This window comes from Nocardia nepalensis (genome assembly GCF_048910785.1).
Lineage (GTDB): Bacteria > Actinomycetota > Actinomycetes > Mycobacteriales > Mycobacteriaceae > Nocardia > Nocardia nepalensis.
On sequence record NZ_JBKBET010000036.1, the window covers coordinates 173014 to 286889 of the forward strand.

At 65.1% G+C, this 113876-nt stretch carries 103 protein-coding genes and 6 pseudogenes (1 of these 109 running past the window's edge); 41 read left to right on the forward strand and 68 right to left on the reverse strand.

The features are described from left to right. The first annotated feature begins 693 nt into the window (after positions 1-693). Positions 694-930, forward strand: coding sequence for a hypothetical protein (locus tag ACHQ4I_RS30540; RefSeq protein ID WP_420775340.1), 237 nt, complete (start codon positions 694-696; stop codon positions 928-930). 209 nt (positions 931-1139) lie between these two features. On the opposite strand, the gene ACHQ4I_RS30545 is transcribed toward ACHQ4I_RS30540, so the two are convergent. Then, entirely contained in the window at positions 1140-1853 is a 714-nt protein-coding gene (locus ACHQ4I_RS30545; protein ID WP_420775341.1) for a histidine phosphatase family protein, read from the reverse strand. A gap of 184 nt (positions 1854-2037) precedes the next feature. On the opposite strand from ACHQ4I_RS30545, the pseudogene ACHQ4I_RS30550 reads away from it, so the two are divergent. Next, positions 2038-2270 (forward strand): annotated as a pseudogene (locus tag ACHQ4I_RS30550) (manganese transporter); the annotation flags it as partial. A gap of 78 nt (positions 2271-2348) precedes the next feature. Here ACHQ4I_RS30550 and ACHQ4I_RS30555 read toward each other — a convergent pair. Next, positions 2349-2585 carry a hypothetical protein gene (locus ACHQ4I_RS30555; protein WP_420775342.1) on the reverse strand — a complete coding sequence of 79 codons (237 nt, stop codon included), beginning with the start codon at positions 2583-2585 and terminating at the stop codon, positions 2349-2351. Between ACHQ4I_RS30555 and ACHQ4I_RS30560 the strand changes: the two genes are divergently transcribed. From ACHQ4I_RS30560 to ACHQ4I_RS30580, 5 genes are all read left to right on the forward strand, one after another. After that, positions 2584-3066, forward strand: a complete 483-nt coding sequence (locus ACHQ4I_RS30560) for a group II intron maturase-specific domain-containing protein (RefSeq protein WP_420775541.1) — start codon at positions 2584-2586, stop codon at positions 3064-3066. The two genes, ACHQ4I_RS30555 and ACHQ4I_RS30560, sit on opposite strands and share 2 nt — an antisense overlap. 931 nt (positions 3067-3997) lie before the next feature. Then, on the forward strand, positions 3998-4483 hold the full coding sequence (locus tag ACHQ4I_RS30565; protein ID WP_420775343.1) for a hypothetical protein: 486 nt from the start codon (positions 3998-4000) through the stop codon (positions 4481-4483). A gap of 169 nt (positions 4484-4652) precedes the next feature. Then, positions 4653-4994: a hypothetical protein gene (locus tag ACHQ4I_RS30570; protein WP_420775344.1), complete on the forward strand. Its 342-nt coding sequence runs from the start codon at positions 4653-4655 to the stop codon at positions 4992-4994. A gap of 627 nt (positions 4995-5621) precedes the next feature. Continuing rightward, the gene (locus tag ACHQ4I_RS30575; RefSeq protein ID WP_420775345.1) at positions 5622-6185 is read left to right on the forward strand and encodes an NAD(P)-binding domain-containing protein; all 564 of its coding nucleotides are present in this window, start codon (positions 5622-5624) and stop codon (positions 6183-6185) included. A 248-nt stretch (positions 6186-6433) separates the two neighbouring features. Next, on the forward strand, positions 6434-6757 hold the full coding sequence (locus ACHQ4I_RS30580) for a hypothetical protein (protein ID WP_420775346.1): 324 nt from the start codon (positions 6434-6436) through the stop codon (positions 6755-6757). A 235-nt stretch (positions 6758-6992) separates the two neighbouring features. Here ACHQ4I_RS30580 and ACHQ4I_RS30585 read toward each other — a convergent pair. Together ACHQ4I_RS30585 and ACHQ4I_RS43270 are read right to left on the reverse strand one after the other, a co-directional pair. Continuing rightward, a pseudogene (locus tag ACHQ4I_RS30585) lies at positions 6993-7756 on the reverse strand (carboxylate-amine ligase). Next, on the reverse strand, positions 7720-8121 hold the full coding sequence (locus ACHQ4I_RS43270; protein ID WP_476445412.1) for a hypothetical protein: 402 nt from the start codon (positions 8119-8121) through the stop codon (positions 7720-7722). The pseudogene ACHQ4I_RS30585 and the gene ACHQ4I_RS43270 overlap by 37 nt, the downstream one beginning before the upstream one ends. Here ACHQ4I_RS43270 and ACHQ4I_RS30590 point away from each other — a divergent pair. Then, the gene (locus ACHQ4I_RS30590) at positions 8083-8847 is read left to right on the forward strand and encodes an EF-hand domain-containing protein (RefSeq protein WP_420775347.1); all 765 of its coding nucleotides are present in this window, start codon (positions 8083-8085) and stop codon (positions 8845-8847) included. The two genes, ACHQ4I_RS43270 and ACHQ4I_RS30590, sit on opposite strands and share 39 nt — an antisense overlap. A gap of 383 nt (positions 8848-9230) precedes the next feature. Further along, on the forward strand, positions 9231-9938 hold the full coding sequence (locus ACHQ4I_RS30595; RefSeq protein WP_420775348.1) for a TetR/AcrR family transcriptional regulator: 708 nt from the start codon (positions 9231-9233) through the stop codon (positions 9936-9938). Here ACHQ4I_RS30595 and ACHQ4I_RS30600 read toward each other — a convergent pair. The 9 genes from ACHQ4I_RS30600 to ACHQ4I_RS30640 all read right to left on the reverse strand — a co-directional run bounded on the left by ACHQ4I_RS30600 (position 9879) and on the right by ACHQ4I_RS30640 (position 18560). Further along, entirely contained in the window at positions 9879-10307 is a 429-nt protein-coding gene (locus ACHQ4I_RS30600) for an acyl-CoA dehydrogenase family protein (protein WP_420775349.1), read from the reverse strand. The genes ACHQ4I_RS30595 and ACHQ4I_RS30600 overlap by 60 nt on opposite strands. Positions 10308-10352: 45 nt before the next feature. After that, positions 10353-11936 carry a succinic semialdehyde dehydrogenase gene (locus ACHQ4I_RS30605; RefSeq protein WP_420775350.1) on the reverse strand — a complete coding sequence of 528 codons (1584 nt, stop codon included), beginning with the start codon at positions 11934-11936 and terminating at the stop codon, positions 10353-10355. Continuing rightward, positions 11933-12799 carry an SDR family oxidoreductase gene (locus ACHQ4I_RS30610; RefSeq protein WP_420775542.1) on the reverse strand — a complete coding sequence of 289 codons (867 nt, stop codon included), beginning with the start codon at positions 12797-12799 and terminating at the stop codon, positions 11933-11935. The genes ACHQ4I_RS30605 and ACHQ4I_RS30610 overlap by 4 nt, the downstream gene beginning before the upstream one ends. A 68-nt stretch (positions 12800-12867) precedes the next feature. Next, on the reverse strand, positions 12868-14124 hold the full coding sequence (locus tag ACHQ4I_RS30615; protein ID WP_420775351.1) for an acyl-CoA dehydrogenase family protein: 1257 nt from the start codon (positions 14122-14124) through the stop codon (positions 12868-12870). A gap of 30 nt (positions 14125-14154) precedes the next feature. Continuing rightward, the gene (locus ACHQ4I_RS30620; protein ID WP_420775352.1) at positions 14155-15033 is read right to left on the reverse strand and encodes an SDR family oxidoreductase; all 879 of its coding nucleotides are present in this window, start codon (positions 15031-15033) and stop codon (positions 14155-14157) included. 44 nt (positions 15034-15077) lie between these two features. Beyond that, positions 15078-15941, reverse strand: coding sequence for a MaoC/PaaZ C-terminal domain-containing protein (locus tag ACHQ4I_RS30625; protein ID WP_420775353.1), 864 nt, complete (start codon positions 15939-15941; stop codon positions 15078-15080). Between the two features lie 27 nt (positions 15942-15968). Then, on the reverse strand, positions 15969-16430 hold the full coding sequence (locus ACHQ4I_RS30630; RefSeq protein WP_420775354.1) for a type II toxin-antitoxin system Rv0910 family toxin: 462 nt from the start codon (positions 16428-16430) through the stop codon (positions 15969-15971). 40 nt (positions 16431-16470) lie between these two features. Continuing rightward, positions 16471-17679, reverse strand: a complete 1209-nt coding sequence (locus ACHQ4I_RS30635) for a lipid-transfer protein (RefSeq protein WP_420775355.1) — start codon at positions 17677-17679, stop codon at positions 16471-16473. Between the two features lie 329 nt (positions 17680-18008). Next, positions 18009-18560, reverse strand: a complete 552-nt coding sequence (locus ACHQ4I_RS30640; protein WP_420775356.1) for a hypothetical protein — start codon at positions 18558-18560, stop codon at positions 18009-18011. Positions 18561-18842: 282 nt separating this feature from the next. Here ACHQ4I_RS30640 and ACHQ4I_RS30645 point away from each other — a divergent pair, with 282 nt between their 5' ends. Next, the gene (locus ACHQ4I_RS30645) at positions 18843-19481 is read left to right on the forward strand and encodes a TetR/AcrR family transcriptional regulator (RefSeq protein ID WP_420775357.1); all 639 of its coding nucleotides are present in this window, start codon (positions 18843-18845) and stop codon (positions 19479-19481) included. Between the two features lie 3 nt (positions 19482-19484). Here the strand turns inward: ACHQ4I_RS30645 and ACHQ4I_RS30650 are convergent, their stop codons facing one another. From ACHQ4I_RS30650 to ACHQ4I_RS30665, 4 genes are read right to left on the reverse strand one after another with little or no spacing between them, the layout of a single operon-like run. Then, a complete protein-coding gene (locus ACHQ4I_RS30650) occupies positions 19485-21158 on the reverse strand; it encodes a 4Fe-4S binding protein (protein WP_420775358.1) in 1674 nt (557 codons plus the stop codon). A gap of 3 nt (positions 21159-21161) precedes the next feature. Next, positions 21162-21980, reverse strand: coding sequence for an SDR family NAD(P)-dependent oxidoreductase (locus ACHQ4I_RS30655; RefSeq protein WP_420775359.1), 819 nt, complete (start codon positions 21978-21980; stop codon positions 21162-21164). A gap of 6 nt (positions 21981-21986) precedes the next feature. Next, on the reverse strand, positions 21987-23762 hold the full coding sequence (locus ACHQ4I_RS30660; protein WP_420775360.1) for an NAD(P)-binding domain-containing protein: 1776 nt from the start codon (positions 23760-23762) through the stop codon (positions 21987-21989). Continuing rightward, positions 23759-24652, reverse strand: a complete 894-nt coding sequence (locus tag ACHQ4I_RS30665) for an AurF N-oxygenase family protein (RefSeq protein WP_420775361.1) — start codon at positions 24650-24652, stop codon at positions 23759-23761. Before ACHQ4I_RS30665 ends, ACHQ4I_RS30660 begins: the two co-directional genes overlap by 4 nt. A gap of 337 nt (positions 24653-24989) precedes the next feature. Here ACHQ4I_RS30665 and ACHQ4I_RS30670 point away from each other — a divergent pair, with 337 nt between their 5' ends. The 3 genes from ACHQ4I_RS30670 to ACHQ4I_RS30680 all read left to right on the forward strand — a co-directional run bounded on the left by ACHQ4I_RS30670 (position 24990) and on the right by ACHQ4I_RS30680 (position 28067). Then, positions 24990-26336: an ABC1 kinase family protein gene (locus ACHQ4I_RS30670; protein WP_420775362.1), complete on the forward strand. Its 1347-nt coding sequence runs from the start codon at positions 24990-24992 to the stop codon at positions 26334-26336. 478 nt (positions 26337-26814) lie between these two features. Further along, positions 26815-27861 carry a hypothetical protein gene (locus ACHQ4I_RS30675; protein WP_420775363.1) on the forward strand — a complete coding sequence of 349 codons (1047 nt, stop codon included), beginning with the start codon at positions 26815-26817 and terminating at the stop codon, positions 27859-27861. After that, complete coding sequence (locus ACHQ4I_RS30680) at positions 27858-28067, forward strand: Tn3 family transposase (protein ID WP_420775364.1); 210 nt, start codon at positions 27858-27860, stop codon at positions 28065-28067. Before ACHQ4I_RS30675 ends, ACHQ4I_RS30680 begins: the two co-directional genes overlap by 4 nt. A gap of 171 nt (positions 28068-28238) precedes the next feature. Here the strand turns inward: ACHQ4I_RS30680 and ACHQ4I_RS30685 are convergent, their stop codons facing one another. After that, entirely contained in the window at positions 28239-29381 is a 1143-nt protein-coding gene (locus tag ACHQ4I_RS30685; protein WP_420775365.1) for an epoxide hydrolase family protein, read from the reverse strand. 64 nt (positions 29382-29445) lie between these two features. On the opposite strand from ACHQ4I_RS30685, the gene ACHQ4I_RS30690 reads away from it, so the two are divergent. Then, positions 29446-30432 carry a helix-turn-helix transcriptional regulator gene (locus ACHQ4I_RS30690; RefSeq protein WP_420775366.1) on the forward strand — a complete coding sequence of 329 codons (987 nt, stop codon included), beginning with the start codon at positions 29446-29448 and terminating at the stop codon, positions 30430-30432. A gap of 867 nt (positions 30433-31299) precedes the next feature. On the opposite strand, the gene ACHQ4I_RS30695 is transcribed toward ACHQ4I_RS30690, so the two are convergent. Beyond that, positions 31300-31830, reverse strand: coding sequence for a hypothetical protein (locus tag ACHQ4I_RS30695; RefSeq protein WP_420775367.1), 531 nt, complete (start codon positions 31828-31830; stop codon positions 31300-31302). A 330-nt stretch (positions 31831-32160) separates the two neighbouring features. On the opposite strand from ACHQ4I_RS30695, the gene ACHQ4I_RS30700 reads away from it, so the two are divergent. Further along, the gene (locus ACHQ4I_RS30700; RefSeq protein ID WP_420775368.1) at positions 32161-33084 is read left to right on the forward strand and encodes an esterase/lipase family protein; all 924 of its coding nucleotides are present in this window, start codon (positions 32161-32163) and stop codon (positions 33082-33084) included. 128 nt (positions 33085-33212) lie between these two features. On the opposite strand, the gene ACHQ4I_RS30705 is transcribed toward ACHQ4I_RS30700, so the two are convergent. The 8 genes from ACHQ4I_RS30705 to ACHQ4I_RS30740 form a co-directional block, all read right to left on the reverse strand. Further along, entirely contained in the window at positions 33213-34076 is an 864-nt protein-coding gene (locus tag ACHQ4I_RS30705) for a COG4705 family protein (RefSeq protein ID WP_420775369.1), read from the reverse strand. Between the two features lie 144 nt (positions 34077-34220). Further along, complete coding sequence (locus tag ACHQ4I_RS30710) at positions 34221-34358, reverse strand: hypothetical protein (protein WP_420775370.1); 138 nt, start codon at positions 34356-34358, stop codon at positions 34221-34223. Positions 34359-34374: 16 nt separating this feature from the next. Further along, a complete protein-coding gene (locus tag ACHQ4I_RS30715; RefSeq protein WP_420775371.1) occupies positions 34375-34806 on the reverse strand; it encodes a DedA family protein in 432 nt (143 codons plus the stop codon). Between the two features lie 309 nt (positions 34807-35115). Continuing rightward, the gene (locus ACHQ4I_RS30720; RefSeq protein ID WP_420775372.1) at positions 35116-36555 is read right to left on the reverse strand and encodes a sensor histidine kinase; all 1440 of its coding nucleotides are present in this window, start codon (positions 36553-36555) and stop codon (positions 35116-35118) included. A 79-nt stretch (positions 36556-36634) separates the two neighbouring features. Next, the gene (locus tag ACHQ4I_RS30725) at positions 36635-39289 is read right to left on the reverse strand and encodes an FtsX-like permease family protein (RefSeq protein ID WP_420775373.1); all 2655 of its coding nucleotides are present in this window, start codon (positions 39287-39289) and stop codon (positions 36635-36637) included. Further along, a complete protein-coding gene (locus ACHQ4I_RS30730; protein WP_420775374.1) occupies positions 39289-39894 on the reverse strand; it encodes an ABC transporter ATP-binding protein in 606 nt (201 codons plus the stop codon). The genes ACHQ4I_RS30725 and ACHQ4I_RS30730 overlap by 1 nt, the downstream gene beginning before the upstream one ends. Before the next feature lie 92 nt (positions 39895-39986). Further along, a complete protein-coding gene (locus tag ACHQ4I_RS30735; protein ID WP_420775375.1) occupies positions 39987-40652 on the reverse strand; it encodes an ABC transporter ATP-binding protein in 666 nt (221 codons plus the stop codon). Continuing rightward, positions 40649-42091, reverse strand: coding sequence for a phosphatase PAP2 family protein (locus ACHQ4I_RS30740; RefSeq protein WP_420775376.1), 1443 nt, complete (start codon positions 42089-42091; stop codon positions 40649-40651). Before ACHQ4I_RS30740 ends, ACHQ4I_RS30735 begins: the two co-directional genes overlap by 4 nt. Positions 42092-42198: 107 nt before the next feature. Here ACHQ4I_RS30740 and ACHQ4I_RS30745 point away from each other — a divergent pair, with 107 nt between their 5' ends. From ACHQ4I_RS30745 to ACHQ4I_RS30760, 4 genes are all read left to right on the forward strand, one after another. Next, positions 42199-42879: a response regulator transcription factor gene (locus ACHQ4I_RS30745; protein WP_420775377.1), complete on the forward strand. Its 681-nt coding sequence runs from the start codon at positions 42199-42201 to the stop codon at positions 42877-42879. A gap of 414 nt (positions 42880-43293) precedes the next feature. After that, positions 43294-43704 (forward strand): hypothetical protein, encoded by a 411-nt coding sequence (locus tag ACHQ4I_RS30750; RefSeq protein WP_420775378.1) that lies wholly within the window; start codon positions 43294-43296, stop codon positions 43702-43704. A 580-nt stretch (positions 43705-44284) separates the two neighbouring features. Further along, positions 44285-45484: a COG4705 family protein gene (locus ACHQ4I_RS30755; RefSeq protein ID WP_420775543.1), complete on the forward strand. Its 1200-nt coding sequence runs from the start codon at positions 44285-44287 to the stop codon at positions 45482-45484. A 126-nt stretch (positions 45485-45610) separates the two neighbouring features. Then, positions 45611-46558: an undecaprenyl-diphosphate phosphatase gene (locus ACHQ4I_RS30760; RefSeq protein WP_420775379.1), complete on the forward strand. Its 948-nt coding sequence runs from the start codon at positions 45611-45613 to the stop codon at positions 46556-46558. A 361-nt stretch (positions 46559-46919) separates the two neighbouring features. Here ACHQ4I_RS30760 and ACHQ4I_RS30765 read toward each other — a convergent pair whose 3' ends face one another. The 8 genes from ACHQ4I_RS30765 to ACHQ4I_RS30800 form a co-directional block, all read right to left on the reverse strand. Continuing rightward, positions 46920-47765, reverse strand: coding sequence for a COG4705 family protein (locus ACHQ4I_RS30765; RefSeq protein ID WP_420775380.1), 846 nt, complete (start codon positions 47763-47765; stop codon positions 46920-46922). 719 nt (positions 47766-48484) lie between these two features. Further along, positions 48485-49240, reverse strand: coding sequence for a TIGR03943 family putative permease subunit (locus ACHQ4I_RS30770; RefSeq protein WP_420775381.1), 756 nt, complete (start codon positions 49238-49240; stop codon positions 48485-48487). Then, positions 49237-50241, reverse strand: a complete 1005-nt coding sequence (locus ACHQ4I_RS30775; RefSeq protein WP_420775382.1) for a permease — start codon at positions 50239-50241, stop codon at positions 49237-49239. The genes ACHQ4I_RS30770 and ACHQ4I_RS30775 overlap by 4 nt, the downstream gene beginning before the upstream one ends. 171 nt (positions 50242-50412) lie before the next feature. Further along, the gene (locus ACHQ4I_RS30780) at positions 50413-50844 is read right to left on the reverse strand and encodes a Fur family transcriptional regulator (RefSeq protein ID WP_420775383.1); all 432 of its coding nucleotides are present in this window, start codon (positions 50842-50844) and stop codon (positions 50413-50415) included. After that, entirely contained in the window at positions 50816-51682 is an 867-nt protein-coding gene (locus tag ACHQ4I_RS30785; protein WP_420775384.1) for a metal ABC transporter permease, read from the reverse strand. The genes ACHQ4I_RS30780 and ACHQ4I_RS30785 overlap by 29 nt, the downstream gene beginning before the upstream one ends. Before the next feature lie 73 nt (positions 51683-51755). Next, positions 51756-52670 (reverse strand): metal ABC transporter permease, encoded by a 915-nt coding sequence (locus tag ACHQ4I_RS30790; protein WP_420775385.1) that lies wholly within the window; start codon positions 52668-52670, stop codon positions 51756-51758. After that, a complete protein-coding gene (locus tag ACHQ4I_RS30795) occupies positions 52667-53563 on the reverse strand; it encodes a metal ABC transporter ATP-binding protein (RefSeq protein WP_420775386.1) in 897 nt (298 codons plus the stop codon). Before ACHQ4I_RS30795 ends, ACHQ4I_RS30790 begins: the two co-directional genes overlap by 4 nt. A gap of 23 nt (positions 53564-53586) precedes the next feature. Further along, a complete protein-coding gene (locus ACHQ4I_RS30800) occupies positions 53587-54519 on the reverse strand; it encodes a metal ABC transporter solute-binding protein, Zn/Mn family (protein WP_420775387.1) in 933 nt (310 codons plus the stop codon). 436 nt (positions 54520-54955) lie between these two features. Here ACHQ4I_RS30800 and ACHQ4I_RS30805 point away from each other — a divergent pair, with 436 nt between their 5' ends. Beyond that, on the forward strand, positions 54956-55255 hold the full coding sequence (locus ACHQ4I_RS30805) for a hypothetical protein (RefSeq protein WP_420775388.1): 300 nt from the start codon (positions 54956-54958) through the stop codon (positions 55253-55255). Positions 55256-55520: 265 nt separating this feature from the next. On the opposite strand, the gene ACHQ4I_RS30810 is transcribed toward ACHQ4I_RS30805, so the two are convergent. From ACHQ4I_RS30810 to ACHQ4I_RS30820, 3 genes and pseudogenes are all read right to left on the reverse strand, one after another. Beyond that, entirely contained in the window at positions 55521-56495 is a 975-nt protein-coding gene (locus tag ACHQ4I_RS30810) for an ATP-binding protein (protein WP_420775389.1), read from the reverse strand. Between the two features lie 157 nt (positions 56496-56652). Next, positions 56653-56994 (reverse strand): annotated as a pseudogene (locus ACHQ4I_RS30815) (ferritin-like domain-containing protein); the annotation flags it as partial. A gap of 125 nt (positions 56995-57119) precedes the next feature. Beyond that, positions 57120-57657: pseudogene (locus ACHQ4I_RS30820) on the reverse strand (methionyl-tRNA formyltransferase); the annotation flags it as partial. 528 nt (positions 57658-58185) lie between these two features. Here ACHQ4I_RS30820 and ACHQ4I_RS30825 point away from each other — a divergent pair. The 3 genes from ACHQ4I_RS30825 to ACHQ4I_RS30835 all read left to right on the forward strand — a co-directional run bounded on the left by ACHQ4I_RS30825 (position 58186) and on the right by ACHQ4I_RS30835 (position 60877). Further along, positions 58186-58563, forward strand: coding sequence for an SAM-dependent methyltransferase (locus tag ACHQ4I_RS30825; RefSeq protein WP_420775390.1), 378 nt, complete (start codon positions 58186-58188; stop codon positions 58561-58563). Beyond that, complete coding sequence (locus ACHQ4I_RS30830; protein ID WP_420775391.1) at positions 58520-59077, forward strand: hypothetical protein; 558 nt, start codon at positions 58520-58522, stop codon at positions 59075-59077. The genes ACHQ4I_RS30825 and ACHQ4I_RS30830 overlap by 44 nt, the downstream gene beginning before the upstream one ends. Positions 59078-59257: 180 nt before the next feature. After that, positions 59258-60877 (forward strand): phospholipase C, encoded by a 1620-nt coding sequence (locus ACHQ4I_RS30835; RefSeq protein ID WP_420775392.1) that lies wholly within the window; start codon positions 59258-59260, stop codon positions 60875-60877. Between the two features lie 180 nt (positions 60878-61057). Here ACHQ4I_RS30835 and ACHQ4I_RS30840 read toward each other — a convergent pair. The 3 genes and pseudogenes from ACHQ4I_RS30840 to ACHQ4I_RS30850 all read right to left on the reverse strand — a co-directional run. Then, positions 61058-61177, reverse strand: a pseudogene (locus tag ACHQ4I_RS30840) (hypothetical protein); the annotation flags it as partial. Between the two features lie 27 nt (positions 61178-61204). Next, positions 61205-61408, reverse strand: coding sequence for a hypothetical protein (locus tag ACHQ4I_RS30845; RefSeq protein WP_420775393.1), 204 nt, complete (start codon positions 61406-61408; stop codon positions 61205-61207). Between the two features lie 276 nt (positions 61409-61684). Next, a complete protein-coding gene (locus ACHQ4I_RS30850; protein WP_420775394.1) occupies positions 61685-61870 on the reverse strand; it encodes a hypothetical protein in 186 nt (61 codons plus the stop codon). Between the two features lie 450 nt (positions 61871-62320). Between ACHQ4I_RS30850 and ACHQ4I_RS30855 the strand changes: the two genes are divergently transcribed. Continuing rightward, positions 62321-63088: a pirin family protein gene (locus ACHQ4I_RS30855; RefSeq protein WP_420775395.1), complete on the forward strand. Its 768-nt coding sequence runs from the start codon at positions 62321-62323 to the stop codon at positions 63086-63088. A gap of 361 nt (positions 63089-63449) precedes the next feature. On the opposite strand, the gene ACHQ4I_RS30860 is transcribed toward ACHQ4I_RS30855, so the two are convergent. Further along, on the reverse strand, positions 63450-63902 hold the full coding sequence (locus ACHQ4I_RS30860) for an Lrp/AsnC family transcriptional regulator (protein WP_420775396.1): 453 nt from the start codon (positions 63900-63902) through the stop codon (positions 63450-63452). A gap of 179 nt (positions 63903-64081) precedes the next feature. Here ACHQ4I_RS30860 and ACHQ4I_RS30865 point away from each other — a divergent pair, with 179 nt between their 5' ends. Next, positions 64082-65098, forward strand: a complete 1017-nt coding sequence (locus ACHQ4I_RS30865) for a DMT family transporter (RefSeq protein WP_420775397.1) — start codon at positions 64082-64084, stop codon at positions 65096-65098. Between the two features lie 341 nt (positions 65099-65439). Here the strand turns inward: ACHQ4I_RS30865 and ACHQ4I_RS30870 are convergent, their stop codons facing one another. After that, positions 65440-65925, reverse strand: coding sequence for an FKBP-type peptidyl-prolyl cis-trans isomerase (locus ACHQ4I_RS30870; protein WP_420775398.1), 486 nt, complete (start codon positions 65923-65925; stop codon positions 65440-65442). A 361-nt stretch (positions 65926-66286) separates the two neighbouring features. Continuing rightward, complete coding sequence (locus ACHQ4I_RS30875; protein WP_420775399.1) at positions 66287-67150, reverse strand: NAD(P)H-binding protein; 864 nt, start codon at positions 67148-67150, stop codon at positions 66287-66289. 87 nt (positions 67151-67237) lie between these two features. On the opposite strand from ACHQ4I_RS30875, the gene ACHQ4I_RS30880 reads away from it, so the two are divergent. Continuing rightward, on the forward strand, positions 67238-67984 hold the full coding sequence (locus ACHQ4I_RS30880) for a TetR/AcrR family transcriptional regulator (protein ID WP_420775400.1): 747 nt from the start codon (positions 67238-67240) through the stop codon (positions 67982-67984). Positions 67985-68472: 488 nt separating this feature from the next. Here the strand turns inward: ACHQ4I_RS30880 and ACHQ4I_RS30885 are convergent, their stop codons facing one another. Continuing rightward, the gene (locus ACHQ4I_RS30885; RefSeq protein WP_420775401.1) at positions 68473-69996 is read right to left on the reverse strand and encodes a carboxylesterase/lipase family protein; all 1524 of its coding nucleotides are present in this window, start codon (positions 69994-69996) and stop codon (positions 68473-68475) included. Here ACHQ4I_RS30885 and ACHQ4I_RS30890 point away from each other — a divergent pair. Further along, entirely contained in the window at positions 69893-70408 is a 516-nt protein-coding gene (locus ACHQ4I_RS30890; protein WP_420775402.1) for a helix-turn-helix domain-containing protein, read from the forward strand. The genes ACHQ4I_RS30885 and ACHQ4I_RS30890 overlap by 104 nt on opposite strands. A 239-nt stretch (positions 70409-70647) precedes the next feature. On the opposite strand, the gene ACHQ4I_RS30895 is transcribed toward ACHQ4I_RS30890, so the two are convergent. Together ACHQ4I_RS30895 and ACHQ4I_RS30900 are read right to left on the reverse strand one after the other, a co-directional pair. Beyond that, entirely contained in the window at positions 70648-72171 is a 1524-nt protein-coding gene (locus ACHQ4I_RS30895) for an FAD-binding oxidoreductase (protein ID WP_420775403.1), read from the reverse strand. Positions 72172-72967: 796 nt separating this feature from the next. Then, positions 72968-73399, reverse strand: coding sequence for a hypothetical protein (locus ACHQ4I_RS30900; RefSeq protein WP_420775404.1), 432 nt, complete (start codon positions 73397-73399; stop codon positions 72968-72970). Positions 73400-73711: 312 nt separating this feature from the next. Between ACHQ4I_RS30900 and ACHQ4I_RS30905 the strand changes: the two genes are divergently transcribed. From ACHQ4I_RS30905 to ACHQ4I_RS30915, 3 genes are all read left to right on the forward strand, one after another. Next, positions 73712-74656 (forward strand): helix-turn-helix domain-containing protein, encoded by a 945-nt coding sequence (locus tag ACHQ4I_RS30905; RefSeq protein ID WP_420775405.1) that lies wholly within the window; start codon positions 73712-73714, stop codon positions 74654-74656. Then, positions 74653-75489, forward strand: coding sequence for an SAM-dependent methyltransferase (locus ACHQ4I_RS30910; protein WP_420775406.1), 837 nt, complete (start codon positions 74653-74655; stop codon positions 75487-75489). Before ACHQ4I_RS30905 ends, ACHQ4I_RS30910 begins: the two co-directional genes overlap by 4 nt. Positions 75490-76026: 537 nt before the next feature. Then, positions 76027-76785, forward strand: coding sequence for a peptidase inhibitor family I36 protein (locus tag ACHQ4I_RS30915; RefSeq protein ID WP_420775407.1), 759 nt, complete (start codon positions 76027-76029; stop codon positions 76783-76785). Between the two features lie 350 nt (positions 76786-77135). Here the strand turns inward: ACHQ4I_RS30915 and ACHQ4I_RS30920 are convergent, their stop codons facing one another. After that, positions 77136-77435: a hypothetical protein gene (locus ACHQ4I_RS30920; protein ID WP_420775408.1), complete on the reverse strand. Its 300-nt coding sequence runs from the start codon at positions 77433-77435 to the stop codon at positions 77136-77138. A 509-nt stretch (positions 77436-77944) separates the two neighbouring features. On the opposite strand from ACHQ4I_RS30920, the gene ACHQ4I_RS30925 reads away from it, so the two are divergent. Next, positions 77945-78886 carry a TetR-type transcription factor C-terminal domain-containing protein gene (locus tag ACHQ4I_RS30925; protein WP_420775409.1) on the forward strand — a complete coding sequence of 314 codons (942 nt, stop codon included), beginning with the start codon at positions 77945-77947 and terminating at the stop codon, positions 78884-78886. On the opposite strand, the gene ACHQ4I_RS30930 is transcribed toward ACHQ4I_RS30925, so the two are convergent. The 5 genes from ACHQ4I_RS30930 to ACHQ4I_RS30950 form a co-directional block, all read right to left on the reverse strand. Next, a complete protein-coding gene (locus tag ACHQ4I_RS30930; protein WP_420775410.1) occupies positions 78834-80306 on the reverse strand; it encodes a phytoene desaturase family protein in 1473 nt (490 codons plus the stop codon). The two genes, ACHQ4I_RS30925 and ACHQ4I_RS30930, sit on opposite strands and share 53 nt — an antisense overlap. Next, complete coding sequence (locus tag ACHQ4I_RS30935; RefSeq protein ID WP_420775411.1) at positions 80303-82063, reverse strand: DUF3556 domain-containing protein; 1761 nt, start codon at positions 82061-82063, stop codon at positions 80303-80305. The genes ACHQ4I_RS30930 and ACHQ4I_RS30935 overlap by 4 nt, the downstream gene beginning before the upstream one ends. Before the next feature lie 33 nt (positions 82064-82096). Then, positions 82097-83575 carry a class I adenylate-forming enzyme family protein gene (locus ACHQ4I_RS30940; RefSeq protein WP_420775412.1) on the reverse strand — a complete coding sequence of 493 codons (1479 nt, stop codon included), beginning with the start codon at positions 83573-83575 and terminating at the stop codon, positions 82097-82099. Positions 83576-83703: 128 nt separating this feature from the next. After that, complete coding sequence (locus tag ACHQ4I_RS30945) at positions 83704-84936, reverse strand: PucR family transcriptional regulator (protein ID WP_420775413.1); 1233 nt, start codon at positions 84934-84936, stop codon at positions 83704-83706. A gap of 196 nt (positions 84937-85132) precedes the next feature. Then, positions 85133-85738 (reverse strand): TetR/AcrR family transcriptional regulator, encoded by a 606-nt coding sequence (locus ACHQ4I_RS30950; RefSeq protein ID WP_420775414.1) that lies wholly within the window; start codon positions 85736-85738, stop codon positions 85133-85135. An 85-nt stretch (positions 85739-85823) separates the two neighbouring features. On the opposite strand from ACHQ4I_RS30950, the gene ACHQ4I_RS30955 reads away from it, so the two are divergent. Next, entirely contained in the window at positions 85824-86345 is a 522-nt protein-coding gene (locus ACHQ4I_RS30955) for a carboxymuconolactone decarboxylase family protein (RefSeq protein WP_420775415.1), read from the forward strand. Continuing rightward, on the forward strand, positions 86342-87142 hold the full coding sequence (locus tag ACHQ4I_RS30960) for an SDR family NAD(P)-dependent oxidoreductase (protein WP_420775416.1): 801 nt from the start codon (positions 86342-86344) through the stop codon (positions 87140-87142). Before ACHQ4I_RS30955 ends, ACHQ4I_RS30960 begins: the two co-directional genes overlap by 4 nt. A gap of 248 nt (positions 87143-87390) precedes the next feature. Here ACHQ4I_RS30960 and ACHQ4I_RS30965 read toward each other — a convergent pair whose 3' ends face one another. After that, positions 87391-88494 carry an FAD-dependent oxidoreductase gene (locus ACHQ4I_RS30965; RefSeq protein WP_420775417.1) on the reverse strand — a complete coding sequence of 368 codons (1104 nt, stop codon included), beginning with the start codon at positions 88492-88494 and terminating at the stop codon, positions 87391-87393. Between the two features lie 87 nt (positions 88495-88581). On the opposite strand from ACHQ4I_RS30965, the gene ACHQ4I_RS30970 reads away from it, so the two are divergent. Beyond that, the gene (locus tag ACHQ4I_RS30970; protein WP_420775418.1) at positions 88582-89301 is read left to right on the forward strand and encodes a TetR/AcrR family transcriptional regulator; all 720 of its coding nucleotides are present in this window, start codon (positions 88582-88584) and stop codon (positions 89299-89301) included. Positions 89302-89344: 43 nt separating this feature from the next. Here the strand turns inward: ACHQ4I_RS30970 and ACHQ4I_RS30975 are convergent, their stop codons facing one another. Next, positions 89345-89887: a helix-turn-helix domain-containing protein gene (locus ACHQ4I_RS30975; protein WP_420775419.1), complete on the reverse strand. Its 543-nt coding sequence runs from the start codon at positions 89885-89887 to the stop codon at positions 89345-89347. Positions 89888-89950: 63 nt separating this feature from the next. Here ACHQ4I_RS30975 and ACHQ4I_RS30980 point away from each other — a divergent pair, with 63 nt between their 5' ends. Together ACHQ4I_RS30980 and ACHQ4I_RS30985 are read left to right on the forward strand one after the other, a co-directional pair. After that, positions 89951-90781, forward strand: a complete 831-nt coding sequence (locus ACHQ4I_RS30980) for an alpha/beta fold hydrolase (RefSeq protein WP_420775420.1) — start codon at positions 89951-89953, stop codon at positions 90779-90781. Between the two features lie 380 nt (positions 90782-91161). Further along, entirely contained in the window at positions 91162-91554 is a 393-nt protein-coding gene (locus ACHQ4I_RS30985; protein ID WP_420775421.1) for a hypothetical protein, read from the forward strand. A gap of 177 nt (positions 91555-91731) precedes the next feature. On the opposite strand, the gene ACHQ4I_RS30990 is transcribed toward ACHQ4I_RS30985, so the two are convergent. After that, on the reverse strand, positions 91732-92319 hold the full coding sequence (locus ACHQ4I_RS30990; protein WP_420775422.1) for a TetR/AcrR family transcriptional regulator: 588 nt from the start codon (positions 92317-92319) through the stop codon (positions 91732-91734). Positions 92320-92433: 114 nt separating this feature from the next. Between ACHQ4I_RS30990 and ACHQ4I_RS30995 the strand changes: the two genes are divergently transcribed. Beyond that, a complete protein-coding gene (locus ACHQ4I_RS30995; protein ID WP_420775423.1) occupies positions 92434-93522 on the forward strand; it encodes a Gfo/Idh/MocA family protein in 1089 nt (362 codons plus the stop codon). A gap of 771 nt (positions 93523-94293) precedes the next feature. Here the strand turns inward: ACHQ4I_RS30995 and ACHQ4I_RS31000 are convergent. Next, on the reverse strand, positions 94294-95133 hold the full coding sequence (locus tag ACHQ4I_RS31000; RefSeq protein WP_420775424.1) for a LysR family transcriptional regulator: 840 nt from the start codon (positions 95131-95133) through the stop codon (positions 94294-94296). Positions 95134-95238: 105 nt separating this feature from the next. Here ACHQ4I_RS31000 and ACHQ4I_RS31005 point away from each other — a divergent pair, with 105 nt between their 5' ends. Next, on the forward strand, positions 95239-95976 hold the full coding sequence (locus ACHQ4I_RS31005; protein ID WP_420775425.1) for an SDR family NAD(P)-dependent oxidoreductase: 738 nt from the start codon (positions 95239-95241) through the stop codon (positions 95974-95976). Positions 95977-96049: 73 nt separating this feature from the next. Next, positions 96050-96973 carry an NADP-dependent oxidoreductase gene (locus ACHQ4I_RS31010; protein WP_420775426.1) on the forward strand — a complete coding sequence of 308 codons (924 nt, stop codon included), beginning with the start codon at positions 96050-96052 and terminating at the stop codon, positions 96971-96973. 161 nt (positions 96974-97134) lie between these two features. On the opposite strand, the gene ACHQ4I_RS31015 is transcribed toward ACHQ4I_RS31010, so the two are convergent. The 10 genes and pseudogenes from ACHQ4I_RS31015 to ACHQ4I_RS31060 form a co-directional block, all read right to left on the reverse strand. Further along, entirely contained in the window at positions 97135-97779 is a 645-nt protein-coding gene (locus ACHQ4I_RS31015) for an SMI1/KNR4 family protein (RefSeq protein WP_420775427.1), read from the reverse strand. Between the two features lie 333 nt (positions 97780-98112). Then, entirely contained in the window at positions 98113-98706 is a 594-nt protein-coding gene (locus ACHQ4I_RS31020) for a GNAT family N-acetyltransferase (RefSeq protein ID WP_420775428.1), read from the reverse strand. A gap of 193 nt (positions 98707-98899) precedes the next feature. Further along, positions 98900-99748: a hypothetical protein gene (locus ACHQ4I_RS31025; RefSeq protein WP_420775429.1), complete on the reverse strand. Its 849-nt coding sequence runs from the start codon at positions 99746-99748 to the stop codon at positions 98900-98902. A 156-nt stretch (positions 99749-99904) separates the two neighbouring features. Further along, on the reverse strand, positions 99905-101488 hold the full coding sequence (locus ACHQ4I_RS31030; RefSeq protein ID WP_420775430.1) for an IPT/TIG domain-containing protein: 1584 nt from the start codon (positions 101486-101488) through the stop codon (positions 99905-99907). Positions 101489-101741: 253 nt separating this feature from the next. Next, complete coding sequence (locus tag ACHQ4I_RS31035) at positions 101742-108128, reverse strand: IPT/TIG domain-containing protein (RefSeq protein WP_420775431.1); 6387 nt, start codon at positions 108126-108128, stop codon at positions 101742-101744. Between the two features lie 259 nt (positions 108129-108387). Next, the gene (locus ACHQ4I_RS31040; protein ID WP_420775432.1) at positions 108388-109356 is read right to left on the reverse strand and encodes a hypothetical protein; all 969 of its coding nucleotides are present in this window, start codon (positions 109354-109356) and stop codon (positions 108388-108390) included. A 130-nt stretch (positions 109357-109486) separates the two neighbouring features. Then, positions 109487-110617 (reverse strand): IPT/TIG domain-containing protein, encoded by a 1131-nt coding sequence (locus tag ACHQ4I_RS31045; RefSeq protein WP_420775433.1) that lies wholly within the window; start codon positions 110615-110617, stop codon positions 109487-109489. 162 nt (positions 110618-110779) lie between these two features. After that, positions 110780-110923: pseudogene (locus ACHQ4I_RS31050) on the reverse strand (nucleoside deaminase); the annotation flags it as partial. A 45-nt stretch (positions 110924-110968) separates the two neighbouring features. After that, complete coding sequence (gene cynS / locus ACHQ4I_RS31055; protein WP_420775434.1) at positions 110969-111439, reverse strand: cyanase; 471 nt, start codon at positions 111437-111439, stop codon at positions 110969-110971. 54 nt (positions 111440-111493) lie between these two features. Next, positions 111494-111730 carry a carbonic anhydrase gene (locus ACHQ4I_RS31060; RefSeq protein ID WP_420775435.1) on the reverse strand — a complete coding sequence of 79 codons (237 nt, stop codon included), beginning with the start codon at positions 111728-111730 and terminating at the stop codon, positions 111494-111496. A gap of 36 nt (positions 111731-111766) precedes the next feature. Between ACHQ4I_RS31060 and cynR the strand changes: the two genes are divergently transcribed. Next, complete coding sequence (gene cynR, locus ACHQ4I_RS31065) at positions 111767-112555, forward strand: transcriptional regulator CynR (protein ID WP_420775436.1); 789 nt, start codon at positions 111767-111769, stop codon at positions 112553-112555. A gap of 32 nt (positions 112556-112587) precedes the next feature. Here cynR and ACHQ4I_RS31070 read toward each other — a convergent pair whose 3' ends face one another. Further along, positions 112588-113676 carry an RNA polymerase subunit sigma-70 gene (locus ACHQ4I_RS31070; protein ID WP_420775437.1) on the reverse strand — a complete coding sequence of 363 codons (1089 nt, stop codon included), beginning with the start codon at positions 113674-113676 and terminating at the stop codon, positions 112588-112590. A gap of 118 nt (positions 113677-113794) precedes the next feature. Between ACHQ4I_RS31070 and ACHQ4I_RS31075 the strand changes: the two genes are divergently transcribed. Continuing rightward, on the forward strand, positions 113795-113876 hold the start of the coding sequence (locus tag ACHQ4I_RS31075) for a dihydrofolate reductase family protein (protein WP_420775438.1). 464 nt of this gene lie beyond the right edge of the window; 82 of the gene's 546 nt are visible here — the first part of the coding sequence; the start codon lies at positions 113795-113797; its stop codon lies beyond the right edge, outside the window.

Genomic DNA, 113876 nt, shown 5'->3' on the forward strand with positions numbered 1-113876 from the left:
GGGCATGCTAATGAACAAACGAGGCCAGCCTGCATCCAAAGCGACGAGATCCATCGGAGGAATTCTACCGCCGAAAGGATATCGAGTTTCAAATCTCCCCACGGTTTACCGGTATCGGAAATACCAGAGCCCTGGCAGGTATTATAAATCGGTGTACGGTGTACCGAACGCCATGCCGGCAAAATCCTGGAAGAGGATTTCGCATCATACCTGAAATATTCTCGACCTACCGAAATAGAGGTGACACGAATGTGCGACGACAGCGACACAAATAGTTGCCAATGCGAAACTGCGGTCACCCCCCAGTCCTGCCGGCGCCTTGGTGGCCAATTCTGTTTGCGGTGCGGCCACCAGGCTCGACAGGGGCCCAGTTTCGGTGTCGTCAGCGCTTTCGGTCCAGCTCATCGTGTGCCTTCCCACACGCGTCCGCACCTTCGCAGCGGCGGTGAGCGTTCATGACCGGGCCTGGGTACAGCGATGCTGACCACCTTCTTTACCAGCAACGCTACGAAGATTGTCGACGCAGAGCCATCGCCGCCGGCGCCCTCGAACCACAAGGGTTCAAGGAGGGGATGGCGGCGAATTGGATGGCATACAGCGGGGAGTCGTTTGCAGACACAGCGCGGGCGCAAGCACGGTTGGAAGCCTGGATCGCCAAGTGCATGGAACAGTATTACTGAATTCCCATGGCTCTTGGCCGGCCTCACGATGATCTACCAGCGCGACACCCTGGTACCCGTGCTACCGGGAAAGATCCCCGCACTGGATGAGAGCGAGTTGTCCCGCTATCGACCCAGCTACCGTTACCTGAGCTACCTCACCGCACGCAGTGGTGGCAACCCGCACGCAGACCTGCCCGGCTCTGATCGGCCCGAACTGGTCGATGACATCATCACCGCCGAAACCTACTGGCTGCGCCAGCAGCACTGACAGGACCCAACCGCCTTTAACCGCATCGCCCGTTTGACCAGACGGCAACACGTTGACGCAGTTCACAGCCCACATCCGGAAAATCGGCATGAGCGAGCATTGGCCGCGATCCCAGATGCACTGTCGGACAGGCGATCAAAAGCTAGGCATCATGGAGTCCGGCACGGCCGGCAGCAAAATGACCCTCACGGTCGGGTAGGTCGGCCGATTCAGCGGATCGGTGTAGGCAAGTCGCCGGACAGCAGCAGCTGCGGGATTTGAGTGAAGGTCCAGCCGTTGCCGTTTCGGGCGAAGACGTACACCACGTCGAAACGTTCGTCCGGCCACGATTTCGGCGGCGTCGGCTCGATGCCACCCAGATGGGCGATGATCACGCCGATATTCTCATGCTGCCAGCTGATCAGCACCGGTCCGCGGATGCCGGGCAGTGCAGCGGCCAGGTCCGCTTCCTGCCCCTTCGCGAACCGCAGATCCACCTGCAGATCCAGGGCGGCCGCCAGCGCACTCACCGTCTGCTGCGGCCGCTTGCTGCCGTGACCACCCGGACTCGACGCGAAAATCGTGGCGGGCCGCGATATTCCCTGCCGCGTGGGTACAGCGCTTCCCCCGGCCGCGCGCGGATCGAACAGCTCGACCAGTGCACCGGCACGCGTCCACCCACGCACCGTCAGCGATTCCTCATCCCGCTCCCCCGCCTCGGTGATCCCGTAGGGAGTGCCCGATCCGTTCGGTTTCTCCGCATGACGGATAATCATCACCATGTCCGGCAGTGCCCCGGCAGACGGCGGCGGGGACACCGGAGTCGCGCTGGCCACGGGCTTCTCATGCTTGTGCTTCCCGCCACCGCACGCCGCCAGGACCGGAACCAGCGTGGCGGCACCCGTCAGGCCGAGCATCGACCGCCGATCCAGCTGTGGGTTCATAAGCGACAACCGTACCCAGGCGACCGGTGAATTCGGTTCCCGCCGGCACCTCTCTTGGTAGCAGCCACGTGCGGGTCGCCCGTCGGCCGAACCAGAGAGACTGGTCCGGCGCGGTCAACCAGATATACGTCGACTAGGCAGCGACTCCAGTAGTGAACAGCAACCGCGGCCCCACAGTCGACGTGTTTCCTATATCGCGATGGTGGTGGCAGCCGCAGTGATCGTGTTTTCCCCGGCGCGCCACTGGGTTTGATCACCACAGCGGTGCAGGCGACGGCGGGACTACTGCTGCCCAGCGCGAGCGCGTTCCTGCTGCTGCTGTGCAACGACCCGCAAGTCCTGGGGCCGTGGGTGAACCGCACCTGGCTAAACGTCGTCGCCGATGTCATCGTCGGAGTATTGCTGCTGCTGTCGGGAAGGGATGCTCGCTCTGCGCGGCTACCTCGTCATCGGCGCAATCCTGTTGCTGGTCAAAGCGATCGAACTCGGCCGTGGCTAACCGGCACGGGTCAGCCGCGCCGACGGCGCGCACGCCGAGACCGCCGACGACGCTGTTGGTCGCGGACGTCGCCGCGCCGACCGGGCCAGCAGCAGCCCGATCAACAACGCCACCAGACCCAGCAGCAGAATGCCCGACACGATCCACACCTCGGTCGGGGAGTAGAGTAGACAGGCCAAGATCAAGGCGTGGTGTCGGCAGAACACGAACCTGCCGCTCGATGTCCTGCTCATTCATCTCAATCCGATGTTGCGGGGCTGGACCGCGTATTTCAAGTACGGGTGCTCGAACGCGACCTTCAGCTACCTGCGGTCATACCTGTGGAAACAGATCGTCAGGTGGCAAGAACGCAAGCATCGGCGAACCCCATGGAAACAACTACGCCGACGCTACGGCATCTGGCCCAGCGACGGCGGTGTGACACTATTCGACCCCGCCAAGGTTAGCGCCAAGCGCTACTACTACCGGGGCACGAAGATCCGTAGCCGTGGCCAAGCACAGCATGAGGAAACCTCTTCTGCCCGAAGGGATTTGCGGAGAGCCCGGCGCTCGGTAACGGGCACGCCGGGTTCGGGAGGCGGCCCGGAGAAACCCACCGATGGCAACATCGACAGGGCGCTCCGGGCCGACCTCACGGGATCGAAGGAGGTGGAAGACCTTCGCCGCGGATCAAGTCCGGGTCGGCAAACCTCGCGCCGAAGCTGGCCACGCTGATCGCGGGGATTGCCGCTGGTGCGGTATCGACATGCTGCGCAGCAGCGGTTGTCAGGAGGTCCACATCACTCACCTACCTCAACGACCAAGGGCAACCAGGAGTTTCGGTTCAACAGGTGAGGAGCCGGGGCTTCCCACGCATGCTTATCCCTCTAGTGGAAGACACATACAGTTGATATGTACTGTCGGCACAGTCTCGCGCTGTGTGGGATTCGTATCGGTCGTTCGTTCGGACGGAGTTGACAAGTAGTGAAACAGCGACTGGCCAAAGCCTTGGGTGTTGCCGCCCTCAGCATTGTGGCCACTGGACTATTCATTCCCCGGGCTACCGCCCAGTCGGCCCCGAATCTCGCACCGGGTGTCGATTGCGAAGGGTTCCAATGTTCCAACAACACCAACGACACCTACCGCATCGAGTGGGACGCAATGTGTTTCGCCCCCGGAACGGATGAGCCGAGGACAGTGGTTCCGACCCGTAACTGGATACCCCCGCACGGGCACATCTTCATGGATGTGGGGTGTCCGTTCGAACGACTCCTGGGCACCTGGGAGGACGATCCGGATGGCCGTTTCCGTCACCCTCGGAAGCACCATGACGACCTCGTGCAGGGTGTCGTGGTCGATGTGTATTACAAGGCAGCGCTGGTCGACAACCCAGCACCACTCCCACTGCCGACCGGCTCAGCTGGCTGAACGCGTAGGATAGCCCTGGGACGAATTCTAATGCCGCACAGGACTTTCCGGTTCGTGCGGCGTAGACCGAGCGTATCGATTGCCGAGGTGGCCGGTCGGCTGCCCAGACTCGGGGCAGCCCGGCGCTTTCATACTCGGAACTGGTCGTGTTCGACCATCAACTTCTCAAGGCGGCATTCGCGAAAGTGCCGCAGGCGTCACGGTTTCCGCGCCTGGAGACACCCCACGGCGTGCTCATATGAATCTGATCTTGTCGGAGGTTCCGGACTGGATGAGCGTCCCGCGCAACCCGCACCAGCTGTCGGCCCGCGACGAGTTTCACACCCCCTTCGGGGTGTATGCCCTGCTGACGGAGTTGACCGCCCGGTATCGGGAGATCACCGGCAGCAGCGGGTTGTGTCTGGCCTACCAACCTAGCCCTCGCAGCGGTCACCGGCTGCGGACGGCGAATCCGGACTTCCGGCTTCCGCGGTGGGCACGGCACCACAACCTGCTCGCTGATGAGCCGGATACCGACGAGCAGCCTGTGCCCTTGCAGCTCCGGATGGGTCTGCTGCGGTTGACCTACCTGGAGCTACACCAGAACCCAGTCGCGAACATCGAGACGACACTGGTCAATGACTCCCTGTCCCCCAACCGCGGCAACCTCGCCGAGTACCGGCAGGTCGTCGCCAACGCATCACAAACGAGAACTCCGGCATGCCGCCGAAATAGGTCTTGGTAACGCTTATTACCGAGACACATTGCGGGGCAGGACTGTTGAAAGCGCAACGGAAGCTACCGGACTGGACGCACGGTCGACCACTGACAGTGTCGGCAATTCCGACCCACGGCTACGATGCCTGGGGCCGGGAGGGATCCAGCTACTCCCCGAACACGAGATTGGTTGAGATATGGCATCACTGGTCAAGCACATCGGATTGCCGCTTGCAGCCCTAGCGTGCACCGTCGCCCTCGCCGCGTGCAACGATTCTTCGAAACCCGCTGCGGCCTCTAACACTTCGGGTGCCTCTAACGCTTCGGGCGGCGCGGATACCCACTCGGCGATCTACAACTCCGAATGCCAGGCCATGGTGAAGATCTTCACCGACTCGAGCCTGCCCGCCTCGGCGAAGGATCCGGAGAAGGTGATCTCCAACTTCAAGAACAGTCCGGGGTGGTCCGCCTTGTCCAGCCAGCAGCAGGTCGATGCCGTCGCGGGTATCCGCAAAGCCGCCACCGGCTCCTGCAGCTGACCCGTCTGCCGCGAGCAGGCCCCGGTCGCGGGCGCTGTTTGTCGACGTGCCTGCTCGAACGATTCAACGAGGTCAATGCAACGGAACAGTTTTCGAGGTGGCCCCTTACACAGGGGTGAGCACCGACAGACGGTGTGTCCCTGAACGCGAGCTGCTCACACCGGGGCGGCCAATCCGGTCGCGCCCCAACAGCGCTGTCGGCGTCAAGGAAGTTGCAGGTCAGCGATATACACCAGGTTGGGGATATGGGTCAGCTCCCCCTCCGGACACCAAAATAGACGAAACACGTTGTGCTGCAATGGGTTTCGTCATTTCTGGCATGCGCCAGCGTGCCGCCGCGGTTTTGAGCCGAAGCGGCGGCGCTCCTGTTCAGCTCGACGGTACTCGCTGCGATCCGGGCCACGCTCTCGACATGAGGAGTTGGATCGGCCCGTCATTTGTGGCGTGATCGCGGAGTGGTGGTCACCCAGACCGGAGATTCTGGTCACCCTGCCATCGCTCAACCGATTGGAAACCGACCGGAGGGCCCTGTGGCGGTAGGAGCCGCGACGGCCCGGTACCGCGGCTTTGTCGGCGTGTCCATCAAGTTGCGGATTCCGGCGGGCGACACCCGCCGATCATGGAACCATGCCGAGACACACCGATCGTGGTTTCGTCCGCTACGTCATCGTCGGAGCCGGCCCGGCCGGTCTGCAACTGAGCTATTTCCTCCACCAGCCTGGAGCGGACTACGTCACCTTCGAGCGTGAGACCGCTCCTGGAAGCTTCTTTCGCCGGTTTCCGCGCCATCGTCGGCTGATCTCGATCAACAAGGTGCACACGCACAGCAGCGACCTGGAGATCCGGTTGCGCTGGGACTGGAACTCGCTGCTCAACCACGACCCGGAGTTGCTGTTCCCGAGGTTCACCGACGAGTACCTGCCTGCGGCCGACGACATGGTCCGGTATCTCGGCGAATTCCAGCGTGTCCATGGTCTCGCCGTCGGCTACGGCACCGAGGTACGGCTGATCGAGCGCGACGACGACGGCTTCCTCGTGCACACCTCGGAGCAGTCGTTGCGATGCCGGTGCGTCATTGTTGCCACCGGCTGGGGCGCACCGTTCATCCCGGACATCCGCGGGGTCGAGCACGCCGTCGGCTACGAGGATATGGACGTCGATCCGCGGGGTACGCCGTACAGCGGGTGTTGATCATCGGCAAGGGGAATTCGGCGTTCGAGACTGCGCACGCGATCCTGGCCGGGCGTCGATGGTGCATCTGGCGAGCCCGCGTCCGCTGCGGCTGGCGTGGACGACCAAGCACCCCGGCGATGTGCGCGGACACTACGGTGCGATCCTGGACAGCTATCAGTTCAAGACCCTGCACTCGGTGCTGGACTGCTCGATCGACGAAATCCGGCCCGTGCCCGGCGGATTCGCAGTCGACATCACCTATACCCATGGCCCAGACGCGCGACTTCCGTCGTGCGTCCTCGGCCTTCATCGACGGCTTCCGCTACATTCTGCGCACACTGTGCACGGTCTTGCGGGAACGCTACGACGGTATCCCGCTGGAATTTGCTGTGGCACGGCCGGATCCGCACGCACTGACCACGCTGGTACTGGATCGGCTCAACTGGAGCTCGGCACTGTGGGCACAGTTCGAGTACCTGTGCGACGTCCTCGTGGTCGACTCGGAGACCGATCGGGTGCGGCACTACCAGGACCTGCCCGAGGACTACGCCGTAGCCAATTCGGGGACCAGCCGCACTACTACACGGTGACATTGCGCTGGGGCCGCGACAATTATGCCAACGTCTTCGCCATCGAACGGCATCCCGACCCGGCATGAGCGCAGGAGAGCGCATTCATCCATCCGGTCATCTGGCGTTATTGCCGCAGCGAGCTGGTCAGTGAGCGCCATCTGTTGGAAGATCTGCTCGGGCGGTGGCGGCACCCCGACCGACACTTGGCGCCGCTGCGGACCTTCTTCGCCGAGCAGTTGTCCGGCGAACAGGTTCAGTGATCGCCGCAATCACTCGCGCCGGCCGATGCGACCTGTGCGGGATCCTGCGGTGCTCCGCTACCGGCGGTGTGGGCGATGAGGTGATCGACGACATCGGCCAGCGATCCGCGGCGCGCGGCGGCCCGCCGTTGCCGGGTCGCGCCGTCACCGTGGTCGATCACCCACCGCAACCATCCCGCGACCGCCTCCAGGTCGCCGTCCTCCTCGAGGATCGGACCCACCGTGTCCAGCAGGCCGGTCGCGAGCTGGGCGGCAGGCAGCAGACGTCTGGTGCGCGGATCGATGCCGTGCCCGGTGATGCCGTCGCGGGCCGCGCGCCAGTACGCCAGGCGCAGCGTCTCCGCCGCGACCGCGGGTCCGGGATCTCCGGCGTCCACTTTGTGTAGCGCGTCCGCCGCCAGCGCCCGGATCAGGGCGGCGAGCAACGCGGACTCCGCGGCGGTCGTCGGCACATCCGCTGCGCGGATCTCCAGCGTCGGCACGTGCGCCGAAGGCCGGATGTCCCAGAAGATCGTGCCGGCATCGACCACCGCACCGACCTCGTGCAGCGTGGAAACGACCCTGTCGTAATGGTCCGCCGACCTGAAATACGGTGGTGGACCGGCGACCGGTTCCAGATCATCGTTCGCCGGCCCGCGTACCCGGTATCGCGTTCGGCCCAGTAGGGCGAGTTCGCCGCCAGTGCTATCAGGACCGGAAGATGCGGGCGCAGATGATTGCTCACGAGCACAGCCCGTTCCCGCTCCGGGATCTCCACATGAACGTGCAGCGAGCAGATAGCCAGCTCGTCGTGCAGGCCGCGGAAGGTTGCGATGCCGCGGTCTTGACGGTCACCCTCGGTGATCGGTGGCGGAACGACGTTGCCGAATACCGGAGTACCGGATGAGAATACCGAAACTCCCAGTGCCGCAGCAGGCGGGCGAGATCGAACTGCCATAGCGATTCCCCGATCGCGGTGATCATGGTGGCGTTGTCCAGCCATACGGCGTGGGTGCTGCCCCTGATGGAGGAATCGGTGGGCTCGAACCGCAGGGTGGATACGCGCAGCGCCTCCTCCAGCCTGGCGGTGTCGTAGAACGCCAGATGCTGGCCGGCGTTGCCCGAATCCAGCACAATTCCCACCGGCGCTACCACGGCAAGGACATCGTATTGCGCTGTAGCGGAACACAAATGGATGAATCAGCCGAGCGCTCGCCGGCAGGAGGCAAACGCATACGCTGTGATGGGGAAGGTCCGATGCTCGCGACGACGACGGCGCTGCTGCGGCAGCAGTACAGGGGAAACGGCATGGAGATCAGCGACTTCTTGCGACGCAAGCTCGAACGGCGGTTTCAGACTTTCGATTTCGACGGCAACGGACTGATCGAGCGAGCCGACTTCGAGGCCGCCGCAGTCGCGGTGGTCGATGCGTTCGGCCACCCGGCGGACTCCCCCGCCCGGTCCGGGTTTGTCGAGCTCAGTCTCTTGCGGTGGGAGTTCCTCGTGTCAGTGGCCGATCGCGACGGGGACGGCACGATCGATCTGGCCGAGTACCAGCACGCTTTCGCCGCAGGCCTGCTGGTGACCGAGGAGTCCTTCGAGCAGGGTTACCGCCCGTTCCTGGAAGCGCTGATGGCGGTCGCGGACGTCGACGGTGACGGGGCGCTGTCGGAGGCTGAGCACGTGCGCTGGACCGCGGCGTTGATGCACCTGCCGGAGACCGACGCTCGCGAGATCCATCGGCGCCTCGACGCCGACCAGGATGGTCTCATCACCACCGACGAGCTGCTCGCGGCGATCAACGACTACTACTTCGACGAGAATCCACAGGGTGTGGGCAGCTGGCTGCTGGGCAGGCTTCCGGACTGAGCCCCGAGTTCCGTTCGCGAACGACTTTCGGACTACCACTGTTGGTGGGAGTCCGCACCACGCCGCGAATCAGACTGCACCCGCACTGAGAAGCCCGACACGAGACGGCTGCGAACCTGTTCGGTGCGCGGCCGTTTCGCGGCGGATCAGTATTCGCCGGTGTTTCCACTGAGCATCGTCGTCGACTGCGCCTCGACGCGGCGAGTCTGCGGTGTCAGTGCAGTGGGGTTCTGATGTTGTGGCCGGCGATGTCTGCGTGGGTGGTGTACCAGATGTCGGCGTGACGGCATGACGGGCCGGCCACGCCCCGATGAGCAGCTCGGTGTCCTTGTCGCTGCGAGGCCTCTAACCCCGCGACCTGCCGGAACCGATAACATGCGGTGGTGAAGCGCAATGGCTCCCGAGCGGACAAGGATCACAATAAAGACCTCCGCACTCGGGATCGGATCCTGCGCGCCACGCTCGAATGGGCTGCCGACACCGGCGTGGGGAAGCTCTCGATGGACGAGATCGCCCATCGGGCTCGCTTGGCTCGAGCCACGCTGTACCTGCACTTTCCTGGTCGACAAGCCCTGATCAGCGCGGCAGTCCGCTGGGAGCTGGAGCGATTCTTCGCAGATATCTCCCACGTCGTCGCCCGCTATGACGATGTCGAGGAACGCTTGGTCCATGGCTTTGCCTACGGTTACCGCACCTTGCGGTCCCATCGGACGCTCAATGCCGTACTCGAACTCAATCCGCAGATCCTGTTGCCATACGTACTCGGCGACGCTTCGGCGATTGATCGCGCTCGGCGAGCGGTGATGACCTTCTTCACCCCGTCGGAGTTACCGCCGGGCGTGGATAGCGAGGTCCTAGCCGAGCAGATCGTCCGCACTTATCACACGTTGATTTTGGCTCCGTCCAAGGTGTTCGACCTCGATTCGATCGGCGGCCCCGAACAATACGCGCGCACTTTTCTGGTTCCGCTGATTCGCCCACGTCACGAAGGGGATCCCGATTATTTGGCGATACCACCGGAACCGCAAACCTTAACGAACACCGCTGAGTTTCTCCGCGGAACTCGGGACGCCAGTAGCGAGGACCAGTAGCCATAATTTCTCGGCGGGCGCCGGGTCGCGCGGCAAGCCGAGGAGGATGGCATCGAGGTCATGGTGGGCAGCCCATTTCAGTAGTCCGTCGATGCTCGCGTAGATCGGAAGATCCTTGTTGCCCAGCGATACTCGCTCATTGGACAGGGTATTGCGTGCGACCTGCCATCCTCGGTCGACCGCCTCGGCCACGTCCTCGTCGGGCACAAGACATCCTCCAGGAACACCTCGTTGAACAACAGGGCGGCCGACGTCGAGGGTTTTGGCGTCCAGTTGTGCACGCAGGTAATCCGACGACACGGTGCGCCGGGCGAGTCCGCGAACGGAATCAGCCAGGGCGAGTTGGTCGGGGCTGATGGCGATCGGCATGGTGAGCTCCTTGAAGTCTGTGGTGCGCGTGAGCGCGATGGCCGGTCAGCGAAGGCCCAAACGGTTGAGCAGTCCGTAGACGTGGCCGGCGACCGTCGTGGTGGCATCGCGGCGAAGCCAATCCGGCGGGGACTGCAATGCGAGCCGCTGGACCGCAATCGTCTGCGGCTCTGTGTATTTGAGCAGCCCTTCAGAGCCGTGTCGCCGACCGAGCCCGGACTCCCCCATTCCACCGGCCGATGCCCCGATGCTGCCGTAGGCGGCCGCGAACCCTTCGTTGATGTTGACGGTACCCGCGCGGATTCGCCGGGCCACCTGCTGCGCGCGTTTGATATCGCGCCCGTAGACGCTGGCGTTGAGGCCGAACGGCCCGTCGTTAGCGAGCCGGACAGCCTCGTCGACCGTGTTGTACCCGAACACGGCGACGACCGGCCCGAACACCTCATCGCGGTAGAGAGCCATATCCGATGTCACACCGGTCAAGATGGTCGGCTCGAAGAAGTAGGGGCCGAGTTCGGGCCTGCGCATGCCACCGGTCACTACGACTGCGCCCCTTGCGACAGCGTCCTGAACCAGACCATCGACTTTGGACAGCTGGGCTGCGCTGGTCAGTGATCCGAGGGTGCCGTTGAAGTCGTAGGAATTCGTGAAGGTCAGCTGCTCGATGGCCAGACGAAACAGATCGAGGAACCGGCTGAGTGAAGCTTGTGGCACAAGGATTTTCTCGATCGCCATACACACCTGCCCCGCGTGCATGAAACAGGCGCGCAACGCAGACTTCGCGACGTCGGTCAGCTCGGTGTCGTCGAGTACGATCATCGAATTCTTGCCACCCAGTTCGAGACTGCAACCTACGAGACGTGAGCTGATCTGTTGCGAGACAACACGTCCGGTCGCTACCGAGCCGGTGAATGCGATGTAGTCGGCGTGATCGACCAATTCCGCACCGACCGTCTCTCCCGGCCCGACAAGTACCTGCAGGACGTCGGCGGGCAGGCCCGCCTGCTCGAGTAGCGACGCGGCGAACAACGCGTCGAGACTGGTCTGCACGTCCGGCTTGAGAATCACCGCGTTTCCCGCGAGCAGGGCGGTCAACGTATCGGAAATACCGATCGCGTACGGGAAGTTCCACGGCGCGATCACTCCGACGACACCGACCGGATGACGTTCCTCGGTCGTGCTCACCAGCAGCGGCACCATCGACTCGCGGCGGGCCGGTGCCAACATCGCCTTACCGTGGCGAAGGTAGTAACTCAGTGTCAGGTTCGGCTCGAGGAACTCGATGAACGCCTCCCAGCGCCCCTTACCGGTCTCGGCCTGGATCAGGTCGAGCATCGTGTCCTTGTTCGTGCGCGCGAGGCCGAGATACTTCGAAATCACATGTGCGCGGTCGCCGAATGGCGCTCTCCCCCAGGCACTCTGTGCCCGTCGGGCGCGATCGACCAACCCCGCGACATCCGCCATATCGGCGACGGGAAGATCGATGATCGTGGCGCCGGTGAAGACCTCGGTCACTGCGACCGTGCCGTACGCGCTGCCGACAACACGCGACGCCAGAGTAGCGAGAAGCTGCTGGGGCAGCGGATGGCGCCTGGCCGCCTCGGGTGGCACGGATGTCTGCGCACTCATTTGTCTTCCCCGGCCGCCTCACGGCGAGCCACGCGATTTTCATAACCGGCACGACCCGGGTCCTTGCTCGCATCGATGATGTACGACTCGCCACCGAGCGCACGCACCGCGAACGTCGACAACGTATGCGGCAGTATCGCACTCGCCCGATAGAGCACCATCAACTCCTTGGGCACCGCTACCTCGAAGATCCGCCGCTGTGTCGCGCGTAGGATCGCCTGCGCGACCTGCTCCGGATCCGATTTGCGCAACGCCCAGTGGTCGCCGACGCCGTCTGCGAGTTCGGTGCGTACCAATGCGGGCATCACCAGCGAGAAGGTGATTCCCCTGCTGCGGAATTCGGCTTCCAGCGCCTCGGTCAGCCCGACCACGGCGAACTTGGTAGCACCGTAGGTCGCGACACCGGGAAAGGTCAGCTTGCCCGCCGCCGATGCCACATTAACGATATGACCCTTCCGCCCCGAGGCAAGCATGCGCTGAATCGCCAGCTGCGAACCCCACAGCACGCCGAACAGATTGATGTCGACCTGGCGGCGCACCGACCGCGCGTCCTCGCCTTCGAAGGCGACGATGGGCATTACACCGGCGTTGTTCACCAGGACATCGATCTCGCCGAGTTCGGCGGCGACCGTGTCCAGGAATGCGGTGAAACTCGCGTGGTCGGTGACATCGAGGTCGACACCGATCGTGCCGTGTCCGATCGACGCCGCGGTGGCTCGAACCAGATCACCGTCGATGTCGCCAACCGCCACGCGCGCGCCCGCTGCGGCGAATTCGCGGGCGGTGGCGGCGCCGATACCGCGCGCACCCCCGGTGATCGCGACAACCTTGCCGCGCAGATCAAATTTCGGTGCCACGTGCATTCCTCCTTCGGCGATGCCGTGCGAGACGAATTCATCGACTGGATCCATCCGCACAGCAGCGACCTCGACTAACCCGCCAGCAAGCCCTTGGCGATGTGGGTGACCTGAACCTCGTTGGAGCCGGCGTAGATCATCAGCGACTTGGCGTCCCTGGCCAACTGTTCGACGCGGTATTCGGTCATGTAACCGTTCCCGCCGAACAGCTGGACCGCATCCATCGCGACGTCGGTCGCGGCCTCGGAGGCATACAGCTTGACCGCGGATGCTTCGGCAAGCGACGGTGTGACACCCGCCTGCATGAGCTCGATGGTGCGGAACACCATGTTCTGCACGTTGATTCGCGCGACCTCCATCTTCGCCAGCTTCAGTTGGATCAATTGGAAGTCGCCGATCGGCTGACCCCACAACACCCGATTCCTCGCGTAATCGGTACACAGGCGCAGACATTCGTCGATCACGCCCAGTGCCATCGCGCCGACTCCGAGGCGTTCGGTGGCGAAGTTTGCCCGCGCGCTGTCGCGTCCGTCCCCCTCGGCGTGGTCCTCGGTCTCACCGAGCAGCCGGTCCTTGGTCAAGCGCACATTGTTGAAGAACAACTCGCCGGTCCTAGAGGAGTGCAGACCCATCTTCTTGAACGGCTTGCCCTGCTCGAACCCGTCCATTCCCTTATCGAGGACGAAGGTGAGGACCTTGCGGTCACGCTTATCCATCGATGCGTCGCCGCTGTCCAGCTTGGCGTAGACGACGACCGTGTCCGCGATCGGACCGTTGGTGCAGAAAGTCTTCTGCCCGTTGAGGATATAGTCCTCGCCGTCGCGCTTGACGTAGGTCTTCATACCCCCGAAGGCGTCGGACCCGGAGTCGGGTTCGGTGATCGCCCACGCACCAACCTTCTCGTAGGTGAGCAGTTGTGGCACCCAGCGCTCCTTCTGTGCGATGGTGCCGCGCGACTGGATGGTGCCCGCCGCCAGCCCTAGACTCACGCCCATGCCGGCGACCAAACCCATACACACCCTGGACAATTCGCTCACCAGGACATAAGCCATCGATGCCTGGCCACCGGCGCCGCCCATCGGGTTCGCGCCGCCCTTGGTCGCCCGCACCGATTCCCCCGCCGCGAGCGCGGCCCTCTCCTTGGCGAGCGTCTTCTCGAACTCTTCGCGCGCGAGTTGGTCGATGCCGAAGGTAGTGAACAACTTTCGGATGACCGGGGCCGGATCCATCTCGCCTTCCTCGAGGGCGTCGATGTGCGGTCGGACTTCCTTGTCGATGAACTCCCGGACCGCCTGGCGGACCGCGATGTCCATCTGTGACCACTCGATCATGTGTGCTTCCTTTCCGAAATAGTGGGAGGGCTAGGACCAGGAGGTCGTTTTATCGGCAACCAGGTCGATCGACCATGGGCCGTCGGTCTCGATGAGCCGCTGCTGGGTCCAGCCCTGCAGTTGGGCGATCGCACCGCCTTGGACTTCGAACACCTGCCCGGTCAACGGGCACTTCTCGGTGGCGAGGTAGGCGACGAACGGCGAAATGTTGGCTGGACTGAACGCATCGAACTCGTCCTCGGTGACCGGCGCCGCGAACAGCGAACTCATGCCGGGCGTGGCCAGGGTCAGCCGCGTCCGCGCGATCGGGGCAATTGCATTGACGCGGACTCCGTAGCGATCGAGTTCACCGGCGGCGACCCGAGTCAACGCGGCGATGCCCGCCTTGGCCGCGCCATAGTTGGCCTGTCCGGAATTGGGCATCGTGACACCAGATGCCGACGCGGTATTGATCACTGATGCTCGAACCTGCGCACCAGCTTTGGTCTGGGCCTTCCAGTAGGCGGCCGCGTGCCGCAACATCGCGAAATGCCCCTTCAAGTGGACCAGCAGCACCGAGTCCCACTCTTGTTCCGACAGCGTCGGAATGAAACCGTCGCGCAGAATGCCCGCATTGTTGACAAGCACATCGAGAGTTCCGAATGCGTCGACGGCTTGTTCGACGAGCGCGGCCGCGCCATCCCAACTCGCGATGTTCTCGGTGTTGGCGACGGCCTTGCCGCCGAGGGCGATGATCTCGTCCACGACCGTTTGTGTGGGACCGGTGTCGGCACCGGATCCGTCGTTGGCGCCGCCGAGATCGTTGACCACGACCGAGGCGCCTTCCTCGGCGAACAACAGTGCATGCTCGCGGCCGATACCGCGCCCCGCACCGGTGATGACGGCTACCCGTCCATCGAGGTGTCCCATATCAATACTCCTGAATCATGGTGTGTTCGAAGGTGATCGAGGCGTTAGTCGTCGATGACGACCAGTCCGTCCTTGATGACCAGATCCCCGAGGGCAGTCGTCTGGAAGACGTAACTGCTCGCGCCGTCCTGAGAGGTCGAGTGCCAGAACGCGGATTCGATATCCTGGTCGGGCAGTACCGGTTTGGCGAAGCGGACCGCGAGTTCGCGTAGCCGTTCGGTCCGTGAATCAGCCAGCTCGGTCAACGCCGCCCACGAAGTGAATGCCATCGTGCACAGGCCGTGCGCGATGATGCCAGGCAGTCCAGCGGCTTTCGCGGAATCCACGTCGAGATGGATGGGCATCGGATCACCGGCGGCAGGGGCGTAACGGAACGTCTGATCGGCGTCGATGTGCTGGCTCAGTTTCATGACCGGGTCGTAGCCGGCCAGCGGGCCGTCGAAGCCGTGTTTCGGCCCGAGATCGCCGACCGTCTCACCGCAGTCGTACTTGCGGAAGAAGAAGGTCACCCATTGCTCGTTGAGCAATTCGCCGGAACTGTCCCGGGTTTCGGCGTAGACCGTGCCGCGGGTGCCGTTCGGCAAACCCTGATATCCGATCGGTTTCGCGCGCGAGACCAGCGTGTCGCCCGGCCGGATGTGACGGTGGTATCGGAAATACTGTTCACCGTGCACCAGTCGTGGAATCAGTTGATACGGTGCGACTTCCAGCGAAGCGCCGACGAGCGAATCGAAGATCGGCACAACCGCGAAAACAGGTGCTGCGATTGCTCCCGCACGATGCTCTTCGATCGGGTCGTTCGTCGCTTCCGCGTAGGCGATCAGCCGGTCCTGCTCCACCTCGAAACGTGTTTCGGGTGTCCACTTACCGATCGCGTCGGCGTTGAACTTGTAGGTCGATTCGCTCATCGTCGTCTCCAGTTGCCGACCCGCAGATCAGATCGCGGCCTTGAGCTTTTCCAGCGAGGCGTCGAGTTCTTCGCCCACCGCCTTGTCGATGGCGTTGCCGATCGCGCCGACGAGCATCTGACCGGCGAACAAGGCGTTGAGGTCGACGCGGGTCACCTCACCTTCGGTACCGTCCACCCCGACCTCGATGGTGGCTTCGACGCCGGCCATGCCGGTGCCGGTCACCTTGAACGCCCCCTTCTTGGCGGACAGCACTTCCTCGGGCGTACTGGCTTCGCGCACCGTCCATTCGATGGTGTTGGCCATTCCCATCAGGGTGACGACCTCGGTGTAGCTATCGCCCACCTTGATCTCGCCCGCGGCAGGCACCGCCCCTTTGAAGCTGGTGTGGATGGTCATCCAGTCGCTGAAGTTGTTGATATCCGACAGCTGGTTCCACAGTCGGTCGACCGAGGCGGTCAGTTCGATGGTGCGGTGGATCTGGGGCATTTTCTTCTCCTTGATGGTGCGGTGTTGCTGGTAGCGGATGTCAGCGCTCGGCAGGCTGATAGGCGGTGACGACCACCGCTCCGCCGAGTCCGATGTTGTGTTGCAGCGCGACTCGGGCCCCGGCGACCTGACGTTTGTCGGCGTCGCCGCGCAATTGCCAAGTCAGTTCGGCACATTGGGCAAGTCCCGCAGCGCCCAGCGGGTGCCCCTTCGAGATGAGGCCGCCGGACGGATTGACGACGTAGCGGCCGCCGTAGGTGGTGTCGTTCTCGTCGATCAGCAGATGACCTTCACCGACGGGGGCGAGTTGCAGCGCCTCGTAGGTGATGAGCTCGTTGGCCGAGAAACAGTCGTGCAGTTCCACCACGTCGACCTGATCGGCGGTGAGACCGGCCTGCTCGTATACCGACGCCGCGGCACGCGCACTCATCTCGCCACCGACGAGAGTGATCGCCGACTTCGACTCGAAGGTCCCCGGCACGTCAGTGACCATCGCTTGCCCGGTGATCTCGACCGCGCGGGTGACCAACTCGTTGTGCTCTTGCAGATACCGCTCACTGACCAGGATCGCCGCACCCGAACCGTCGGAGGTGGGCGAGCACTGCAGCTTGGTCAGCGGCGCATAGATTTCCGGGGACGACAGGATGTCGTCGAGGGAGTACTCGTCGCGGAACTGTGCATACGGATTGTTCACCGAATGCTTGTGATTCTTGTAGCCGATCTTCGCGAAATGCTCCGGCGTACTGCCGTATTTCTCCATGTGTTCGCGTCCGGCGGCACCGAACATCCACGGCGCGGGCGGGAACCGGAGATCGTAGAGTTCGGCCAGCGCATTGATGTGCGATGTCATCGGCTGTTCGCGATCGGTGAATGTCGCACCGAGCGAACCCTTTTGCATCTTCTCGAAACCGAGTGCCAGCGTGACGTCGGCGCGGCCGCCGCGAATCGCTTCCGCCGCCAAGTACAGCGCCGTCGAACCGGTGGAGCAGTTGTTGTTGACATTGACCACCGGAATTCCGGTCAACCCGAGTCCGTACACGGCGCGCTGTCCAGCGGTCGATTCGCCGTACACGTAGCCGACGAAGGCCTGCTCGATGACTTCATAGGAAATTCCGGCGTCGGCCAGCGCCTTGCTACCGGATTCCTCGGCCATCGCGGGATAGTCCCAACCGTCGCGAGCACCCGGCTTTTCGAACTTGGTCATTCCGACGCCGATGACGAAGACTCGTTCACCCGTCTTGCGTGCCATGTCGTTCCCTTCCTCTCCGGCCTAGTCCGGTCGCTCATAAACGTACATTAGATAATGTATGTATGTTGGTGGCATGTGTCACACCTACTGAACGATCGACCTTTGAACACTGCTGACAGCCACGATCTATTGGCTGTGGTCGTTAAATTTGCTTTCGTGCAGGCTCTTTCCCGATGACGTCCGGGGCATCGCGTCGACGAATCGACCGTCGCGTGACACCTTGAACCTGGCCAGGTGTGCACGTACATAGTCATTTATGCGGTAGCAGATACCATCACTTGTGCACGTAACATCTATGGTGCTCAACGCCGTACGCAGCAGGGCCAACATCACTGCCTCCCAGTCAACGGCGGCTCGTCGCCATGCGGAACCGCGCTCGGCGTATCGATATCGTCGGCGCGCGAGCGGCGACGTTTCGCGGGAAACCATCCGGCGAGGTCGCCTATCGGCGATGCGACCTCGGTGATTCTTGCCGCGGAGTCTGCGATGGCCAGCACGCTCGGGCCGAGATCATGCAAGACCGGGCGGACGGCGGCGATGGTTGAGCTCAGTGACTCGATCTGATCGAGGGTGCCCCCCTCGGCCATGACGCGTTCGAGGATGCCGTCGTCGGCTCCGAGCCTGGCCAGTAAGCCATCCGAAGCCAGCAGGCGATCGAGTGCGCCATCCCGAGCAAGCGCCTGCGCGAGGACGCCATCTTCGGCAAGTAGCAATCCGGCGGGTCGATCCCCTGCGGTCACATCGAGTAGCGCGCGAACGATCCGGGCATGCGCCCGAATGTCGAGCAGTCGACTTGCATGGCCGAGGATCCCGATGAGATCTCGGACGAATTCGAGCCACGCCGCCGCACTACCACCGACGCCGGCTCCGGAGACCCTCACTGCATCACTGTTCGGCATACCGCCCGCCTTCCCGGAATCCCCGCATGCAACATTACATACATTAGTGAATGTATACAAGATGCGGCTCCTCGGAGTCGGTTTGGCACGACTCACCGCCCCTCGGCACATTGGCGGCCCCGTCTGAATCGCCTAGCGGCGGCTATGTCGCCGATACGACGCCTTACAAGCCTCCTTCCTGCGGCAACGAACCCGAGCGGCGCTAGGCTATTATTGGGACTTGGATGAATATAAGTGAGCAACGCGTTCCCTCGTAGGAGAGTGATGACCCAGTCAGCGACAAGGCCGCGCCGAAGTCAGGCCGAACGCAGGGCAGCGACCCGCGCCGCCCTACTCGAAGCAACAGTCGATTCGCTGGTCAAGTACGGGTACGCCAATCTGACCACCGGCGCGATCGTCAAGGCGGCCGGAGTCACGCGCGGCGCCCACGCGCATTACTTCACCTCCAAAGCCGACCTGATGGTCCAGGCACTCGACTACCTCGCCGAACAGATCTCCGTCGATGTGGAAAAGACGATCTCACCGGTGGTTTCGACCTCCATCGACGACTACGAGGCCCTGATCGACCGCCTGTGGGAGATCCATCAGGGTCCGTTGTTCACCGCGGCGCTCGAGCTCTGGGTTGCCTCCCGGACCGACCCCGAACTTCAGACACATCTGCGCCGGTTCAATCGGGAGCTCATGGCCCACCTCGCGCTGTTGGCCGCACGGTATGTCCCTACGCTCGTCGCGATACCCAACTTCCAAGAGAAGTTCGTGACGGCCATGGCCGCGATGCGTGGCATTGCGATGCTGACTTTCAGCGCGAGTCCGACCACGGTCGAACGCACGTGGGCCGCGGTCCGATCGGAATTGATCGAAGCGGGCCGGGTGGACCTGGGAGCCGCGACGGACAACGCCTGATCCTCATGCTCGCCGTGTCAGCGCACTGCGTACCCGCCCGGCCATTCCGTGTGCTGTGCGGGAGGTATTCACCAATTCCGCCTGGGAGGTGAACTTCACCCGCGGCCGTCCGGCCACACCGCCGCGCGCTCGTTCAGTGATGTCGATGGCCCGCCACCCGTCGGCATCCACCACGCCTGCGCACCGGCTGCGGACCAGCTCGGCGAGAGCACCACTGGTGCCCACCGTGCGACGCAAGACGCCGCAAGTGAAGTCCTCGATCACGCTGGCCACGGTGTGCCGTGCACATTCCTTATTCGTTCCGATCACACCCACCGGCCCGCGCTTGGCCCATCCCGCCACGTAGACGCCATTCATCGTCGCATCGGTGTCCGGAAGGTAAACCCGGCCCTCGCGATTCGGGATCCTCGAGGTCTGCTCGTCGAATGGGACACCCCGCACGGCCGACCCGCGCACACCGATCGAGTGCACCACCAAACCCGCGGCGAGCGTCTCCGATCTGTCGACCCCGTCGGAGCCGCCACGCTGACGGACCGTGACCCGCTCGACGCGGCCGCTGCCATCGATCCGTTCAATCTCGGTGTCGAACGCCAAAACGATGTGTTTAGCATTCGGATCCGACGGCTGTTGCGAAAGACTGTGCAGCAGAGACAGATTCGATGACGTCGCACCGGCGCCCGGCTGCGAACGAGCGAGGCACTCAGGTGTGACTCGCACCTGCACACCCGCCACGCCGGTGAGCCCGAGCAACTCCGGATAAGTGAAGGCCGCCTGCCCGGGACCCCGCCGACCGAGCACGACAACTTCGCGGACAGTGCTGCCCCGCAATACCTCCAGAGCATGGTCGGCGATATCGGTGGTGGCCAACATATCCGGCGACATCGTGAGTATGCGGGCCACATCCAGTGCGACGTTGCCGTTGCCGATAACCACCGCGCGTTCGCTGGCGAGGTCGACGCTTGTCGAGGCCCGATCGGGGTGTCCGTTGTACCAACCTGCGAGGTCCACCGCAGCGTGGTTCCCGATCAGGTCGGCACCGGGCACGTCCAGGCGTGGACCGATGGCCGCGCCGCTGCAGTAGATGACGGCGTGATGAAAATCGAGTAGCTCGGTGTGGTCGATATCCACACCGACTTCCACCCCGAAATGCATGTTCAGTCGCCTGGCCTTCGCGGGTGGAAACTTGAACTGGTCGAGAGCCCGCTTGGTATCCGCGTGATCGGGTGCGACCCCGGACCGAACGAGCCCGCCAGCGGCCGGGTTTCGGTCGAACCACTCAACCACGACCGCTGGATATTTCAACAATTCCTCGACGGTGTAATGACCGGCGGGGCCGGCACCGACCACGGCCACCCGCAAGCTCCCCGGTGTCGTCGTCGTATCAACCAGCCGGGGAGTCGGCAACCACGTCGGCGATATCGGGCGTTGCCGGTAGTAGGACGCGTTGAGTTCGACGAACGGTAGATCGTTCGCGGCGAGGGAGCGGTCGGACCGGATCGCGTCGACGGGGCAGGCATCCGCACAGGCGCCACAGTCGATGCAGGTGTCCGGATCGATGAAAAGCATATCGGCCGAACCATATTCGGGCTCACCGGGCGTGGGATGGATGCAATTGACCGGGCAAGCCTTGACGCATGCGGCGTCGCTACAACAGTTCTGCGTGATCACATAAGCCATCGATTACACCCGCGCTATCCGCAGGCCGGCCTCGATCAACCGACCGTACTGGGCACCGAAAACCTGTGGCAGCGCGGCGATCAGCCGAGCGTCCGGGCCGACCAGAATGCGCGCCCGATCGCGTTCGAGCCCGCGAACGATACTGCGCGCGGCACCCTCCGGCGAGGTCACCGCGAAACGATCGAAAAGCCCGGCGACCCTGGCGCCGTCCTCGCCGGCACCGAAGCGGGCGTTGTTGACGATATTCGTCTTGATCCCGCCCGGGTGGATGCAGCTGACCGAGACCGGCAATCGATCGAGTCGAACTTCCTGGCGCAGTGCCTCGGTGAAGCCTCTGATGGCGAACTTCGAGGCGTTGTATGCCCCGTCCTTGGCCACCGCGATCAGCCCGAAAACACTTGACACATTGGCCAATTGGCCATCTCCAGACAAGATCAAATGCGGCAGAAAAGCTTTGGAGCCGTGCACCATCCCCCAGAAGTTGATGTCCATGATCCAGGCGAAGTCGCGATCACTTGTCTCGGCGGTTCGTGCGTGGATGGCGACCCCGGCGTTGTTCACCGCGACATCAACTCCGCCGAATCTTTCGACAACGTCCTCGGCGTGCTGATACATAGCGGCACGGTCGGCCACGTCGACCTTCCATGATTCCGCCTGGACGCCCAGCGCCGCACAACGATGCGCGGTCTCCTGCACCTCTCCGCCGTTGATATCGGTGAGCGCCAATCGTGCTCCGCGCCTGGCCATTTCGAGTGCGAGCGCACGGCCGATGCCGCTGCCCGCACCACTGATGACGACGGTCTTGTCTCGATAGTTACGCATTGGTTCTCACTTCTCGCTGAATGCGGCCTCGACGTCGATCGGGTACGGTGAGCGCCCCCAACCGACCACCTGCGCCCCGCCCCACGGATCGGCGTCGACGAGCACGCCGTCGACCGGATCGCGTCCGGCGATCTGGAGGCGAATCGGCTGGTTGAGCTGGGTGTGCAGGTGGGCAAGGCTAGGCCCCGGCAGCACTCGTCCGTGCCATTTGATCGTGTTCGCCACCGGCTCGTATTTGGCCAGGATGCGGGTCTCGACCGCTGTTTCACCGCCGTCCGCGTCGATCAGCACGGCCGAGCCCGAGTACACCTCGTTGTCGTCGCGCTCGTCGTCGCGGCTGAAATCGAAGTCGCGCATATCGACCCTGCGTACCTGATGCCGGTAGGACAGCGTCGATCCGGGCCATATCGCCCGGTTGACGCCGGCCGCGTCGAGATACCAACTGTCGCAGCCACCCGCTGTCCACACCGTGCCGACCGACTTGCGCTGCAGCACAGTGTTGAACTCGGCCTGGATATGCGATTTCACCTCGACTCGGCTGTACCCACCGGCGGCCATCGTGCGCAGACAGCGCACGATGAGCTCGATCTGGGTCTCGATCACGAAGACGACAGACTGGTTGCCGAGACCGGAGTTCGGTCCGACGGTCAAGAAGTAGTTGGGCAGTCCATGTGCGGCGACGCCGTAGTATGCCTGCACACCGTCGCGCCACAACTGCTGAATCGGCACTCCGCCGCGCCCGTACAAGTGTTCGCCGGCGATTTTCTCGGTCGTCAGAAAGCCGGTCGCATAGACGATGACGTCGGCCGCATGAACGGATCCGCCGCCGGTACGGATGCCGTCGGCGACCACGTCCGCGATCGGTTCGGTGACGACTGAAACGTTGGCCCGCTGAAGCGCGCGGTAGTAGTCACTCGAGATCAAGATGCGCTTACATCCGATCTGATAGTCGGGCTCGAGCTTCGCGCGCAGCAATGGATCGGCGACCTGCTTACGCAGATGCCATCGCGCGACGCGACGCAGCGCGCCCATCAACTTCGGATTGAGAAATGCGCCGATCATCGCTTCGTGAGAGGCGTAGATAAGGCCACGAACCAGACCGCGGGTACCGGGCAGAACCCGATAGACCGCGCGTTCGGCGGCGGTTATCGGCCGTTGGAGCCGCGGCAGCACCCAATGTGGTGTCCGCTGATACACCGTGACGGATCCGGCCCGATCGGCGATGGCGGGCACGATCTGCACGGCACTGGCCCCGGTGCCGATCACCGCCACCGATTTGCCCGCCAGGTCGATCGTGTGGTCCCACCGCGAGGAGTGGAACTGGCTGCCCGCGAACGATTCCGCGCCCGGCAGCATCGGTGTCTTCGGGAGGTGCAGCGGTCCGGTGGCCGCGATAACCGCGCGGGCCCGCCACATCGTCCCGGCACCGGAGGTGAGCTGCCATTCGTCCTGGTCGTCGTCGAAGCGCTGGTCCAGCACCTCGGTACCGAACCGCAGGTGCGATGCCAGGTCGAAACGATCAACGATCCGCTCGAGGTAGGCAAGGATCTCCGCTTGGCCCGGATATCCTTGTGTCCATTCGGTATTCGGCGCGAACGAGAACGAATACAGCTGCGCCATCACATCACAGGCCGCACCGGGATAGTCGTTGTCGCGCCAGGTGCCACCGACGCGGTCGGCCTTCTCCAGGATCACGAAATCGGTGATGCCCGCTTCGGTGAGCTTGATGGCCGCACACAGTCCGGAGAAGCCCGCGCCGATGATGGCCACGTCGTAGGTCATCGGCGAAATCCCGAGATCCGCCACAACAGCCGCGAGACGGGGTTCATCAGACCCTCGTCATCGAGGAAGTTGTACAGCGATTCGAAGCTCTCCCGGCGCCGCGCATTGACCAACTCGTTGTTCCTGGCCTGCCGCAACGCAACCCACTGATTCAGTCCAACCCGCTTGTACACGTGACGGTTGACGAACATCCCACGGATCACCAAAGCGCCGGCGCCGTTGACCGTGGCGGCGAAGGTGCGCTCCCACCATGGTGCGCGCGCGACGCGACGCCGGACTCCTTCGCGGGCGAAGCGGATGTGGCGCGCCTCCTCGGTGACATGGATCCGCATCACCTGCTGCATCAGCGGCTGAATGTTGGGGTGGTGTGCCAGCTTTCGCTGTGCGTCATCGAGGATCTCCTCCCCGACCAGCGCGGCCACCCACAGGAACAAGCCCTTATAGGCGACCGGGAACAAGTTGACCGTCAGCGCCCCGATCTTGGTGAGGCGATAGGGCCGCACACCCATCGCAGCGACCGCGCGACCGAACATGATCATGTGCCGCGTTTCGTCGCCCAATTCGGTGAGGGCATAGTGCACATGGCGTGACGTCGGATCCTGATACATCATGGCCCGCAACAGGCCCTGATTCAGGGTGTTCTCGAACCAGACGCCGCGGGAGAGCAGGTTGGCCGCTTCATGGCGCGACAGGTCGACCCGCTGCCGGTGATCCATCCGCTCCCACAACTCGGTGCCATAGAGCGACACCACCTCCGGCGGCAGATAGAACTTGTCCGGATCTTGTGGGGCATCCCAGTCGATGTCGACATCGGAGTCGTAGGACCGGCGGATAGATCCGCCGATCAACCGATCCGCCACTTCGTTGCGATTGTCCGCCTGAATCGTCATTGATCCTCCACTCTCGGCCCGACGTCGCCTCCGCGATCGCCCGGCCCACACGGTCGCCAAATACCGTCGCCATCACATGCAACTTCCATCGAGATCGGCGGCATGAGCGTGCTCTAGTCCCTTTGTAGTCAGTTTTGCCAAATTTGTCTATAGACACAGCTCAAACTGTTCTAAACTGAGTCCGACAGGCCACTATGCTCGGCTGATTGCTGCATCCCGCGAAGCGGCAGTGACATGTATCACCTCATTTACATACATTTACTCATGTTTGTAAATATAGGTGCGCCGGACAGTTAACCGGCCGTCAGATGCCAGAACACACAGCAAGGAAGCTGCGATGGTGTACACAGTTGACAAAGATCGGGCGTTGCAGCCGGTTCCGGCGCGAGTGGAACTCGCCCGCATCGCCGCCACCGCGGTACAGGCCGCCAAAAGTGGTGCGCGAGTACTACTTCGACGCCGCGAATGCCCGGCACGCGAGCGTGCCGCGCACGAACTCCGCAACGGATTCGCCGCGCTCGGCCCCACTTACGTAAAGCTGGGCCAACTGATCGCCTCCAGCCCAGGCGTGTTCCCCGAGGTCGTTTCCAACGAATTTCGCACCCTCCTCGACCGGGTGCCGCCCGCGGACCCGGCGGCGATCGAGCAGGTGCTGCACACCGAACTAGGCGCCACACCCACCGACATTTTCGCCTGGTTCGATCCCGAACCGCTGGCATCGGCCTCGATCGCACAGGTCCACCGGGCCCGGCTGATCTCCGGCGAGGAAGTGGTCGTCAAGATCCAACGGCCCGCGATCAAGCTGCGTCTCGCGGCCGATCTACAGATCATGAAACGCATCGCCGCCGGACTCGAACTCTCCGCCTACGGACGGATGCTCAGCGCCCGCGAGATAGTCGAGGACTTCGAAACGAGCCTGCGCGAGGAACTCGACTTCGCGACCGAAGCACGCGCGATGGAGGAATGGATCGGAACCGTAGCGAACTCGCAATTCGCGGATCAGGTACGCGTGCCGCGGGTGTACTGGGCGCACACAACCAGCCGCGTGCTCACCATGGAGTACATCGACGCCACCCGCATCGATGACGCCGACGCCATCCACGCCGCCGGTTTCGACGGCGTCCAACTGGTCAGGACGCTGTTGTTGTCCCTCCTCGAATCGGCATTCCACGGCGGAATCTTCCATGGCGACCTGCACGCGGGCAATGTGCTGATCGATGACAAGGGCAAACTGGTCTACCTGGATTTCGGCATAGTCGGCCGCTTCGACGCCTCGACCCGGGTCATCCTGCGCCAGCTCATCGGCGATCTACTGGTACACAAGAACTTCGAAGCAGCGGGGCGGGCACTCTACAAGATGGGAGCGGTACGTCGGCCCGGTACGGTCAAGGACGCCGCGAAAGAAATCCGCGACTTCACCGATCCCCTGGTAACCACCGATCTCGGCAACCTGTCCTACACGGCGCTCGGCCGCCAACTCGCCTCGCTGGCAAAGACATACGACGCACGACTGCCCCGGGAACTGGTGCTCGTCGCCAAGCAATTGCTCTATGTGGAGCGGTACATGAAGCTGCTCGCACCCAAGTGGGAGGCGATCGGCGACCCGGAACTGTTCGTGTACATGGTCAACGTCCTCAACGAGGCAGAGGCCGAACGCAGCCTCGACGCCGAGGACGCGCGATGAGACCCACAGCGCTGCCGACGCCGCAGCGGTTGCTGAGGTTCGATAGTGGTCTCGGCGGCAAAGAATGTCCTGGCAGCAGCTCGCCAGCAGCGCTGAGCGCGAATTCGATTCACGCCGCCGTCAGTATTCGAAGACCACCGCTATCGGCGACTTGGCCGGGCTCGAGCGGACACGCCCCCGATGCTCCGTGACGACGATCTCACCTGCGTTCGCGATCTGCTCCATCACCATTTGACCGCGCTCACCACGGCGGCGGATCCATTCGAGACGATGTCACCGATCCGCGCATCAAGGCTTACCGACAGCAGCTCATCGCTACCGTTTCCGCAGGTCGATCCGTGTGGTTAGCGCATGTGTCCCCCTCCGGACACAGAATTGTGGCGTTTATGCCCCCAAAATCGGGTCCGGGCATCGCCTGGACACTCTGTCCTGGCCGTACACCTCCACCTGCGGGTTTGCTCGTTCGGCGGTGGTCGATGTGACCGATGACACAGTATCTCCGCTGATCCCGTCCTTCTCCTCCATCGGGCTCGTCGGTGGCGATGGCTGCGGAGTCGGTGCCGGTCTGCCGATGGCGTCCGTGGAGCAACCACCCGCACGCACCGCGGTGTACAGCGTGCGGCCGGTCGACACCAACGGGCGCGTGGTCGACAAAGCCGTTCTGCGAGTATTGGATTGGCACCCCGGTGACCTGCTGTCCTGGCGGATCGCCGCAGGGCTGATCGTGATCACCCGGCCCGGCTACGGCCGCCGCGGGATCACCAAGCACGGGCATCTATCCCTGCCCGCCCACGCACGACGCGCCGCGGGCATCCAGCACCACGACAGGGTCCTGCTGGCCGCCGATCCTGATCAACGCCTGCTGGTGGTTTTCCCACCCCATGTCCTCGACGAGATGGCCGCTCGCCGGGGTAGGCGGATGAGCGCACGCAGCGACGCCGACATCGCCGCGGTCCGGATGATGATGGACCGGCTCAATCTCACCCTCGCCGACATCAGCGACGACACCAGTGCGGCCACAAACATCCCGACCTTCGGTGACTACATCCCAGTCGTCGCCGACAGCATGCCCGCGAGCCGGACCCGCGACCACTACCAGACATACTGGACCAAGATTCTTGCCCAGCCGGGATGGGCCGAGCGGGCATTGAACGAGCCGACTCCCGCCCAGTTGCAGGGGCTGTGCCCCAACGGGATTTCGGCGAACACGGCGGTCAGGACGCTCGCCCACTTCCTCATCGCTGCCGAAAAGAAAGGGTGTGGCCGAACCAGGCGTCGCAGCAGAGCAGGGTGGGGTCTCGGTGGAGGTCGCCGAAAATCCAACGATGTTCGCCATACGAGTTGCCAACTGCGGGCATCCGGATTCCTTCGTTCGCGAGACACATTGAGTCGCTGGAGATTTCCGCAGGTCGGATACCGTCGACTCTGTAACGCTTTCGGTGTACGCGCCAACGTCAACCTGTCGGGGGTTCGCAATACACTCCCGAGCCATGCGCATCGGCTACGGACGGGTCTCCACCCGTGATCAGCGTGTTGTGGAATTCGGTGTACCTGGACCGGGCCCTGGACCAGTTGCGCGCCCAGGACTATCCGGTCCGCGACGCCGACGCCGCCCGGCTTTCGGCGTTCATGCGAAAGCATGTACGCCTGGAGGGCCGCCACAGCTTCCACCTGCCCGACCTCGGTGGCCAGCAGCCGCCACCACTGCGGGATCCGGACCCCCGACGATGACGAGTGACGTGGTGCGCACCTCGACTGGAGACCAGGAATGATCGTGGGTCCGGTCGAGGCGCCGGCATTGGTCGCCGCGGGTTTCTTGCTGGCAGTCAGCCCTCGGCTACTCGAGGTCCTAAGTTCCTGGGATTCGATCCGCTACCACGGATCAAGCGCGAGATTCCGTGCCTATTTACGGTATTCGCGGAACGTGGCACGCAGGTCGTCGACGATCAGGTCCGGTTCCTCCATCGCCGCGAAGTGACCACCTCGATCGAATTCCGTCCACCGCACGATGTTGTGGTTCCGCTCGGCGATGCGGCGGACAGGGATGCCGAGGTCCTGCGGCAACACCGCCACAGCGACCGGCACCTCGGTCTCCGGTTCGGGCCTCCCCCACGTCGCGGCGCCCTCGTAGTAGTAGCGCGCCGACGAGCCCGCGGTGCCGTTGAGCCAATAGATCATGACGTTGGTCAGCATCGCGTCACGATCGACGGCGTCCTCGGGCACGTCGGTCGAGTCGGTCCAGTCCTTGAATCGTTCGACGATCCACGCCAGCTGACCTACCGGGGAATCGGCGAGCGCGTAGGACAGCGTCTGCGGGCGAGTGGCCTGCAACATCGCATACGCGCCGAGTTCGTACTGTGCGCGCTGAGCCAGCTGCAGTGCTCGCTTCTCGGCAGGATTGTCGAAGTCGGCCGTCTCGGGAGTGACGCTGGCCGAGGCGATCATCGTCACGTGCAGCGCCACGACGTGCTCGGGATCGATCACCGCCAGTTCACGCGAGATGGCCGCGCCGGTGTCTTCCCCGTGTGCGGCGTAGCGGTCATAGCCGAGCCGCTGCATAAGTTCGGCCCAGGCCCGCGCGGCCCGGCTCGTCGACCAGCCGGCCGCGGGCCCGGACAATCCGAATCCGGGGATCGTCGGCACGACCACATCGAACGCGTCCTCGGCCCGACCGCCGTGCGCGACCGGATCGGTCAGCGGACCGATCACGTCGAGGAACTCCACGATCGATCCCGGCCACCCGTGGGTGAGGATCAGCGGCATGGCGCCGGGCACCGCGGACCGGACATGGATGAAATGCACATCGTGACCGTCGATCTCGGTGCGGAACTGGGGGAACGCGTTGAGTCGCGCCTCCTGCGCCCGCCAGTCGTAGGTGGTGCGCCAGTACCGCGCCAGCTCCTGGGTGTAGTCGAGCGGAATGCCCTGCGCCCAGCCGACTCCGGTGACGCCGTCCGGCCAGCGGGTCTCCTCCAGTCGCCGATGCAGATCGTCGAGCTGGATTTGGGGGACGTCGATACGGAAGGGAGTGATCTCTGCGCTCATGAGAACGAACTTTATGGGGCGGCTAGGACAACTACCGTCCTAGCTTCGAGGAAGAATGCGCAGTGTGTTGGAAACTTCGGCTCGCCTCCTCGAACTCCTGTCGCTCCTGCAGACACCCCGTGTCTGGACCGGCGCCGACCTGGCCGAACGCCTCGAGGTCGATGCACGAACCATCCGCCGCGACATCGACAAGCTGCGGAATCTCGGCTACCCCGTGCACGCGGTCGCCGGAGCGGCCGGATATCGCCTGGCCGCGGGAACCAAGCTGCCCCCGCTGCTCTTGAACGACGATGAGGCGGTCGCCGTCGTCGTCGGGCTGCGCACCGCGGCGGGCGGAACGATCACCGGCATCGAGGACAGTTCGCTGCGGGCGCTCGCGAAGCTGGAGCAGATCCTCCCGACCCGGTTGCGTCACCGAGTCTCGGCGCTCCAGGCGGCGACCGTCAGCATGCCGGCAGGCACGCCGTCCGTGGACGCGGATGTCCTCACCATGATCGGCGCCGCGATCCGCGACCACGAACAGATCCGCTTCGACTACCGCACCCACGGTGGTTCCGAGATCCAGCGGGCGGCCGAACCGCATCGGCTCGTACACACCGGGCGGCACTGGTATCTGGTCGGCTGGGACGTCGAGAAGAAGAATTGGCGCACCTACCGTGTCGACCGCCTCCGCCCGCGCATCCCCAACGGGCCACGATTCACCCCGCGCGAGACACCCGAGGTCGACGTGACCGGCTGGGTGTCCCGCGGGGTCAGCACCGCCCCCTATCGCTACCAGGCGCGCATCACCCTCGAGGTATCGGCCGCCGTCGCGGCGGACCGCATCCCACCGACCGTCGGTGTCATCGAGGCGATCGACGATGGGCACTGCCTTCTGCACACCGGCTCGAACTCACTCGACGAAATAGCCGTCTACACCGGGCTTTTCGGCTTCGGATTCCACGTGCACGGACCACCCGAACTCATCGACCACCTACGCGCGCTGGCGCACCGCGTCACCGCGGCCATCACGCCCCGCGACGACGCACCCGGTTCGGCGCGCCCATCATGATCCGCACCCCGACGAAGCGTGGGCCGAAAACGATCTATGACCCAATCACAAGCCACTCTGGGCGTCATCGCGAATCCCCGGTCGGCCGGAGCATGGTTGGGACAGAACCAGACATGTCAGCCCTTAGTGGTCCGGAACCGCCAGGCCTCTCAGGCGGTGGGCGGGATCAGCGGCGGCGCCGGCCGCCGGATCGGTGACGGCCTGCCACCTCATCAGCGCCCCCGCCGACGGCCGCGCGTACTTGCTCGCTCATCGGCATAGATCTGCCATCACAACATCCGCCTCATCGTGCAGCCACACCGCCGCGCAAGCGCTGTCCCAGGGCTGGAAGCTACTGGTTCGCGCTTCCCGGATCAGAGGGTCAGTATTTCGGCCGGACGCGACATCTGCTCCGGGCTGTGCACGCTGCAGCAGGAAATTGGTTCGGATAACTACACAAACACAATAAAAGCCGCAGGGCGTTGACCTGTGGCTTTGTCTTTCTGTGGAGCTAAGGGGACTCGAACTTCCGGTCCCCCGTGCCCGCACGTGCATTTCGGTGCAATATCCTGCGGTTCACGTGATTTCGGCACGCTGAAGGTCGCTACCGTAACCCTCCCGTGTTGACCCGGTCAGCATCTCCCACCGGGGACCACGGGGCCCCATGCGGGTTCAGAGTGTCCATCAAAGCCGCCGCGGCGCTGGCGGTCCGGTCCAAATGCCGACACCGCTTGTCGACAGCGTCGGCGGTGAGTCGAACTCGTCCATCAAATCCATCATGATCGTGCGCGTCCGATCATCGTGCGTGGGCTGCGTCCCTCGACACCGCCCACAGGGTCTACCCCGACGCCCCTCATTGCGCGGGGTCGACCTGCGGCGGTCCTACTACTACGCCGAGCCGGTTCCGAAGCTCTTGAAGGGGTTGCTCGGGGTGCTACTCGGATTCTGCGAGTTCGCGGTGATCGTCAATTTCGTTGGGGTGAATGGGGTCTGGTAGCTGCCGATTTCGGAGCCTTCCTTGCACTGGGTGCGAACCCAATAGGTGCCCGCGGGGTACTCCGCGCTGGTTCCGGTGCCGGATCCATTGGTAATGACCTGCCCGGCAACGAGAGTCGGGCCGGTGATCGCGTACTCGCTGCCCACCTGGGCCGGGGATCCTTCGTACAGCTTCACATTCGGATCGGCGTCGACGGCGGGGTTGTAGTCGGTCTTCGTGGCGTCGAACACGACACCCTCACATCGCAGGAACGGTAGATCGGTCTCGAGATTCGTGATCACGGTCGTGAACTTCGCGCCGTTGGCCGACACGCTGCCCGCACCCGCGATAGTCGCAGAAGCCACACCGGGATCGGCGAGCAAGGCTACCGCCGCGATTCCAAGCGTTACCCCAGTCAAACGTGCCTTCATGAAAGTGCTCATCTGTTTCCTTCTGTATCCTTCGCCGCGAGTTCTTGAAACCGCGGCGGCCGTACCCTGAGCATCTGCCGGGTCACCGGCGCACAGAAGGCTAGCCTTACCTAAGGACTGCCACAAGATGTTAGCGACACGTCACACAACGACCCCGAACTGGGCGAATGATCAGTAATGGCCGGGGATCTCACCCCGCCGCTGGGTACCGTAGCCGCCGATCTGCGGTGTTTTCGAGCGAATCCATGTTGCCCAGCGCGACCCCGCAGCGAGGGTGGACTGCGCCCTGGGAGTTTATAGGAATAAACTTAGAGAAAATTCGTTCGTTCCTGGGAGCTCGATATGGGAACACGCGGATACGTTGGCCCCATCCTGGCCGCCGCCTTGATTGCCATGGGACCGAACGCAGTTGCGCCCGGCACTGCCGCAGCCGCTGGTCCGTACCCGGAGGCCACTTTCGAGGAGATGATCGCCCGCGAAGCCTGGTTCGTGACCTCCGGGCAGGACCCCGCGCAATCGCCGCCTGGCGTGAACGTGCCGTGCACCCCGTCGGCGGCCCATCCGCAGCCAGTGGTGCTCGTGCACGGCTTCCCCGCCAATCAGTACAACGCGTTCGCGCACCTCGGGCCGAGACTGGCGAATGCCGGGTACTGCGTGTACTCCCTGAATTACGGCGGGACCAACGCCTTCGACGGCGGCCGCGACGGGGTGTCGGTGTCCGCGCCGCAGGTATCCACCTTCATCGACAGGGTGCGTGCCGAGACTGGCGCCGCCGAGGTCGACCTCGTCGGCCATTCTGGTGGCGCGTTCGTCTCGCTCTACCTCGCGAGGACCGACCCCGCAGCGGCTGACGAGGTCGGCGCGCTCGTCGCCTTGGCACCACCCACGAACGGAATCACCGGCGGAGTGGTCGCCGACGCGACACAGCTCGGGCTACGTGGGCTGGTCGCGAGCATATGCGGGATCTGCGAGGACGTCTCCCCCGGCTCGGCCGCGATGACCCGGCTCCACGACGGCCCGATCGCCCAGACCGACATTCGCTACACCACCATCGCGTCGAGGCACGACTCAATGGTGTCCCCGCCCGCCGCCGCGGCCATAGACGAGCCTGGCGTCACCGACATCGTCGTCCAGGACCAGTGCCCCGACGACCCGGTCGGACACAGCGGCCTGGCGTACGACCCGAGCGTGGACTCGATGATCCTGAACGCGCTGGATCCGGGGCAGCCGGTGCCGGTGGAGTGTGGGAGCGGGCCGCAGTTCTGACGGACCGATCGGGCCGATACCGCGCGCGATGCGTCCAGCATCCACGCCTCACCCACGCTGAACTCGGTGTCACCCACCGGAATCGATTCGTCGCCTCCTGCGGTCAGCAGGAGGGCGGCGACTGTCGACTATCGAGTACCCAAGGCATCAGGCGCGGTGTCAGCGTCATCGTTGAGTGCGAGCCCGACTGTGGTCTCCTCGAGTACGGCCGGACGACGCTTGGTTCGGTAGTTGTAGGCGATGCCGATGATCAGGATCGCCAGCAGCGCGGCGGAGGTGCCGTAGGTGCCCAGCGCGAGTCCGCCGCTCGCGTGGGGTTTGGACAGCCAGTCGCCCATGGTCGCGCCGAGTGGACGGGTGAGGACGAACGCCATCCAGAACAGCAGCACGCCGGAGATATTGGTGAGGTAGTGCGCGGTCAGGATCAGCGCCATGACGACGGCGATCAGGAAGCCGCTGCCCCAGTAGCCGAGCCCGGAGCTGTCGGACAGGTAGTCCCCGAGGGAGGTGCCCAGGGTGTTGGACAGCAGGATCGCGGCCCAGTAGAGCAGTTCACCGCGGAAGGTGGTGATGTTGGCGACATCGAAGGTCTGTCGGCTGAACTTCCAGATCGCGAAGACCAGAGTCAGCCCGGAAATGAGCAGCAGCGCGCCCGCGCCGTAGCCGAGGCCACCGTCGGTCGAGGTGTCCGAGCCCGGTCCGCGATTGATGAAGTCGGAGATGGTCGTTCCCGCTGTGCTGGTGGCGGCGATAACCGTCCAGTAGAGCGCGGGGTGGAATCGGCGGACCCGTAACTGGGTCAGCACACTGACCGCGAAGATGGCCAGAAATAGCAGCGATGCCTGTGCGTAGCCGAGCTTCAGTGTCTGGGCGAGCAGATCACCGCCGGTCTCGCCCAAGGTGGTCGCCGCGATCTTGAGTACCCAGAACATGACCGTGATCTGGGGAAGTTTGTAATCGACGAGCAGACTCCGAGCCGCATGTTTCACCATCGGTGCTCTCTTTCTCCGGTGTCGACACCCATGGGCGCGGAGTCTGCCGAAGCGCCGCTGAGAGCACGCTGAAAGTGTGTTGCCACTCACAAAGCGGTGGCCGATCACGTCGCCGGAGATCGACCCGCTCAGCGCTATTGCGAGTCAGGTGACGTCGAGGCGGCCGATACCCGGGCCGCGGATGGTTTCGATGCCGGCCGGTCCGAACGCCACCTTGATCACCTTCCTCGACCAGACCTTCGCCCGTGAGCGCACCATCTGGTCGAGGTGGGCTGAAGCCATCACCGCAGTGCTGAATTCATCGGGCAGCGTCGGTGGTGCTGAGTTCGAGGGTGCTGCGGCGGCGTCGACGGATCGCGACGACGACCGTGACGGCAATAGCGAGTGCGGCGACCGCGGCGATGAGGTAGCTGGGGCCGCGGATGGCGTCTTCGACGTTGTGCCAGTTGGCGCCGACGGCGTATCCGGCGATCGCCAGGGCCGCGGTCCAGGGCAGGCATCCGGCGACGGTGTAGCTGCCGAACCGCCCCGGGGGCATCGCCGCGATCCCGGCGGGCAGGGAAATAAAGGTGCGGATGCCCGGTAGCAGTCGGGCCCAGAACACCGAAGAGGCGCCGCGGCGGACGAACCAATCCTGGGCGCGATCGATCTCTTCGCCACGCAGTAGAACAAATTTGCCCCATCGGTGCAGGGCCGGTCGGCCGCCGTAGCGTCCGGCCAGCCACGCCACATAGCTTCCGGCGACGTTGCCCAGGGTGCCCGGCGATGACGGCGATCAGGTTCGGGTGCGCTCCCGCGACAGCTCCACCGGCGAGCGCGCCGCCGAGCAGCATGGTGAGTCCCGAAGGGATGGGGATGCACGCGGATTCGGCGAGCATGAGAACAAAGATCGCGGCCAATCCGCAGCCGAGGATGAATTGCTGCATTCGGAACGAACTTCATTTCCAGCCGGATTCGCCGACATGATGGCCGCGCTCATATGCCCACGATGGTTGTCGACCGCTGTGAGCACGCTGAGCGGATGTGGGACAGACAGCGATCAGATATCGATGAGGGGTAGGTCGATGATGGCGATCGCGCCGGTGGGGGTGTTCTGATCGATGCGTACGGTGCCGTGGTGTGCGGCAATGATTTCGGCGACTATGGCCAGTCCGAGTCCGGATCCGCCGGTGCCGCGGCCGCGATCCTGTTGTGGCCGATAGAAGCGGTCGAAGATGTGTGCCCGGTCGGGTGCGGCGATGCCGGGTCCGTCGTCGGCGATTTCGATGTGCGCGTTGGCCTGGTCTCGGCGGAGTCGGACGGTGATGGTGGCGGCGGCGTAGCGGGTGGCGTTGTCGAGCAGGTTGCGGATGGCGCGCGAGATCTGGGCGGGGTCGCCGGTGATGCGAGCGGGTTCGACGGTGGTGGCGATGGTGAGTGCGGTGGTGGTACGGGTGCGAGCTACTTCGGTGGCGAGGACATCGTCGAGGTCGATATCGGTGCGCCGCTGGGTGAGGGCGTTTTCGTCGGCGCGGGCGAGCAGTAGTAGGTCATCGATGAGGTGGCGCATGCGTTGGGCCTCGGGCAGCAGGGTGTCATCGAGCATGGCCGCGTCGAGGATGGCGGGTTGGGTGCGGCCGAGTTCGAGGGCGGCGGTGATGGTGGTGAGTGGGCTGCGTAGTTCGTGGGAGGCGTCGCTGATGAAGCGGCGTTGGGCGTTGTGCCCGGCCTCGATCCGCGCCAGCATGTCGTTCATGGTTATTGCGAGGGCAGCGATTTCGTCGTTCTGCAGTGGTACCGGGACACGGTCGGTGAGGTCGGCGCTGGTGATGGCGGCGACGCGGGTGCGGATGCGTTCGACCGACCGCAGTGAGCGCCCGACCAGGGCGTAGGTGGCCAGGGCGGCGAGCGCGACAATGAATGGGGTGGCGAAAGCGACGAGGACGGCGACCAGTTTGATGGTGCGTTCGACTTCTTCCTGGTTGGTGGCGACCACGATGGTGTAGCGGCCGCCGCGCCCGTCGATGGTGGCCGCGCTGACCCGGCCCTCGTCGGCACGGGGCGGCGTGGGCAGGTGGTGGGCGATGGTCCCTGGGGCCGGGCGATCGTCGGTGATCGGGCGGGCGGGGCTGTCGGTGGAGCTTTGCACGACTTGGCCGGTCTGGTCGATGATCTGCACGATCGAGACCCGGTTGTCGGTTGCCAGGGCGCTACGATCCAGGTCCGCGGGGGTGTCGAGGGCGAGTTGGGCGGTGACCTGGCGGATCCGGTCGGTGGCCGCGTCGTCGGAGGCGGTGACCAGCGATCGGTACAGCAGGTAGGTCAGCGACATGGCCGCGACGGCGAGCCCCGCGGTCATGACGACCGCAACGATGAGCGCCGACCGAAGCCGCAAGCCCCATCGTGCGGGATGGGCCAGCGCTCGGACCATTCGTGTTGCGACGTCGACGAACCAGCGGCCGATCGACCGTGGCTTCGCACCGGATGGGGGTGGGTTCATCCTGATCACCTTCGCGCGGTGTAGTCGGTGGAGGCCACATCGGGGCCATCGGTGTGTGGCGGCGGCGCCCGTGTTGTCGTCACAGGTCATGTAGCACCGTGAGTGGTCGATGCCGGGCCAGCCGAATGGTGGTGGCCGAAGCGAGCAGTACCGCGGTGATGATGGCGGCGGTCAGGGCGGTGAGGTAGGGCCAAGGCAGGGTGGCGGTGGTTGGTGGTGGATCGAAGACGCCGCTGAGTTCGGTGATCAGCACTCCGGTCAACGCGGCGCCGATGCTCGCGCCCGCGGTGAGGCCGCCGGTCAGCAGCACTGCGGCTTCGGCCACGACGAAACCGCGCAGTTGTCGGGGTTGTGCGCCGGCGGCGGTGGCCAGGGCGAAGCTGCGTCGCCGCTGGGTCAAGGTCAGTCCGAAGACCAGCGCGCCCGCCGCGGCGGCGATGATAATGCCGAAGACGAGTTCGACCCGGGTGAGACCGTGCAGGTCGACCGCGGTGAGGCTGGAGCCGATGACGGCGCGCGTGCTGGTGAGATCGGTGACAGTGGCGGTGGTGCCGAGCGCGGTGCGGATCCGGTCGGCGACCGCACGGGTGTCTCGGCCGCCGGTGTCGACCAGATAGGCCGCGACGGTGTCGTTGCCGGTCTGGGCGGTGATGTAGGCGGCGTTCGCGACGAAGAAGCTGTCCTTGGGGGCGGTGGGGAATTCGGCGACGATTCCGGCGTACCGGAACGGTGTTGTCCGTGATCCGCCGGTGGGATCGGTGAGCCGCAGTTGGATGGTATCGCCGGACCGGAGTTGGTAGTCGGTGGCGGTTTCGGCGCTCACCAGTATGGCGTCCGGATGTGCCGCGAGTTGATGTATCGCGTCGGTGACGGTGCTGCCGGGGAAGTAGGAGTCTTGCAATCTCGCGGCCGCGGTGATGGTGGCCGGGTCGATGCCGTAGAGGTCTTGCACATCGTTGCCGATGTAGGCGAACCGGTGCTGCAGCACTGCCACGGCACCGACGCCGGGAACTCCCGCGATGACCTTCGCGGTGGCGGAAGCGGGGGTCGCGGTGGTCGGTTCGGTGACCGTCACGTCGGCGCCGTTGGTGAGACGGGCGTCGACTTCGGCTTGGTGGCGATAGGTCCCATTGAACGTGGCGGTGGAGACCGCGAACGCCACCGCGAGTGCGAGCAGCACGATCGCGCGGGCCAGCGGGCGACGCTGCCTGGACAGGGAGTTGGCGACCAATTGCGACAGATTCCCCGCGACCGGGCGCATCAGGAAACCGAGGATCCCGGCACTGCGGCCGAGAATGAAATCGGTTGTACGCCAAGTGAACAACGCGGCACCCAGCCATAACAACGCCGGTACGGCGAAGGCCCAGTAGGACACCGAGATGGCCGGTGCGCCTTCGGGGGCCAGGACCAGGTGATAGCCGTTGCGTGCGGTGGACCAGTACACCGCCGCCGCGACCGACAGCGCGATGATATCGAGTCCGTAGCGCCGCCAGCGGACCCGACCGGGACGCCGCAGGGCCGCGCGGCCGAGGGCGACGGTGCCGGCGCGCAGGTCGTGCCAGCTCGGCCCGAGCACGGCGGCGACCGCGATGCCGATACCGAGGGTCGTGGCCGACCCCGCCCACGTCCATGCGCTGCTGGTCGCGGCGCCGAAACCCGCTGAACCGAACATGGTGGCACCGATCACTGCGGCCGTACCGACGCCCGCGGCACTGCCGAGTACACCGACGAGGACGGCTTCGCCCGCGGCTATGCGGGTCAGTCGCGCCGTGCTCGCGCCGCGGGCCCGCAGCAGCGCGTGTTCGCGGCGGCGGCGATCCTCGTCCGCGGTGACGACGGCCGCGCTCAGCAGCGCGGCCAATACGGCGGCCGGGAGACCGAGGAACAGGAACAGCACCCGAGCGTAGGCGGCATCGGAACGGGCCGCGTCCAGCGCGGCAGCGAGATTGTTCCCGACCTGCGCGCCCCCACCGGCACGCGCTTCCACATTCTTTGCGCGCGAGATGATTTCGGTGAACGCGGCGGCCGGATCGCTGGGCAGGGTGTGGTCGAGAGCAACATGAATTTGACTGCTCACGAGGTCGGGACGGATGGCCACGAGCGGGTCGAACACGGTGTGCCAGTGGGTTTCGTCGAGCAGCAGCACGCTGTCGGGAGGCGCGGCGGGCTGGGTGTTGGCGGATGCGCCGATCGTCTGGAACAGAGCATCGGCCGATCGGAGATCGATCACGCCATCGACGGTGACCGAGACCGGTGCCAGCCCGGCACGTCCGATCTCGAGGGCAGAGCCGGGCGTGATTCCGGTGTTGGCGGCGGTTTGCTGCATGGCCAGCACACCGTGGTCGGCACCGACCAGCGGGCGGCGGGTCTGTGGAAACCACGCGAAGTAGTCCGCGGGTACGCCGAGAACCCAACCCGCTCCGGTCGAACGATCACCATCGGCGTTGGTGAAACCGCTGCTGTGGGCGTAACCGACCGGCAGCGCCGCGGTAATCCCCGCTGTCTGATGCAGCACATCCAGAACCGTTGCCTGCGAGGCGGTCTGGGCTATCTGCACCTGCCAGTCCACCGCGACCGAGTCGACGGCGCGTGCGGTCATCGATCGTTGCGCGGCGGTCAGGAAGCTGCCCAGCGACCCCAACAACGCGACCGCGACGGCGACACCGATCGCGGCGGCGGCCAGCCGCCCAGCGCGGCGGCGAAGCAATCCGGTCAGCCACACCACGGCGAACATCAGCGACTCCAGTCGCCCGGGCCGGTATCCAACTGCCCGTCGCGCATGGTCCACCGGTTGGCGAACCTCTCGGCGACCGCCGGATCGTGGGTGGTCAGCACGACCGTGGCGCCGATTGTTTCGGCGGTATCCAGCAACACCGTCAGCATCTGCGCGGCGGTGTCGTGGTCGAGGCGGCCGGTGGGTTCGTCGGCCAGAATCAGCGCCGGTCGCGCGGCGAGTACGCGCGCGACGGCGGCGCGCTGGGCCTGGCCCTCGGAAATGTCGTCGGGCAGTTTCGCTGCCAGTTCGGCGATGCCGAGTCGGTCCAAGGCGATGACGGCACGTTTGCGCGCTTCATCGGCAGTAATCCCCTGCACCAATAGTGGCAACGCCACGTTCTCGGCCACATCGAGGGCTGCCATGAGGCTGGGGCCTTGGAACACGACACCCACCGCCCGCGCACGCCGCCGCGGCATGTGCGTCAGCGCAGGCCAGCTAACGGTGCCGGAGGTCGGAACATCGAGTCCTGCAAGCAGATGCAGCAATGTCGTCTTGCCGGAGCCGGAGCGGCCGGTGACAGCGATCCGCGCACCGGCCGGGATCCGGCAGGTGATACCGCTCACCGCGGTGACTGCCGACGCCCCGCGGCCGTAGCTGCGAAACACGTTGTGGCACTGCACTAGAACGGCGGCTATCGCTGGTGCGGTGGAGGATGTCATGTGAGCCGCCCGTCGGTCAGGTGTAGCACCCGCCCGGCCGCCGCGGCGACCGCGGCACTGTGGCTGGCGACCACGATCGCGGTGCCCTGCTCAGCGATTCCGGTGAGTACCCGCAGCACATCGGCTTCAGTGCGACTGTCCAGCTCACCGGTGGGTTCGTCGGCGAAGACCACCAATGGCCGGTTCACCACCGCGACCGCCACGGCGGCGCGAGCGAGCTCACCGCCGGAGAGCTGGCCGGGCAGCGCGTGCCCACGCTCGGCCACCCCGAGTTCCCTGAGCAACCCGGCTTGATCGGTACTGCGCCCTCGACCGGCGAGCGCGGCGGCCAAGCGCAGGTTCTCGGTGACGGTGAGGTGGTCGAACAGGTTGCCCGACGCAAAGAGCATCCCGATGTGGCGCGCCCGGATCCGTGCGCGCACCGGCTCACTGCGATGACTGAGCCGCTGCCCGCCGATATCGACACTGCCGCCATCGGGATCATCCATCCCGGCAAGACAATTGAGCAGCGTCGACTTACCCGAACCCGATGGCCCGACCACCACCACGAACTCGCCCGCCATCACCGACAGCGAAACACCTTGCAGCGCAAGTGTTTCCTCGTCGCCTATGCGGTAGAACCGATACAGCGACCGAGCCTCGACTGCGGGGAACACGCTCATCGCCAGTACAGCGAATCGCTGATCTGACGCCACGGATCGACGTTATCGGCCCCCTGCGGACCGGACAGGGTGAGCACGACTTCGTTTCCGGCACGCCAGAACTCGTAGCGCTCCACCGCCTCGGTGACGGCCTTACCGGTCACCGAACTCGGCGCCGACAGCGCCTGATAGGTGACCAGCACGGCCGGACCCGCATGCCGCTGCACAACAGTGACGGCTCCCGGTGCGTAACCGGCAGTATCGGCGGCGATCGCGGGCAACTCCTCGGCGTTCACACTGTCCACCGTCGGCGCGGCGGGGCGAGGCAGCACTTGCATCCGAACGCTGTTGAACTTATCGGTGAACTCGGTGGCCGTGCCGATCTCGGCGCGTGTCCAACCCTGCGGAACAGACACGGTGAACACGCCACCGGGCGGGGTGAACGGCACGAACACCTGGTTGTCGGGAATGTCGCCCGCAGAGCCGGTGTCACCCGAATTCCCTGGCATGCTTGCACATCCGGCGGTCAGCGCCATGGTGCCCGCAGCGACGGCGGCCAGTAGGAGCGCGGCTCGTCGGGGCGTGCGGTCGTGCGACCGCCGCGCCCGTCCCAGCAAGGTTTTCGCGGTGATCATCATGTCGGCACCACCTTCGAGGATGCGTCCAGGGGCTCGGTGCAGCCACGCCCGTAGGTAGGGCTGTGCGACCGCGCCGATCAGCACGACCGAACAGCCGAGTAGACCGCCACCGATCACGTCGGTGAGCCAATGCACCCCTAGATACAGGCGGGTCACCGCCATCATGGCCACGACTACCACCACGAGCAGCGCAGCGGTCATCCGGCGCCACACCGCTGGTCGCGTACCGAGATAGGCCAGCAGCACCGATCCGGCGAGTGCGGCGGTGCCGGTCACATGACCTGACGGATACGAAAAGTTGGTCTCGCTCATCAGCTGCACCACCGCCGGTGGGCGGGTACGCCCGACCACGACCTTGCTGATCCTGCTGGCCGCCGACGCAACCGCCACCGTGCCCAGAATCAGCACCATCGGCACCGCGCACCGCAACCGCCAGGCCAGCAAGCCCGCGACAAGCAGGCCGATCACCGCGAGCCCCGCAGGGTCTCCCGCATGGGTGATCGCACACGCGGTGACCGTCCAGCCCGAGGATCTGTGGGTGGTGAACCAGTCGAGTATTGCGGCATCGGCGCCGGTCAGCCACCCCGAACGTGACACCTGCACACCCAATTCGATAAACATCACGATCACCGCCGCAGCCCGTACCGCTCGCCGCGCGGTCACCTGCGCCAGACGTTGCGCAGGGGCGAACCGATCGACGAGCAAAGACGCCACGATCACCGCCACACACAGCACCCCGGTCCACACCGCGATCTCCGCGGTCGCGGCCTCGGTGGAAACCTCGCTGACAGTCCGATCGATCAGATCGACGATGACGGGCACTGTCTCAGTCTGCGCGTGCGGTGCTGTGGAAACACTGAGAGCCCGACGCTTCACACACCAGGTTGGGCTGTAATGAACTAGCGGACGAATCAAGAAGGACGGTGGCGGTGCGGGTACTCGTGGTCGACGATGAAGTTCGATTGGCCGAGACCCTGCGTCGTGGGCTGTCGGCGCAGGGGTTCGTCGTCGAGGTGGCCGACGACGGATTCGAGGGTTTGGAGCTGGCCGCGTCCGGTGAGTTCGATGTGCTCGTGCTCGACATCATGCTGCCCGGCAAACACGGCTATCAGATCGTGCGGGAGTTGCGCGAACGCCAAGTGTGGACGCCGGTGCTGATGCTCTCGGCCAAGGACGGTGAATACGACCAAGCCGACGCCTTCGACCTCGGCGCGGACGACTACCTGACCAAACCCTTCTCCTTCGTCATCCTGATCGCCCGGCTGCGGGCCCTGGTGCGCCGTGGCGCACCGCAAAGACCGGTGATCCTCACAGCCGGCAGCCTGTCGGTGGATCCGGCACGACGAAGCGTCACCCGCGCCGGACACGACATCGTCCTCACCCCGCGCGAATACGGCGTGCTGGAATTCCTGATACGCCACAAAGGTGACGTCGTCACCAAGAGCGACATCCTGCGCGGCGTGTGGGACACCAACTACGAAGGCTCCGACAACGTCGTCGAGGTATATATCGGCTACCTGCGTCGCAAACTCGACACCCCCTTCGGACTCGCCAGCATCGAAACCATCCGCGGTGTCGGCTACCGCCTCCTCGATACCGACCAGCTCTGACCGCACCCGACCGCGCCACGCACGATCATCGGCCCGGAACTCGCAGCGACCTCGACCACAACCTGCACCAGCGCACCGGCGGGATGATCGGCAACTTGTCCGCGCTGATTCGGGTTCCAAGCGGTCGAGTCGCCGAGGTAGAGACCGCAGGTGGTGTCGAGGGCGTCTTCGGGTGAGTCGGCCAGGCTGCCGCTTGGTGGGACCGAGTCCGTATGCGTCCTCGCTGGCCAGGTAGACCGCGAAGCCGCCGGAATCCGCCCTTGGCAGGAGCGAGGCAGGTTTCGAGGGGGCGACGTCCTTAGTCATGCACCGAGTTCGAACCCTGGCGCAGCCTCAAAGTCAAGCCTCGATTCGCTAATTGCGGTTCACCGCAGCTCAGCGGCTCTTATCGTGGACGCATCGGAAGGGGACGCCATGACGAAAGCCGAAAAGGTCCTCACAGTCGGCGGACTGCTGACTCTCGCCTACGGAACCCTGCTGGGCTATCCGCTGGTCATACTGCGTATGGGCAATGGCACCCCACCAGCACCGCGATACCTCGATGTCGCGCATGTCGGCGCGGTCGTACAGGGCGCGATCCTGCTCGGCCTGGTCTGGGCCGCGCACATGTCGGAGCTGTCGCAGGGGTGGAATACGACTGCCGCGTGGCTGGTGGTGATAGCCGGAATCCTGATCGCCATCAAGGACACTGTGAACTGGCTGACGGGCGTGAACGACGAGTTCGCCGAGCATTCCCGCACTGCGCCGCTCGGTGTCGCGGGCGCGACCACCATGACCGTCGGCCTGGCCATTTTCATCATCGGAGTGCTCGCGGAACTGTTCTGAGCCAGATCACCCGAAGACGCCCTCGACACCGTCCGCGGTCTCTACCTCGGTAGACCCGACCACCAGGAACTCCCCCGACGGACTTTCGGGCGAGACCACTACTAAGCCGGTCTCGAGCTATCGCTATCGACCATGCCGCCCAAGCTGAACGCCAATGGCCACAACACCATTCGGTAGCAGCAGGTGACCATTGATCCATCTCCCGCACCGCTGTCGGTCCGGTCGCGCCGCTCCCCCGGCGAAACCTCTGATCCGGCTGGCAGCTGCGAATCATTTGCGCCCCAGCCACTTACGCCGTCACATCACCTCAGGCCGCCGAGAGATGGGCCACCGACGCGGACAAACTACACAAACGTGGTCCATTCTCAGCGACAAACCCTGCCCGCCAACGAAAATGAGCCACCACAGCTCCGCGCCGACGGACCGGCTCACCTCCACTGATATTGGCGCGCATCTCACCGCACCGACGGCCGAGGTTTACCTGCTGGCCGACGGTTTCTCAGCGCTGTCACAGCGACCGATCACTACGGTGCACGCCGTGACGGAGACGATGAATTCCAGGGTCGGCGCGACCGGAGGCATGCTCAGCAAGGTGCCGGAAGTCACCGCGTGGTTCTGGATCATCAAGATCCTGTGCACCACCGTCGGCGAGAGCTTCGCCGACTGGATAAACATGTCGCTTGGCGTGGGTCTGAACATGACGGCGTTGCTGTTCACCGTGGTACTCGCCGCGGTGCTGGGCTGGCAGTTGCGCCTGGACCGCTATGTGCCGTTCGTGTACTGGCTGACCGTCGTCGTGCTCAGTGTGACAGGCACGCTATACACCGACATCCTCACCGACAACCTCTCTGTTCCTCTTGCGGTGAGCACCGGCGTCTTCGCTGCGGTCTTGGCGGTCGTGTTCAGCGTCTGGTTCCTGCGGGAGCGGACGCTGTCGATCCACAGCATCGCCACCACACCGCGCGAGTTGTTCTATTGGCTCGCCGTTCTGGTCACCTTCGCGCTCGGCACCGCGGCAGGCGACCAGACGCTGGCGGTCACCGGGTGGGGCCCGGGCGTCTCGGTGCTGCTGCCGGCCGGTCTGATCGCGGCGATCGTGCTGGGATGGCGCCTGGGCGCCAACACCGTGTTGTCGTTCTGGCTCGCCTACATCCTGACCCGGCCGCTGGGGGCGAACCTCGGCGACTGGTTCGCCTCCCCGAGGACCGACCGCGGCCTGGGCGTGGGTGCCGCCCTCACCAGCGTCATCTTCCTCGCCGCGATCCTCGCCACCGTCGTCTACCTCACCCGCAGCCGCCGCGACGTCATCGACCACCAGCAACCGGCAGCCACCGCCGCCGCCTCAGGCCGGGAGCGGCTCATGCTCGGGTACTACGCGGTCGTCACCGTGATGGCCGGGGTGGTGCTGGTGTGGGCGTCGGCTCAGCCGCACAGCACCGCGTCCGCCAACGACGAAGAAGCCGCGCCCGCCTCCGCGACGATTACGCCCGGGCAGGCGACCGCACATTTCCCGCCGAGCGAGATCGCCAAGTTCCGCACCATCACCCAGGACACACTCACCAAGGTGCAAGCCGGACAGCACAACGAGGCGAAGACCCGGATCAAAGACCTCGAAACAGCCTGGGACCAGGACCAAGACACCTTGCAGCCCATGGACGAAGCCGCATGGGATGTCCTCGACGGCCAGATCGACAACGCGCTCAAAGCGCTGCGCGCCAGCAGACCCGACCCGGCGACCGAAACCCGAACCCTCACAACCTTGCTCACCTCTCTCGGCTGAGCAGACCCGCAGCGACACCCCCGGCCTTCGCCACGTCCACGTATGGCCCACCCGCGGGGCACGCGCGCTGATCACCCAGCCCGACAGGGACCTACCACCCGACAGGGACCGACCACAGGAAAGCGCATGGCCATTACGTATCTGGAATCGATCGTCGTCGGGGCATTGCAAGGGGTGAGCGAACTGTTCCCGGTGTCCAGTCTGGGACACAGCATTCTGTTGCCGGCCTGGATCGGCGGGCAGTGGGGCACCGATCTCGACATGTCCGCCAAGGACTCGCCATACCTGGCGCTGCTGGTGGCCATGCACGTAGCCACCGCGCTGGCGCTGGTCATCTTCTTCCGGCGGGACTGGGTGCGCATCCTCACCGGCCTGTGGCACGCGGTGCGCATGCGCGAAATCCGCACGCCCGAAGCCAGATTGGGCGCGCTGCTGGTCATTGCCACCATCCCGGTCGGCCTGGCCGGACTGCTGCTCGAGAAAGCCGTCCGCAACTATCTCGGCACGCCGATACCGACCTCGGTGTTCTTGGCGGTCAACGGATTCGTGCTGCTGTCGGCCGAACTGCTGCGCACTCGCGCGAAGAGCGAGCCGATGCTGACCCCGGCCGGTCGGCCCGCCGACCTGTCCATGCAGGACACCCTCGTGCTGCCCATCACCGATCCGGACCGCGCCTGCGATGTGCGGCTGTCCCGACTCGGCGTCACCGACGCGCTGCTCATCGGATCCGCCCAGATCGCTGCGCTTTTCCCGGGCATCAGCCGCTCCGGTGCCACCATCGTGGCGGGCCTGTTCAAGGGACTGCGGCACGAGGACGCCGCCCGCTTCGCCTTCCTGCTGGCCACCCCGGTCATCCTCGCCGCCGGTGTGCTCAAGACGCCCGAACTGTTCAAGCCCGAGAATCATGACATTCTCGGTCCGGCGCTGGCGGGCTCGGTGGTCGCGGGCGTGCTGTCCTATGTCTCGGTCATGTTCCTCACCTCGTACTTCGAGACCAAGAAGCTGACCCCGTTCGCCGTCTACTGCCTGGTCGCTGGCATCGGCAGCGCAGCATTCTTCACCCTGCGAAGCTGATCCGGTCGACGACTCCCACCCCAGGCTCCACCCACCCCCGGCCCGCCACCGGTGCGGAGTTGCGGGGCAAGACATTCGATCACCGACCATCGATGTTGCGGCGCCACCACAGCCTTACCATCGGCTTCCGCCGTTCGCCCCTGCGGCCAGGGTCATTCGCGGCGAAATACCAGTTCGGCGAGGCAGGAGCTCACGCGTGGCGCAAGACCGTGCCATCGTGTGCGGCGACCAGCAGCGATCCGAATAGTCCGTGCATCCCACCGCTGCTGCTCGGCAACCCCCCGACCACGACCACCTCAATAGTCCGTCCAGTAGATCGCGGGCTGGAATCGGCGGACCGGTAACTGGGTCAGCACACTGATCACGAATACCGCCGCCCAACGTCTCCGTCAGGAATCGTCGCGCCGAGGCGCGGCGTCGGTTGATCTGCTGGCGCGCGATCTGCGCCAGGCGTGGATGGTGCGGCAAGGATGGCAAGCAGGGCGAGGATGGCGATAGTTGCGCCGAGGGTCACCCATCCTGTGCCCAGCCCGAGGCCGTCAGCTCGGGAGGATGCGAGCCAGTCGGTGATCGACGCACCGAGCGGTCGGGTGACGACGTAGGCGGACCAGAATGCGGTGACCACACCGAGCCCACCCCATCGGTGGGCGACCGCGGGGACGGCAATGGCGATCGCGAACACGACGGCCGAAGTCAGGTAGCCGAGGTGCAGTCGTTCGGCGGTCAGGTCGCCCGCGACGGTGCCCAGTGCGAAGGTGGCCATGACCGTCGCCCAGTAGAACCCTTCCCGGCGCCGGGTGGTGATGCTGTGCACCGACAGCGTCTTCTCGCTGGCGTACCAGAGTGCGAAGATCGCCGCGAGGATGACCGCGAACACCAAAGTTGCCGCCAGCAGTGGGATTCCGATGATGAAGCTGGTGATGTCGGCGACCATGGTTCCGAAGATGCTCACCATCACCACCGCCGACCAGTAGGTCCAGACGCGGTAGCGACTGGCACGGAATTGGGCGACCAAGCTGATGACCAGCACCAAACCGGCTAGGCCGACGGCGATCTCGGGCACGACATGGGTGACCAGGAAGTCCGAGAACGTCTCTCCCATCCCTGTGGTCAGAATTTTGATCGCCCAGAACAGCACGGTGATCTCGGGAACCTTGGCGGACAACGATCCAGCTGGCGGAGCAGCGACACCCGTCTTGCTTGTCATGCGCGCCAGCGTGGCAGCCGGGCGCTGAGGACCCGCTGAGAATGTGACACACGACACCTGACCCAGTCGGCCCTGCCGATCGAGTGGGGGCACTCCGACGATCAGACACGGCGGCAACCGTTTTCGTATCCACGGCACGGCGCGGATGGGACCACGGAGGATACTCGAAGGCTTGGTCCGGTAGAGCGGTAGCGATGGGGCCGAGTACTACATGGCGATGGTGTGGATGCCTATCACGCTAACTGGCAGGCAACGACGCGTCTCCGGGTCGGGGTTCTGATATCGGAGGTGAGGTGACATCGCAGCGGGTGATGATCAGGAAGAGGGCCGCCGCCGATGCATTCTCGGTGCGTGGCCTCACTTGCGATGCCGTCCGGGACGAGAAGGCAGGGCCGGAGCGAGGACAGGTAGCTGGTTTGTATCAGCCAGTGGGTCAACGCGTAGCGTCACGATGAAGTGGTCCACGGAGACGAAGCCTGCCGGGTGGACGTGGGAGAGCAGTTCGACCGCGGGGGGCTGTTGCGTCGGTTCGCTTCATTATGGCTCCCTTGCCAGGCAGATGGTGTTGGCACAGCTTGTTTTTCTGATGCTCTGTGACCTGGACCGATGTAGACGCCGTGCCGACTCTGCGGGCACGGCGTCGCTCACCGCGGGCGGCCAGAGCGTCGTACCACCTGGCTAGGCGTACCTACAGCACGTAGCCACACCGCATCCACACGCTAGCGCCCGCGTTCGTACGGACGGTCGGGAGCCGGGATCCTCTGATAGTGGGTGACGGCGAGGGTGGGCGTCTGATCTGGATCGTGTTGGGCGCTGTCGGTTTGTACGACACCGCGGACCTCCAGCCAGGCGTCGTCCTCGATCGGCTCGGGCATGTCCGCGAGATGTACCAGGACATAGCGGGCATCGGCAACGCAGCAGGTGATGACCACGCGAGCCAGATCGGCCTCGGTGGTGGCGGGGTGTTGTTGTTCGAGATCCTTTGGGTGGATGACGAATCCGCTGATCCTCACCTCGCGGCCGTCGAGGGAATGATTGGAATCCAGCAGTGCCCGGTTGACCAGATCCACGACCGGCAAAGTCGGTGCGGCGTCGGAGGGCAGCGGCGGGAACGGCCACTGCTTCGGTGCCGCCGCAGCCGTATCACGGGGCACGACCTGGACCGGAGAGCTGGTCACCGCGGCGCTTGCGCCGAGTGCGGGCGGGGCGATGAGCAGCAGTGCGGCGGCGGGGATCAGCAGCAGCCAGTGGGAGCGGCCGCTGCCGTGTTCGTGCTGCTCGCCCTCGGTGGCCGTGCCGCGGCGGATATCGCGCACGATCGCGACCAGTCCCAGCAGGATGAATCCGATGCCGCTGATCAGCAGGAACGGATACAGGCTCGGTTTCACGTAGCGCAGGTAGGTGTCGTCGAGCGCGATCCACAGCACCGCGGTGCCGATCAGGAGCAACAGCAGGTTCTGTGTCTCCCGTTTCATCGGGCACCTCCCAGGAAGACGAGTCCGGCGATCGTGCCGCATGTCACGGCCACTACAAAGGTCAACGGCGCGAACCGTGTTGCGAACATCCGGCCGAATGTTCCGGCCTGCATGGCGAAGAGTTTCACATCGACCGCGGGGCCGACCACCAGGAACACCAGACGCGGCAGCAATGGCAGCGTCGACATGCTCGCCGCGACGAACGCATCGGCCTCTGAACACAACGCCAGCACGATCGCCAGCACCGCCATCACCACAACGGCCATCACCATCTGACCAGCCAGATGTTCGAACCATGACGGCGGGACGAGCACATGCAGTGCGGCCGCCGCGGCCGCACCGAGTACGAGAAACGCACTGGCCTGCAGGAGATCATGGCGTGCGGCCTCGGTGAAGACCTCCCAACGCGTTCTCCCGACCACGCAATGGTCGTGCCCGCCGCCGCGCGGAAGCATCCACGCCGGACGCCCGATCCGCGACCAGATCAGGCCCATCATCACCGCGGTGGCCAGTGAACCGGTGAACCGCGCGGCCACCATACCCGGCTCGCCGGGGAACGCCACCGCCGTCGCGATCAAGACCACGGGGTTGATCGCGGGCGCGGACAGCATGAACGCCAATGCGACCGAACCCGGCGCGCCCTGGTCGGTCAATCGCCGTGCCACCGGTACGACGCCACACTCACAGCCCGGCAGTGCCATACCCGCCAGACCCGCAACGCCGATCGCCGCGGATTCATTACGCGGCAACACTTTTCGCAGCACCGCAGGCGAAACGAAGGCCGCGATCGCGCCACTGACCAGTACGCCGAGCACAAGAAACGGCACCGCCTGGACGAAAACACCCGCGAAGATCGTCACCGCGGTCTGCAACCGCGCCGATGCCCCCACCGCGCGCGCAAGCGGCGCCTGCACGACCAGTCCTACGACCACGAGAGCCGCAAGCACATACGTCGAGGACAACTTCGTCCGTACCGAGTTCAGCGTGTTCTGTGCGAGCACTGATCCCCCATCCTGTCAGCGACGGCCGTCGAGTCGGCTCGTAAACCAACCCCTAATTGATAATGGACCGACTCTGGTCCGGTGTTATCGGGAATACGGTGGTCGCGACGGCGGCGCTCACCGACACGCGTCCGCGCCGTATTCACCTGGCACTGGGCGGTCATTCTAGGCTCATGTGGCGCACCGGGGACAGATGCCGTAGAGGTCGAGGCGATGGCTGACGTCACGGTACCGATATTGACGGGCGATGAGATCGGCGTACTGTTCGACTTCGTCGAGGGTGAATTGTTCGGCGCGACCGCAGATTCGGCACATCAAGTAATGGTGGTGACCGCCGCCGTCGCGGATTCGATACAAGAGTTCGCCGTCCTCAGCACGCTGGGTTTCGACGAGTTGTTGGTCGGCGAGTCGATGCAGAATGCGGTAGACGCTGGTCAACCCGATTCCGATGGTAGAGCTCAGGCGGAGATCGGCATGCAACTGCTGGGCGCTGCGGAAGCGGTCGTCGCGGCGCAGTGCGTCGAGTATGACACGTTGCCGCACGGTCAGACGATGGCGCCCGACCACTGGGGACTCAGTTGAGCGACGGTCCGGTTGCGACATAGACACCGGAACGGTAGCGGCGAATTCGATCGAGGAGTGCGGCGGCCGGATAGCCGAGGGCGGCCACGGCGATGATGGTGAAGCTGGCCGGCGCGGCCGGGATCGCATAGGACAGGGCGACGCCCACCCAGACCGCAACAGTGGCCAGTCCCGCAGAGAGCCAAAACGCGCGCCAAGGCTGTCCGGTGAGCCGCGCGGCCGCGGCGGGCGGGGCGGCGAGCAGCCCGAGAACGACTATGGCACCGACGATTTGGGTAGCCTCTGCGACGGTAGCGCCAACGATCGCGAGAAACAGCGCACCCAGGATTCGGACGGGCACTCCCGCCGCCCCGGCGACCGCCGGATCCAGTGTGGCGAACAGCAGCGGACGCGATATCGCGAGCAGCACGACACCGACACCGACGGCGATGAGGACCGCGGTCGTCGCGGCGCTTGCGCTGATGCCGAAGATGCTGCCGAACAAGACGGTGACGTTCGCGGTGCCGTTCCCGGTGCTTCGGTGAGTGGTGTAGTAGGTCAGAAACAGCGCACCCAGCCCCAGCATCCAGGCGAAGAACGAACCGATCGCGACATCGTCGGCACCACGGCCGCCACCCGCTCCGAGCGCGAATCCGGCGAAGATGGTCGCGGCGAAAAGTCCTATCCGCGGATCTATTCCGGCGGCGAGGGCGGCCATGGCCCCGGTGTAGGCGACGTGGCCGAGCGCGTCACCGGCGAAGACTGCACCGCGTTGGACGACGAAGTAGCCGACGAGTCCGCATAGGATCGCGACGGCGGTGCCCGCGGTGAGTGCGTGGATGATGAACGGGTGCGACAGCATCGCGGTCAGATCACTCATGCCCGCGCCTCGCTGGCGCTCGGCTCCGGCATGTGCGATGCACGCTGGCACATGATTCGCTCGCTGCGCTCGCTCATGCGACGGCCCGTTTGAGCGCGCGGTGCGGATGCGGTAACGGTGCATGGCGTCCTCGCCAACGCTCCAGCGCGGCTCGGTATCCCGCACACAGCAGATAGCAGGCGAAGGCGAAACTGCTGACCCAGAATCCGATCGGATACGGTGAGAAGAACGCGAAACCCATACCGGCCCAGGTGACGACGAGGGCGATCACGATCGAGACCGCGACGCCGATACCGGGATGGGAGGTGAGCTGGTGCGCGGCCGCCGCGGGCGCGACGAGTAGCGCGAAGACAAGCAGACTCCCGGTGACCTGGCTGGTGCCCGCCGCGGCGACGCCGAGCAGCAGCAAGAATGCCGCGCCCACGAATCGCACCGGAACTCCGTGGGCTGCAGCGGTTTCCGGATCCAGTGAGGCCCACAGCAGTGGCCTGCCCAGCAGCAGAAGCAGCAGCAAACACGGGACTCCGGCAGCGAGTAGCCCGGTGACCTGATCGTCGGTGATACCGGCGATGGTGCCGAACAGCAGGTTCGTCAACCCGGAGAGGAATCCCTTGTAGAGGCTGACGAACAGCATGCCCGTAGCCAAAGCGAAGGCTTGCACGGTACAGATCACGGCGGGCTGCTCGCCGACCCCGCGAGATCGGGCTGCCGACGGAAGCGCGGCTATCACCAACGCCGCCCCCACACAGGCGGCGAAATAGCCGAATGTGGTGGACAATCCAAGCCAGACGGCCGCGGCGGCACCGGGAAACCCGACCAGGGCCAGAGTGTGCCCGGCGAAGCTCTCGCGCCGCAGCACCATCGCCCAGCCCACCGCCCCCGCCACAACGGCCACAATGGTGCCCGCGCGCACGGCATTGACCATGAACGGATACGCCATCATCTGCCGCAGATCATGGGCCAGATTCCAGGTCGCGACCGGGTTCATCGCTCCTGCCCCGCAACAGAATCGCCGATATCGTGCACCGCGGGCACATCGGGTTGTCCGACGATCACCATCCGGCCGGTGCTGTCGCGCAGCACTTCGATCGAAATACCGTACAGGGCCGTCAGCTTCTCACCGGTGATCACTTCCTCGGGCGTACCGCTCACTGCTGTTCCGCGCGCGACGTATACGACGCGGTCCAGATACGGCAGGATCGGATTCACGTCGTGGGCGACCAGGACGACCGCGACCTGCCGCTGTCGGCAGATATCGCGCACCAGCGCGCTGATACCGGCTTGGCTCGGCACGTCGAGGCTGTCGAGGGGCTCGTCGAGCAGCAGTAGCCGAGGTCGGCGGATCAGGGCCTGCGCGATGAGCAGCCGTTGCTGCTCGCCACCGGAGCACTGCCCGATCGGGCGGTACGCGTACGCGCTCGCGCCGACCAGCTCGATCACCTCGCGCAGTTGACGTTCTCGATCCCGGAATCGTTGAGGTGTCAGCAGTCTGGACAACCACGGGATCGGTGTTCCCCAGCGTGCGCCGTCGAGTCCGAGTCGCACGATGTCGACGCCGCGGATGCGCACGTTCGCATCGAAGGCACGCCGCTGCGGCAGATAGCCGATGCGGGTATTGCCTCGACCGGCGCGACCGCCCAGCACCTCGACCGTGCCCGCGGCTGGCGGTGTGAGGCCGAGCATGACCTTCAGCAGCGTCGACTTTCCGGCCCCGTTCGGCCCCAGCACGGCAACAAACTCCCCAGGCCGGACGTCCAAGGAAACATCCGACCAGATTCGTTTCCCACCCACGACCGCGGCCACCCCCCGCAACCGGATCGCGGCGGCAGAGGGTGTATCGGCGAGATCCGGTTGGTTCGCAGGGGCCGCGACATCGTCCATCCCGGCCCCTGTCTGCGTGCTGGTCACCTACTTGCCGGCGCGGTGTGCAATGCGTCGCGCAGCGCCGTCAACTGGCTCGATTGCCAATCCTGGAACGACGCGTTCTGCGGGGCAAGGGTTTCGGTCACCGTCGCCACCGCGATCCCCTGCTTCTTGGCCGCGTCGACCTGACCCTGCACATCCGGGGTGCTGTTCTGGCTGTTGTAGACATATACCTTGATCGCCTTGGTCGCGATCTGCTGATCAATGGCGGCCTTATCCGCGGGCGCAGGGTCGGTGCCCTCACTGATCGCCTTCAGGAATGTCCGCGGAGTAATGAGGTTGAGGCCCAACGCATCCGACAGTGGGGTGAAGATCGATTCACTCGCGCCGACCGCAGTGCCCGCGTACTTCGTCTTGATCTCCGAGATCAGACCGCGGTAATTCGACAGACCCTCGTCGAGGAACTTCTGTCGCTGCTGATCGAAGTACGCGGCGTCGGCGGGATCGGCCTTCTTGTAGTCCGCGGTGATCGCGTCCACAACCTTGGCGACCGCGTCGGGGGAGTACCACTGGTGCGGATTGCCGTCGTCGGCAACACCGACCAGCTTGCCGACATCCAATACGGTGCGATCCGAATTCGGGTTCGCGGCCAACAGCTTGTCCATCCAGGCGTCGTAGCCGATCCCGTTGGCCAGCACCACCTTCGCCCCGGCAACGGTGCGCGCGTCCGCAGGCGTCGCCTCGTAGTCGTGCGGATCGGTATCGGGGCTGCTGATGATGCTCGTCTCGTGCACCTTGTCACCACCGAGCTGGGCCGCGATGCTGCCCCACGCATTGATCGTCGCCACCACCTCCAGCTTGCCGCCCGACCCCGACGAATCCGACGACGAACTGCACGCCGCCCCCATCGCGACAATCGCGGCCGCGCAAACCGCCGCCCCTACCAGACGTGTACTGAAACCCGGACGAGCCATCGTGCATCCCTCATCAGATCTTGAAACTGAAAACCATTGTCACAAATCTAGCAGGTGTTTCGCTGATCCACGACCGGAGTTCCTGAAGTTGCCCCCCGGGCCATACCGAAGGTGGAGAGATGCCTCAGCAATTCATCAGCACACACCCGATGCGACACTGTCCACGACCAGCTCACCGCGTCTGACATCTGGTACCTGCTCACACCCGAGCAACTGGGCGCCGAAACCGCGCTCTGCGGATTGCGCACCGAACCAGCCGATCCGGCACTGGTGCAAGGATCCCTCGCCGACCAATTATGCGGCCGACGATCCTCTTCGCCATCCTCACGCTAAGGCTTGAAGCAGCAACTTTCCAGCGTTCACAAATAGATGCGAAAATGCTAATGTCTCGAACGAGTTCCGAGTGCCCGATAACGAGGAAAAGGAGCTATCTCAGGTGTCTGCAGCAGGTCATACCCAGCATGCGAGTCACACCCATGATCACGGTGCGGGTTGCGGCCACGTTGCCGTGCCGCACGGCGACCACGTCGACTATGTGCACGACGGTCATCTACATCGGGCTCACAACGGCCACTACGACGAATGCGAGCCGACGCGGCACGCCGAACACGCCGATCACAGTCATGTGCACGGCGAGGGATGCGGCCACGTCGTGGTGCCGCACGGCGACCACGTCGACTACATTCACGACGGCCACCGACACGCAGCACACAACGGCCACTACGACGAACACTGACCCAAGAGTGGCACCCACTCGTGCCACCTCGCCCGCACCCTTGGCGATTTGGTTGCGAGCGCTCGCCGAAGAAGGCTTCGGCGACTCGCGCAGCATGTAGATCACAAGCACCTCCGCGGCCGCCCGGTACCCACCAGTCCGCTGGATCGTTGAGCAGCGCGGCCACCAGCAGCCCGTCGATCAGACTGACCCAACCCTCGGTGCGCCGCGTGTACTACCGATCGGCCGCCATCGCCCCCACGGGTGATGGCGGCCGATCGATCGGTCACACCCGAGAGTCGAGCAACCGTCCGCGACTCGACAGCAGGTGCGGGCCGGGTACGAAATCCGGATCCACTTGTGCGGCCAAGTCTTCGCCTGCCCACGCCCGCGCGTTGCGCAGATGGAACTCCACGGCCTGTCGCTGGTAGGCCGCCCAGTCCCGCGTGGTGGCATCCACTGTCGATCGGATGGTTGCCAGTGCGTGCTGGTTGTCGGGTTCCAGTTCGGTAATCGGCCGGATCTGGCCACGTTCGGCCGCGCGCACGTGCCCGGAGCGGCCGATCCAGCACAGCAGGTTCTCGCCGACCTGCTCGCGCAGGAACGCCAAATCATCGTCGTCGCAGACCTTGTTACCGATCACGGCGATGCGGATTCCGAAATCCTTGGCGTAGCCGAGGTATTGACGGTAGACGCCGACACTGCGCAACGTCGGCTCGCAGACCAAGGCGGTCAGGTCGAATCGGGTGAACAGCCCGGAAGCGAAGGAGTCCGCCCCGGCGGTCATGTCGACCACTACATATTCACCCGGCCCGTCGACCATATGGTTGAGCAGCAGCTCGGCCGCACCGACCTTGGAGTGGTAACAGGCCACGCCCAAGTCTTCCTCGGTGAACGGACCCGTCACCGCCAGTCGCGCACCGCCGATCTCGCGGACGCAGGCAGCGTAGATCGGGTTGTCCTCGACGACGCCGAGCAGCCGCGAACCCGAGCCCGGTGGCGTGGTTTTGATCATCGCATCGGGTACGGAGATGCGCGGATTCTCGCCACGCAGGTAGTCCTTGATCAACGGCAAATGCGCGCTGAGCGTCGGAAGGGCAAGCGACTCTTCGTCGCTGGCACCCAGCGCGGTGGCCAGATGCTGGTTGATGTCCGCGTCGATGGCCAGCGTGGGTAAGCCTTGCTCGACCAGATTGCGCACGAACAAAGACGACAGTGTGGTCTTACCGCTGCCCCCTTTGCCGACGAAGGCGATCTTCACTGCGAGGCACCCACTCTCATGTCGGTAATGATATTCGTATTCATCGCCGAGCAGGTTAGCCCAAGAGCTCCGCACGCACGCTGGGGCACGCGGTTGGCCGGTGCCGGAAATCGGGCCGCGCGGCGACCAGAGCGACCATGAGTTGTGGCGGGCGGAATTAGAACGAGCCACCCGCGGCGTGCGGAGCGCCCGAGGCATCCTTCGGGCCGCTCAATTCTCGCTGCACAAAATTCTCCAGATCGAACAGATTCGCACTGGCCCGCTCCGCGACAGTGACCAGCGTCTTCATGGTCGCAGCCTCCTCGACCTGTTCCGTCAGGAACCACTGCACGAACTGCTCGCTGTGGTGGTCGCCTTCCTCGCGGGCGGTCTTGGCGAGTTGGACGACCCGGTCGGTGACCGACTGCGCCAGCGCCAGCGCGATCGGCTCCTTCGCATTCGCGAAGTGCGACTTCGCGCCGTCGATATTCGCGAACTCGACACTGACGTCGTGATCAATCAGGACTGCACGTTGCCATTGCCAGCACCTGAAGCGACCACTGCTTTGCTCCACCCCAGAGCGCACCAGGTTCGACCGGAGTCTCAGCGTGCGGAATCGCTCAAATACCCACCGCGCACGAAGAATTAGGCTGCGTCGTGTTCTTGGTCGTCGGCGGTGCGGACCTTGGTGATCACCAGGGCGCGATTGCCGCTGCCGAACGATTCGGGACCGCACACCACCGCTGCGCCACCCTCGAGCACGACGACGTGGCCGGGTGTGCCGCCGAGCGCGAAATCGGATACTCGGGCTGTCAGCACGTCGATCCGCTGCCCGCGGTAATAGGTGAACGCACGCGGATACGGCTCGGATAGGGCGCGCACGAACGTTCCAGATCGACTGCGGACCAACCGAAGTCGATGCGGCCGTCACGCCTGGACTGCTTATGGAAGTGCGCGCGTTCGGCTGCGTCCTGCGGTTGCCACACGGCGGTGCCGTTCTCGAGCGCCTCGTTCAGGCGCGGATGAGTTCCATTCCGGCCAAGACCAATTCGGTGCTGGTCGCGCCGGGGCCGATGGGCAACCGCTGCTGCACCAGGATGTCGCCGGTGTCCATGCCGTCGCCCATGCGGCGCATGGTCGGGCCGGTCTCCGAGGCGCCGCTGATCAGCGCCCACAATACCGGGCGACGGAATCGCTTACGCGCGAAAGTGATTGAGTTTGTAGTACCCAACCGCTGACGGAACACCAGGCTCGCGGCTCGCAGCCCGATACGACGTGCCAGCGGTATGCGCTCACGCACGCGGGCCGGGAGCCGGGACAGATCACCCGATTCCAGCAGTTGCAGCCCGAGCCCCCAGCGCTCGACATCGGCGGGGTCGTCGCAGGCCCAGCGCATGCGCGCGGACACCTTTCGCATCGCGTCGTGGCGGTCCTGGTGATCGATCATCCAGCGGCCGAGCAGATGAGCACATTCGTAGCCCGATTCACCGGCGACCGAACAACCCGCGAACAGGTCCGCCACGAGCTCTACCGCTACTCTCTCGACCGCACTCTCGACGGGCTTGAGGCGCGTCTACGACAGCTCAACGGGACCGTGGGACAGAGCCTTTAAGTTGACAGACCGTCTTCGACGGGAACCCGACCGCATTCGTGTTCTGGTTGTCGTGTCCAGGTGGAGTTGGCTTGTGCGAGCTATCGGTGGATGGTGTAGGTGTCGGGCCTGGTGAGCCCACGCGTCGTCGGCCGAATGATGTTGGTGTGGAAGGACATGAAAGCCCACCACAGCATCTTCGCCGACACCCTTACCGCACTAAACCTCTCCGCCGACGACCGGCTGCTCGAAATCGGTTGCGGCGGAGGCACCTTCGCTGCCCTGGCGCTTGCCTCCGACTGCCGGTTGACTGCTGTGGACCATAGCGCCGACATGATGGCTCTCACCGAAGCCGCCAATGCCGACGCGCTTCGCGAGGGCCGCCTCCAGGTCTTCGAGGCCGACGCCGAAGGCATTGCCGCTGCCCGACCGGCATTTCAGCTGCGCCACAACAATGAACACACTCTTCTTTGTCCACGCTGCGAAGGCACTCGGTGAGCTACGACGGGTCCTGGAACCGGGCGGGCGACTCGTGATCCACACTGTCGCACCGCAACCCCGGCGCAAGATCCTCCCCGGCCCGGTCGCGCGTCGCATGCGATTCCACACCGACGACGAACCGCACGCTGCTCGAGTCCGCCGGATTCGGGGAGATTCACCTCACCCGCATCGACGGCGCCTTCCAGCTCGCCAGCGCAGTCCGTCCCGCAGATATCTCCGACAGCACCGGCACCGAACCCGCAGAACAACTTCGAGACGGCTCGCACGCATAGGACCACGGCTGCTCCAGCGGTTCCAAGAGGACGGCAGCGCTCGGCTCCGCGGATCGTGGGGGGCGAGCGCTGCTCGTCTCCGACGTGGCCGCCAAGCCATCGGCGCTTCCGCTCGAATCACACCGACCGTGCGAGATCCGGTTCGGGTGGCGGGGTATGTGTTGCTGGCGTTGCCCTGCCGATCCCTCTGTTCGCTGTGCTCGCCTATGGGTGGGTCGGGCGCTCGGGAAGCGGGCTGAAACCACTCGATGAGGTTGACCTGAACCGTGATTCATCCGACTTTCAGATTCTGTTCACTTTCACACACCTCGCTGGGCGGTAGGCACTGAAATCGTCACGACCGACGCAGTCGTAGGTTCGACCGCCGTCACATGATCGTCGGCACCCGCCACGACGACCCGGATAGACCAGGAGGTTCTATGTCCGCCTCGGCTTGTCGCCGCTTCGGCCAACGAAGTCGCGCTACCGCTGCGTTCATCGCGTTGCTGGCGCTCACCGCCACATCGTGCTCCAGCTCGTCGGACAAGGCCGCCGCGCCTGACACCGGCACTGCCACCCCGATCAAGCACATGGTGGTGATCTTCCAGGAGAACGTGTCCTTCGATCACTACTTCGGCACCTACCCGAATGCGGCGAACACCGACGGCACGAAGTTCACGGCAAGGCCGAGCACGCCGCAGGTCGACGGTCTGACGCCGGACCTGTTGACGCACAACCCGAACAAAGCCCAGCCGACCCGGCTCGGTGGTCCCGATCAACAGGTCACCTGCGACCAGGACCACGAGTACAAAGACGAGCAGGCCGCCTTCAACGGCGCGAAGATGGACCAGTTCGTCGAGCACACCGAGGTCGCCGCGTGTAAGCCGCCGACCTTCGGCGCGCCCGGCATGGTGATGGACTACTACGACGGCAACTCCGTTACGGCGCTGTGGAACTACGCGCAGCAGTACGCGATGAGCGACAACTCCTACAACACCACCTTCGGACCGTCCACACCGGGCGCGTTGAACCTGGTCGCCGGCCAAACCCACGGTGTGACACAGCAATTCATGCCGGGTGGCAAGCCGTTCCCGGAGGCGACAGTGCTCGAGAACGCGGGCAACAACCAGGGCACCATCATCGGCGACCCACAACCCTTCGGTGATGACTGCTCGACCCGTGACCAAGTCCAGCTCACCGGCAAGAATATCGGCGACCTACTCAACAACAAGAACATCACCTGGGGCTTCTTCCAGGGTGGTTTCAGACCGACCGAGACCAAGGACGGCAAGGCCATCTGCGGTGCCACCCACAACGTAGGTGTCGCGCTGGGCGGCACCGGAAAAAGCGGTGACAAGCCGTTCGACACGAAGGCCGACTACATCCCGCACCACGAGCCGTTCCAGTACTACCCGCAGACGGCGAACCCGCACCACCTGCCGCCGAGCTCGGTCGACAAGATCGGCCAGACCGATCAGGCCAACCACCAGTACGACCTGACCGACTTCTGGGCCGCCGCCGATTCCGGCCATCTGCCCGCGGTGAGCTACCTCAAGGCGCCCGGATACCAGGACGGTCACGCCGCATACTCGGATCCGCTGGACGAACAGCAGTTCCTCGTAGAGACGATCAACCACCTGCAAAAGCTGCCGGAATGGAAAGACACCGCCATCGTCATCGCCTATGACGACTCCGACGGCTGGTACGACCACAAAGCCGCACCGACCGTAACGACCTCGGGCTCACAAGAAGACGCACTCACCGGCCCCGGCACCTGCGGTGACACCGCGGCCAAGCCCGCCAAGTACCAGGGCCGCTGTGGATACGGTCCCCGGCTGCCGCTGCTGGTGATCTCGCCGTACGCCAAGTCGAATTTCGTCGACCACACCCTGACCGACCAGACCTCGATCCTGCGGTTCATCGAGGACAACTGGAACACCGGTCGCATCGGCGACGACTCCTACGACGAACGCGCCGGTGTACTCGACGGACTGTTCGACTTCAAGGCGGGCTCCCAGCCTGCACTGGCCTTGGACAGCAAGACCGGCGCCGCCAAGTAGGGCTCTGCCAACCAATACGAACCATGCGCGGTTGTGGTCGCCGAGGACCACAATCGCGCGCTCGACCTCACCGGTACATGTACGGGATAGCCACCGGCGGCCGCCTGGGGACCGGTCCCCGCAGGATGCGCCGTTCGCGAGGACCGACTTCATGATCTCCACCATCGGCGAGGAACTCGGCCGGATCGCGTGTCGGTAGCGGGCGTGCAATGATTCGATGGCGTTGGTAGAGCACATCTGATCCCAGTGTTGGCAAGACGCGTAACGGAACGTGTTGCGCAGCAGGTGGATCACACACGTTTACACGACAGCGAGTTCCCAGACCGTTCAGGCTCTGGTGATCTTTTCCAACAACACCACCTTCCGGCGAAGTTCACCGACGTCGTGCTGGTCCTGATCGATCGAAACATCGACGAGTTGACCGACGAAGTTCGTGAGATCAGTGAAGGTGAAGCGGAATTCTATCTCTGTGAGCCTATTGGCCTCGGCCAAATCGTCGTCGGGTGCGGAGTCGTCGTCGGGCCGCTGCATTGGTGGCTGGACGTCCCCGTTGGCGTCGGCAACTGCGTCGAGGGTGGTGAGGGCATCGGCTGCAGCGTTGTCATGCGCTTATCCCGCGCCTGTTCTCTCGTCTCACATCATGCGGCCGTTGGGCAGAGCGGCCTCGGTGTCATGGGATGTGGTGTCGGGCGTGGTGCGCGAAGCCGGCAACCCCCGCCGTCATCGCGTGACTGGGGGCGATCCCTGAACGCGAGCTGCTCACACCGGGACGGCCAATCCGGTCGCGCCCCAACAGCGCTGTCGGCGTCAAGGAAGTTGCAGGTCAGCGATATACACCAGGTTGGGGATATGGGTCAGTTCCCCCTCCGGACACAGACAGTACGCCACGTCACCCGTTCTACCTGCGGTTATGCAGGACGGGCGAGTGACGGCGTCGGATCCGAATACCGCGCCTTCGACGATGTCGAAGCCGCCACCCGCCGCGACGGTCACCGCGGTGACTCCGGCACTGGCAAGGGGACGCCCGGTCGGATGTGAAGATGCGCGGATTCTCGCCCCGCAGGTAGTCCTTGATCAACGGCAAAGGGGCAGCCCGACAATGCGGTCCGATGACCCGAGCCCGGCGCGACGGGATCCCGACCCAACGCAGTAATCGCCTGAGCGCCTGCAATTCGCCCACCGCGGTGCCCAGTTCGGACATGCGGCCGAGCAGGGGGTGACGGCCAGTAGATCCCCGGCCCACGACGGCTGCGGAGCGACGCTGTTCGCACCGTCCAATGCCTGGCCCAAGGTCCGCACGAGATCGTCGATGGCGGCGGCCGGCGGATCGGATGCGGCGTGATCGCCGGCGGAATAGTTCCGCTCCGACGCGGGTTAGTTTCCATGGAAACCAAATTGTGGGTCGGTGATCAGGCCGGCACCGATCTTGGAGGAAGGCACCTCATGAGCACCATCGACTTGACTCCCACCGTCGACATCCGCCGCGCTGAGGACCGGTTCAAGTCCGACTTCGGCTGGCTGGATTCCAAGCATTCGTTCTCCTTCGGCCACCATTTCGACCAGGCCAACACTCATCATGGGCTGCTGCTGGTCAACAACGACGACATCGTCGATCCCGGTACGGGGTTCGACACCCATCCACACCGCGACATGGAGATTGTCACGTGGGTGCTGGAGGGCTCACTGGTCCACCAGGACTCCACCGGCCACAACGGCGTGATCTACCCCGGCCTGGCCCAGCGCATGAGCGCCGGCACCGGCATCCTGCACTCGGAGAAGAACGACTCGTGGCGGCTCAGCGGCGACGTCCACCAGGACCCGGTGCACTTCGTGCAGATGTGGGTGGTGCCCGACGAGGCCGGTATCACCCCCGGTTACGAGCAGCTGGAGATCGAGGCGGAACTGCTGTCCGGTGGTCTGCTGCCAGTCGCCTCGGGTATGCGCAAACATGACGGCCACGCCGCGATTCGGATCCGGAACTCGCATGCGGCCCTGTACGTCGGGCGGCTCGCCCCGGGACAGTCGGTGCACCTGCCCGACGCACCGTTCCTGCACCTGTTCGTGGCCCGCGGCGCGGTGACACTGGAGGGTGCCGGCCGGCTACATACCGGCGACGCGGTGCGCTTCACCGCTACCGGCGGCCAGCAGGTCACCACGAGCGAGCCCGCCGAGATCCTGGTCTGGGAAATGCACGCCAGCGTCCAGTTCTGACCCTCGGCGCCCATCCACCCGTCAGTTGCGCGCGTCGGATCGGAACGCGCAGCCACCGCGACTCTGAATAAGAAGGGCGACTGCCGCGGCTTCGGATGCTCGCATCTCCTACTCCCACCGGACGTCGCGATCGGTCGACCAGCGACGGCATGCTCGTTCACACAGGCCAACGGTGGCATAGCTGTCAACCGAGTACCAGATCCCGCCCCGCCGCCGGACTTGATTTTTCGGTCTACCCATCACTGATCCGGCATCCGAAATTTCGATTCGCGCGGTGCTACCCGTTAATTGTTCGGACTTATTTTTCGGTTCGTCGCCTGGGCTGACCCTCGCCGGTAAGCAGGGACCGATCGGAAGAGCGTCAAATCGGCTCGATGACGCTCTTTCGCAGGTGCCCGTACACCACCGAGGTGCGTACATCCGCCAGCTCCTGCCGCACGGTCAGTTTGTCCAGGACCACCGCATGCAGGTGGTCGGTGTCGCGAACCGCGACATGGAGCAGAAAGTCCTCGGTGCCCGTGAGCACGAAGACTCCGATCACCTCGGGCATCCGCGCCACGAAGGCCTGGAACTGCTCGATGATCGCACGCGTCGGCGGCCGTACCCGCACGGCGATGATCGCCTGCAGCCCCCGGCCGATCGAGGGGAGGTCGACCTCGGCGTGAAATCCGAGCAGCACACCGCGCTCACGGAGCGAGCGCACCCGTTCCAGGCATGTGGAGGGAGCAATTCCCAACTCCTGTGCCAGATCCCGGTTGGTGCGCCGACCGTCTTTCTGCAGAAGCCGCAGCAACGCCGAATCTAGTTCGTCCATGTTCCGCCCCACTCACAGGAGACCGAATTTCATTCGGCAAGCGTGCCATGTTCCCGGACTAATTGCTAGCTTGCGGGCGGTAATTCCGTCCATGATGCGCTTCTCCACGATGCGGTCGGGCGGCGATGAGAAGTTCGGACGGAAGGGGTATCAGGGTGGACAAGCGGAGGACCAGAACCTTGGCGATCTGTTCCATCGTGGCGGCCGCGCTGTTCTGGAGCAGTTCGTACGCGGTGACCAAGCAGGTTCTGGCGGACGTCGGGCCGTTGACCATCGGGGCCCTCCGCTTCACGCTGGCCGCCGTGCTGCTCGGGATCATGGTGCGCAGGCGCCGCAACCCGGTCGCGCGGCCTGATGCCCGTCAGCGGCGGATGATCTACCTGAGCGGCCTGCTCGGCATCACGGTCTACTTCGTGCTGGAGAACATCGGCGTCGAACTGTCGACCGCCTCCGACGCCTCTTTGATCGTCGCCACCTACCCGCTGATGACCATGCTCGTGGAGCTGGCGGTCTTCCGGGCCGGAATGCCGCTGCTGCGGGTCGGCGGCGTGCTGCTCGCCACGGCGGGAGCCTTCCTGGTCGTGCGCAACGGGGCGGAAGTCGGAGGCAGCGGCCGCTGGTTCGGCGATGTCCTGCTGTTGCTCGGAGGGCTGGTGTGGGCCGGGTACAACGTGCTGGGCAAGTACGCGGGGCGCGGGCAGAACGCGGTGAACCTTACCTACCACCAGACCGTGGCGGGTGCCGCCGGCTTCCTGCTCGCCTCGCTCTTCGAGATCGGGGACTGGCGGGTACCGGACGCCACGGCCTCGGCGCTGCTCGCCTATCTCGCCGTGGCATGTTCCGTCGGCGGCTTCCTTCTCTACAACTACGGTCTGCGCCGGACGACCCCCAGCATCGCGGTCAACATCCTCAACCTGGTACCAGTGTTCGGTGTGCTCGGTGCCGTGGCGATCAACGGCGAGACGGTCCGGCTCGGGCAGGTCTTCGGCGGCGTGATCATCGTCGCCGGTGTGACAATCGGGTTGATCGAGCGCCGAACGCCAGGCGCCCGACCTGCTCGCCACACTGCGCGCCGTCGACTCCGCGTACCTGGAGCATCGACGCGAAGCCCGTGCCGTGAAGCGCGTGCGGCGGCCGCCGATTCGTTGTCGTCCTCGGGGAGTAGGCACTCTGCATCTGGTTCGGCACCGCGATGAAGGCCCAGCCCGCGACCCCCCGGCTCCACAACCACGGCAAAGACCACGACGCGCCCCCTCATCGGCCCGGGCGTCGGAGTCCCCGACCCCGACGCCCCTGGGACGGAGGAGAATTCAAGCTCGGGCACACGCTCCGGCCTGGACGTCACCCTCACCTGCAATGGGTCACCGCCCGCCACCTCATCGGCCGCGACATCACCGGGTGATCGCATACCGAATAATTCGGCTTGCCAACCGAATTCGTGCCGCTACCATCTCAAAGACCCGCTGGAGGCCCGATTCCTCTCGGGCATACCAACTTTCACCGATGCGACGTAATGTGATCGGCGGCGCGACGGACGTCAGTGCTCGTGGTCGTCCGGACCGTGCGGGTGACCGTGCGCGAGCTCTTCGTCGCTCGCATGACGGACGTCGACGATCTTGACGGTGAAGTGCAACCGCTGCCCGGCCAGCGGATGGTTGGCGTCGATGGTCACCTCGTCACCGTCCACCCGACGGATGGTGACAATCTGCGATTCGCCGTCCGGCGACTCGGTGTGGAACTCCATCCCGGCCTCGAGTTCGTCGGCTCCTTCGAACATGTCCCGATCCACCGTGTTCACCAGCTCGGCCAGGTACTCCCCATACCCGTCCTCAGGCTCGACCACGACAACCACCTCGTCGCCGGTGTCCTTGCCCACAAGCGCCCTTTCCAACCCCGGCACGATATTGTCCGCTCCGTGCAGGTAGACCAGCGGCGCGTCGCCGACGGACGTATCCAGCACCTCGCCGTCGTCGGCGGTCAAGGTGTATTCGATGGAGACGACCTTGTCAGCGGCGATCGACATGGCGGTAAACCTTTCGCAGAGGAATGCGGACCGCGCAAATGTATCCCGACAGAGAGCGCATACCGGTTTCACCATGCTCTCGAGACGACCGAGTCCGCGCGGAAGTTCTGGGGCGCGACTGTGCTCGACGACTGGGCTGCCGTTACCAGCAACGCACATCAGAGCGGGGCCGGGCCACGAGCACGAGCCCGAAACTCACACAGCCGAAACCGAATTCGGCCCTCCTATCCGCGAGTTCACGCGCATCGTGTGACCTCGTGTCGCAACGGCATCAGCGGATATTCGTCCGGAGTTCCGTGCTGACGGTGGGGCAAGCTGCGGCTCCGCTCGAAGGACCCAGGCCCTCAGTAGCGCAGAGCAATCAGCTCGCCGACAACGCCTCGCGCAGAACCGTATCGAAGCCGATCGGCTCGCGGTCGATCAACTTCGCCAAGGTCGGGTCGACCGTGGCGAATTCACCGGCTCGGCTGGCGGCGAAGATATCCACCATCAGGTCCGCCTGCTCGGCCGGGACGCCGTAGCCCGCCACCTGTTGCCGGAATTCCTCGTCGGATACGGTGACGCGCTTGATGGTTCGGCCCGTGAGCTCGGCCGCGAGGGCGGTAATCTCGTCGAAGTCGATGGCCTGCGCAGCGGTCAATGGCGGTGTGGGACCGTCGAATCGGCCTTCCTCGGCAAGGATCGCCGCGGCCGCGTCGGCGAGGTCGGCGTGCGCGGTCCAGCTCACCGCCCCATCCGCGGGCAACACGAGCTGTCCGGTCTCGGCGGCCTGTCCGAAGAACCGCAGTGCACTGGCGGCGTAGAACCCGTTGCGGAGCGAGGTGAACGGCACGCCGCAGGCCTGTAGTACCTCCTCGTCGGCGGCGTGGTCGCGGCAGGGCTCGAACTGCGAGGTCGGGCCGGCGCCCATATGGCTGGTGTAGAGGATGCGGCGTGCGCCGGCAGCGACGGCACCGTCGATGGCCGCCCGGTGCTGTCGGATGGCCTCCGCACCGAGCTTGTCGACCGACACGATGAGCACCTGGCTTGCACCTTCGAAAGCGTGGGACAGGCTGTCCGGGTCGGTGAAGCTGCCCTGTCGCACCCGTACTCCGCGGTCGGCCAGGTCCTGCGCCTTTCGCGGGTCGCGGACGCTCACACCCACTTGGTCGGCGGGCACTCGCATCAGCAGGCTCTCGACAATCCGACGGCCCAGCAGCCCGGTGGCTCCGGTCACGATGATCATGCTGTTCTCCATCCCAATTCCATTGGAAACATCAACGCGTTAACAGTGATACTTTCATTGGAAACAGTCAAGCGTTATCGTTGATTCATGACATGGCCCACGCCACGCACGAACGGCACAACCACCGTCGAACCCGACGGCACGGCATCGGCCCGCGAACAGCACCGGCAGCGCGTCATCGAAGCCGCCGCCGACCTGCTCGAGCGTGCGGGTCGGGACGCGGTGACCACTCGCGCAGTCGCCGACGCAGCAGGGTTGCAACCACCGGCGATCTACCGGCTGTTCGGCGACAAGGACGGGCTGTTGGAAGCGGTGGCGGAGTACGGTTTCGCGAAATTCGTCGCCGGCAAACACGTCGACCCAGACCCGGCCGACCTCATAGAAGACCTCCGGGCCGGGTGGGACCTCGCGGTCGAGTTCGGTCTGTCCAACCCCGCGCTCTACACCCTCATGTACAGCGAACCCGCCGGCACCAAGTCGGCCGCATTCCAGGCCGGACTGAAGATCCTGCGGGGACGGGTCCGTCGCCTCGCCGCAGGCGGCTGGTTACGTGTCGACGAGCAACTCGCGGCCGGGATCATTCACGCCACAGGCCGGGGCGCGGTGCTGACCTGGCTATCCCTCCCGGAAGCCGACCGCGACCCGGCCCTGCTCACCGCCCTCCGAGAGGCCATGGTCACCGCCGTCACCAACGAACACCCGGCCGTCAAGGAAACCGGCCCGGCCGGCGCGGCCCGCGCCCTCCGCGCCACCCTCCCCGACGAAACGACACTCACCACCGCCGAACAACACCTGCTTCGAGAGTGGCTGGACCGTCTCGCAGCAGACCACTGACCGAGCCACATAGCCACCCGCGGCTCCCGAACCTGGTCCGGTGATCACCAGGCCACCATCCGGCCTCGGCGTAGAAGTGGTCGCGGACGCGATCAGGCCGTCACCAGCTACCGCGATGATCGGTCCCCCGCCCGAATCGCCGACAGGCTCGGTGTCGCGGCCAATACGGTCGGGGCCACTCCGCAGCGTCGTGGTGTCGCTCGCCGGGACAGCCACGGACGCCCACGGTAATAGATTCTGTTCAGCCTATCGGGTCCGTTCGCACTGTCCCGCATGCACAAGGCCGGGCAATTCCGGGTGTCGGCCCCGACCTGCTGGTCGTGGCCGATTTCACCTACGTGCACCGACCCGGGGGATTCACAGGCGAAATCTCTAGTTCGGGAGAGAAGGTTCGACGATTCGGGCGGCGCTGAGCGCACGTACGCATGGATCGGATTCCCCACCAGCAGTTGGACTCTCGTATGCCTCGACGTAGATCGCGGCGACTTTCACCGCGCGAGCAGCGGCAGCGCCGGGAAGGTGAAGTCTTGCCACAGCAGCCGCGAGGCCTCCTCCGGGTAGGCGGTGACCGTCGACGGCGTGTCAAAGATCTGGGCAAGGCGGTGATCGGCGTCGTACGCGGGCCAGCCCGGGTCGCCGTGCGTGGCGAATGACGTCCACGACCCGCGGATTCGCGCCGACAGCTCCGCTGCCTCCGGCGAGGGCGGGTCGCCGATCAGCATGGCGGTCTGCCCACTGCTCAGGTTGCCGAAGACGAGCGGCACGTCCAGCCCGTGGCAGGCGCCGAGAGCGCCGCCCATGCCCGGGGCAGTCCAGGTCAGCTCGTAGAGGTGGGCCCGGCCGCCACCGGCGATCTGCGCGTCGGCAAGCTGGACGCTCGGCATGCGGAACAACCAGTCGGAGTTGACCAGCTCGTACAGCTCCTCATCGACAGCGGCCGGGAACGCCTCCCGATACCGGCGCGCACCGTCCGGCCCGGCGGCGAGAACATGCAGCGCGGTCTCGGTCTGCTCCCGCGTGACCTGGCCGAGCACACCGTCGATCAGGCTGAACAATCGGTGCTCGTCCCGCGTGTGCCCGACGAGAAGCTCGACGTCCCGGGCGGTGCCATCGGCCAGCGCCCGCCAGGGAGTCGTGGGCAGCACGTCACCGTCGACAACCGGCGCATACGGAATCGGCCGGTGGGTGATCTGCCCCCAGCGCTCCCGCCACTGGTCCATCTTGGCGAAGACCGCGTCGCCAGCGGCGGGTAGTAGGTCCGGGGCCACCGCCGACAGCCCGGACACCGTGGGCGCCACCCCAAGCTCGGCGGCGAAGGCCGCGGTGAGGTCGGCGGACAGCTCAGGAGAGAAGAAAGTCCCCGGCACACTCTGTGCGATCGCCCGGCGGAGGAGCCCGGCGGCGCGCGGCATCGCGAGCAGCGCGGCGACCGATCCGGCACCCGCCGACTGTCCGAAGACCGTCACCCGGTCAGGGTCGCCGCCGAACATCCGGATGTTGTCCCGCACCCACTCCAGGGCCGCGACCTGGTCGAGCAGTCCACGGTTGGCAGGGGCGCCCTCGATCTGGGCGAACCCCTCGATGCCGAGACGATAGTTGAGGGTCACGACCACAGTGCCGATCGCGGCCAGGTGCCCGGCGTCGTATTCCGGCAGGCCGGCGTTGCCCATGGCATAACCACCGCCGGGAAACCACACCATCACCGGGAGCTCGGAGGCCGGATCCGGTTCTGGCGTCCAGACATTGACCGTCAGCCAGTCGCCTCCGGCGGTGTCCTGAGACACCGCGAGCACGGCGGACTGCGGAGGCGGCGGGCCGTAGGCGACGGCGGGTCGCACCCCATCCCAGCCGCGCACCGGCTGCGGCGCGGCGAAACGCAGGTCGCCAACCGGCGGCTCGGCGAACGGGATGCCGCGGAAGACCGCCAGCCCCGCCTCCCGGCCACCGCGCAGCACACCGGCCGCCGTGCGGACCTCCGGCTCGGACTCGAATGGCTTACTGGATGCGGCCATTTCGCTTTCCTCTCTATGGCTGTTCGGCCGAGCATCCCCGCGCGCAAGATCCGGCGCAAACCATTTAGGGCCACAGGCCACCCACCTCACCCAAGCCGACTTCGCCGCACTCCTCGGCCTCGACGTCACCACCATCTATGAGTGGGAAAGCGGACGCCGCCACCAGCGACTTGAATGGCAAACTGTGGGATGTCAGAGCCGTTGTCGACGTCGTTTCGCTCCACCGATCCCCGGCCGCTACCCACGCCTGGGGTACCCATCAACAGCCGGGTCGTCACGCGTTAGTCGCGGACTTTCCGCTGTTGTGGCGCACACCATGCGCGATCACCTACATCACCAGGAGCGCGGGGTGCCGACATTGACGTTATCGACCATTAGCTCGAGCGTGCGCCGTTTTTGCCGCCGTCGATGACCAGCTGCGCCCCGGTCAGACGGCGTCGGCGACAACACGAGCGGTCTCGATATCGATCAGGTCCTGGATCCCACCCCGACTACGAGCCGCATAATTGCCCGATACGGTTGGCGAAGATGCCCATACTGAATGGCCAGCGCGACAAGGCCGTTCGGCCAGAGACTTGGCGATGACGTGCCGGAACCCTCCGGGCCGCCGACGGCCACCCGGGGGGTTGGGAACAGCGGCGAAACTGTCGATCAGTGTGACGCTGGCGGGATGCTCTGCTCGTACTGGAAGACGTTGTGGGGGTCGTACTCCGCCTTGATCTTGCGCAGTCGCTCGAAGCGCTCGCTCCCCCAGTAGGCGGTCTGCCACTCTTGCATTCCGACGTTCGGCACGTTGACGTAGGCGCCGTCCGTGTAGGGCCGCAGCGCCTGACTGAACTCAGCGGTCCATGCCTGGGCCTGCGAGGTCAGCGGGTCGCCGACGCCTGGTTGTGTTGAACGAGTCCCCCAGGCCGCGCCGATCTCGCCGTAGAAAAGCGCGTCGCGATGAGCGAACGCCGTGCCGCCCGGGGGCTCCGTCTTGATCGCCCCACCGAAGGCATCGACGAAGTAGTTGCTCTCCTCTGTGGGAGCGTTTCGCATGAAGTCGCCGATGATGTCGATCGCCTGCTTCGGGAACGGCTCTTTGACGAACTCCGAGAAGAACTTCCAGTTCGCGGGCTCTTGCTCGAGCGGGACCTGGGCTCCCGCAAAGAAATCGCCCCAGTTACCGACCTGCACCGTGACATCGGGCGTGCCGACCGACAGGATCGGAGCCAGCATCTCTGTGGCCTGTGCCGCTGCACCGTCGGCAAGCCACGCGGACAGCTGGATCTGGGACTTGTGGATCTCGAGCTCGGATCCCAGACGGCTGTCGGCGGACGGCACCGTACGCTGCCACGCTTCGAAGACCCCGTACAGGTCTCCAAGTCCATCCCATGTCGCCTGCACATAGGCGAGATGGTCGAGCGGATGCACCTGATAGGTGAGGTGTGTGACGATCCCGAAGTTGCCGTTTCCCGCCCCGCGAAGCGCCCAGAGCAGGTCCGAGTGGTGCTGCAAGTCCGCGTTGATCACCTCGGCGCAATCGTCACCCGATGGGACGACGACCTCGGCCGCCATCAGGCTGTCGCAGGCCATGCCGAGCCAGCGGTTGAGAGGCCCGAGGCCACCGCCGAGCGTCGCACCGCACAGGCTCACGCTGCCCTCACTTCCGGTTGTGACCGCAAAGTTCTGCTTCGCGAGCGTCGTCACCGCTTCCAGTTGGTTCAGCCCGGCACCGACCGTCGCGATACGAGCGCCAGGGTCGATCTGGACCGATTTCAGCTGGCTGACGTCGATCACGATGCCGTTGTCGACGTTCGACCAGCCTTCGAGGGCGTGGCGGCCGCTGCGTACGCGCAACGCGACGTTTTGCTGGCGCGCCCACGTGAGGGCGTTCACCACGTCCTGGGTTTCCTGTGCGAAGACGATGACCAGCGGATAGTGAGAAAAGAGCTGGTCCCAGCCGAGTCGCGCGTCCGTGTACGACGCGTCACCGGGGCGAACGATCTGGCCGGTCAGCGTCGCGGGCGGGCACCCCGGGCTTTTACTCGGGTGGCCCGCGGCCTCAATTCCCGGGGCGCTTGTGTCCGCAATATCCAGCGTGTCTGCGGCCGTCAGGCCCGAGACAACAACTGCTCCGACGCCAGCGGCCGCCGACGTCCTGATCAGGTCACGGCGAGAAAGATCGCTCAAGGTTCAGATCCTCTCAATCGGTCTACGCCAGTACCGGGCTGCCAAGGGAACTCTTACTCGCTGGCCGCCGGGCAGTTCTTTGTGGTCGACCCCCGCGCGGTAACGGGATGACGTGGTGGCGAACATCCTCGAGCGGGCCTACCCGCATCGCTTCACGTCCCGCCCGCGATGGAGCGCGAGTATGCCAACACTTACATCTCCAGCTTCCTCGAAGCCTCTGTCGCTCGATGCGCATTCGAAGGATTCGATAGTCCCGGTTCCGCAGTGGCCCAGTCATCAGCGAGCTGCGGCAGGCTCTCGATTCCGAGGAATCCGAGATCGTAGTCGTGCGATGCGTCAGCCATCCGACTACCGCATCGGCGGCCGAGCTGCAGATCGGTCCGGCGGCGAACTTGGTTCACCCGTGAAGCCAGGCGAACCAAGGCGATGACCAAGGTCCACATTCGTGGACCACGATTCTCAACTGAACGATCTCGTCCGGGTTGTGATGCGAATCAGTCACGCTGTCCCGGACCACACGACCCACGAAACTCGAGGAAGCTGCAGGTCAGCCACTTAAACAATGTTGGGGATATGAGTTCCCCCCCCCCGAAGTCAAAATCCATTGCAGTGCAAAGGATTTCGTCTTCTCCGATATTCGGAGCGCTTGCCGGATCGCGGGGTGTGAAACACGTGCCTGGCTTTGCCATGCTGTGCCCCGGCGCGTTCATCGGCCAGAAAGCCGGATTATCCTGGGCCAGAACACCTTTCGTCATCTCGAGAACATCATGCCATCAATTTCGGCGAATGGCGGAGGCTAGCGAAGGGTGAAGCTGTGGACGCCATGGGTGCCGATGACCGTTGCGCGGGCAAAGTAGTCGCCGGGGGCGTCGGCGAACGGGCGAGGGTCATCCAGCACAAGCATCGCCGGGCTGTCGATGAACCTCCCCGCGGCGCAGTCCGGACTGCAGTCGTTCCGATGCTGGGTGCCGTGACCGACGGCCTGGGCGCCACTCCACATATCCCAGGTGATGTCGTTGATCATGTTGTTCCCGTCGGCACAGGTCAGGGTCAGTGTGGGCGGTTCGACGACATAGGGTCCCCCACAGTCGCTGACCATCGCGGCCGGCATCACCGGGGTATCGGACCACGAGGCCGGGGCGGATGGGGCCGTGAGAACCCCCGCGCCTGCGGCTGCGGTAGCGGCGATGATTGCCGCCCGGAAGATCGTGCGCTCGTGAGTGCTCATCGACATCGGTCCTCTCGGCCGGAGTGTCGGCCTAATGGCGGTCATGGCGCTGCTCATCGTGCCCGCCCATCATCCCACCGGACATGCCGTCGAGGAGTGATTTGGGACAGTCGCTCCCACCAGTGCGCCCGACTGGCGTCGGGAACAAGTGAACATCGAGCGAGCTTGGCCCACTCAGCTTCGCAGCAGAGGCGGGCGGCACGTTCGGCCCGCTCGATCCGACGACCCCGACCGCCTGCATTTGCACGGGGCGCGGTGAACGTCGTTGTGGCACACTCGATAACGCGATACCGCATCGGACAGGAGGGGACCTTGGTCGAGGGCGACGCCGTTGTGGCCGCTGGTGGAGACGATCCGGACGAGGATCCTGCGCTGCTGCGCTTGGTGCTGGGGGCGCGGTTGCGACGGTTACGGGAGGCGGCAGGGTTCAGCGGACAGGCGGCAGGTCGCGCCATTCGAGCGTCGCATTCGAAGATCAGCCGTCTGGAAGCCGGCCGGGTTGGGTTCCGCGCCATCGATATCGAGGATTTGCTGACGCTGTATGGGGTCGACGACCCCGATACCCGCGCCGACTATCAGCGCCTGGCACAACGGGCCAACGCCGCCGGGCGTTGGCCGGTCGACGCTGACCTCACAAGCCATCGGCTCGACACCTACCTGGCGATCGAGGACGCCGCCGTCATGATCCGTGCCTACGCTCCCGGGGTGGTGCCGGAACTGCTGCAGACCGCAGCGTATGCCCACGCGGTGTTCGCGGTCGCGCACCCGGCCCCCACCGCGGAGATTCAGCGGCGGGTCGAACTCCTGATGCAGCGGCAACGCCTGCTGCAGCGCGCCGATCCACCGAAGGTGTGGTCGGTGATCGAGGAGGCGGCGCTGCGTCGCCCGTTCGGCAGCACCGAGGTCTGGCGCGACCAGCTCGATCACCTCGCCCGCGCCGCGGCCTGCGACAACATCACCGTGCAGATCCTGCGCGACCACATCGGGGGCCCCGCTATCAGCACAGTCCCGTTCACCCTGCTCCGGTTCGCTGGCCCCGATCTGGGCGACCTCGTGTATCTGCACCACGCGACCGGCGCTGAGTTCCTCACCAGACCCAGCGATCTGGACATCTACCACACGATCTGGAGCCGGTTGTGTGTGCACGCCACCTCATCCGAGCACACCGGGGACCTGATCACCGCACTCACCGCCAACCGGCCCGCCGACATCGCTCGGGCGGGCAATACTCACCCACCCATGGACGCACTGCAATGACCGACAGCCACACCGGCACCGACACGACCCTGCCCATCCAGATCGACACGACTGTCGCGCACGAGGCCCGCGTCTACGACTACTGGCTCGGTGGTAAAGACAACTATTCCGCCGACCGCGCCCTCGGTGACGCCATCGCCGGCCACATCCCCACGATCAAGCTCATGGCCCGGGCCAACCGGGCCTTCCTCGCCCGGTCCGTGCGGTACCTGGTCGCCGATGCCGGAATCACCCAGTTCCTCGACATCGGCACCGGCATTCCGACCGCGGGTAATACACATGAGGTCGCCCAACGCCTCGATCCCGCCGCGCGCATCGTCTACGTCGACAAAGACCCGATCGTGCTTGCCCACGCCCGCGCCCTCATGACCAGCGACCCTGTCGGCAGTACCCGCTTCATACACGCCGACCTGCACGACCCGGGCAGCATCCTCGACCATCCCGCACTCACCGAAACACTCGACCTCGCCCAGCCCGTCGCGATCATGCTCGTCGCGATCATGATGTACTTTCGCGACACCGACCACCCCCGCGAGATCATCAACACCCTCCTCGAAGCCGTACCGTCGGGCAGCCACCTCGTGATCAGCCACCCCACCGCCGACTTCGACGCCGACGCCATGGCCGCGGTCACCGCCTCGGCCGAGGCCAGCGGTATCACCTTCCAACCCCGAAGCCACGCCGATACCACCGCGCTGTTCGGTAGCACCCATCTCGTCGAGCCCGGTCTGGCTCCGGTCGCCGCCTGGCGCCCCGACCTCACCGACGAACCCACCCTCGTCCACGACGCACACAGCGCCTGGTACTGGGCCGGCATCGGACGCAAACCCTGACACCCCACCCGCAACGGCCACCAGACACGATCGACACTCGCGCCCTCGAAGCATGTTGTGGGAACTGCAGATTGCTGGGCGCTCAGGTCGCGCGGAGCCGTGTCCGAACCATTGTCGAGCACCGACCGGGGCAGTAACCGCAAACCACGGCCATTCGGCCAGCTGCTCGCCGCTGGCCGGATTCACCGATCGCAGCATTTCCTCTGCCAGCGTTCGGGTTTCGGGAGTATCGGTGGTGGATGTAATAGCTGCCGCGATGAGTTCCTTTGTGTGAGAGCGGATCTCGTCGGCGGTGGTGGTGCTTCCCGGCTGTAGTACGACGACGGCGTGGACCCGTTCACCCCATTTCGGGTCGGGCAGGACGACCAGCAGTTTTCGGTGTTGTAGGAGGTTGGCGTACTGGTCGACGCCCCCTCCGGACACCAGTGCTAACCACACAAGGGGTGTTGGCACAGGAACGGCCGCCGCGCCCGACGCGTGGGCGGTCTGCCCGAAAAGCCCTTGCCCCAGTGACGAATTCGCGTGCACTCTGGTGCGGTGCAGAAGCTGTTTGTGGCGTTGCTCGCGATCACGGTCGGATTCGGGATCATTGGCTGCAAGCCGGGAGAAGCGACCGATGTGGCCAAAGATGTCACCTGTCAGATGGTGGTACCCGTCGTGGAGGCCGTCGCGACGACGCTACGGACGGGGGCGACGGTCACGGCAGGGCTGATCGTGGCGGCCACCGGGATCGCGTTGAGCGAAGCCTGCACCTTGCTGCTCGACCAGTTCGGCGCTGCTCCGGACAAGGAACACGATGTGGTCCTGGAGAATGGAAAGGGCGGGGAACCTGCCAAGGTCAGCGGAAAGACCTTCATCAGCGTGACCGACAAGTGGTGCAACACAACTGGTGGGTGTACTGGTTACGACCGCTGCCCCACCGGCTGGACGTGCCTTTTCACCGGAAGTGAAGGCACCGGAAAGATGTCGTTGTTCACCGTCGGTTCGCCCGACCTGTCCGCACAGCACATCGATGCGGCCACGATCTCGGTGTTCAACCGAGCGGAAAAGATCGCCACACTGTATGCCGCTCATGACTACCACGGCGACACCTACACCGTCGCCAAGTCAGCGAAGGGCGACCTGCCAAGCGAGTGGCGAGGGAAAGCGCGGTCGATCGTTGTCGGGGCACCCAAGACATCGACCCAAACCACGACCGTCACAACTGTGACGCCGACAGGCTCGATGACAACGAAGCCACCGATCAGCCGGACGACCTCGATCACGCCGTCCTCCGGCGCCTCGACCACTCACTGACCCCCTGCCCGCAAGAACGCCTGCCGCCGGCGGCGCAGTCCTGCGACTGGACGAGACCGACCTCGAACCCGAGCACTGCCTGATCTGCAGCGACGGCATCGATCAGGTGCGTCAGTTCCGCTTCGTCGTTGGTGACCCGGCTCGAGAGCGGCGTGCCGATTCGACGGTCGCCGCACAGAGTTGATCGGCGCTTCCGATCCGCACCTCACCCCACCGGAATCTCTCCAGATCCACACCGTTGTGAACCACCCGACGCCGTCGTCGGGACGACGAGAATGTCGCACACTCTCACCGATAGTCGGACTCCACATACATGCGGGTTTCACACATTTAGCAACTCCGCACAGTCATCACCGCGTCGACTTTTCTTGCACTCTGGACTCATGCAGCAGGACAGCTTCACGAGCTTCGCCGGGCTGTGGAAGCTCCTGGTAGAGCGTGGAACCAAGATCCTGAACAAGGTAGGTTCGCTTTGCCCATTCATATGCGTAGAGCGCTCTCTGCAGCCATCGTGACGGACAATCTTGAAAGTAATCACCAAGGCAATCACTGGGGTGCGGATCGTCCATCATCAGGGCTTCCATAGCCGCATGAAACCCGGCTCTGTTGATATCGATGTCGTGAGAATTATCTATGTCGTGAGAATTCATGATCAATCCTTGGTTGGAATTAGTGTGAGACACCTCCGGCGATGGCAGCAATAGCAAGAGACAGCAACATACGGATCGCTTTTACCTGTCTGCCAGGGACGACGCCAGCAACCCGCCTAAAGCCAGAGGACTGGATCGACGCGTTCGCCTTTCACAGGCCGGTGGTGCGCGAACCGGCGAATGGTAGCGAAGGTCTCGTTGCGGCAGTCCTGTTCGCAGAGGATCGGATCGCCTCAGGACCTCCGCAGCCGTCGGATAGTCCAGCGCCCCGGCTTCGTCATCAGAGCCACACTTGCCCCGGTTCGTCGGCGAATCCCACGGCACGTCGATAAGGGCTGGCGCCTCGGCCATTGCGCATCCTTCCGTTCACCTGGGATGTGAACATTCACCGTACGTTCGATAGGTAGCTGTTCAGATGGTGACCATCGTCACCGCACTTCGGCCGCATGTCAAGCGATCGGCTAGGACTTTTATAATCCTATTGGCAAGGGTGGTGTATGATGTTCAGTATGCCTGAACATGGGATCGTGCGTGAGGGTGCCGGCGACACCGGTGCGGGTCACCTGGTGCGTCGGGCTCGAACGGCGGTTGGAGTCTCGCTGCGCGAACTGGCGCGCAACATCGGGGTCAGCGCCGGGACCCTCAGTGCCATCGAGAACGGCAAAACAACACTGACCGTCAGCCGACTCGACCGGATCGCTGCCGAACTCGGCGTATCCACCGTCGACATTCTCGCGGCCCGGCTACCTTCCGCCGCCGACGCTATCGGCACACCGCTCGCCCGGTCGGCCGGTGACGGGAAAACATGGCGCATTTTTGAGCCCCTGGTACTCGATCCCGGTCTCGACGCGGCGATCGCAGCATTTCTGCAAACCGGTTACCACGGCGCGACGATGCGGAGTATTGCGGCCACCGCCGGTATGAGCGTCGCCGGCGTCTACCACTACTACCCGAGTAAACAAGACCTGCTCGTCGCCATCTTCGACCTCGGAATGTCCGAACTGCTCTGGCGAATCCCAGCGGCCCGCGACGACGGCGCCACCGCGGTCGAACGATTCGCCAATATGGTCGAAGCTCTCACACTGTTCCACGCGTACCGTGGTGACCTCGCATTCATCGGCGCCAGCGAAATGCGCAGCGTCGACGAACCCAACCGCTCCCGAGTCGCTACTCAGCGCATGGACATTCAGCGAATGATCGACGACGAAGTGGCCGCCGGCATCCGGGCAGGCGACTTCACCACTCGCCACCCCCACGAAGCCGCCCGCGCTGTCGCGACCATGTGCACGTCCCTGCCGCAGTGGTTCCACCCTGGCGGCCCCATCTCTCAACGACAAATCGCCGTCGAATACGCGCAATTCGCCGTCGACATCATGTGCGGACACGCAACCCGAGCCGTCACGGCCCAGGCTCCTTCGCAGGAGTGTCGGGATGACAACGGTGGATCTTGACCTCCGCCTCGGGGAACTTTCGCATGGCCGCAGATGCTGCGTTGTATCCGCTCATCCCGTGCGCCCCCGGCCCTGGTGGGACGGCGGCCGAGCAGATGAACATCCGGTCCGCTATCCGGTAGGGGCGCAGGGTGATGCGTGGTCCGCCGAAGAGCAGTTGGCGAATGTTCTTGTCGCCGGTGAGGATGTCCCCGGCCACATAGTTGGGGTTGTAGGCCTGCATGGCGGTGGGGCCGACCACGGTGATGGCGACGATGCGGTCCCGGAACCCGGGTGCGAACCGCTCGACCGCGTCGAGCAGTACGTCGGTGGCATCCTCCGAATATCCTTGTGGCACATGAGCGTACAGGTCGATGGGGTGCAGGTTTCCGCGTGATCGTGTGGAGTCGGCGAGGTACTGCTGTCCGACCACGATGAAGGGCCGGTCGGGAAGCCGGCCTCGATGAATTGCGCGTTCGGCGCGAACCACATCGGCGGCGCTGCCGCCGATATGCAGGCTTCCCGCTTTGCGCGCGTGGGGGTTGGTCCACGGGATGCCGCCCTCGACAGCCAGGCTGACCTTGTAGGCGGCGGGCCCGTGCCGGAATCGCCGGTACGCTCGGGAGACCCGCGGCGGCAGCCGGTCACCGGCGATGTCGGCGATGGCGGCCGGGGCGAGATCGAACATCACGAGGTCGGCTGGCGGCAGTTGGTCGAGCGACTCGACCCAGAGGCCGGTCTCGATCTTTCCACCCAGATCTGTCAATGCGGCCGCCATGGCGTCCGCGATTGCGCGCGAGCCGCCCACCGCGACCGGCCACCCGTAGCGATGGCCGGCGGTGGTGATGCCGAGACCGATTGCCGCGGACAGGATCCGGTGCTGTGGTTGCCAGCCGTGCGCCATGTTCCCGGCGAACAGCGCCCGTCCCTGCTCGGTACGGAACAACCGTCCGAGCGCGGCGGCCGGGATCAGTGTCGGGATGCCGAATCGTGCCAACCGCACCGGATGTGACGGTATCCGCAGGAGTGGTTGCATAAAATCGGTCGCCAGCAGCTCGTATCCAGCGGAGGGGGCGGCGAACAGGCGACGCCAGATCGAGCCGTCGGCGCCGAGGCCCGCGGCGGTGTCTTCGAGGGACCTGTACAGCACTCCTGCTGTACCGTCGTCGAGCGGGTGCACACAGTCGATTTCCGGCCACGCCCATTCCAATCCGTATCGGGCCGCATCGATTCCGGTCAAGAACGGCGACCCGACGGCCATGGGGTGGGCCATTGCGCAGTGGTCGTGCAGCAGCCCGGGGAGGGTGAGCTCGCCGGAGCGGGTGCCACCGCCGATGGTGGCGGCACCCTCGAGCACGGTGACGTCGACGCCGTGCCGGGCCAGCGTGACGGCGGCGGCCAGTCCGTTCGGCCCGGAGCCGACCACAATCGCTGTGGTCATCGCACACGCGCCGAGGGCAGAACCCGGGTGTCGTCGCGGCGGAGAGGATGAACCGGGAACGGATCGCCCGGCTCCGGCCACGGCTGGCGGGCCAGCATGTCCGCGACCAGCACGTAGCCCTCCTCGATGACTCCGGTCTCGGCATCGATGATGCGATATGCCTGGCGTTGCCGGTGGATCGGCTGGGATTCGAGGACGACGATGCGCAGTTCGCCTTCCTCGAACCGGCAGCGACGCTGCAGCGCGGCCAGCAACTGTTCGTTGTGCAGATGCCCTTCACCGAAGTTCCAGCCGAGCAGCGGGCCAGCGACAATCTCTCCGTCGCGGATGGCGTAGTCGTCTTCGTTGTCGACGGCCCGTGTGATCAGACCGTTGAGCGCCCTGCCATGCGTATGCATCGATCGCCAGCCCATCCCGGACTGGATCAGGATGTCGGCGATCTCGGGGCCGTACAGCTTGGTCAACTGGGTGACCGGTAGCGCGGCGCTCTTGGTCACATGCTGTTCGAGCTTCAGCTCGGCGTCCCCGCGGAAACACCAGGCGCTGGTGGCCCAGTTGCCAGCGTAGTAGCGCATCGACGTCAGGAACGAAACCCATTGCGGCCGAACATGTCCGAGGACGACAACGAGGGTGGAGAACACGATCAGCGCGAGCACCAGCGGAGATCGAAGCCCCGAGACATGGATATAGCCGTAGTGTCCGAACAGGTAGAACAGGCTGAAGATGAAGAAGATGTTCCATTCCAGCGGCACGCCCATCGGCACCGTGGAGATGATGTGCAGGTGGAAGACCGCCATGAAGATGATCGCCGCCCAGGTCAGCGGGCCGCCGTGGCCGAGGAAGACCAGGTAGGCGGGAACCAGGTATTCCACGATGGTGCCGCCGTGTGCCAGCATGGCCGGGATCCGTGACGGGCGCAGGTCCTGCGGCGGGTCGCGGTACATCTTGCGCTCCAGCCATTTGATCCGCATGACCGGGCTGTTGCTCATCATGACCGCTACCACGTGTCCGAAGTGATGGTTGAGCTTGGACGTGGCCGCACCCCACCACAAGGCCAGCATGACCAGCTTGAATCCGATCACCATGTCGGTGAACGGGACAAAGAACATCAGCACCATCAGCAGGTAGTGTTCGGGGCGGGCCGCCAGAAACACCGTCTTGTCCCGCAACCCCAGCGCGCCGAGGGCAACGACCAGAGCGACGACGACCGTGGGATCGAGCAGACCTACGTGACTGCCGTCTGCTGGCGGCGAGCCATGACCGGGGGCGAGCAAGGCCCAGATTCCGGATCCGAGGACGACCGCATACAGGGCGACGTCGATGATGCCGCGCTCGTCACCACGGGTGAACGGCACCTTCCCCGGCCACGGCGGCAGGCGCAAGGTGCCGGGGCGCAGGAAGTACAGCAGCCCGCCGATCGGCGGCAGGAACCGCATGGTGAGCGGCCCGAACCCACACCCGAACCCAAGGATTTCGAACAGCAGGGTCCACACGACCAGTTTCTGGTAGACGATCGGCTCGGTCCACCACGAGGTGATGTCGGTGAGCGCTCCGAGTCCAGGGGTCAGGGAGATTACCGCTGCCGCCCCGAGGACGTACAGGGCGCACTTGACCAGGTAAAGCAGGTAGACGGCATAAGGGGTGCCGAAGCCGTGCTCGACCCAGTGTTCCGCAACGGTGCGGAGCCGTTCGCCGCGCGGCCGGGCCTTCCATTCGGCGTAGTCGATGTCCGGAAGATCCGGTTTCGTGAATCCCATGGCAGATGTCTTTCGAGAGGGAACGGGAGGTAATCAGAGGCGCGCATCGACCGAGCGGGCGCGCAGAGTCCGCTTGTCGATCTTCCCGACGGGGTTCTTCGGGATCTCGTCGACGGTCACGATCAGTTCGGGAAGCTTGTAGCCGGCCAAGGACTTTCGGAGAAGATCGAGCATCTGTTCCGGCTCGACCGCGGCGCCATCGCGATAGGACACGAAGGCGATGGGTACTTCGCCGTAGACAGGGTGCGGTCGCCCGATCACGGCGGCCTCGAGTACCTGTGGATGGGTGTAGATCGCGGACTCGATCTCCTTGGGATAGATGTTCTCTCCGCCGCGGATGATCATGTCCTTGATGCGGTCCACCAGGGTGAGGTAGCCGTCGGCGTCGATGCGACCGACGTCGCCCGTGTGCAGCCAGCCATCGACGATTACCTTCGCCGTCTCCTCGGGCCGACCCAAATATCCCCGCATCACGGTCGGACCTTTGATCACGACCTCGCCCGTCGATCCGGCACTGAGGAAATTGCCGTCGCTGTCGACGACGGCGATCTCCTGCCCCGGCAACGCGATACCGACGGTGCCGGGTTTGCGGACACCGTCGAGCGGATGGCCCGTGCTCGCGCACGTCCCCTCCGACAGGCCATAGCCTTCGTAGATCGGGACACCGTAGCGCTCCTCGAACCGGGCGAGCAGTTCGACAGGCATCGGAGCCGCACCGCAGAGGGCGAACCGGACCGAGGAGGCGTCGGGCCGGGTCTCGGCCGGCAGCGCCGACAGCATGGCGTAGATGGCTGGCACCGCGGAGAAATAGGTCGGCCGTGCCGCCTCGACCCTGTCGAAAAAGGTCCGCGGCGAGAACCGGCCGGCGATAGTGGTCTGACCGCCGGCGAGCAGCGGCGACAGCACGCTGACCACGATGCCGTTGACGTGGAACAGCGGCAGAATCAGCAGACTGTGGTCGTCAGCGGTCAGCCGCATGCCCGCGACCATCGTCTCGGCCATCGCCATGATGTTCGCGTGCGTCAACTCGACGCCCTTGGGGCGTCCAGTGGTACCGCTGGTGTAGATGATCAAAGCCAGCGCGTCGTTCGAGAACTCGGTCGCCTCCGCGCCACCGACGCGGCCTTCGTGCCGATCCAGCGCTGGCACCGAAAGCCGTTGCGCTGCAGCGATCTCGCCGGCCTCGCCGTCGTCAGCGCAGACCAGTACGCGAGCGCGGGAATCGCTCAGCTGATAATCCACCTCGGCCGAGGTCAGCGACGGGGCGATCGGCGTCGCCGCGGCACCCAGCCGCCAGGCCGCGAACAATGCCACGATCAATTCGAGCCGGTTGGGCAGCATCACAGCGACAACATCGCCGAGACCGATCCCGGCGTTCGACAACCGATCCGCGTACTTCTGCACGAGGTCGAGGAACTCGACGTTGGTGATCCGCCCCCGGTCGTCGTCGGCAAGACAGGGGTTGGTGGGGGCGATCCCGGCGCGTACATCCGGGAGGGCGGCGAAGTGCATGTCGATCTCCTTGCTAACGCAGCAGCTCACTTGCGTGAACCACACGTTAGGAAGGCGATGTGACCTGGACCATATCGCGAGCGCATGAACATAGCCGGAGTGATCGTGCGCACCGCACGACGGATGACTCAGTCACCCACGGGCTGCAAGACTGTCGACCCTAGCCATCGGCAGGCCAGCAGGGCGACCTCGACGTCCAGCCGTCCCTCCCGCAGCGAATGCCCCAGTACCGCCTCCGCCTTGCGAATCCGGTACTGGACGGTATTGCGGTGCAGTACCAGCCGCTCGGCCGTTGTCTGGAAGCTGCCGTTGGTGTCCAGGAAGACACGCGCCGTCTCGCGCAGCTGTGCCGTCGCATCGTCGTCACGCGCCAGCGACCCAAGGATTTCGCTGATCCATGCCCGCGTGGCGGCCAGATCCGCGCACATCAGCGCGATCGGCCCGACCTGTGCCGAACACGACACCGACGCACGCTGCGGTGCCGGCGCGGACATCGCGACCACCTGCGCCTGTGTCGCCTGACGATAGGTCAGCCGGAAGCCTTCCAGCCCAGCCGCAGGCCTGCCCACCGCCACCCATGTCGCCCCCGGAATGCTCACCGCGGCGGGATCCATTTCCAGTTCCGGTTGCGGGAGCCAGGCCCACAGGGTTGATTCGTCGGCCGGGATCAGCAGAGGTTGTCCTTGGCAGGACAACTGATCGGCGATGGTCGTCACCACTTGTTTGGCCGCGCGCAGTTGATCGGCGCCCACGTCGGACCAGACAACCAAGCCCAAGTGGGTTCGGTCGAGCCGATATCCCAGCGCACGCTCGCTGTCACCCGGATCGACACGCTGTCCGGACAGGATCGAGCGCACCCTAGCGGTGCGGACAGCCATCTGATTCTGCAGCCACCGGTCCCGCTCGTCTTGATAGGCGGTCACGACTTGTTGGGAGACCCGATCGATATAGGCGAACGAGCGGTCGGTCATTTCGGCCACCGCCGCTGTGACCGAGTCGAGGTCGTTCGTCGCGGCGGTGATCTCACCGAGCATGTGGTCGTTGAACAGTCGCTGCCCGATTCGGTACGCCCGCAGCAGCGCGGCGATCGAGGTGCCGCGCTGGGCCATGCGACGGGCGTACTCCAACGCCTCCGCCGGCGCATCGAGCTCGTCGATGTCCAGCCCCAGTTCGTAGATATGCAACGCGATCACGACGTTGCTGGTGACGCTGGCACGCAGCAATGACTCCACCCGGCTGTCGCCGCGCAGCTCCGGCTCGATCTGGAGCATCTGCTCCGTCAAACGTTCGGACAAGGCCAACGCATGCCGGCTCAGCCCTCCCGCGATCCTCGCGAGCAGTTCTGCGGCGTCGCTCTGCATCTGATCACCCTGTGACATTCACGACCGAGCGGGCTCGGGCGGACTCGACTTCCCAACGCCTACGCAGGCAACCACCGCCGCATCGAGCAGCCGCGCTCGGGTCTGGTCCGCGCACGTGGGGCACTCTCTGTCGGTCACCTGGACAGTATGGCTCTACCCGGCGAGCACGAGTTTGCCGTCATGGATTTCGCAGGCGCTACGGGCCGGTAGCGCCTCGCGCAGGCCGGTCCGAGGTCTTCGACGCTCCGTTGAGGAGCCAAGTGAAGGCGTCGACGAGGGACGTTTTGTTGGTGGAATCGGGGTCGACCAGGCGCTGGAGACCGTAGCCGTACGCGAGGGCCTGGAGGGCGGCGGCCAGATGGGGTGGAGCGTCGGGAGCAAGGTCGGCCAGATCGGCTCGGACGCGAGTGAACTCCTCGGCGGCGTGGAGGCGGGCAGAAGGGTTGTCGCGGGCAGCGCTGAGGCAGTACTCCAGCAGCAGCAGGACCGAGTCGCGGTGATCTTCGACGAAGTCGGCCCACTGGGCACCAGCGGCGGTGACAGCGTCCTCAGGCGAGGCTGTCACACGGCGGACGCGGCGCTCGCTCTGACGGCGCATCTCCCCGGCCATCAGCGTGTGGAACAGGTCTACCTTGCCGTCGAAGTTCGAATAGATCGCGCCGGTGGACAAGCCGGCTTCGGCGGCGATCTCCGGCACCGAAGCCCCTTCGTAACCACGGCGAGCGAACACGCGGGCGGCGGCGTCCAGCAGCTTGGCACGGGTCTGCTCCTGACGCTGCCGCCGGGTGGTCGGTGCGGGCAAAACATCCTCCTGGGGTCTTGCGGACAGCATACCAAATTTGAATAATGACCATTCGGCGAATGATCATTATCTGAAAGGTTCCTCCATGCGAGTTCCCCCCACCGTCGAGGCCGACTGGGATGAGCGCACCCGCACGACGCTCGACCAGCTCGGTCGGCAGAACATCTTCACGACCCTGGCCCACCATCCCGACCTGCTGCACCGCTGGCTGGTGTTCGGCCGACACGTCCTGGCCAGCTCGACGCTGCCGGCACGCGAGCGCGAGTTGATCATCCTGCGCACCGGGTGGCGGTGTGGCTCGGAGTACGAGTTCGCCCAGCATCGCAAGCTGGGCGAGGCGGCGGGATTGACCCGTCCGGAGATCGACAAAGTGGCCTCGGACGCCACCGACTGGCCCGAGCACGACCTTGTCCTGTTGCGCGCCACCGACCAACTCGTCGCCACCCACACCATGGACGACTCCCTGTGGGCAGCTCTGTGCCGGGACTGGACGCTGCAGCAGGTACTGGACATCGTCTTCGCCGTCGGCCAGTACACGCTCGTCTCCACTGCGCTGAACACCTTCCAGGTCGCCCTGGACGAAGGATTGGTGGGATTCCCGTCATGACAGGACGTCTGCACGACAAGGTCGCCGTCGTCTGCGGCGCCGGCCAGACCCGCGGCACGACCATTGGCAACGGCCGGGCCACCGCCCTGCTGTTCGCTCGCGAAGGCGCCCAGGTGCTGGCCGTCGACCGGGACGAGGAATCGTTGCTCGAGACCTGCGCGCTGATCTCCGAATCGGGTGGCACCGCCCGTCCGCTGGTCGCCGACATCACCGACCCGTCCGATTGCGCCGCCATCGCCCGTACCGCGCTGGATGCCTTCGGCCGTATCGACATCCTGCACAACAACATCGGCATCGGCGCCGGCGACGGCGGCGCGCTCGAGGTCACCGAGGACGCCTGGGACCGCATCCAGGCGGTCAACCTGCGCGCCCCGTGGACGGTCTGCCGCCATGTCATCCCGCACATGCGCGAACGCCGGACGGGCGTCATCATCAACGTCTCGTCCATCGCCGCGGTCTGCTCGGCCCCGCTGGTCGCCTACAAGGTCTCCAAAGCCGGTCTGAACGCCCTGACCCATGCCCTGGCCATGGAGAACGCCTCCTACGGCATCCGCGCCAACACGATCATGCCCGGCCTCATCGATACCCCGATGGCGATCGAGGGTAGGGCCTCGGCGTTGGGCATGAACCAGGACGAATTGCGCGCGGCCCGCGACCGGATGGTCCCGCTGAACCAACGCCAGGGCACCGCATGGGACGTGGCTCATGCCGCCCTCTTCCTGGCCTCCGATGAGGCCGCCTTCATCACCGGCGCCCTGCTGCCGGTGGACGGCGGCCAAAGCGCCCGAATCGCCTGACACCCCTCACCGGAACCCGCGTATCGCACGCGGATGTTTGATGTTTGGGCTGCCATGCGGTGATGGTGGGCCTGCTGGGTGTGGTCCTCGGGCCCGATCTGGTCGAGCGCGCGGCGACCTCTTTCCGTTAACGGCGTCGTCGAGTCATCGTGGCATGGGAGCTGATCACCGGAAAGGTGCCTCGCCCGACCTAATACGACCCCGGTAGCGAGCAGGAAACCGGGCTTTCACGGTTTGCGTCAGGCCGGTTATGTCTGCGAGGCGATGGCGGGCAGCGCCTCGAGGCTGAAGCGGACGGCCTCGGCGCCGTATTCGAACATCTGGCGTTCGTAGTCGCCTACCGCGCCGAGGAGGTCGCGGCCTCCGGTGAGGCAGCGGCGGAGCAGGTCGGCGTCGCGCAGGGCGGTATTGGCGCCGTTACCGCCGGTCGGTGACGTGGCGTGGATGGCGTCGCCGAGCAGCGTGACCGGACCGCGCGCCCAGCGTTCGCCGGGCTCGACCACCCGGATGGAGAGCAGGGTGCTGTTGTCCGGATCGGCCTGTTCGATCAGCGCCCGCAGGTCCGGATGCCAGCCCAGCATCCTGGACAGCACGGCCTCCTGTGGGGTCGCGGTGCCGAGCGAGCCGGTCGGCGGCAGGATCATGGCCCAGCGCACGTAGTCGCGGACATCGGGCAGGGTCACCTCGGGTGCCAGCGCCTCGGCCGCCTCCTTCGGCGGGGTACGGAACCGCATAGCGCCCAGCAGCAGGCTCACCCCGTCTCCGGCGATCTTCGAACCGAACGCCCGAGACAGGCTGGTGAACTGCTCGGTCAGCGGTGTGCGGCCGATGACGAACCGGACCCCGGTGTCGGTCGGGGTGGTCTGCGGGGACAGCACCGATCGGACGGCGGAGCCGACGCCGTCGGCGCCGACGAGCAGGTCTGCCGTTACCGGGTCGCGGTCGGCGAACCGCACCTCGACCTGGCCGTCCGCCAGCAGGTCGTAGCCGGTCAGCGCGGCCCCGGTGTGCACCGTGAGGCCGGTGAGCAGCAGGTGGCGGAGCACCTGCCGGTCGACCACGATCCCGGTCCGGCCGGGGCCGAGCGCACCGACCTGGTTGAGCTGAGGGTCCAGGATCAGCCGCTCGCCGTAGGCGTCTCCGACAATGGCGTCCAGCAGCGGGTGCCAGCGCTGCGGCAGGCAGCCGCGCAACGCCTCGAAGCCCACCGGGTTGAGCAGCAGCCGGTAGCCCTGGAACCGGGCGGTGATCGCCGGGTCCCGCTCGTACACCTCGGCCGCGATCCCGGCACCGCGCAGGCCCTGCGCCAGGCACAGGCCACCAAGACCGGCTCCCGCAATCGAAACTCGCACCACACACCTCCATACGAACTTAGTTCTACATTTACGAACTAAGTTCTATTTGACGAACTAAGTTCGTGTCAAGCTATAGTGGCCGGTATGCCCGCCGATGCCCGACAACGCCGAGCGGCTCGTCACGCCCAGTCCACCGCGGATGCCCCGTCGGCACCCCGCAAGGAGCCCATCACGGTCGCCCGGATCACCGATGCCGCGCTGGAGGTCGTCGCCACCGAGGGGTACGACGCGCTGACCATCCGCCGGGTCGCCGCGGTGCTCGGCACCGGACCCTCGTCGCTGTACGCACACATCGTCAACAAGGACGACATCGACGATCTGCTGGTCGGCAGGCTCAGCGCCGAGATCTCGCTTCCCGAACCGGACCCGGCCACCTGGCGCAGGCAGCTCCTCGACGTGTTCACGCAGATCCGCGACCAGTACCTGAAATACCCCGGGGTCTCGCGCGCCGCACTGGCCATGGTCCCCACCAACCTCGAGGCGCTGCGGGTCAGGGAGGGGATGTTCGCGATCCTGCTCGCGGGCGGAATCGAACCGCGGACCGCCGCCTGGGCGCTGGACGCGCTATCCCTCTACGTCAGCGCCTACGCCCTGGAGCAGTCGCTGGTCCAGAATCGGCGGAAACACCCGGATCAGGAGTGGGTCGTCAGCCGCGCGGAGCTGGTGCGCCGGTTCACCGCGCTGCCCGCCGACACGTTTCCGCAGACCCGGCGCTATGCCGCCGAGCTGACCTCCGGCACCGGACCCGACCGGTTCGCGTTCACTCTCGGCCTGATCATGGACAACCTCAGCCCGTCAGCCTGACAGGTAACCACCCGCTCGCACGAGCGTTCGTGGCCTTCAACTGTCAGCTCGGCGGTGCCGGTTTCTCGCCTGGGAAAAGGATCGGGCTGATCAAGTACGGTCTGCGGCCCGGCCCTGGCTGATTGGCCGCGAGGGGTGCGACGAGGTCGCGGAAGCCGGTGAGCATGGTGTCGAGCTCCTCGGGGCTGAGCCAGAGCGTGGCTTGGCGGTAGCCGACCGCGTCGGCGACGGGGTCGGCGTCGGCTTGATCGAGGTAGGCGTTGAACTCGGCGATCAGGACCGCCATGGCGGCCGCGAACCCTTGACGGTGATCGTGCGGGGTCATCGCGCTGCTCGCCTCGGGGGAGACGGTCGGGCGGTCGGGTCGCAATCGGTAGGACCGTTCCACCGCGCCGCGCACGCGTCGCTCGTCGCCGATCTCGAGCATTCCGCCGTCCGTGAGCAGGCCGAGCTGCCGGTAGACGCTGGTCCGGGGCACATCGGGCATGCGGTCGCACAACTCTCCTGCGGTGCGCAATCGGCCGCCGGACAGTGCGTGGATGATACGCAATCGCACCGGATGGAGCAGCAACTCTGTCGGGTCCATTCCCCAACTATCCCATATCTGGTACCGTTCCCAAAGTTGGGATTGAACGGAAGGGTGACCGCGATGCGGGATGTTCCTGGGCGTCGAATGATGGTGAACGGCACCGAGATCTACTTCGAAGAGTCCGGCACCGGGGACACCTGGGTGGTGTTCGAATCCGGTGCGGGCGCCGGGCGGACGCTCTGGGATCGGGTGGTGCCGTCACTGGCGGACGTCGCACATACCGTCGCCTACGACAGGGCCGGTCGCGGCCGCAGTGGCAGCGCCGCGCAACCGCAGACCATCGACGACATGGCGGCCACCCTGGTGGCGTTGGTCCAGGCGCTCACGCCGGGGCGGGTGATCCTGGTGGGCCACAGCATGGGTGGGCTGATCGTCCGTCGCGCGGCCGAAACGCTGTCGCCGGCTGGGCTCGTCCTCATCGACCCGACCCCGGAAACCGCTCCGAACTACGACAATTGGGCGCCGACCGCCAAGAAGACCGACCGCATCCTCGCCGCGCAGCAGGCACTGAGCCACTTCCCACCGCTCATGCGGATGCTGACCCGCTCCTATGGGCGCAAGTTCCCCGCCGACAGCTACGCGACCATGCTGGCCGAGGACTTCACCCCCGCCGGGCTCGCCACAACCCGGCATGAAATAGCGGCCGTCGCGGAGGCGATCGACGAATTCCGCCGCCGCCGACCACAACCGCCGAAATCGGGCATCATCGTCATCTCGGCGATCCATGCCGCCCGCTACCAGGCTCGCAATCTCGACCTCATGCGCGAATACCAGCGCCGATACGCCGAGCAGGTCGGCGCTCAATACGAGGACGCCGTCTCCGAGCACATCATCCCCGCCGAACGACCCGAGCAAGTCGCTGCCGCGGTTCGCCGACTGGTGAACGCTTAGCATCGCGGGAGCAGTGATGGAGCAATCTGGCAAAGCTATGTTGGCCGCTTCGAACCACCCGCCACACGGCATGAGCGGTATTCGCTCGACTCTGGATCGCAGCGAGCAGCCTTGGTCTCAGCCAGGCAGTTGATGGAAGCAGTTCGGTTCGCGCCGTGGCCAATTGACCCGGCGATGTGGAAGGCGCCGCCTGCGCGAACTTCAGCAGCGCGAACGCTAACAGGCCGACCCGGTATCAATCGGTTGAGTGCCGGCTCTGTCGTCTCCGTTCCGCGAATCAGGAACGGGGGCCGAAAAGTTCATAGGCACAAAGCTTTTCATAAGACAGTCGCAAGGAAGCTACGGTTCCGTTCGTCAGGTACCGAACATCTTCTACTCCAATGGAGTTCACACTCCTGAAGAGTGTGGCCGAGGGGACCTCCATGAAAATCTCATTCACCGCCCGCGCCGGACTCGCCGGCGCCGCGATCGCTGGTCTCCTGCTCGCGGCCGCACCAGCCCACGCTACCGGCCCGGTTCAGAACGCATGCCTGGTGATCGAGAACGAGACGTCGGACGGTGTGACGGTCGTCGTGCAAAATCTTCTGTTCCGGGGAGCAAGCTGGAAGATCGGCCCGAACGTCACCACCATCCTGACACTCGACGACGGCAATGCCATCGCAACCGCCGACGGCGACTGGAGCATCAAAGCTCCGTCTGGTACCTGGCGCTACGAATCCGGCTGGGACCGGGGCTGGGGATGTAACGGTTCCTGGGTCTACACAGTGTCGTGACGCCACGAGATCTGAGGCAACGCCGCGGCCGTGCCCATCGTCGCCAATGTCGTTGGCAATCAGTCCGAACCGCCTGACGGCCGAAGGGCCGCAACTCCGGATCAAGCCGGTAAGCACACGCCGCGCGAAACAGGGGGTGCCTGTAGGTTGCTGCGCCCGATTTCGTCGCGGCGTGGTCTACGTGGCTTCATCCAGAAGGGCGTGCAGTGCCAGGTTGCCGATCTGCCGCAGCTCGTCGCGACTGCGCCCGGCCGCGGCCTGGACGGCGATGCCGTCCGAGATCGTGTGTACGAGAGCGGCCAGGGCGGCTGGTTCGTGGCGGGACGGCAGGTCGGTGGCCTGCTCGAGCCGCTTGCGTAGCGCCGCCTCGCCAGCTTTGCGTACCGCGACGGCGTCCTGGCGTACAGCGTGCGCGCCGGGTCCGCAGGATTGAACGGTCTTGACGCACAGGCAACCTTGGGGCGTGCTGTCACCTGCGGTCAGGTCGACAGCCCCGTGGACCAGCCGCTCGACGACCTCGCGGCCGGTGGACGCGTCCAGCGCGTCCGCGGCGTAGGCGCCGGGGCCGTCGAGGTAGCGGGCGAGGACCTTGCCGAACAGTTCCTCCTTGTTGCCGAAGGCGGCATAGAGGCTGGGCTTGTTGATGCCCATCGCGGCAGTCAGGTCGGCTAGCGAGGTGCCCTCAAAGCCGTTGCGCCAGAACACCTCCAGCGCGCAGTCGAGTGCGGTGTCTGCGTCGAATGAGCGTGGGCGTCCGCCAGGCATGCCGTCCTCCGTTGCCCGTCTGCGTTTTTTACCTATCGGTACATTACCCCTTGCGCGAGAATGTCGCTCCACCTAGTTTCTTACCGAAAGGTACATAACTAAGGAGTGGCATCCATGATCCGAGTCGGAGTTGTCGGGGCCAGCGGTTGGGCGGACAGCTCGCACCTGCCCGCGCTCGCAGCGCTCGAGGAGTTCGACCTGACCGCGGTCGCGACCACCAACCGGGCCAGCGCGGACCGGGCGGCCGCCGCCCACGGCGCGCGGCACGCCTTCGCCGACGCGGGCGAACTCATCGCGCACCCTGAAGTCGACTTGGTCGTCGTCTCGGTGAAGGCATCCGGGCATGCCGCCGTGATCAGGGCAGCGCTCGATGCCGGCAAGCACGTCGTGTCCGAGTGGCCGCTGGGCATCGACGCCGACGAAGCGGGTGAGCTGACCGAGGCCGCCACCGCCGCCACCGCCGCCGGCGTCGTTCACGCGGTCGTCCTCCAGGGCCACCACTCCCCGAGCGCCCGCTTCGTCGCCGACCTCGTGGCAGACGGCCGGATCGGCACGCTCGAATCCGTCGCGCTGGTGGCAGAGGGCGCCCCCTGGGGAGGCAGTCGAATATGGCCGAACCTGGTGTTCGGCCTCGACCCTTCAGAGGGAACCAACATCCTGACCATCATGGCCGGTCACTTCCTGGCCGCACTCGAAAGGGTCGCGGGCCCACTGACCAAGGTCACCGCACGGCTGCCCCGCACGCACGACCGCGTGCTCGTCGCCGGGACGGAGCGGTTTGTGCCGAACGCCACGCCCAGCCACGTGCTGCTGCACGGACTGCTGGCTAGCGGCGCCACCGCCTCCGTCGCCGTGCACGGCGGCAACGGGCCCGCCCAGGACGGGTTTCTCCTCGAGCTCGTCGGCAGCGATGCAACGTTGACCGCCAAACCAGCCCAGCCCGGGACATTCATCCACTGGGGCGACTGGGACATCCGGATCAGCGACGAGGCCTTGGCCGTGCCCGACACCTATCGCACCGTCCCCGCCGCCGTCCAGTCCGGCCCACCGGCGAACATTGCGGCCCTCTACCAGGAGGTCGCCCAGGCCATCGCCGAAGCCAGGCAACCGCATCCCAGCTTCGAGACCGCCCTGCGCCACCACCGGCTCCTCGCCGCCATCGAACAGTCGGCAGCCGATGGAATTGTCCGGGACATCTCATAGCCGGACACGGAGCACGGAATAGACCGATTCCGTGCTCCGTGTCCGGGGCGGACATACTCCTCACGCACTCGCCTGATCGGCGGCATCGAAAACGCCAGACTCGACCGACATCCCGGCCGTGACCAGCAGAAAACACTCGATATGCGGCAAGAGAGGGTGCTGCTAGCCGTGGCAACAGACCCGAACAAGCACTGTGTCGTCGGGCAGTGTCTCCAGGTAGTTTTCGATGCCACCCGGTGGTATCGGGCAGTCGGGTTGGTCCTCACGGGACGTGGTCTCGCCCCAATCCTTATGTCGACAAATGCCGCTCGACTCGACCCACCAACCGTCCGGGGTGAGTACATCGGGCTCTGACAGGTTGTGCACCGCGACGTTCAGCAAGGACTTCGGGCCGCCCGCGCACTCGCCTCGCTTGGGGAGCAGCACGATGCCGAATTGGTTGGGGCCGTCGTGAATCAGCCGAGGATCGTCCTCATGACCCGGTCGAACGTAGAACCCGGCTCCTCCCCCGCCACCCCGAATCTGCCACGTGTCCCACATATCTCGCTGCGGGAACCCTTGCCGCATCTCGAATGGAGCGAGAGCTCGCGTGATCGCGGCTTGCACATCATCGATCGCATCCGGCGGCAGACAGATCGTCACCCAGCGTTGCGCCAAACCACATCCCTCCCGCAGTACCGCGCGCCCCAGGCTACCTCTCGGAATCGACGAACGCAGATTCCTGACCGCTGTGACCAATCCGCCAGAACAGTGCCCTGTCATCGGTGTCGGTTAGAGGCGTGTCGCGGTGTGGACGAGGTCGGCAACGGCTTTGGATCTGCTGTGTGGTGGCCAGGCGATGACGGTCGTGACGGCCGGTGCGTCTGGCACGGGCACGACGGCATGATCGTCGCGTAGCTGGGTTCGCAGCGAGTCGGGCACGAGCGCGCAGGCCAGTCCGAGCGCGATCAGTTGGAATAGTTGGGTATGGTCGCGCACCTGCGGGCCGGGGCCGTCCGGATAGCTGCCATCCCGTCCAGGCCAGCGCGGCAGGGGCAGGTTCGTCAGGGTGTTGACCTCGGCCAACGACACATGCGCCCGGTTGGCGAGGGGATGCCCCGCGGGCAGGACCACGACCTGCGGTTCGGTGTGCAGATCCTCGGTGTCGAATCCGGCTGTCGTGTCGTAAGGCCGGTGGAGCAGAGCAACGTCGGCACGCCCGTTGCGCAGCAGACTTTCCGGCTGGCCTGGCCCGCACAGCATCACCTCGACTGCCACGGCGCCCGGTTCGGCGGCGTAGGCGTGCAGCAGCTTCGACAACAGTTCGCTGGATGCTCCGGCCTTGGTGGCCAGCACCACACCGGGCCGGTCGGCAGCGGCGCGACGGGTGCGGCGCTCGGCGGCTTCGACCGCTTCGAGAGCGAGTCGGGCCTCCCGCAGCAGCACCGCCCCAGCCTCGGTCAACGTGATCGCGCGTGAACCGCGGTGCAGCAGAACGACTCCGAGCCGCCGTTCGAGCTGCTGGATGGCTCGCGATAGTGGTGGTTGCGCGATCGCGAGCCGTTGCGCCGCCCGCCCGAAGTGCAACTCCTCGGCGACGGCAACGAAATACCGCATCTCCCGCGTCTCCACCAGGGCATGGTATCCGGCGATGACCACGACCAATACCCGTGCGGTATCGCCGCCCACCCGATCGGTCTTGGACGCTGCACCCGGAGCCGCAGCAGGATCAACGGCATGAGTGAACAGACGATCGCGCTGGTGACCGGCGCGAACAAGGGAATCGGATACGAGATCGCCGCTGGCCTGGGCGCGCTCGGCTGGCGAATCGGTGTGGGCGCGCGGGATCGGCAACGCCGCGACACCGCGGTGGAGAAGCTGCTCGCGGCCGGGACCGATGCGTTCGGTGTGCCGCTCGACGTGACCGACGACGCAAGCGTGGCCGCGGCGGCCGAATTGATCGCCGACCATGCCGGAGGGCTCGATGTTCTGGTCAACAACGCGGCGATCACCGGTGCCATGCCGCAGACACCGACCACGCTCGACCCCGCGACCGTGCGAACTGTCGTGGAAACCAACGTGATCGGGGTCATCCGTGTCACCAACGCGATGCTGCCGATGCTGCGCGCCTCGGCCTCACCGCGAATCGTCAACATGTCCAGCAGCGTCGGCTCGCTCACCCTGCAAACCACACCCGGTCTGCCCAGTACCGAGATCGGTTCTTTTGCCATCACCGCATACATGGCATCGAAGACGTTTCTCAACGCCGTCACGATCCAATACGTCAAAGAGCTGAGCGACACCGATATCTTGATCAACAGCGGTTGCCCGGGTTTCACCGCCACCGACCTCAACGGCTTCCGCGGTGTCCGCACCCCACAACAGGGCGCGGCGATCGCGATTCACCTCGCGACCCTGCCCGACGACGGACCGACCGGCGGATTCTTCGACGACGCCGGAACAGTGCCCTGGTGACAGCCACACCGGCGCGAACCATTCCCGTTCTCGAAGTCGGCCGCGCATCGCGCGCCGGAGGAGAAGCAAGACAATGACAAAGGCAGTCAGATACGACGAGTTCGGCGGAATCGAGGTCTTGCGGGTCGACGAGGTCGACCGCCCCGTGCCTGACGACGGGCAGGTCCTGGTTCGGGTAAAGGCGGCAGGCATCAACCCCGGTGAGGCGGGCATCCGAACCGGTGCGATGGCCGCCATCTTTCCCTCGACGTTTCCGTCCGGGCAAGGCAGCGATCTCGCCGGGGTTGTCGCCGAGGTCGGCGTCGGAGTCGACCGATTCTCGGTCGGCGACGAGGTGATCGGGTTCTCCGAGAAGCGGGCCGCCCAGGCCGAGTTGGTCCTGGTCGAAGTCGACAACCTCACACCCAAACCGAACGGCGTCCCTTGGGAGGTGGCCGGCGGCTTGTACGTCGCCGGGGTGACTGCCTGGGGGGCAGTACATTCCGTGCAACTCGACAAGGGGGAGACAGTTGTCGTCTCCGCAGCAGCCGGAGGAGTCGGCTCGCTCGCCGTTCAGCTCGCTCGCCGTGCCGGAGCCACGGTCATCGGCCTGGCGAGCCAGCACAACCACGAGTGGCTGCGAAGCCACGGCGTGATCCCGGTCGCATACGGTGACCGCGCCATCGAACGGATCGAGGCCGCCGCACCGGGCGGCATCGATGCCTTCATCGACACCCACGGCGGCGGGTACGTCGAACTGGCCCTTGCCCTCGGCGTCGCAGTCGAACGGATCGACACCATCGCCGATTTCGCAGCGGCCGCGAAGTACGGAGTCAAGACCGAACCCGGAACCAACGCCAGGCCTGGCGCCGAGGTACTCGCCGAATTGGCCGCCCTGATCGCCGAGGGACACCTCGAAGTCCCGATCGCGAACGTCTACCCGTTGACACAGGTCCGCCAGGCCTACACCGAACTCGAACGCCGACACACCCACGGCAAAATCGTGCTCGAGCCCTAACCTGTACAACACAATGCAGCCCGCTCCAAGAGGCAATGCTCAACCGGTCAGCGGTCCCACAGGAAAACCACCGGTCAGAACCGGTCCAATCCATCAGACCCCGCCGGGGGCACGAACCTGCGGCAACCGGACCAGAACCGTCACGCCACCGCTATTGCCGATCAGTTCCGGCTGCCGGCCTGGAAGATCCCGTCACGGGCGAGCCATACCAGGGCCGGGGTGCCCATCTCGTCGAGCCAGGCAGGGGGCTGCGCGGAGGCGAAGGCCGCAGCCATCGCCTCGAACCAGGCCGCGAAAGACGGGAAGTCGGGCACGGCGTCGGCCTGCTCTTCCCACGCACCGTCCGCGAGGTAGCGTGCCCGCGGCTCATCTTGATGGTGGTAGTAGACCGGGTACTCGCCGTCTCCGCCCGGCTGCGCGACATCGAAACACCACACCGCCTCGTAACCGGCTTCGGCGAACCCGACCAGGTGATTGGTCGACAGGTACCGTCCCGGCTCGCGACTGACCCCCGCGGGCATGTGCACCAGCTCGGCGTTCAACCCGACGAACTCCCCCTCGTCCACGAGAACGAACTCGCGCTCGCGATCATCCTCCTCCCGATGGCAGCGCAGCCGATTGTGCTCCGCCAGCAGCGCCCGGTAGCTCGGCGGAACCGACCAGGCGACGGCACCGAAGTGCGGCGCCAGGAGGGTTTCTCGCACCCGCACCGCCTCGCGCGAGGCGGGACCGGACCCGTCGAGATCCAGCAGTCCCGCAGAGGCGGCCCGGCGCAGGTCCAGGAGGGCGTCGCGAGGTGTAGCCATTGTCTGACTCCTGATGTCCATGGATGCTCTTGGCCGGCAGAGAAGCATTCGAGCGTCGGCTCGGCCGCAGGTACTACGCGGACGGCGCAGTCTCGACTGCCCGTCATGGTGCGGAAGTGGCTGATTTTGCCTCGCCCACAACATATTTCAGGCTATACCACGCCGACATAGAACCAACTCGAGATGCGTGGTTGCGCGGTTGTCATCCGATTGCGGTCGCCAATGTTCCACGTGGTCCCGCGTGAGCTATTCCCCGACTCGGTACTGAAAGGCTGTGCGGAACCGGACTGAAGATCAGCGGATACCCGTAGTGCTGCTACTCGACAAACGTTGTCAGATGCCGTTTTCGGGCCGTGCTCCGTTGCCGGTCAGATCCTGGCTCATGAAGATCGCGATCTCGCCCTCGCTGGGTGTCCCACGATACAGCGATGTATCGAGCCCACAGAAGATGAATCCCATTCGGAGATAGGCGTTAACCGCGGGCGCATTGACGTTGGTGACCTCCAGCCACAACGTGTGGGCACCCAGTTCACGCCCATGCTCGATGGCGAGGCCGACCAACTTCCGGCCGAGACCCTCGCCACGACGATTCGGGGCGACTTTGATATCGGCAATGGTCAAGCGCCGGTTCCATTCCTCGTACACGACATCGATGGACCCGCAGATGTCGCCGTGCGGGTCGACGGCAACGAACCGAACCGGCTCATCCTGGTCGTCGTCGGTGTCGTCCGGAAAATACTTGACGATCGGCGGGGACACCGCGACCTCGCATAGCGCGAACCCATCGCCGGTGTCGCGAACATCGAAAATGGTGTCGGTGGTGAACGATTCATCGATCCCGTCCACCGCGCCGTCGTCGTGCTGGTCACCTCGACGGAAGGACACTGCCGTCGCGTGCGGCGCAAGGCTTTTCCGATGTTCGATCATCCTGACGATGCTCACACAAGACCTTCGTGTGCGCCAACGCGTCGTTGTGCGATCGGCGGCATCGAGGACGGCCGTGTTCTTGCCGGTCATCAGGCCGACCGCGCTCGGCGGCGCTCTCGATGGGTGCCACCGTGGCAGGTGACATCCGAGACATGACTTGCGGGTTCGGTGGATCGTTGATGATCGATGTTCGTCACCCGCCGACCGGTCCGTCGGCGGATGCCATTTGGACGACGATCCCACCGAAGCGCGCCTCCTGCATGGTCGCTCGGTGTGCGTCGATAAAACACACACCGGTTCGGGTGACCTCGACGCATTCCTCATATTGGGAGCCGGAGCTGTCCGAGCGCTCGAGCGTGTCGGTGTAGTAGGCGATCATTCCGCCACTCAAATCGGTGTTGAAACCGGTGACCCGGCGCCCGGCGCGGTCGGTAGTGCGGTGCCGGCAGTGATCGCAGACCGCGCGGGGGTAGCGTTCCTGATAGATCGCCGGCCGCTCGCAGTGCGGGCAGGGCTGGGTGTATCGGCGCCCAGGGGTCGGACTTTGCAACAGGAAATCGTTGCGGGCGAGGATTTTACGACCGGAGTCCGCCTGGTTGCGGTTGCGCCGCAAGATGAGCAGAACGAACTCGGCGTAGTCGGCTGTCTCGGCGTCGAGCGCTGCGCGCCCGGGTATCTCGTCGATGCGTGTGAGGCCGGCATCGTAGGCGTCGAGCGCGACTCGGTGCGCCACCGAGAGTTCGCTGTCGGGGATTTGTCTGTTGGCGTGTTCGGCTCGAGCCAGGTGTTCGGCGATCACCGTGTCGATGGTGCTTGCGTCCACCGACAATACCCCGCTGCCGTAACCAGTCGTGGTCACCAGGACATAGCCGTCCGTGCCGCCGCGTAGCGTCTGTAAGAAGGCGAAACCTCGCCCGTAGCGGGCATTCTCGAGCCCGTGGTGGTGGTAGGGGATCAGAGTGCCAGGATCCTGTGCCACATCGCGCGCGATTCGCAGCGCTTCGTCGTAGGTCGGCGGAGAGTTCGGGTCTGGACTTTCCATGGCCGAAAGCCTATCGAGCCGGATATTTCGGGGCTGAATCGAAATTCGGCAGTTCGGGATGTCCTGACCTGCAGGGCATCTCGGTGCTGTGCTGGTCGTGTGGCAGGAGAACTGGGCCGCCGGCGATAATCGCCGGCGGCCCAGTGGCATCGGCCGTCAGACGAAGGTGTAGCCGACGCCGTTACTGGTCCCACCTCCTGTGGTGGCGGTGATTTGAACGGTGCCCGTTCCGGCGGGAGAGACTGCCGTGATCTGTGTCGCGGAGTCGACCGTGAACGAAGCCGCCGGTGTCGCATCGAAATCGACTGCGGTAGCGCCGGTCAGATTTGTTCCGGTGAGAACAACCGTGGTCCCACCTGCGGTGGATCCCGAATTGGGGGAAACGGTGGTCAGGGTGGGAGCCGGAACATAGGTGTAGGTGACACCGTTGCTGGTGCCGCCCGGGGTGATGACGGTGACCTGCACGGTACCGGCCTGTGCGGGGGCGATGACCGTGATCTGTGTGTCGGAATCCACGGTCCAATCACCCACGACGCTACCGAATATGACCGACTGGGTGGTGGTCAGATTCGACCCGGTGACGATGACCGTGTTTCCGCCCGCCTCGGGCCCTTGGTTGGGGTTGACCGAGGTCAGGACGGGAACCGGGATGTAGTTGTACGGGTAACCGTTACTGGTGCCGTTCGGGCCGGTGACGGTGACCTGTACCGTGCCCGTCCCCGCCGGGACAGTGACGCTGATCTGCGTATCGGAGTCGACCGAGAACGTAGTCGCCGGCGTGCTACCGAACGTGACCGCGGTGACTCCGGTGAAACCGTTCCCGTTGACATAGACCAAGTTCCCGCCTGCCTCGGGCCCTTGGTTTTGGAAGACCACGGCTACGGCCGGGACGTAGGCGTAGGCGACACCGTTGCTGGTACCAGCCCCGGTGGTGACGGTGACCTGCACGGTCCCCGTCCCGTCGGGGGCGACGGCGGTGATCTGCGTGTCCGAGTCCACGGTGAACGAGAACGCCGCCGTGCTACCGAAGGTAACCGCGGTAGCTCCGGTCAAGTTCGTCCCGGTGAGAGTCACCGTGGTCCCACCTGCGGCGGATCCCGAACTCGGGGACACCGAAGTCAGCGTGGGAGGCGGAGCCGAAACATAGGTGTAGGCCACACCGTTGCTGGTTCCACCCGCGGTGGTGACGGTGACCTGCACGGTCCCCGTCCCCGCGGGGGCGACGGCCGTGATCTGGGTAGCGGAGTCGACCGAGAACGAAATCGCCGGTGTCGCACCGAAACTGACCGCAGTAGCTCCGGTCAGGTTGGTTCCGGTCAAAGTGACGGTCGTCCCGCCGGCCTCCGGCCCCGCACTCGGACTGATCGCGGTCAGCGTGGGAGCCGCGACACAGGTGCAGGGGACACAGTGACAGCCCGCCGGGCTGATGGTGAACTGCACCGTCCCGGACATAGTGATGGTTGTCCCGCAGGGCGCGGGCCCGGGACATGGAACCAGCAAATAGGTGTAGGAGACACCGTTACTGGTTCCCCCCGGGCCGGTGACGGTCACCTGCACCGGACCGGCCGAACCGGCGGGAGCGATGGCAGTGATCTGCGTGGGGGAATCGATGACGAACGCGGTTGCGGTGGTACCGAAACTCACGGTTGTGGCATCAGCGAACCCGGTACCGGTGATCGTGACGCTGGTACCCCCCGTCGTCGGGCCTGACGTTGGGGAGAGGGAGGTGATGGTAGGCATGGCGCCGCCCCTTATTCCTGGATGTTGCTCTGCACCGTGTGGTGCCAGAATCTATTGGCGGCCGCCGTTTCCATTAACGCCCTTGGACCAGTTGCCGGGCAATGCATTTCCAATCCGCTTTGGTCCGTTTCGAACTTCGACGGCGAAGCGGCGGCAACGATACCGAGATGGCAACTCCTGCAACCCGATACCGTGCCCTGATACGAGACCGGGCCGCCGGCACAATGTGCCGACGGCCCAGCCGAATCACCTGTCAGACGAAGGTGTAAGCGACGCCGTTACTGGTCCCACCTCCTGTAGTGGCGGTGATCTGAACGGTGCCCGTTCCGGCGGGAGAGACTGCCGTGATCTGTGTCGCGGAGTCGACCGTGAACGAAGCCGCCGGTGTCGCACCGAAATCGACTGCGGTAGCGCCGGTCAGATCTGTTCCGGTGAGAACAACCGTCGTACCGCCGGCTGCCGCCCCCGAATTCGGGGTCGCCGTGCTCAGGGTGGGAGCCGGGATATAGGTGTAGGTGACACCGTTGCTGGTACCGCCCGGGGTGATGACGGTGACCTGCACCGAGCCCGTCTGCGCGGGAACTACGGCGGTGATCTGCGTGTCGGAGTCCACGGTCCAACTACCCACGGTGCTACCGAATATGACCGACGAGGTGGTGGTCAGGCCAGTCCCGGTAATGATGACCGTATTTCCGCCTGCCTCGGGCCCTTGGTTGGGGTTGACCGAGGTCAGAGTGGGAACCGGGATGTAGGTGTACGGGGAGCCGTTACTGGTGCCGTTCGGGCCAGTGACGGTGACCTGTACCGTGCCCGTCCCCGCCGGGACAGTGACCGTGATCTGCGTATCGGAGTCGACCGAGAACGTAGTCGCCGGCGTACTACCGAACGTCACCGCGGTGACTCCGGTGAAACCGTTTCCGACGACGAAGGTTGTGTTCCCTCCTGCCTCCGGCCCTTGGCTCGGGAAGACCACGGACACGGCCGGGACGTACGCGTAGGAGGCACCGTTGCTGGTCCCACCCGCCGTGGTGACGGTGACCTGCACGGTTCCCGTCCCGTTGGCGGATGAAGCGGTGATCTGCGTATCGGAGTCCACGGTGAACGAGAACGCCGGTGTACCACCGAAACTGACGTCAGTCGCTCCCGTCAGACCCGTTCCGGTGAGAACGACCGTGGTCCCGCCTGCGGCGGATCCCGAACTCGGCACCACCGTGGTCAGCGTGGGAACCGGAACATAGGTGTAGGAAACACCATTGCTGGTTCCACCCGCGGTGGTGGCGGTCACCTGCACCGTCCCCGTTCCGGCGGGTGCGACTGCCGTGATCTGCGTCGCGGAGTCGACCGTGAACGAAGTCGCCGGTGTCGCACCGAAACTGACCGCCGTAGCTCCGGTCAGATCCGTTCCGGTGATGACGACCGTCGTCCCGCCTGCCACCGGTCCCGAGTTGGGAACCACGCTGCTGATAGCGGGAACCGGGATGTAGGTGTAGGCCACACCGTTGCTGGTCCCGCCCGCGGTGGTGGCGGTCACCTGCACGGTGCCCGTTCCCGCAGGAGAGACTGCCGTGATCTGGGTCGCGGAGTCGACGGTGAACGAAGTCGCCGGTGTCGCACCGAAACTGACCGCAGTAGCTCCGGTCAGATCCGTTCCGGTCAAGACGACCGTCGTCCCACCCGCTGCGGTCCCCGAAGTCGGGACCACCGTGATCAGACTGGGAAGCGGAACATAGGTATAGGCGACACCATTGCTGGTCCCGCCCACCGTAGTGGCGGTCACCTGTACCGTCCCCGTTCCCGCAGGAGAGACTGCCGTGATCTGCGTCGCGGAATCGACCGTGAACGAAGTCGCCGGTGTCGCACCGAAACTGACCGCCGTAGCTCCGGTCAGATCCGTTCCGGTGAGAACGACCGTCGTCCCACCGGCCACGGGTCCCACATTGGGCACCGCGATAGTCAGGGTGGGAACCGGAACGTAGGTGTAAGTGACGCCGTTACTGGTACCGCCTGCGGTGGTGGCGGTAACCTGCACGGTTCCTGTGCCGGCGGGTGCGACTGCCGTGATCTGCGTCGCGGAATCGACCGTGAACGAAGCCGCCGGTGTCACACCGAAACTGACCGCGGTAGCTCCGGTCAGGTTGGTCCCGGTCAGAACGACCGTTGTCCCACCACCCACAGGACCCGAACTCGGCACCACCAAGGTCAGGGTAGGCGCCGGAACATAGGTGTAGGCAACACCGTTGCTGGTTCCACCCACGGTGGTGGCAGTGACCTGCACTGTCCCCGTCCCGGCGGGGACGAGGGCGGTGATCTGGGTCGCGGAGTCGACCGTGAACGAAGTCGCCGGAGTCACACCGAAACTGACCGCCGTCGCTCCCGTCAGATCCGTTCCGGTCAGGACTACCGTCGTCCCACCGGTGACCGGCCCTGCGCTCGGCACCACCGAGACCAGAGTGGGAACCGGAACATAGGTGTAGGAAACACCATTGCTCGTTCCACCCGCAGTGGTCGCGGTGACCTGCACGGTCCCCGTTCCAGCGGGAGCGACCGCCGTGATCTGCGTCGCGGAATCGACGGTGAACGAAGCCGCCGGTGTCACACCGAAACTGACCGCCGTAGCTCCGGTCAGGTTGGTCCCGGTCAGAACGACCGTTGTCCCACCACCCACAGGACCCGAACTCGGCACCACGGTAGTCAGGGTGGGAAGCGCAACATAGGTGTAGGAAACACCATTGCTCGTTCCACCCGCAGTGGTGGCGGTGACCTGCACGGTCCCCGTTCCAGCGGGAGCGACGGCGGTGATCTGGGTCGCGGAGTCGACGGTGAACGAAGTCGCCGGTGTCGCACCGAAAGTCACTGCCGTAGCGCCTGTCAATCCCGTCCCGGTCAGGACGACCGTTGTACCACCGGTGACCGGACCCGCATTGGGCACCACGGTAGTCAGGGTGGGAACTGCGACATAGGTGTAAGCGACGCCGTTACTGGTACCGCCGACGGTCGTGACGGTGACCGCTACGGTCCCCGTCCCTGCCGGGGTGACCGCGGTGATCTGGGTCGCCGAGTCGACAGTGAACGAGGCTGCCGGTGTCGCACCGAAAGTGACAGCTGTGGCCCCTGTCAGATTCGTCCCGGTCAGGACGACCGTTGTCCCACCGGTGACCGGTCCCGCATTGGGCACCACCGACACCAGGGTGGGAACCGCGACATAGGTGTAGGAAACACCATTACTCGTTCCACCCGCAGTGGTCACAGTAACCTGCACCGTTCCTGTGCCGGCGGGTGCAACTGCCGTGATCTGGGTCGCGGAGTCGACGGTGAACGAAGTCGCCGGTGTCGCACCGAAACTGACCGCAGTAGCACCGGTCAATCCCGTCCCGGTGAGAACGACCGTCGTCCCACCAGCCACCGGCCCCGCACTCGGCACCACCGACACCAGAGTGGGCACCGCGACATAGGTGTAGGTGATCCCATTACTGGTTCCGCCTGCAGTGGTGGCAGTAACCTGCACGGTTCCCGTACCGGCGGGTGCGACGGCGGTAATCTGCGTCGCCGAGTCGACCGTAAACGAAGTCGCCGGTGTCGCACCGAAACTGACCGCAGTAGCACCGGTCAGATTCGTCCCGGTGAGAACGACCGTCGTCCCACCGGTCACCGGACCCACATTGGGCACCACGGTAGTCAGGGTCGGAACCGCAACATAGGTGTAGGAAACACCATTACTCGTTCCACCCGCAGTGGTCACAGTAACCTGCACGGTTCCCGTACCGGCGGGTGCGACGGCGGTAATCTGCGTCGCCGAATCGACCGTAAACGAAGTCGCCGGTGTCGCACCGAAACTGACCGCAGTAGCTCCAGTCAGATTCGTCCCGGTGAGAACGACCGTCGTCCCACCTGTCACCGGACCCACATTGGGCACCACGGTAGTCAGGGTCGGAACCGCAACATAGGTGTAGGAAACACCATTACTCGTTCCACCCGCAGTAGTCACAGTGACCTGCACAGTTCCTGTGCCGGCCGGGGCGACTGCCGTGATCTGCGTCGCGGAGTCGACAGTGAACGAAGTCGCCGGTGTCGCACCGAAACTGACGGCTGTGGCCCCGGACAGATTCGTCCCGGTGAGGACGACCGTTGTCCCACCGGTGACCGGTCCCGCACTGGGCACCACCGAGACCAGAGTGGGCACCGCGACATAGGTGTAGGAAACACCGTTACTCGTTCCACCCGCAGTAGTCACAGTGACCTGCACAGTTCCTGTGCCGGCCGGGGCGACAGCGGTAATCTGAGTCGCCGAGTCGACCGTAAACGAAGTCGCCGGTGTCGCACCGAAACTGACCGCGGTGGCTCCCGTGAACCCGGTCCCGGTGAGGACGACCGTTGTCCCACCGGCCACCGGTCCCGCACTCGGCACCACCGACACCAGAGTGGGCACCGCGACATAGGTGTAGGTGACCCCATTACTGGTTCCACCCACGGTGGTAACGGTGACCGCAACAGACCCAGTCCCCGCCGGGGTCACCGCGGTGATCTGCGTAGCCGAGTCGACCGTGAACGAAGTCGCCGGTGTCGCACCGAAACTGACGGCTGTGGCCCCGGACAGATTCGTCCCGGTGAGAACGACCGTCGTCCCACCGGTGACCGGTCCCGCACTGGGCACCACCGAGACCAGAGTGGGCACCGCGACATAGGTGTAGGAAACACCATTGCTCGTTCCACCCGCAGTAGTCACAGTAACCTGCACCGTTCCTGTGCCGGCGGGTGCAACTGCCGTGATCTGGGTCGCGGAGTTGACCGTGAACGAAGTCGCCGGTGTCGCACCGAAACTGACCGCGGTAGCACCGGTCAATCCCGTCCCGGTGAGAACGACGGTCGTCCCACCGGCCACCGGCCCCGCACTCGGCACCACCGACACCAGAGTGGGCACGGCGACATAGGTGTAGGTGACCCCGTTACTGGTTCCACCCGCGGTGGTGACCGTGACCTGCACGGACCCCGTACCCGCTGGGGTTACCGCGGTGATCTGCGTCGCGGAGTCGACAGTGAACGAAGCCGCCGGTGTCGCACCGAAACTGACCGCGGTAGCTCCGGTCAGATTCGTCCCGGTGAGAACGACCGTCGTCCCACCGGTCACCGGACCCGCGTTCGGCACCACCGAGACCAGAGTGGGCACCGCGACATAGGTGTAAGCGACGCCGTTACTGGTGCCGCCCGCAGTGGTAACGGTGACCAGGACCGTTCCGGTACCAGCGGGTGCGACGGCGGTGATCTGTGTCGCGGAGTTGACGGTGAACGAAGCCGCCGGTGTGCCGCCGAAACTGACCGCGGTGGCTCCCGTGAACCCGGTCCCGGTGAGAACGACCGTCGTCCCACCGGCCACCGGTCCCGAACTCGGCACCACCGAGGTCAGGGTGGGAACCGGAATATAGGTGTAGGAAACACCATTGCTCGTTCCGCCCGCAGTGGTGGCGGTGACCTGTACCGTTCCCGTCCCCGCGGGTGCGACTGCGGTGATCTGCGTCGCGGAGTTGACGGTGAACGAAGCCGCCGGTGTCGCACCGAAACTGACCGCGGTAGCTCCCGTCAGATTCGTCCCGGTGAGGACAACCGTCGTCCCACCGCCCGCCGGCCCCGAACTCGGCACCACCGAGGTCAGCGTGGGAACCGCAACATAGGTATACGCGAGGCCGTTGCTCGTGCCGCCCGCGGTGGTGACCTTGACCTGCACGGTCCCCGTCCCGGCGGGAGCGACCGCCGTGATCTGCGTATTGGAGTTGACGGTGAACGAAGTCGCGGGTGTCGCACCGAATTTCACCGCGGTGGCGGTGGACAGTCCCGTCCCCGTCAAGACAACCGTTGTGCCACCGGTAACCGGCCCCGAACTCGGAGTAAGCGCGGTCAGGGTGGGCGTTCCGACGTAGGTGTAGGAGACGCCGTTACTGGTGCCACCATTGCCGGTGACAGTGACCTGCACCGTACCGGCCGACCCGGCAGGGGCGGTGGCCGTGATCTGAGTAGACGAGTTGACGGTGAAAAAGGTTGCGGTGCTGCCGAAGCGTACGGTCAACGGACCGGTGAAGTTGGTGCCGGTGATCGTGACGCTGTTGCCCCCCGAAGTCGGCCCGGCCGTTGGGGAGATGGATGTGATGGTCGGGACCACGACATAGACGTAGGTAACCGGGTTGCTGGTGCCACCCGGTCCGGTAACCGTGACCGACACGATTCCCGTCCCGGCCGGGGCGACGGCCGTGATCTGCGTGTTGGAGTTGACCGTGAACGAGGTTGCCGGTGTGCTGCCGAAATTGACCGCGGTAACTCCGGTCAGGCCCGACCCGGTGAGAGTGACGGTCGTTCCGCCCGAGGTGGATCCTTGGCTGGGGCTGATGCTGCTCAACGACGGAACCGCGAGATAGGTGTAGGTGACACCATTGCTGGTTCCCGCCGGGGAGGTGACGGTGACCTGCACCGGACCGACCGAGCCCGCAGGGGCGATGGCGGTGAGCTGGGTTGAGGAGTTGATGGTGAAAGTGGTTGCGGTAGTGCCGAACCGCACGGTCAGCGGACCGGAAAATCCGGTGCCGGTGATCGTGACGCTGGTACCGCCCGTCGTGGGGCCAGACGTTGGAGAGAGGGAAGTGATGGTAGGCATGGCGCTGCCTCCTCGTTTGCTGTGTGGTTCCTCTGTACCGGATGGTGCTCGACTCTCTTGGCGGTCCGCTCTTTCCATTAACGCCCTTGGACCAGTTGCTGGGCTATGTCTCGCCGATCCGTTTTAGTCCGCTTTGGAATGGCGACGGGAGCGGCGACAACAGCCTGTCGGGTGTTGCGGCAGTGGCGTTTTCGGCGGCGCTACAACCGCTTTCCCACGCGCAGAACCGATTACGGCACTACGGAATACACGGGCCGTGTCAGCGATGCGATTCGATCAGCAGATGCTCCAAGCTGGCGGTGTCGTCGGAGTCCTTACCGACATCGACCACCGCGACGAATTCGCGGTGCCCGGCACGCTGCTGTAGGAGGCTCCAGCAGTTGGCGAGATACCAGCTTGCCCCGGTGGTCCCGCGTGGGCCCAAGCCCGCACAGAATATCCAGTACCGGTGGGGGTGCTGATCTGGGCTCGGTCGCACCCGCGCGATGACGCCGATGTTGTGGTCCTCGCTCGAGTCATACCGGCTACCGTCCCTCAGCTCCAACTGCTCCAGGCGGGAGCCGCCTTCAGCACCACGGTCGTTGAGGGTGAACAGCGGACGCTCGACACTTTCGAGGTACATACGTGTGCAGTCGTTGCTGGTCAGTCCGAAACTGATATAGGGGCGGTCGCTGTGCGCGACGACGTCGCGGTCGCTGCGAACGTCGGTCGGGATACAAGTGTGGCGCTGGAGGAACGAGAACACGTACAGCAGTCCGCGAACTTCGTTCTCCGGCAATGTGATCAGCACATCGGGATCGGCCGCAAAGGTGCGGGCCGTCCTCTCGAATGCGCGCCGATGCGAAGCCTCGGTCGCCCCGGGTACTTGCGCTGACCCCCCTGGTAGCTCGAAGGTCGGGTACACGAGAGTAATTCCGCTGGTGATCATCTCAGCCCCGAGAAACGCCTCGAGCTCCACGTCCGTTTCCGGAAGAGCGAACTGGTGCGCTGGCGCGGCATCGGCCATCTGAAACAATTTCTCGACCGTCCAGCCGGAGAACAGCTTCACCAGCACCCGGCAATGGTAGTCGCGGGGAAACCCGACCATCCCGCCCGACAGCCACTGATAGAACTGTGTCTTCGAGGGCCCATAACCCGGAGGGATAGGAGGATCGAGTTGTGCGGCGCACCTGTCGTACGCGGCCAGAAAATCCGAATGGTTTTTGAGATGCCGCTCCGCCAGCAGCATCTTCAGAACGGTAGCCAACGAACACCCCCTTACCCCTGCAACCGCCGTCTTGGTGGCGGCGACTGGACCTAAAACCGCAGCCCGAGTGGGCCATCAACGCTGTCCGCTGACGGCCCGGACGCAGTAACGCTCAGATATAGGTGTAGGAAACTCCGTTAGTGATCCCACCCACCGTGGCGACGGTGACCTGCACAGTCCCCGCCCCGGCCGGGGCGACCGCGGTAACCTGCGTGTCGAGGTCGACGGTGAACGATGTCGCCGCTGTGTTGCCGAAAGCAACCGCAGTGGCAGTGGACAGGCCAGTCCCGGCGATGGTGACAGTGGTACCGCCCGCGGCGGGCCCTTGGTTGGGACTGACCGAAATCAGTGTAGGAACCGGGACATAAGTGTAAACGACGCCGTTGCTGGTTCCGCCCGAGCCGGTGACGGTGACCTGCACCGCACCGGCCGAGTCCGCGGGGGCGACGGCCGTGATCTGGGTAGCAGAGTCGATGGTGAAGGTAGTCGAAGTGGCGCCGAACCGCACGGTCAACGGACCGGTGAACCCGGTGCCGGTCACCACGACACTAGTTCCGCCCGACGTCGGCCCCGAGGCCGGCGAGATCGATGTGATGGTAGGAACCACGACATAGACATAGGGGACCGCGTTGCTGGTGCCGCTCGGGCCGGTGACGTTAACCGAAACGATCCCCGTCCCCGCCGGTGCGACGGCAGTGATCTGCGCATCGGAGTCGACGGTGAACGAAGTTGCCGCCGCGCCACCGAAAGTGACCGCAGTGGCTCCCGTAAAGCCCGAGCCGGCCAGGACGACCGACGTTCCACCCGAGGTGGCCCCTTGGCTGGGACTGATGCTGCTCAACGACGGAACCGCGAGATAGGTGTAGGCGACCCCGTTGCTGGTTCCCTCCGAGGAGGTGACCGTCACCTGCACCGTACCGGCTGACCCCACAGGCGTGATTGCCGTGATCTGTGTATCGGAGTCGATGGTGAAGGTGGTTGCTGTAGTGCCGAACTGCACGGTCAATGGACCGGTGAAGCCGGTGCCCGTCACGATGACGCTCATGCCGCCCGAAGTGGGCCCCGATGTCGGAGAGAGGGAGCTGATGGTAGCCATAGCGCTGCCTCCTTTTGCTGGGATGGCGATTCCTCTTTTGCACTGGGTGGTTGCCCGGCTCGATTGGCGGCCCGCTGTTTCCATTAACGCCCCTGGACCGGTTGCCGGGCAACGCGTCTCGCGATCCGTTTTCGTCCGTTTTCGCATTGTGAGCTCGTGGCGAAGACCGGAGATCCCAGACGCTGCCCCTAATTTCATATGGCCGTGCGCCTTCCGGTCGGCTCGGCCGCTGAAGTCCATCCGAGGTCGGCGTCGCGACGGGTTGCGTCCGGCAGGATGGTGTGCCAGCTCGTAGCTCGGCAGTTGCGACTACCGGGCGGAGGCGTCGGTTTGCCGCCAGTAGCGGTAGACGTCGATGGCATCCTCGCGCGTGTCGTGGCGCATGCGCAGGCGGCGCTGCTGCCAGGGTTTGGCGAATTCGTCGTAGAAGGTGGCCAGTTCGAAGTACTTCCGTGACGAATTACCGGGAAGGCGGCGCTGGTCCCCGTCGGGCGCAGGTCAGAAAGGCTTGGTGGGCAGGTACTTTCCGTCGAGGGTGATGACGGCGCGTTCGCCGCCTTCGGGGTCTGCGACCCTCTTGACGTCGAGCTCGAAGTTGATCGCGGAGATGATGCCGTCACCGAACTGCTCGTGCACCAGGGCCTCGAGCGTGGTGCCGTAGACCTGGAGCATCTCGTAGAAGCGGTAGATGGTCGGGTCGGTGGGGATCCCGCCGGGGATCGAACCGCGGGTCGGTATGGTCTGCAACAGCAGGGCGGCGTCTTCGTCCAAGCCCAGCAGCTCGGCCACGGCCTGCGCGGACGCGGCGGGGAGGGGGTGCTGGCCGAGCACGGCGGCGGTGGCGAAGGCCACCGACAAGCCTGCGGCGTCGGCGATCTGCTGCCAGGAGATACCCTTGCGGGTCTTGGCGTCCACCGCGGCGGCGGCGAGGGTCTGGCGGGCGGTGGGATCGAACTGGGCGTGAATCATCGTGGTGATTTCCTTTCCTGGATAACGGGCTTCAGTGGGAGTGGGATCGGTCGATCAGCCTGCGAGTGCGGCGGCGTGGCCGAGGGCGCGGAGTTCTTCGACGGTGCCGGTGGGAATGTCGAACACCCAGCCGTGCAGGGTCAGGCTGTGCTCGGCGATGCGGCGCGCCACCGACGGGTGGGTGGCCAGGTTCGTCAGCTGGGCCAGCACATTCTGGCGAACCAGCTGCGCCACTTCGGAGTTCACAACCTCGCGCTGGAACTGCGCGACGCCCTCGCCCAAATCATGCATGGTCGTCTTTCTTCCCTTCGGGCTCCCCCGTTTGGCTTGACAAATTCACCATGCATCACCAGCAGCTATAGCGTCCAAGACGCCCGCACCGTGCGCCTCACCGACGCCGGACACGCCTACCTCGACTACGCCAACCGTGCCCTGCGCGAACTGGCCGCAGGCGAACGCGCCGTCCACGACGTCACCGACCTGTCCCGCGGGCACCTGCGCTTGGCCGTCACCCCCACCTTCACTGCCTATCTTGTCGGCCCGCTCACCGCCGAACTGCACCGCCGCCACCCCGGCATCACCCTGACCGTGCGCGAAGCCAGCCAGGAACGCATCGAGTCCGAACTCGCGAGCGACACAGTGGTTCTCGGCATCGCCTTCGACGCCCCGAGCCAACCCGGGATCGCGGCGAGCACGCTGTTCACCGAAACCCTGCGCGTCGTCACCAACAGCGCCGCACCTTTGGCTACCGAAGCAGCTCAAACGATTTCGGCCCACGCCCTGGAAAACCACCCACTGGCGCTGCTGACTCGCGACTTCGCCACCCGCCGCCACATCGACAACTACTGCTCCGCCCACCACATCAGTCCGCGGATCGCTGTGGAAGCCAACTCGGTTCAGGCGCTCACCGAAATCGTCCGGCAGGCTCCCATGGCCACCGTGCTACCCGATGCGATCACTCACGACCACCCCGAGCTGATCCCGATCGACCTCGACCCGCCGATACCCACTCGCACTGCCGTGCTGCTCACCCGCGAAGGTGGCTATCGCAGCGCCGCCTGTCGCGCCTTCATCCCTCTCGCCCACGACCTAACCCACGCTCTCCCGGCTCTATAGCAGCGGTCGTCGCAATCCTCGGCTGCGGTTTGCTACTCGTCCGGAAGCGAGCGTGGCAGCCCGAACCACGCAAGCACGCTGTTTTCGAAGCGTGTCATGGCGCAGATGCGATCTTCGCTGAGCGTGAGGACGATGAGACCGGTGCCGTGCCGGATGCCGTTCGGCGCATGCAGATACGTGCCGAACGCGGGCTGCCCGTTGGCGCGTGTGGCGATGAGGTCCACCCGACGACCCACGTCGAAGAGCGCGGACCAGAAACCGGCCACCGCTTCGCGACCCTCGTACTCGAGCGGCAATGGCGGCATCGAAATGAAGACGTCATCGGTGAGCAGGGCCACCAGCGCGTCGATGTTATTGGACTCGAACGCCCGGACGAAGCGGGCCGTGATCGAGTCCTCGGAAGCTGAGCCGGCGGGCGGCGCAGGCTCCCGATTCCCCACGATGCTGCGGTAGCGCTGCAAACCAACGCGCGCCCGCTTTAGTGCGCCGTTGACGGTATCAACAGTCGTATCGAGCATCTCGGCGACTTCTCTGGCGTGGAATCCGAGAACATCACGCAAGATGAGCACGGCGACTTGGCGCGGTGGCAGGGCCTGGAGCGCCGTCACGAACGCCAAGGAGATCGATTCGGTCTTCTCGTAGCGAGCCTCCGGTCCGAGCGGCAGGTCGGGAATACCAGGGAGCACGGCGTCGGGAAGGGGTTGCAGCCAGACGACTTCGCCGAGGCGGGTCGGCTCCGGTGGGGCAACGTCGGGCACATCCCACTCCTTGACCGGGCGTCGGCTCGCTGCGCGCCGCGCATTGAGGCATCGTCTGGTTGCGATCCGGTAGAGCCACGTACGAATCGAGGCACGCTCGCCGTACCCCGCGAGGCCCTGCCAGGCAGCCAGCAGCGTGTCCTGCAATGCGTCCTCGGCGTCCTGGAACGATCCGAGCATGCGATAGCAGTGCACCTGCAACTCCCACCGATATGGCTCGGTCAGCTCTCGGAACGCGTCGCTGTCGCCGGCACGCGCCCGGGCCGTCAAATCGCCATTCGCCACTACGCCTCCTAGACCTCGAGCACCTGCCTTGTGTATAGACACCGGCCGTGCCGGAAACTGGTCGACCGCGACGGCCATTTTCCTTCGATCTCGGTGTCTATACACCCGCCGCCGATTGGCGAGCAGTCAGAGCCGGGCACCGAGCGCGACAACATCGCTTCGGGTACCGGCACATTCGACGAGAAGGAGCGACGTCATGCGGAAGGTAATCGAGTACGTTCTGGCCTCGGCGGATGGCGTAACCGAAGACCCCGTTGCCATGGGAGTCGGCAATTATC

What these genes read in the sequence shown, in the direction of transcription:
- ACHQ4I_RS30685 (WP_420775365.1), bottom strand. Translation starts at nt 29,381, where the DNA reads ATGAGCGCAGAGATCACTCCCTTCCGTATCGACGTCCCCCAAATCCAG.
- ACHQ4I_RS30720 (WP_420775372.1), bottom strand. Translation starts at nt 36,555, where the DNA reads ATGAACCCACCCCCATCCGGTGCGAAGCCACGGTCGATCGGCCGCTGG.
- ACHQ4I_RS31045 (WP_420775433.1), bottom strand. Translation starts at nt 110,617, where the DNA reads ATGCGAAAACGGACGAAAACGGATCGCGAGACGCGTTGCCCGGCAACC.
- ACHQ4I_RS30765 (WP_420775380.1), bottom strand. Translation starts at nt 47,765, where the DNA reads ATGACAAGCAAGACGGGTGTCGCTGCTCCGCCAGCTGGATCGTTGTCC.
- ACHQ4I_RS30770 (WP_420775381.1), bottom strand. Translation starts at nt 49,240, where the DNA reads ATGAAACGGGAGACACAGAACCTGCTGTTGCTCCTGATCGGCACCGCG.
- ACHQ4I_RS30975 (WP_420775419.1), bottom strand. Translation starts at nt 89,887, where the DNA reads ATGGACCCGACAGAGTTGCTGCTCCATCCGGTGCGATTGCGTATCATC.
- ACHQ4I_RS31010 (WP_420775426.1), top strand. Translation starts at nt 96,050, where the DNA reads ATGACAAAGGCAGTCAGATACGACGAGTTCGGCGGAATCGAGGTCTTG.
- ACHQ4I_RS30725 (WP_420775373.1), bottom strand. Translation starts at nt 39,289, where the DNA reads ATGTTCGCCGTGGTGTGGCTGACCGGATTGCTTCGCCGCCGCGCTGGG.
- ACHQ4I_RS30655 (WP_420775359.1), bottom strand. Translation starts at nt 21,980, where the DNA reads ATGCGTAACTATCGAGACAAGACCGTCGTCATCAGTGGTGCGGGCAGC.
- ACHQ4I_RS30555 (WP_420775342.1), bottom strand. Translation starts at nt 2,585, where the DNA reads ATGAGCAGGACATCGAGCGGCAGGTTCGTGTTCTGCCGACACCACGCC.
- ACHQ4I_RS30700 (WP_420775368.1), top strand. Translation starts at nt 32,161, where the DNA reads ATGGGAACACGCGGATACGTTGGCCCCATCCTGGCCGCCGCCTTGATT.
- ACHQ4I_RS30930 (WP_420775410.1), bottom strand. Translation starts at nt 80,306, where the DNA reads ATGACCACAGCGATTGTGGTCGGCTCCGGGCCGAACGGACTGGCCGCC.
- ACHQ4I_RS30620 (WP_420775352.1), bottom strand. Translation starts at nt 15,033, where the DNA reads ATGGGACACCTCGATGGACGGGTAGCCGTCATCACCGGTGCGGGGCGC.
- ACHQ4I_RS30705 (WP_420775369.1), bottom strand. Translation starts at nt 34,076, where the DNA reads ATGGTGAAACATGCGGCTCGGAGTCTGCTCGTCGATTACAAACTTCCC.
- ACHQ4I_RS30910 (WP_420775406.1), top strand. Translation starts at nt 74,653, where the DNA reads ATGACCGACAGCCACACCGGCACCGACACGACCCTGCCCATCCAGATC.
- ACHQ4I_RS31060 (WP_420775435.1), bottom strand. Translation starts at nt 111,730, where the DNA reads ATGCATGATTTGGGCGAGGGCGTCGCGCAGTTCCAGCGCGAGGTTGTG.
- ACHQ4I_RS30970 (WP_420775418.1), top strand. Translation starts at nt 88,582, where the DNA reads ATGCCCGCCGATGCCCGACAACGCCGAGCGGCTCGTCACGCCCAGTCC.
- ACHQ4I_RS30900 (WP_420775404.1), bottom strand. Translation starts at nt 73,399, where the DNA reads ATGAGCACTCACGAGCGCACGATCTTCCGGGCGGCAATCATCGCCGCT.
- ACHQ4I_RS30575 (WP_420775345.1), top strand. Translation starts at nt 5,622, where the DNA reads ATGCCGAGACACACCGATCGTGGTTTCGTCCGCTACGTCATCGTCGGA.
- ACHQ4I_RS30625 (WP_420775353.1), bottom strand. Translation starts at nt 15,941, where the DNA reads ATGAGCGAATCGACCTACAAGTTCAACGCCGACGCGATCGGTAAGTGG.
- ACHQ4I_RS30990 (WP_420775422.1), bottom strand. Translation starts at nt 92,319, where the DNA reads ATGCCTGGCGGACGCCCACGCTCATTCGACGCAGACACCGCACTCGAC.
- ACHQ4I_RS30940 (WP_420775412.1), bottom strand. Translation starts at nt 83,575, where the DNA reads ATGCACTTCGCCGCCCTCCCGGATGTACGCGCCGGGATCGCCCCCACC.
- ACHQ4I_RS30755 (WP_420775543.1), top strand. Translation starts at nt 44,285, where the DNA reads ATGCTCAGCAAGGTGCCGGAAGTCACCGCGTGGTTCTGGATCATCAAG.
- ACHQ4I_RS30695 (WP_420775367.1), bottom strand. Translation starts at nt 31,830, where the DNA reads ATGAGCACTTTCATGAAGGCACGTTTGACTGGGGTAACGCTTGGAATC.
- ACHQ4I_RS30995 (WP_420775423.1), top strand. Translation starts at nt 92,434, where the DNA reads ATGATCCGAGTCGGAGTTGTCGGGGCCAGCGGTTGGGCGGACAGCTCG.
- ACHQ4I_RS30955 (WP_420775415.1), top strand. Translation starts at nt 85,824, where the DNA reads ATGCGAGTTCCCCCCACCGTCGAGGCCGACTGGGATGAGCGCACCCGC.
- ACHQ4I_RS30650 (WP_420775358.1), bottom strand. Translation starts at nt 21,158, where the DNA reads ATGGCTTATGTGATCACGCAGAACTGTTGTAGCGACGCCGCATGCGTC.
- ACHQ4I_RS30980 (WP_420775420.1), top strand. Translation starts at nt 89,951, where the DNA reads ATGCGGGATGTTCCTGGGCGTCGAATGATGGTGAACGGCACCGAGATC.
- ACHQ4I_RS30935 (WP_420775411.1), bottom strand. Translation starts at nt 82,063, where the DNA reads ATGGGATTCACGAAACCGGATCTTCCGGACATCGACTACGCCGAATGG.
- ACHQ4I_RS30885 (WP_420775401.1), bottom strand. Translation starts at nt 69,996, where the DNA reads ATGGCCGCATCCAGTAAGCCATTCGAGTCCGAGCCGGAGGTCCGCACG.
- ACHQ4I_RS31070 (WP_420775437.1), bottom strand. Translation starts at nt 113,676, where the DNA reads ATGGCCGTCGCGGTCGACCAGTTTCCGGCACGGCCGGTGTCTATACAC.
- ACHQ4I_RS31040 (WP_420775432.1), bottom strand. Translation starts at nt 109,356, where the DNA reads ATGCTGCTGGCGGAGCGGCATCTCAAAAACCATTCGGATTTTCTGGCC.
- ACHQ4I_RS30665 (WP_420775361.1), bottom strand. Translation starts at nt 24,652, where the DNA reads ATGACGATTCAGGCGGACAATCGCAACGAAGTGGCGGATCGGTTGATC.
- ACHQ4I_RS30600 (WP_420775349.1), bottom strand. Translation starts at nt 10,307, where the DNA reads ATGCCGATCGCCATCAGCCCCGACCAACTCGCCCTGGCTGATTCCGTT.
- ACHQ4I_RS30785 (WP_420775384.1), bottom strand. Translation starts at nt 51,682, where the DNA reads ATGAGTGATCTGACCGCGATGCTGTCGCACCCGTTCATCATCCACGCA.
- ACHQ4I_RS31035 (WP_420775431.1), bottom strand. Translation starts at nt 108,128, where the DNA reads ATGCCTACCATCACTTCCCTCTCTCCAACGTCTGGCCCCACGACGGGC.
- ACHQ4I_RS30735 (WP_420775375.1), bottom strand. Translation starts at nt 40,652, where the DNA reads ATGAGCGTGTTCCCCGCAGTCGAGGCTCGGTCGCTGTATCGGTTCTAC.
- ACHQ4I_RS30945 (WP_420775413.1), bottom strand. Translation starts at nt 84,936, where the DNA reads ATGCAGAGCGACGCCGCAGAACTGCTCGCGAGGATCGCGGGAGGGCTG.
- ACHQ4I_RS30845 (WP_420775393.1), bottom strand. Translation starts at nt 61,408, where the DNA reads ATGCAGCGGCCCGACGACGACTCCGCACCCGACGACGATTTGGCCGAG.
- ACHQ4I_RS30800 (WP_420775387.1), bottom strand. Translation starts at nt 54,519, where the DNA reads ATGGCTCGTCCGGGTTTCAGTACACGTCTGGTAGGGGCGGCGGTTTGC.
- ACHQ4I_RS30985 (WP_420775421.1), top strand. Translation starts at nt 91,162, where the DNA reads ATGGAGTTCACACTCCTGAAGAGTGTGGCCGAGGGGACCTCCATGAAA.
- ACHQ4I_RS30635 (WP_420775355.1), bottom strand. Translation starts at nt 17,679, where the DNA reads ATGGCACGCAAGACGGGTGAACGAGTCTTCGTCATCGGCGTCGGAATG.
- ACHQ4I_RS30860 (WP_420775396.1), bottom strand. Translation starts at nt 63,902, where the DNA reads ATGGACGAACTAGATTCGGCGTTGCTGCGGCTTCTGCAGAAAGACGGT.
- ACHQ4I_RS30795 (WP_420775386.1), bottom strand. Translation starts at nt 53,563, where the DNA reads ATGGACGATGTCGCGGCCCCTGCGAACCAACCGGATCTCGCCGATACA.
- ACHQ4I_RS30830 (WP_420775391.1), top strand. Translation starts at nt 58,520, where the DNA reads ATGAACACACTCTTCTTTGTCCACGCTGCGAAGGCACTCGGTGAGCTA.
- ACHQ4I_RS30610 (WP_420775542.1), bottom strand. Translation starts at nt 12,799, where the DNA reads ATGCACGTGGCACCGAAATTTGATCTGCGCGGCAAGGTTGTCGCGATC.
- ACHQ4I_RS30605 (WP_420775350.1), bottom strand. Translation starts at nt 11,936, where the DNA reads ATGAGTGCGCAGACATCCGTGCCACCCGAGGCGGCCAGGCGCCATCCG.
- ACHQ4I_RS31015 (WP_420775427.1), bottom strand. Translation starts at nt 97,779, where the DNA reads ATGGCTACACCTCGCGACGCCCTCCTGGACCTGCGCCGGGCCGCCTCT.
- ACHQ4I_RS30890 (WP_420775402.1), top strand. Translation starts at nt 69,893, where the DNA reads ATGCCGCGGAAGACCGCCAGCCCCGCCTCCCGGCCACCGCGCAGCACA.
- ACHQ4I_RS30580 (WP_420775346.1), top strand. Translation starts at nt 6,434, where the DNA reads ATGGCCCAGACGCGCGACTTCCGTCGTGCGTCCTCGGCCTTCATCGAC.
- cynS (WP_420775434.1), bottom strand. Translation starts at nt 111,439, where the DNA reads ATGATTCACGCCCAGTTCGATCCCACCGCCCGCCAGACCCTCGCCGCC.
- ACHQ4I_RS31020 (WP_420775428.1), bottom strand. Translation starts at nt 98,706, where the DNA reads ATGATCGAACATCGGAAAAGCCTTGCGCCGCACGCGACGGCAGTGTCC.
- ACHQ4I_RS30780 (WP_420775383.1), bottom strand. Translation starts at nt 50,844, where the DNA reads ATGTCGCAACCGGACCGTCGCTCAACTGAGTCCCCAGTGGTCGGGCGC.
- ACHQ4I_RS30870 (WP_420775398.1), bottom strand. Translation starts at nt 65,925, where the DNA reads ATGTCGATCGCCGCTGACAAGGTCGTCTCCATCGAATACACCTTGACC.
- ACHQ4I_RS30545 (WP_420775341.1), bottom strand. Translation starts at nt 1,853, where the DNA reads ATGAACCCACAGCTGGATCGGCGGTCGATGCTCGGCCTGACGGGTGCC.
- ACHQ4I_RS30645 (WP_420775357.1), top strand. Translation starts at nt 18,843, where the DNA reads ATGACCCAGTCAGCGACAAGGCCGCGCCGAAGTCAGGCCGAACGCAGG.
- ACHQ4I_RS31025 (WP_420775429.1), bottom strand. Translation starts at nt 99,748, where the DNA reads ATGGAAAGTCCAGACCCGAACTCTCCGCCGACCTACGACGAAGCGCTG.
- ACHQ4I_RS30670 (WP_420775362.1), top strand. Translation starts at nt 24,990, where the DNA reads ATGGTGTACACAGTTGACAAAGATCGGGCGTTGCAGCCGGTTCCGGCG.
- ACHQ4I_RS30855 (WP_420775395.1), top strand. Translation starts at nt 62,321, where the DNA reads ATGAGCACCATCGACTTGACTCCCACCGTCGACATCCGCCGCGCTGAG.
- ACHQ4I_RS30760 (WP_420775379.1), top strand. Translation starts at nt 45,611, where the DNA reads ATGGCCATTACGTATCTGGAATCGATCGTCGTCGGGGCATTGCAAGGG.
- ACHQ4I_RS30925 (WP_420775409.1), top strand. Translation starts at nt 77,945, where the DNA reads ATGCCTGAACATGGGATCGTGCGTGAGGGTGCCGGCGACACCGGTGCG.
- ACHQ4I_RS30630 (WP_420775354.1), bottom strand. Translation starts at nt 16,430, where the DNA reads ATGCCCCAGATCCACCGCACCATCGAACTGACCGCCTCGGTCGACCGA.
- ACHQ4I_RS30960 (WP_420775416.1), top strand. Translation starts at nt 86,342, where the DNA reads ATGACAGGACGTCTGCACGACAAGGTCGCCGTCGTCTGCGGCGCCGGC.
- ACHQ4I_RS30920 (WP_420775408.1), bottom strand. Translation starts at nt 77,435, where the DNA reads ATGAATTCTCACGACATAGATAATTCTCACGACATCGATATCAACAGA.
- ACHQ4I_RS31005 (WP_420775425.1), top strand. Translation starts at nt 95,239, where the DNA reads ATGAGTGAACAGACGATCGCGCTGGTGACCGGCGCGAACAAGGGAATC.
- ACHQ4I_RS30570 (WP_420775344.1), top strand. Translation starts at nt 4,653, where the DNA reads ATGGCATCACTGGTCAAGCACATCGGATTGCCGCTTGCAGCCCTAGCG.
- ACHQ4I_RS31030 (WP_420775430.1), bottom strand. Translation starts at nt 101,488, where the DNA reads ATGCCTACCATCACCTCCCTCTCCCCAACGTCAGGCCCGACGACGGGG.
- ACHQ4I_RS30875 (WP_420775399.1), bottom strand. Translation starts at nt 67,150, where the DNA reads ATGATCATCGTGACCGGAGCCACCGGGCTGCTGGGCCGTCGGATTGTC.
- ACHQ4I_RS30880 (WP_420775400.1), top strand. Translation starts at nt 67,238, where the DNA reads ATGACATGGCCCACGCCACGCACGAACGGCACAACCACCGTCGAACCC.
- ACHQ4I_RS30710 (WP_420775370.1), bottom strand. Translation starts at nt 34,358, where the DNA reads ATGGCTTCAGCCCACCTCGACCAGATGGTGCGCTCACGGGCGAAGGTC.
- ACHQ4I_RS30750 (WP_420775378.1), top strand. Translation starts at nt 43,294, where the DNA reads ATGACGAAAGCCGAAAAGGTCCTCACAGTCGGCGGACTGCTGACTCTC.
- ACHQ4I_RS30565 (WP_420775343.1), top strand. Translation starts at nt 3,998, where the DNA reads ATGAATCTGATCTTGTCGGAGGTTCCGGACTGGATGAGCGTCCCGCGC.
- ACHQ4I_RS30590 (WP_420775347.1), top strand. Translation starts at nt 8,083, where the DNA reads ATGCTGGCCGGCGTTGCCCGAATCCAGCACAATTCCCACCGGCGCTAC.
- ACHQ4I_RS30615 (WP_420775351.1), bottom strand. Translation starts at nt 14,124, where the DNA reads ATGATCGAGTGGTCACAGATGGACATCGCGGTCCGCCAGGCGGTCCGG.
- ACHQ4I_RS30790 (WP_420775385.1), bottom strand. Translation starts at nt 52,670, where the DNA reads ATGAACCCGGTCGCGACCTGGAATCTGGCCCATGATCTGCGGCAGATG.
- ACHQ4I_RS30660 (WP_420775360.1), bottom strand. Translation starts at nt 23,762, where the DNA reads ATGACCTACGACGTGGCCATCATCGGCGCGGGCTTCTCCGGACTGTGT.
- ACHQ4I_RS30835 (WP_420775392.1), top strand. Translation starts at nt 59,258, where the DNA reads ATGTCCGCCTCGGCTTGTCGCCGCTTCGGCCAACGAAGTCGCGCTACC.